Origin of the sequence: uncultured Mobiluncus sp. (assembly GCF_947254095.1) — a bacterium.
GTDB lineage: Bacteria > Actinomycetota > Actinomycetes > Actinomycetales > Actinomycetaceae > Mobiluncus.
The window spans coordinates 1-114,118 of sequence record NZ_CAMYBV010000004.1; the positions used below are offsets into that span (position 1 = coordinate 1).

Here is a 114,118-nt window from a genome sequence, read left to right on the forward strand (position 1 = left end):
GGGTCTGGTTGTTATTGCTGTGCGTCCCCGGCGAACACCAGCAATCCCAGCGATTCTCATGAGTCGAGCGACCTGGTCACGACCAATATCCCAGCCCGCGCGCCTGGCTGCGTGCCACATCTTGCGTATCCCGTAAACCCCGAAATTATGAGCGTGAATAGTTGCCAACTTTCTAGCAAGTATTCGATCACGAATGCTTCTGGCGCTTGCTGGTCTGCTCTTCGCTAGCCGGTAGCCGCGAGAGGTAATAAACCCTCCTTCCAGGCTCGCACCCAGTGTCCGGCAAATCGGCTCGACCCCGAAACGACCCCTATATTCGTCAATATAAGCAATCATCATCGGGCCGGACGGTTAGCTGCGCTGCGAAAAAAGCCGAGGCAGTTTTCAAAATCTCATTCGCCCTACGCAGCTGCGCATTCTCGCGTTTGAGACGTTTGATTTCCTCATGCTCTTCACGCGTGAGCCCCTGCCGTTCGCCCGTAACAACCAAATGCTGCTCATACCAGCGGCGCAGTGACTCGTTTGCGATCCCCAGCTTCACAGCTATCTCATTAACCGCCCTCCACTGCGAACACGAACAATCAGCAGCCAACCGATCAGAAAGCAACCGCACCGCCCGATACCTTAAACTCCTGAGAATACCTCTTAGACATATCCCTAATCCTCTCAAAAACGAGTAGGAACAAAACCCAGTACGCTTCACCACACCACCCTCGCGCTCAAACCACGTAAGCGACGCCGAGAATTTGCCACGGGAGAGCCAATAAGTGTAAGCTAGTTCCTCGGCGCATCTTGAGGCGGGTTCACGCCTCCCAGTGCGCACTTGCCTGGCAAAAGTCAGGTGGAATGGAAATCCAACGGTGCGAGATTTCGCTTGTGTTGCGTTTACAAATGCGACACACCCGAAAGCGTGTACCGGTGAAGAACCAGTTAGAGAGAGGTTAGCCCATGGCGGGACAAAAAATCCGCATTCGGCTGAAGTCTTATGACCATGAGGTCATTGACTCCTCGGCAAAGAAAATTGTCGAGACGGTAACCAGTGCTGGCGCTACCGTAGTCGGACCTGTGCCCCTGCCGACCGAAAAGAACGTTTACGTTGTGATTCGGTCGCCGCACAAATATAAGGACAGCCGGGAGCAATTCGAAGTTCGCACCCACAAGCGTCTGATTGACATTATTGACCCCACGCCTTCCGCAGTTGATTCGCTGATGCGTCTCGAACTGCCGGCAGACGTGAATATTGAGATTAAGCTGTAAGGAGGACCACGATGACTAACGACACCATGGCCTCTGTAAAGGCATTACTGGGGCGCAAGCTCGGCATGACCCAGGTCTGGGATGAAGACGGCAAGTTGATTCCCGTGACGGTGGTTCAGGTCGAAAAGAACGTCGTCACCCAGATTCGTACTAATGAAACTGACGGCTACGACGCTGTCCAGCTGGGCTTCGGCAAGATGGACGAGCGCAAGGTCACCAAGCCGATGGCGGGTCACTTCGCCAAGGCTGGGGTTGAGCCGCGCCGTCACCTCGCGGAAATTCGCACCAACGACGCCAGCTCCTACGAGCTCGGTCAGGAACTGGGCGCGGATGTTTTTGACGCGGGAGTCCTAGTTGACGTTTCTGGAAACACCAAGGGCAAAGGCTTTGCCGGGGTGATGAAGCGTCACGGTTTCCAGGGCGTGTCCTCTTCTCACGGTGCACACCGCAACCACCGCAAGCCCGGCTCTATCGGCGCTTGCGCCACCCCGGGCCGCGTGTTCAAAGGCTTGAACATGGCCGGCCGCATGGGCGGTAACCGTCGCACCATCATGAACTTGAAGGTTCAGGCTGTGGACGTGGAAAAGGGTCTGGTCGTTTTGACCGGCGCGATTCCCGGCCCCAAAGGCGGCATCGTCATGATCCGCTCTGCTGTGAAGGGAGCCTAACAATGACTGAAAACCGCAGCGTAGACATTTTTGATGGCGTCGGCAAGAAAACCGGCACCGTAGAGCTGCCCGGAGAGGTTTTCGACCTCGACTTTAACAATCCCTTGGTACACCAGGTCGTAAACGCTCAGTTGGCGGCCGCACGTCAGGGGACCCACTCCACCAAGACTCGTGGTGAAGTCGCCGGCGGTGGCAAGAAGCCGTGGCGTCAAAAGGGCACTGGCCGGGCTCGTCAGGGTTCGATTCGCGCCCCGCAGTTCGCTGGCGGCGGTACCGTACACGGTCCGCAGCCTCGTGACTACTCCCAGAACACCCCGAAAAAGATGAAGGCTGCCGCTTTGCGCCAGGCCTTGTCTGATCGGGCTCGCGCTGGGCGTATCCACGTGTTGAGCGACTTCGGCGTCAAGGAAGCCCCGTCCACCAAGGCCGCGAAGGCAGCTTTGCAGGGTGTGGTCGATGATCGTCGCGCCCTGATTGTGTTGACCCCGGAAGTTGATGACGTCGTGGCGTTGAGCGTGAACAACCTCAGCGAGCACCACGCTCTGTTTGTCGGCGAGCTGAACACTTACGATGTGTTGGCTAACGACGATGTGGTGTTCTCGGCTACGGCGTTGGACTCCTTCCTTGGGAAAGGAGAAGACAAGTGAGCTTGGAAAAGACTAAGAACCCGCACGACGTGATTATTAAACCCGTCGTCAGCGAAAAAGCCTACAACTTGATTGACCACGGTCAGTACACCTTCGTGGTGGCGCCCGACGCAAACAAGGTCGAAATCAAGCTGGCTATCGAAGAAATCTTTAAGGTAAAGGTTGCTTCCGTCAACACCCAGAACCGTGAGGGCAAGCGCGTGCGCACCCGTACCGGCTGGGGCAAGCGTAACGACACCAAGCGCGCCATCGTCACCCTCAAAGAGGGCTCGATTGACGTCTTTGGGATGCAGGCCTAAGGGGGATAACTCATGGGAATTCGTAAGTACAAGCCAACAACTCCGGGCCGTCGTGGTTCTTCCGTGGCGGATTTCGCGGAAATCACGCGTGATCACCCGGAAAAGTCCCTGGTTCGTCCGCTGCACAAGACCGGTGGGCGCAACAACAAAGGTCGGATTACCTCTCGTCGTCGCGGTGGCGGCCACAAGCGCCAGTACCGCTTGATTGACTTCCGTCGTCACGACAAGGATGGTATTCCCGCCAAGGTGGCTCACATTGAATACGATCCGAACCGTTCGGCGCGCATCGCTTTGCTGCACTACGCCGATGGCGAGAAGCGCTACATCTTGGCTCCGTCCAAGCTGAAGCAGGGCGACTCCATCGAACAGGGTCCAACCGCGGATATCAAGCCCGGCAACAACTTGCCGCTTAAGAACATTCCGCTGGGTACCACGATTCACGCGGTAGAGATGCGGCCGGGCGGCGGGGCCAAGATTGCCCGCTCCGCTGGCGTTTCTGTCCAGTTGGTCGCCAAAGAGGGGCGTTATGCCCAGCTGCGGATGCCGTCTGGCGAAATCCGTAACGTGGATGCTCGTTGCCGCGCCACCATTGGTGAAGTCGGCAACTCCGATCATTCCAACATCGACTTGGGCAAGGCCGGTCGCTCCCGTTGGTTGGGACGCCGTCCGAAGGTCCGCGGTGTGGTTATGAACCCGGTTGACCACCCGCACGGTGGTGGCGAAGGCCGTACTTCCGGTGGCCGTCACCCGGTGAGCCCCTGGGGCAAGCCCGAGGGTCGTACTCGTAGCAAGAAGAAGGCGTCGAATCAGTACATTGTCCGTCGCCGTAAGACTGGCAAGAATCGCTGATAGGGGAGTTTGTTTATGCCACGCAGTTTGAAGAAAGGCCCCTTTGTTGATGCTCACCTGCAAAAGAAGGTGGACGCACAAAACGAGGCCAACACAAAGAACGTCATTAAGACCTGGTCGCGCCGTTCGATGATTACCCCGGATTTCCTGGGTCACACCATCGCGGTGCACGACGGTCGCAAGCACGTGCCGGTGTTTATCACCGAATCCATGGTCGGTCACAAGCTGGGCGAATTCGCTCCGACTCGTACTTTCCGTGGTCACGACAAGGAAGACAAGAAAGGTCGCCGCTAAAGCGGGGGAGGGATAGAACATGAAAGCTACTGCTCATACCCGCTATGTGCGCGTGACGCCGCAAAAGGCTCGCCGCATCATGAATGAGGTGCGCGGAATGGAAGCGAACAAGGCGCTTGACGTGCTGAAGTTTGCCCCGCAAAAGCCAGCCTTGCCGATTCGCAAGACTTTGGTTTCCGCCCTGGCTAACGCCGAACAGGCGGCTCGCAACGCCGGTACGTCTTTTGATTCTGATCAGATGTACATCGTTGAGGCTTACGTCAACGACGGACCTACGATGAAGCGTTTCCGGGCTCGGGCCCAAGGGCGTGGGGCGCGTATCTTGAAGCGTACTTCTCACCTGACCATTGTGGTGGGGGACGCGGAAGACAAGAAGGAACTTGCTGCTCCTTACTTGCCGTCTCAGCGCCGTCCGGAAGCTGATCGGATTTCGGCTTCCGCCGCAAAGAAGGCTGCTGCGGCCGCTGTCACTAAAAAGGCAGCTAAGCCGGTAGAGGCCAAGGAAGAGTCGGCTCCGAAGTCTACGACCGCCAAGAAGGCTCCTGCTAAGAAGCCGGCCGCAACGAAGTCCGCGACGAGCAAGGCCGCGGCTACCAAGTCGGCGGCCACCAAGGCGAGCACGACTAAGTCGAGCACGACCAAGTCCACGGCTGCGAAGTCCTCGACCACTAAGTCGACCACGACTAAGTCCGCAGGAGCCAAGGCTACGACCGCGAAGTCCACGACTGCGAAGTCGAGCGCGGCCAAGAAGTCCACAGCTACGAAGAGCACGGCGGCGAAAAAGCCCGCCGCGAAAAGCACTGAGAAGGGAGCGGAGTAAATAATGGGTCAGAAAGTACATCCCACTGGTTTCCGTCTGGGCATAACCGCGGAACACCGTTCCCGTTGGTTTGCTGACTCTACGAAGTCCGGCCAGCGTTACCGCGACTTCGTGAAGGAAGACGTCGAGATTCGTCGTCTCATGCAGGACAAGCTGGAACGCGCCGGTATTTCCAAGGTCGAAATCGAACGGACCCGCGATCGTGTGTCTGTGGACCTGTACACGGCTCGTCCCGGTATCGTTATCGGACGCCGCGGCGCGGAAGCAGATCGTTTGCGCGCCCAGCTGGAAAAGCTGACGGGCAAGCAGGTGCAGTTGAACATCCGCGAGGTTAAGAACCCCGATTTGGATGCGCAGCTGGTCGCACAGTCCATTGCTGAACAGCTCAGCGCCCGCGTGTCTTTCCGTCGCGCCATGCGTAAAGGAATGCAGTCCGCACAGCGTGCGGGGGCCAAAGGTATCCGCGTGCAGTGCTCCGGTCGTTTGGGCGGTGCTGAAATGTCCCGCTCTGAGTTCTACCGGGAAGGCCGCGTGCCGTTGCACACCTTGCGTGCCAACATCGACTACGGCTTCTACGAAGCGCGAACCACTTTTGGGCGCATCGGTGTGAAGGTCTGGATTTACAAGGGTGACATGACCGAACGGGATTGGAACCGGATGCAGGCTGAACAGGCCGGCCGCACGGGTCGCCGCAACGACCGTCACGCGGGGACCCGCCGTCCTCGTGCCGACCGTCCTGCTGACAACGCGGCCAACGAAAACGTAAACGAAACCCCCGAAGCCGCGACCGTCGCCGCCGGGGCAACCACAGAAACGGAGGCATAAGCAATGCTGATTCCTCGTCGTACTAAGTGGCGTCGCCAGCACCGTCCGGGCCGGCGTGGCTACGCTAAGGGCGGCACCGAAATCGCTTTCGGCGATTACGGTATCCAAGCCCTGGAGGGCGCTTACCTGACTAACCGTCAGATTGAAGCGGCTCGTATTGCCGTGACACGTCACGTCAAACGTGGTGGCAAGATCTGGATTAACATCTTCCCGGATCGTCCGCTGACCAAGAAGCCCGCGGAAACTCGTATGGGTTCTGGTAAAGGTTCCCCCGAATGGTGGGTGGCTCCGGTCAAGCCCGGCCGTGTGCTGTTCGAAATCGCTGGTGTAAGCGAAGAACTGGCCCGCGAAGCTCTGTCTCGCGCCCAGCACAAATTGCCCATCAAGACCCGTTTTATTTCCCGAGAGGGTGGTGAATGAACATGATAGGTTCCAAAGGACTGGCTCCTAACGATTTGGATGCCATGGACAACGAGCAGCTCGCGATGAAGCTGAAGGACGCGAAGCAGGAGCTTTTCAACCTGCGTTTCGCCCAAGCTACCGGTCAGCTCGAAGACCACGGCCGCATTAAGGCGGTTCGCCGCGATGTCGCCCGTATCTACACCATTTACCGTGAGCGGGAACTCGGCATTCGTACCGAGCCCAGCGTTAAGGAGTAATCAATGGCAGACGAAACAATGACTACCGAAACGACCGAACGCAATCACCGTAAGGTGCGCCGCGGCTACGTGGTGTCTGATCGCATGGAAAAAACCATCGTGGTTCAGCTCGAAGACCGCGTGAAGCACCCGCTTTACGGCAAGGTCATGCGCAAAACCAAGAAGGTTACGGTTCATGATGAGCAAAACCTCGCCGGTATCGGCGACTTGGTCGTCATCATGGAAACGCGCCCGCTGTCCAAGACTAAGCACTGGCGCCTGGTGGAGATTGCCGAAAAGGCCAAGTAATTCTCCACAACTGAAACTCGGTTGAGGTCTCTTAGACCTTTCAATCTGGATAAAGGACGCGGCCCGGATACATTATGTTTCTGGGCTGCGTCCTTATTTCAGCACCGCGGGGACCGACTGTTGAAAGCGCGGCGCTTGACCTCATTTTGGCGCTCATTTCCCCCTAGAATATAGGGGTGATTGCGTTACCGTCTTTGTCTGACTTGAAAAAATCTCGCTCCCTGAAGTGGAGTATCCACCCCGGAGCCCTAGGTATGTGGGTCGCGGAAATGGACTTTGGGATTGCTCCAGCCGTGAGGGATACCCTGCAGTCCGCCCTCGACGACACCATCACCGGCTACCCTCCTGTAGGTCTATCCCAACAGGTTGGCCAGGCAATGCGAGAATTTTATGCGGCTGAATTCGGCTGGCCAATCGAGCCTGATGCGGTTGGCGTGGCCTCGGACGTATTGTCGGTGCTGCAAGCGGTGATGAGTATTCTTCCTCCGCAGGCTCCGGTGGTGGTGCCGACACCTGCATATATGCCTTTCTTGACGATGCCCCAGGACCAGGGTCACGAAGTCGTCCAGGTCGTGTCCAACTACGAGGTGCAAACTGGTCAATATCAGCTGAACCTGGAGGGAATCTCGCAGGTTTTCCGCTCGGCTCCGGCCGGGGGATTGCTGGTGTTGTGCAACCCCTGGAACCCCGTGGGCAAGTGCGTGAGCCCCGCCGAAATGTCTGGACTGTGCGCTATTTTGGAAGATTACCCAGACGTCTTAGTGTTCTCAGATGAGATTCACTCCCCGCTGGTCTTGGACGGAAAACTCCAGCCTTTCGCCAATTTCTCTGATTTGGCAGGTTCCCGGACCGTGACCGCGGCAGCTGCCTCAAAAGGCTGGAACATCCCCGGTCTGCACTGTGCGCAATGGATTATTCCCGATGAATCGCTGCGACAACGTTTACGCACTCCGCTGCAAGTTTTTGCTTCCGGGGCGACCCCGTGGGGGATGCTGGCCACCATCAGCGCTTTCCGCGATAGCCGCGAATGGTTGGGGGAAGTCAAGGCGCAGATTGTCGAAAATCGGGAAACCGTCCGTGGCTGGTTGGCCAATCACGGTGAACACTTCCGGGTGTTCCTGCCCGAGGCGACCTATTTGTCATGGTGGGAAACCGATGGAATCCTCGGAGCTTGCCCCGCCCAGACCCTGCGGAATCGCGGCCTAATTGTCAACGATGGTGCGGACTTGGGCAATGGTTTTGAAAACTCTTTCCGTTTGAACTTGGCAACTACCCCCGAAGTGCTGCGCGCGGCTTTGCGGGTTATAGAAGCGGGTATATAGGTTTGCCAAACGGATTGCCGATGCCCATTCTTGGTAAACAGGAGATTTAGAGGGTATTACCGAAGCGTACTTCCTGGTCTAACCGCAGAATTTTCTCGGCCAAACTTCTCTGAACAGGGAGTTTTTTCAGGAGAAAATTTTCCTATGGGTTTTCCTTGACACAGCTCCCTCTATGTGGCAACATTTGTGTAAACGATTACATGTAATCGTTTACACAATGGAGTGGAGAGTCAATGCGCGCTAACGTGACCATTAAAGACGTAGCCGAGGAATCTGGGGTTTCGGTGGCTACCGTTTCGCGCGTGCTTTCGGGAAAATCGGCTTCTGAAAAGGCTAAAAGGCAAGTTTACGCGGCGATTAAAAAGCTCCACTACACTCCGAATGGACTGGCTCGTTCGCTGCGTTCCAAACAAAATCGGGTTGTGGCAGTTCTTGTTTCAGACGTACGTAACCCGTATTTTGGTCTCCTTGCCCACGGACTGCAAACTAGCCTGGCAGAAGCAGGATATGCCATGATTATCGGCAACGCCTCAGAGAACTTTGAGCAACAGGAGCAATTCCTATATCAAGCTTTGGAACATCGAGTTGACGGGATGATTCTGGTTATTCAAAGCCGCCATTCCTCAGCCCTAAAACAGGTGCAACGAGCGGGAGTTCCTGTTGTGTTCGTTGATCGCACGATGGAAGGTTACGAGGTACCTACAGTAGATTCAGATGCATACCCAGGAATTCGCGATGCACTGATTCACCTGCAGGGATTGGGACACAAACGCCTTGGGATGGTGTTGGGTCCAGAATATACTTCAACTTCACAACAGCGTCTTCGGGTCTTCCTAGAGATTGGTGCTGAACTGGGGCTGGAAACCGTGGTGAATCCGAAATCAGACGGTGAACAACACTCTGTTGCGTTGATGCAAGAGCTGTTGGAGGCCAATGTCAGCGCGGCCATCATCGCTTACACGCCGCGACTGTGGCCGATTCTCAGTTACCTCGGTAAGCAGGGAATCCACGTACCACAGGATTTATCGATTATCGGTTATGACGACCTGCCAATCATGGAACACCTCAATCCGCCTTTGACCACGATTAATCAGGATATTGAGAAAATGAGTTTTCTGGCCGTTCAGGAGTTGCAAAAATTAATTGCAGGGAAAGAAGCGCAAAGCCTTCACTTGCCAACTTCCCTCATACTTCGCAAATCCACAGCGCGGGCAAAGTAAGGAGCAGCGCAGATGACAACGTTGGAACTAAAACATATCTATAAATCTTTTGGACCAGTAGAGGTGTTAAAAGACATTTCTCTGCGTGTAGAACCAGGGAAAGTGCATGTTTTGCTGGGAGAAAATGGCGCTGGTAAATCTACCCTCATCAAAATCATTGCCGGAATATACAGTGCAGATAAGGGTGAACTGTTCCTGGATGGGAAACCGGTGACAATAGCGAACGTTAAGGACGCGGAGTCATACGGAATTTCGGTAATTCACCAAGAACTCAACCTCGTCCCCAAGATGAGCGTGGCAGAGAACCTTTTGTTGGGCAGACTCCCAACCAAGTCCGGAGTGTTAGATAAACGTGAACTTTATCGCCGGGCACAAGAGGCTTTGGATTTGGTAGGCATGAAGCTCAATCTCAAACAGCCCGTGGGTGAATTGGGGATAGCAGGTCAGCAGCTGGTAGAAATCGCCAAGGCTCTATCCGTGAAGTCCAAAATACTGATACTTGATGAGCCCACAGCTGCCTTGACGACAAAAGAGATAAAGGTCTTATTTGAGCTGATGCGCTCACTGAAGTCTCAAGGGGTGGGGATGATCTTTATCTCTCACCACCTTAACGAACTAGCAGAAATCGGGGACACGGTTTCGGTGCTGCGAGATGGAAACCTCGTGGCGGAGGTAGACGCGCAGACTTCAGAACCTGAGCTGGTGCGTCTCATGGTGGGACGCTCTATTGATGAACAGTTCCCCTCCCGCCAGGTGCAAGCCGGAGAGATATTGCTGGAGGTGAAAAACCTCAGTTCAGCAGGAAAATTCTCCGATGTTAGTTTCAACGTTCGTGCTGGAGAAGTATTGGGAATCGCCGGCTTGGTCGGTGCAGGAAGAACCGAAGTATTGAGAGCCATCGCGGGGGCTGACACATTTGACTCGGGAGCGATTCAAATTCAGGGAAGAGAAGTGCCAACTTCCCAGATTGCAAAAAAGATTTCTCTGGGTCTGGGCATGGTTCCGGAAGACCGGAAAGCACAGGGCCTGGTTTTGGGCGCAACGGCTGGCGAAAACCTTGGCTATGCAAAACTCATGCCCAGTGCTCGTTTCGGGATAGCGCAACGAAGAATGTTGCGTAAACAAGCTGAGGGAGTGTCCCAGCGTATGCGAGTCCGTATGGAGAGCATTGATCAGAAGGTCAAAGAGCTTTCGGGAGGAAACCAACAAAAGCTAGTCTTTGGACGGTGGGTGCTGGCCGAATCAAAGGTGTTACTTCTCGATGAGCCGACTCGCGGGGTGGATGTGGGTGCAAAAGTCGAAATCTATGAACTTATCAATCAAATCGTGTCCGATGGCGGTGCGGTGGTGATGGTTTCAAGTGAATTGCCTGAGGTACTAGGTATGTCAGACCGGATTCTGGTGATGTCGGAAGGCCGAGTTGCCGGGGAACTTCCGGGTAAAGGAACCACTCAAGACGAAATCATGACACTGGCGGTTTCCAATGTCGCAGAGTTGTCACAAATCTAGAAAAGAAGGCCAATATGCAAACAGTAACGAAACCAAGTGCTAAGCGTGAAGTGAAGCCGTCTAACGGGTTGGTCAAGGTCAAAACCTTCCTTGCCAACAATGGAGCTCTGGTCGGTTTGGTGATCTTGGCTCTTGTTTTGAGCCTAGCGTCACCGGTATTCCTTTCGGTCAACAACTTTACCCAAATTGGTGTGCAAACAGCGGTCACCGCCATTCTTGCGTTTGGGATGACTTTCGTCATCGTGGCAGCAGGCATCGACCTGTCCGTTGGCTCGATGCTGGCCCTGTCAGCCATGGTGGGCGCTTACGCCTTTACCGTTATGGGTATCCCCAGCTGGCTAGCTTTGTTAGTTGGATTGCTAGCTGGAATCATGTGCGGGGCAGTAAACGGAATTAACAATGCATTTTTTCGTTTGCCGTCTTTCATTGCTACCCTAGCGATGCTCTCCATTGCTCGTGGACTCACCCTGGTGATTTCCCAAGGAAAACCGATTCCTACCTCACCGGCGGTAAACATGTTGGGGGGGAGCATAGGTCCGATTCCTGTCCCGATTATCGTATTTGCTCTCTCGGGTGTATCGGCTGCTGTAATCCTCAACCGTACCGCAATGGGGCGTGCCATGTATGCCGTTGGTGGCAATATCGAGGCTGCTAGGCTTTCGGGTATCCCCGTGAAAAAGGTGCAGGTGACCGTGTTCGCGTTGTGCGGACTCTATGCGGGTGTGGCTGGAATGGTTATGGCTGGTCGACTCAATTCCGCTGGCGCACAAGCCGGTGTGGGATACGAGCTCGATGCGATTGCTGCGGTCGTGATTGGGGGCGCGTCTCTGGCCGGCGGTTCAGGTAAAGTTTCTGGAACTCTGGTCGGGGCTCTTCTGCTGGCGGTAATTCGTAACGGGCTCAACATTATGAATGTTCCTTCCTTCTGGCAACAGGTGGTTATAGGTCTGGTCATCGCCGTCGCAGTGGGTATTGATGCCTTGAAGAACAAGGAATCTGCACACTAAACCGCAAGAGGCGGGCTGGTCCTGGGAAAAGGGAACCTCCATGTGCATTCAAAAATTGCAATAAATAAACAATATGTTTCGAGGAAACCCCCGGAACAAAACACCCAGAAAGGTAAACACATGATGAAAAAATTTCACAAGTTATTTGCATCCGGAGCGATTCTGGCTCTAGGGATTTTAGGGCTGAGCGCTTGCGGAGGCACCGATGCTGCCAATAACGGAGCCTCCTCAGGAGAAAACGGCAATGCCTCAGGTGGGAAAAACCTGGTATTGCTAGTTTCTACCCTGAGCAATCCCTTCTTCGTGGATCTGAGCGACGGTGCCAAGGCTGAAGCGGAAGCAAAGGGGTACACACTGGAGATTTCTGATGCTCAGGATGACTCGGCCACCCAAGCTAACCAGGCTCAAAACGCCATCAGTAAGGGCGTGAGTGCGGTAATTATTAACCCGGTGGACTCCGACGCGGCGGGACCTTCTGTTGAAGCGTTGAACGGTGCGAAGATTCCCGTTATTGCAGTTGATCGCGGTGTCACTACCGGCAAGCTGGATTCTTTTGTATCCTCAGATAACGTTCTTGGCGGCAAACTTGCTGCGGAGCAGATTGCCAAGTCCATCGGCGAGAAAGGAGACGTCATTGTGCTTCAAGGGGTGCCGGGTGCCTCCGCGACTCGTGACCGTGGTCAGGGCTTCGAGGAAGGCATTAAGGCTTTCCCGAATATCAAGGTAGTTGCTTCCCAAACCGCTAACTTTGACCGTGCAGAGGGATTGGACGTGGCATCAAACCTGCTGCAGGCTAATCCCAATGTGAAAGCTATATTTGCACATAACGATGAGATGGCATTGGGTGCTTTGAAAGCGTTAGCGGAAAAGGCTGGTAAAGACGTATTCGTCTTTGGCTTCGATGGCACGAATGATGGCTTGCAGGCTGTGCAGGATGGAACCATGCTTGGAACGATCGCTCAGCAGCCCAAAGAACTCGGTAAAATCGCCGTAGATCAAGCTATTAAGTTCTTGGAAGGCGGCAAGGCTGATGCCAATGTTCCGGTGGAAGTTAAGACTGTCACCAAAGACAACGTTGCGGAGTACATCAAGTGACAATAGCTGTTTTCGGGTCTCTGAATGCTGACCTGAATTTGACAGTGACTCGCCATCCTCAGCCGGGAGAGACCCTTTTGGGTGGGGGTGGCGGAGTCAGTGCCGGAGGTAAGGGAGCGAACCAAGCATTAGCTGCCGCCCTGACCGGGCACCACGTGATGATGGTTGGACAAGTTGGTAAGGATTCCAATGCACAGGTTGTGGTGGAGTCACTACAAAGAGCGGGTGTGGACTTGAGCTTTGTGCGTCAAGTAGACACTCCCACCGGTCTGGCGGTTGTAACCGTCGAACAGGAAGGTGAAAACTTCATCATTGTGATCCCCGGGGCCAATGGAGCCATGAATAGTGGTGGAATCGAGTGGATTAACCCGGCATTGCACCAGGCTGACGTTCTGGTTATGCAGGCAGAAATTCCGCAAGACTGCTTTCTGGAGGCTGCAAAACGATTTGCGGATTCCGGCAAGCGGGTTGTTCTGAATCTCGCACCGGCGATAGCTGTGAATCCATGGTTGCTTTTGCACAGTAATCCTCTGGTAGTAAACGAGTACGAGTCACGTTTAGCGGCGAGTTGCTTGGGATTGAATCTCAACAATGCTGAGGACATTGATGTCGCGAATGCATTGCTGGAAGCCGGAGTGCCCTCGGTGGTTCTGACTCTCGGTTCACAAGGATCGCTGTTGGGGGAACATACTTCGGAAGGTAATATTAGCGTTTCTCATCTAGATGCCATCCCTGTTCAAGCTGTGGATGCGGTAGGGGCGGGTGACGCGTTTACCGGAGTGCTCGCAGCCAAATTAGCTGAGGGTCAGTCCCTCCACGACAGTGCATTGGCGGCAACGCGATTTGCTTCCGAAACGGTGAAATATCCTGGTGCGCAATCCTCGTATTGGCAAGCTGTCGAAACTTTGAAAGGAAACAGATGAAGAAACAGGGCATTTTGAATCGCAGTCTTCTCGCTCAGATTGCGTGTTTAGGCCACACAGACACCTTCGTGTTGGCAGACTGTGGCCTACCGGTTCCGAGGGATATTCCTGTAGTGGATTTGAGCGTGTTGTTCGGTTTGCCTCGTTTTCAACCGGTACTTCAGGCTCTGTTGTCCGAACTTGAAATAGAAGCGTGCTGCTATGCCTCTGAGGCTATCGGTACTGAGGTGGAATCTTGGTTTGCCGAGATTCCTGGGACTCATGACACGATTCCACATGAGGAACTCAAGCGCCGGGTAGCGCAAGCAGCTTTTGTAGTCAGAACTGGGGAAGACACTCCGTGGGCGAATGTGATTTTGCGATGCGGTGTGCCTTTCGGAAAATGAGCACTAAATAGATGTTTGCCCGGGCTTACAGCCTGGGCAAACGTTTATTTTACGTTCTGTCGCCCCGTGAAGAAACCAATGTCTTCTCAACATAGACGAGACTTCGCAGGGGAGCCAGAAAGACGATTTCTTGGGCGTTATAAAAACCATGATGGGCCTCACCCGCAGGTAAGACCCATCAAGAGACTTGTTATGGAATCGAGACAGATTTAGATGGCGCTCAGAACGGGCAAAAGTCCCGCGCTCGTATCGCTAGCCATTCCCAGAATCGCCAGTCCTCCCACAACCGTCATGATGATACTGATACCGATACCAATGAGTCCCAAAATCGTAAATACCATAGCGACTGTGGTCCAAGTCTTTAGTTTCGAGGTGGGTTCCATATTCTGAGCCACCATCTCACTTTTCGCCTTACTGCCCAAATACCAGGCTATAGGTGAGCAAATCCAAAAGAATATGCCGACAATAGCCAGCGCCATCACGGTCTGTTCCTGGGGATGCTCATAAGGGCGGGCGAATTGACCTGGCATGGGCTGGCCCGGCATCGGCTGCCCCATCGGCTGGCCGGGCAGGGGCTGGCCGGGCTGCGGCCCAGGAACCTGACCGGGATTGCTCTGCTGAGGCTGATAAGGGTTGGACATAATTCCTCCTAAAGAATAAACAACAACACCTGCGTCCAACATATCAGGAAAATTCCTCGTTTTGCTACCCCTTATTAACAGCGGTCTTCAGGAAATTTGAGCAGCGTAAACCCTAGCCAGTGTCAGAGAATCTGGGATGTGAAAGTGACATCGGACTGCAGGGCTTGGATGCGAGGCAGTCTTTCGAGTTGTAGCAGCCAAACGAGCTGGGGTTTAACACACTTGGGTAACTTGTCCGGTCTCTACGTCATACATAAACCCGCCCACTTCGGCAAACCCTTTAATCAGGGCGTGGTTTCGCAGAGTCTCCACGTCATCACGCAAATGTTGGTCTTGGTTCGGGTCTGCACCAAAGACCAGATCTCCAGCGGGCTGTCCAGCATGTTTGGCAATAGCGGCCCGTAATCCTGGTTCATCGGTGGAAGCCATGGTGCAATTGGTGTGTTCCAGCACCACAATTCGGTCCACGTTCAGTTTATGAACCGCTGAGATGGCACCCGCCAACGTGTTGGGCTTCAGGAATCCACCAGGAGTGCGCAGAACTATGGCCTGTCCAACCTTCAGCCCAAAGATTTCGAGAGGATCAAGACGGGAATCCATACAAGTCACAATCAGCAACCCGTGCGCGGGAGCGCCGGGTAGGCCACGGTAGGGGAAATTCTTGGCGTATTGAGCATTACCTTGTAAGAGATCATCAAACACAATCTCAGCTTAGCGGTTTTCTCAGCGGAGTGAATGCTGGTTTGGCTGCGGTTTGCCACCCCCGCCAATAAATACTAAACTTGGAGGGTTGCTTTTGGCTGAGACCTCTCACAAATGTGTCTGTGTCAGCCAGGGGTTCCAATTCCGCCCGTTTGAGGTGGGATTTGTGCGCCCTTGCAACGCAAGATAGGTTCGGCAAGGCTCTATAGAGAACCGGCCAGACGAAGGAGAAAAGATGATTCAGCAGGAGTCGCGACTGAAGGTCGCCGACAACACGGGGGCAAAGGAAATCCTTTGCATCCGTGTGATGGGCGGCTCGAAGCGACGCTACGCCGGCATCGGCGACACCATTGTCGCGACCGTCAAGGATGCTATCCCTGGCGGCAACGTGAAAAAGGGTGAAGTCGTCAAGGCTGTCGTAGTCCGCACCAAGAAGGAAACCCGCCGCAAGGACGGTTCCTACATTCGTTTCGACGAGAACGCCGCTGTCATCCTCAAGAACGATGAGGAGCCGCGCGGCACCCGTATTTTCGGGCCCGTCGGGCGTGAACTTCGTGAAAAGAAGTTCATGCGCATTATTTCACTCGCCCCGGAGGTGATCTGATGGCAGCAAAGTTGAAGGTTGGCGACGAAGTCGTGGTGATAACTGGCCGCGACAAGGGCAAGCACGGCCGGATTCTGCAAATCGACCGGAAGCGCGAACGCGTCGTGGTCGAGGGCATCATGATGATGAAGCACCACAATAAGGCGGGGCGGACCCATCAGGGTCCGACTGGCGGCATCGAAACGAAAGAGGCCTCCATCCACATTTCCAACGTGATGTACTACGAGCCCGCGGCCGCCAAGGCCAAGCTGGGTAACACGACCAAGAAGATTGCGGGTACCCGGGTGGGTATGCGTGAAGAGGTCGTCGATCGCGATGGTAAAGAAAAGACCGTTCGGATTCGCGTGTCTAAAGCTACCGGGAAGGATCTGTAATGGCAGAGGAAAAATACACCCCGCGGCTTAAGACCAAGTACCGCGAAGAAATCAAGGCCCAGCTGCTCAAGGAATTCCAGCACCAGAATGTCAACCAGGTTGGCGGTTTGGAAAAGATTGTCGTGAACATGGGTGTGGGTGCCGCCGCGCACGACCACAAGCTCATGGAAGGCGCTATCTCTGACCTGTCCACCATTACTGGCCAGAAGCCCGTGGTTGACAAGGCCCGAAAGTCCATAGCCCAGTTCAAGTTGCGTGAAGGTTCCCCGATTGGGGCTCACGTCACCCTGCGCGGTGACCGCATGTGGGAGTTCCTCGATCGCTTGCTGTCCACGGCTTTGCCGCGTATCCGCGACTTCCGTGGTTTGAGCTCCAAGCAGTTCGACGGTCACGGAAACTACACTTTCGGCTTGACCGAGCAGTCCGTGTTCCATGAGATTGACCAAGACTCCATCGACCATGTACGGGGGATGGATATCACGGTCGTAACCACCGCTGCTACTGATGACGAAGGCCGGGCACTGCTGAAGTACCTCGGTTTCCCGTTCAAGGAGGATTAACAATGGCAAAAACCGCTTTGAAGAACAAGGCTGCACGCAAACCCAAGTTTGCGGTGCGTGCCTACACTCGGTGCCAGCGCTGTGGTCGCCCTCATTCGGTGTATCGCAAGTTTGGCTTGTGCCGTATCTGCCTGCGTGAGATGGCCCATAACGGCGAACTCCCCGGCGTTAAGAAGTCTTCCTGGTAAACACATTAGGGGGCAGGTCGATTACGAAACCGCCTCAGAAAGGGCCCAAGCCCAATGACAATGACTGATCCCATAGCAGACATGCTGACACGTCTGCGCAACGCCAGCTCGGCGTACCACGAGTCGGTATCTATGCCGTACTCGAAAATGAAGGCCGCTATCGCGAACATTCTTCAGACTGAGGGTTACATCAAAGACTACGAAGTCGAGGAAGCGCGAGTCGGCAAAACTTTGACGCTTAACTTAAAGTACGGCGCCAAACGTGAACGCGCGATTTCCGGTGTGAAACGCGTCTCCAAGCCCGGTTTGCGGGTGTATGCAAAGTCCACCAAACTGCCGAAGGTCCTGGGCGGCCTGGGCGTGGCGATTATTTCGTCCTCGTCCGGTATGCTCACAGACCGCGAGGCAGCCGACAAGGGTGTAGGCGGAGAAGTTATCGCCTACATCTGGTAAAGGAGGCTGACATGTCGCGTATCGGTAAGATTCCGGTGGAAATTCCCGCCGGTGTGGAAGTAAATATCAATGGACAAGACGTTTCTGTCAAGGGTCCCAAGGGTACCTTGACCATGTCCGTGGCCGCCCCGATTACCGCCAAGGTTGACGGGTCGACCGTGGTCGTGAGCCGTCCCGATGATGAACGTGAGTCCCGTTCTTTGCATGGCTTGACTCGCACCCTCATCGCCAACATGGTTGAGGGCGTCACCAACGGATATTCCAAGGTCCTGGAGATCCAGGGCACTGGTTACCGTGTCAATCAAAAGGGCGCTGGTCTGGAGTTCCAGCTCGGTTTTTCGCACCCTGTCAACGTGGAGCCCCCGGAGGGCATCACGTTCAAGGTGGAAGGCAACCGGGTTACCGTCGAGGGTATCTCGAAGGAACTGGTTGGCGAGGTCGCCTCGAATCTGCGCAAGATTCGTCCGCCGGAGCCTTACAAGGGCAAAGGCGTGCGCTATCTGGGTGAGAATGTTCGCCGCAAGGTCGGAAAGGCAGGTAAGTAATCATGGCTTATTCTGTAAAGGGTAAAGGTAAGCGTCTGTCGCGTCTGCGTCGCCACCAGCGGGTTCGTAAGAACATGTTCGGGTCGGCGGAAAAGCCGCGTTTGGTAGTGACCCGTTCTAACCGGCACATGGTCGCCCAGCTCGTCAACGATTACGAGCACAAGACTATTGTGAGCGCTTCCACCATGGAAGACGCTTTGCGCGGTGCTAAGGACAACAAGGTGGCCAAGGCGACCGAAGTTGGCAAACTCATTGCACAGCGTGCCAAAGCCGCTGGAATCACCCAGTGTGTGTTTGATCGCGGTGGAAATATGTATCACGGTCGCGTCGCGGCTGTGGCTGAAGGTGCCCGCGAGGGCGGACTGAGTCTGTAAGGAAAGTTGAGAAAATGGCTGAACAAGAACAGCAGATTACAGGCGAGACCGCAGACTCTGTGGACCAGACCACGGATCTGGGTGCGAATGATGCCCAGGATCGTGGCGGTCGCCGGGAGCGCCGCGGAAATCGCCGTGAACGCGATGACCGCCGTGACAATCGTCGTGGCGGCAGCGCTGATGACAAATACATTGAACGTGTGGTGACCATCAACCGCGTGTCCAAGGTGGTGAAGGGCGGTCGTAACATGTCCTTCTGCGCTCTGGTTGTGGTTGGCGACGGGGAAGGTACCGTCGGTGTTGGTTACGGCAAGGCTAAGGAAGTTCCGGCAGCAATCGCTAAGGGTGTGGAAGAGGCTAAGAAGTCCATGTTCCATGTCCCGATGATTCGCCACACCATCGTCCACGAGGTTCTCGGTGAGGACGCCGCGGGTGTAGTGCTGCTCAAGCCCGCTTCCCCCGGTACCGGTGTAATCGCCGGCGGTCCGGTGCGTGCGGTTATGGAATGCGCCGGAATTCGCGACGTTTTGTCCAAGTCTTTGGGCTCTGACAATGCGCTTAACATTGTGCGCGGTGCCGTGGCTGCTTTGAAGCAACTCGAACAGCCGGAAGCCGTTGCGGCTCGCCGCGGTTTGCCGTTGGAGCGCGTGGCGCCTGCCGGCATGTTGCGGGCTCGCGCCGAAGGTGAAGCTCAGGTGCGCGCCGAAGCGGTTAAAGCCGAAGCTGAATTGGCTGCCGAAGGAGTGAGTGCGTAATGGCTAAGAACCTGAAAATCACTCAGGTGAAGTCCACGATTGGTTCCTCGCGAGATCAGCGGGCTACCGTGGCTTCCCTGGGACTAAAGAAAATTCGTCAGTCTGTGGTTCGCCCTGATAATCCGGCCGTGCGCGGCCAGGTCCATAAGGTGCGCCACCTAGTAAGCGTGGAGGAGGTCGACTGATGAGCGAGAGCGAAGAGGAAAAGACCGCCGCGGAAAAACCCGCGGCAAAGAAAGCTCCGGTCGCTGCCAAGAAGCCGGCAGCCGCCGCAACAAAGGCTACAGCCAGCGACGACGTTAAGGTGACTTACCTGCACGATTTGCGTCCGGCTCCGGGCTCTAACAAAGCTAGGACTCGTGTCGGCCGCGGTGAAGGTTCGAAGGGTAAAACTTCGGGCCGCGGCACCAAGGGCACCAAGGCGCGTTACCAGGTGCCCCTGGGCTTTGAGGGTGGCCAGATGCCCATGCATATGCGTCTGCCCAAGTTGCGTGGCTTTAAGAACCCATTTCATGTCGAGTACCAGGTAGTGAACCTGGATCGCCTGTCCGAAGTGTTCCCCGATGGCGGCACTTTGACGGTTGACGACTTGGTTGACAAGGGTCTGGTCCGCAAGAATTGCCTGGTCAAGGTGCTGGGAACCGGTGAGGCGACAGCCAAGTTTGACTTGACTGTAGACGCTTGGTCCAGCTCAGCTAAGACCAAGGTCGAGGCGCAAGGCGGGTCCTTGACCGCACGCGTTCGTTAAGGATTACGGCGGGGTACACCAACGGTACCCCGCCGTTTCCACCAATCTCTGTTGAACCGGTATCATGTTTAGCTAGGAAGTGAGCTGCGCTCACTGACGTGCCGAAAAACTTTGGAGGACACTTGTTTACCGCTTTTATTCAGGCTTTCAAAACGCCTGATCTCCGTAAGAAGCTGTTGTTCACCTTCTTTATCATGGCTCTGTTCCGCTGGGGTTCGTTTATCCCTCTGCCGGGTGTTGACTATGCCGCGTTAAAGTCGGTCATTGCTGATGTTCAGAACAACGGGTCACTGCTCGACTTGGTGAATATGTTTTCCGGCGGCGCTTTGCTGCAGCTCTCTGTGTTTGCTCTGGGCATCATGCCTTACATTACGGCTTCGATTATTATTCAGTTGCTGCGCGTAGTTATTCCTCGTTTTGAGGACTTGCACAAGGAAGGTCAGACCGGTCAAGCGAAGTTGACCCAGTACACGCGTTACCTGACTATTGCCTTGGGTGTGCTGCAATCGACTTCCATCATCACCGCGGCGCGCACCGGCACGCTGTTCGGCCGGGCCTCGAATACAAAGATTATTCCCTCGGATTCCGCTTGGATTTTCGTCCTCCAGATTCTGGTGATGACAGCCGCTACCGGCTTGATTATGTGGATGGGTGAGTTGATTACCGAAAAAGGTGTCGGCAACGGTATGTCCATCCTGATTTTCACCTCTATCATCGCCAACTTGCCGCGAAAACTGTTCGCCATTGCCGGTGGTAACGGCGGTATCCAAAAGTTCTTGGCGATTATAGCCCTGATTCTGCTGGTGACCTTGGCTGTGGTCTATGTGGAGCAGTCCATGCGCCGTATCCCGGTGCAGTACGCCAAGCGCATGGTGGGACGCCGAATGTATGGCGGAACTACCACCTACATTCCGCTGAAGATTAATATGTCCGGCGTTATTCCGGTCATCTTCGCCTCTTCGATTCTGTCCCTGCCGATGATGTTGGCTCAGTTTGGCGACCAAAATGCCAAGTGGATTCAGTGGATTAGCATGAACTTCCGTTCCAGCTCCTGGTTCTACCTGGTCGTTTACGGCTTGCTGACTTTCGCTTTCGCGTTCTTTTATACCTCGATTACTTTCAACCCTGAGGAAGTCGCGGACAACATGAAGAAGTACGGCGGCTTCGTTCCCGGTCTGCGCGCGGGACGTCCCACGGCCGACTACCTGCACTATGTGATGACCCGAATCACTACGGCCGGTGCGGTTTACTTGACCATTGTGGCTTTGGTTCCCCAGATTGCGATGGTCGCTATGAACGTGCCCCAATTGCCGTTCGGTGGTACTACAATTCTGATTATTGTTGGCGTTGGCCTGCAAACGGTGAAGGACATCAACGCCCAACTGCATCAGCACCACTACGAAGGATTTATGGCATGACGAAAAATTTGGTGATTATGGGTCCTCCCGGCGCGGGTAAAGGGACCCACGCCAAAGAAATCGCCGCACACTTTAATATCCCTTGGATTTCTACCGGAGATATTTTCCGTAAACACAAGGCGGAAAAAACTGAACTGGGCAAGCTCATCGAGTCTTATATCGACAAGGGCGAGTTTGTTCCTGATTCGGTCACGGACCGGATTGTCTGCGAGCGCATCAGTCAGACCGATGCCACGGCGGGCTTTCTGCTTGACGGCTATCCTCGCTCCATTCCCCAGGCTAAGGTGCTCAAAGCGGTATTGGCTGAGACCAACGAGCGGGTGGACGCGGCGATTTATCTGGATGTCAGCGCCGAGGAAGTTGAGCGGCGGCTGTTGAAGCGCGCCGAAATCGAAGGCCGTACCGACGACACTCCTGAAGTCATTGAGCACCGCCTCGAGGTTTTTTTCACAGCCACCCGGCCCTTGCTGGACTTTTATGAACAGGAAGGCGTGTTGCGCAAGGTCGATGGGGAGGGCACCATTTCTGAGATTGCTCAGCGTTTGCTTACGGTGATGGAAGAAATCGAAGGGAAATAGCTCGGTGTCAGTCCAAGACCGGCGCATTGAGATTAAGTCCACCAATCAAATCCTGAAAATGCGCCGTGCCGGAATGGTGGTAGTCGCGATTCACCAGGCTCTACGTGAGGCTTGTGAGCCGGGCATCACCACCGGGGAACTGGATCAAATCAGCGCTGCTGTCATCAAACGTATGGGCGCGAAGTCCAACTTCTTGGGTTACGACGGTTTTCCCGCCACGGTCTGTATTTCGATTAACGAACAGGTTGTCCACGGGATTCCAGGCAATCGGGTGTTGCAGTTTGGCGACTTGGTGAGCTTTGACTGCGGTGCCTATATCGTGGACAACGCTTCGCGCCAATGGCACGGCGACGCCGCATTTTCAATGATTTGCGGCGGTGAAGCACATGCTCGTCCCGAAGATTTGCAGTTGCTTTCCACGACCGAACGCGCCTTGTGGTCAGCGATAGCCGCCCTGGCAAACGCCAAGCACCTGGGTGAAATTGGTGATGCTGTTGAGAAAGTCGTGGCGGAAGACACGCTTCGTTATGGTTGGGAGGCCGGCATTGTAGAGGAGTACGTGGGTCACGGTATCGGTACCGCCATGCACCAGGCTCCCGATGTGTTGAACTATTCCACCCGTTCCCGCGGTCCAAAGATCAAACCGGGCATGGTGCTGGCCATAGAACCTATGCTGACCCGTGGCGGTTCCGTCACCAAGGAACTGTCCGATGGTTGGACGGCAGTGACTGTAGACGGGTCCAGAGCGGCCCACTTTGAGCACACAGTCGCGGTTCTGCCCGGCGGAGTGTGGGTTTTGACGGCTCCGGACGGAGGACGAGCCGGGTTGGCTCCCTTCGGTCTTTCACCGCGGGCAATCGCACCCCGTGGTTGAGGCTTTTCTGTAGTTTTACTTTTTCTTAGCTTCGGATTACCGGCAGTTTGGGCTAATAACACTTTTAAAGTGGCAAGTTTTAGTGCTGGATTTCGGTTTCGCCTAGGGAGCCTAATATAGAATAATTAGAGCTGTGCCGTCCGGCACTGTGAATGGCAAGGAGAATAGAACGTGGCTGAAAGCAGCAACCCCGCAACCCCCTCTCGTTTCGGCATGGGAGGGCAACGGTTTTCCCGGTTTGTTCCCGAAGACGATGGGTATCGTCCCCCGACTCTGACGGCTCAGGGCCGCGAGGATGTGGAGCGCTTGCGGGCCAAAGTGCGCAAGCATAATCCCGGTTACATCTACACGAACGGGGTTTCCTTGCCGTCCCAGTTGCCCAGCGTGCCTGAACTGTTAGATGAACTGGCCAGCCACGTGCGTTCCGCGCGCACTGACCAGTCGATTCCCAATACTCCCTTGCCTGAGGTCGAAACCTCCGAACTTGCCAAGGCTGGTTTTGACTGGAAAGCCATCGCGGATTGCGCCATCGAGGCTCTAGAAACAGGGTCACGCCGTCCGTTGCCGCTGGCTAACGACCCGGCGGCAGCCGAGATTCCTGGTCTGGATATCATCGCGGCCTCGCGGGCGGCCACGACCCCATCCCCGGCTGAGCAGGCGACGCCGCCGCAGTCGGAAACGGCACCTGAAATTCCGGTGGAATCTGAACCGGAGACTGTTCCGGAAGCAGCCCCTGCCCCTCCTGCCGACTGGGAATCCAGCGAGACGACCCGGGCAGAAACTGCCCTGGCTCCAGCAGACGCAGCGGGGCCCCTGGCTCCGGAAGTCGGCGTGCCTCTGACTCATGCTCCTGAGGCGGCCACTCCTGAAACTGAGGTACCTGAGGAAGTCTTACCACTGCTCGGGGAGCCTATGGCTCCTGCCGAACCTGCTGCGGACACGGATGCGCCTGTCCCTGACCAGGAGTTGCCTGAGAGTGAGGCCCCGGAAGGCACACCGGAGGCTGCCGAGCTTTGGTCTGAGCACGAAGAACTTGCCGCCATTGACGCCGAGGAAATAGAGCTTCCCGAGGTACTGCCCGAACAGTTGCCCCAGGATTTGGCTGAGGAACTGCCGGAGGACTTGCTTGCACAGTTGCCGGAAGAGATTTCCGAGGAGCTGCCCGAACAGTTGCCTGAGGAGCTCCCCATAGAGCCAGCGGAGGGCGAATCGACCGAACAAACCCTCGCCGCGGAAATTTCCGCCGCAGAAGACTTGGTGGGTCAGCGCGTCTATGACGACGACGTGCTGGAGTCTGAAGGCAATGACGACGAACTGTTTGTCGGCGACGTCGAAGGTGAAGTGGCGCATTGGGAGGTTGCCCCGGAGGAATCCGTGGAAGTTCTCCCATTGGAGCCGGACCAGCCCGCGGCCACGTCAGATGAGACACCGGCTGAGGTATCCGCTGAAACTGAACTTGAGGCCAATCTTGAGCAAACCGAGCTGCCCGAAGACGCGGAAGTCGCCGAGGAACTGCCGGCAGCCGCACTGCTGGAGGAAACGGAAATCAACGAGCCGCAGCTGGAAACCGAGTTGACCCTACAAGATTCCGACTCCGTGGAGCCGGTGGATGAGGCCAGCCCCGAACTTTCCGAGGAACCCCTGGTCGAGGACCTGGAACTGGCAGATATTCCGGAAACTGATTTGCTCGCGGAACTTCCTGAGGAACTCCCCGAAGAACTGCCTGAGCAAGTTCCCGATTTGTCGGCAGCCCAGATAGGGGAGGATTTCACCGAAACTGACGTTGACTTGGTGGATTTGGACTTGGGTGAGTTGGAGGATCTGGAACCTGAACTTGAGTCGGCGGAACTTGAGACAACCGAGGAACCCGGTCTTGACCAGACGATAGAGGAACCCGCCGGTACTGACACTACAAATCAGGTCGAACCTGCGGACGAAATCCCCGTCGAACGGCCCCAAGACCTCCAAACTACAGAGGAAACAGCTTTGCCTGGCAGCGAGGCCATTGGGATGGAGGAGCCCGAACCGGATTCTCCACAAGGTTCGGATGCGGCCAATCCCGAAGAAGTCGACTTGGTTGCGGACTTAGAGTCCGAAGTTTCCTTTGCAGCGTCCGCAACCACGTCAGACGAACTGACCGGGAATGATACCGTTTCGGAAAACGAAGAGAGCGAACCTAATGCAGCTGACCTGCCATATCTGGGCGAAAACGCTGAGGATATGCTGGCCCAAGCCGACGGGGCTGAGCATGACGCTGGCGAGGAGGAACTGCCTTTCGAGATTCCCCAAGTTCAAGGCGACATTCCCGAAGCTATGCAAGAGGGATTCCCCGAATGGGAACCGACCATGAGTTCGGAGGCCGCGCCAGGAGCTGATGAGGAACTGTTCGCCGCTGGTGGGCAAGACGGCCCAGCCGAGGCCGAACCGGCCAAACAGGGATTCTTTTCCAAGCTTTTTTCTAAGAAGTCAAAGAAGGCTCGTTGAAGGACCGCACGAACAAGCCAATAGCAGGTAAAATACCAGTACGCCTAGGGAGGTGAGCCCACACACATGAGTATGCAGACTAACCGCATTGTTTCGTTGCTGAACAAACAGTCTCAGCACCCTTTGCGTAATGCCATCTTTTTCATGATTGGCTGGGTCATCCTCATCCTGGTGGGCGTGGCTTTCATAATGACTACCGTGATTCCCCGAACCCAAGGTTACGTCGCCACGACTATTCCCGACGATTCGATGAATCCGACCATATCCCAATCGGATTTGTTGCTGTTCCAAAAGCTGCGCCAGCAGGGAGCCCAACAGCTCAACCCCGATGAAATCATTGTCTATCAGCCGAGCGAAGCGGTGAAATATAAGATTGCACGAGTCAGCGAAGTCATGGGCTCCGGCGACGAAATGCAGTTCAGTGTGAAGTTTGACAACCCCCAAGCGGAGGCCAGTGACGAAACGGTAACGCTGGATATGGTGCGCGGTACCCTGCGTTACAAGGTTCCTTTTTCTGGGCTCCTGTTCCCGCTGCTTCCCCCTCCGGCAGTCTCGTTCCTGTTGATATTTGTTGCCCAACTGCTGCTGATTTATGCCGGCTGGCAAATTGGCACTTCTATGATTAATGCCCGTGACCCCCAGCGCCAGGCACGGGCGGCACGGCTGCGGACCGCGGCCTTGGCCGGCAACCTGGAAACCACGCGACAGCGGTTGCGCCGCCAGGGTCTGAAGTAGCCCCAGCAGGATGTTTCTGCATTTTGCCCGCTCGAGTTGGCTGGTTTGCAAGTGCAGCGGCGGAGTTCGGTAAATTTGGCGTTTGGTGGAAAAAAGGTTTAGGATTACCTTTTGGACTGTCTGACGGCGGGGGTGCCTGCTTAATGACGGATTCTGATGATCCAAAAGACATTTTGCGGAGGATTGGTTAGCCCTATGGGGAAAAAAGACGGAGTCATCGAGGTCGAAGGTACAGTAGTAGAGGCCTTGCCTAATGCGATGTTCCGGGTGCAACTGGCCAATGAACATGTGGTTTTGGCGCATATTTCAGGTAAAATGCGCCAGCATTACATCCGTATCCTGCCGGAGGATCGTGTGGTAGTCGAGTTGAGTCCTTACGACCTCACTCGAGGCCGTATAGTATATCGCTACAAATAAACTGGCCTAACTCGGAGGAAATGATGAAGGTTAACCCCAGCGTTAAAGCCATCTGCGATAAGTGCAAGGTGATTCGCCGGCACGGTCGCGTGATGGTGATTTGCGAAAACCCGCGCCACAAGCAGCGTCAGGGCTAAGTCCCGACGCGTCGCTCTCGGCGCATGACCCGGTTTGGGTCAAGCACCCGCCAGCGGCTGGTCGTCTCACCTGAAGTCTCAGGTGTCACGAGAGCCGTAGCCCTCGGTATCAGGGGCCGAGGCCGCGCTGTTGAAAGTGCGGGAGGCAGGGTGACGGCCTCTGAATAAGAAAACAGGAGAAACACATGGCACGCCTTGTAGGTGTGGATTTGCCGCGCGAAAAGCGCATGGAAATCGCTTTAACATATATTTACGGGATTGGACGTACCCGTGCGATGGAAACCTTGGAAGCGACCGGCGTGAGCCCGGATACGCGGGTCAAGGATCTTACTGAAGACGAATTGATTGCCTTGCGCGATTTCATTCAGGCCAACTACAAGGTCGAGGGTGATTTGCGTCGTGAAGTTGCCGCGGATATTCGCCGCAAGATTGAAATCAATTGCTATCAGGGGCGTCGTCACCGTGCGGGCTTGCCGGTACACGGCCAGCGCACCAAGACTAATGCGCGTTCTCGCAAGGGACCCAAGCGCACTGTTGCCGGTAAGAAGAAAGCGAAGTAAGGGGGATAAATCATGGCACGTAAGCCTCAAGCCACTAAATCGCGCCGCAAGGAACGTAAGAACGTTACCGAAGGCAATGCTTATATCAAATCCACTTTTAACAACACCATTGTGTCCATCACGGATCCTTCTGGTGCGGTTATTGCTTGGTCGTCCTCCGGCCAGGTCGGTTTCAAGGGTTCGCGTAAGTCCACGCCCTTCGCAGCACAGCTGGCTGCGGAAGCTGCGGCTCGCCGTGCGCAGGAATTCGGCCTGAAGAAGGTTGACGTATTTGTTAAGGGGCCGGGTTCCGGTCGTGAAACCGCGATTCGTACCCTGACTGCTACCGGTCTGGAAGTTGGTTCCATCCAGGATGTAACTCCTCAGGCTCACAACGGCTGCCGCCCTCCGAAGCGTCGCCGCGTCTGATTGCGCTTGTCCGAGCCGGCTGAGCCGTTGGCGGACCTCACCAGGGACGAACGGCGGCTCAAACGGATTCGGAAAATTTACTTTCAAACAAAAATACTCAAATCCCCTCGCCAAGGATTTGGAGCCTGAACCGGTGTGGTGGCGGATGCCGGAAAGGAAATCAACAGTGCTTATTCAAGCGCAACCGAAGCTGACTGAAGAAGTTATTAATGACCAGCGCTCTCGTTTCACGATTGAGCCTTTGGAACCGGGTTTCGGGTACACTCTGGGAAACTCCCTGCGTCGCACCCTACTGTCCTCGATTCCGGGTTCGGCAGTGACCTCCATCAAAATTGAGGGGGCTCTGCACGAATTCACGACCCTGCCGGGTGTGAAAGAGGACGTGACTCAGATTGTTTTGAACATCAAGGAAATCGTTCTGTCCTCGGACAATGATGAGCCCGTGGTGATGTATCTGCGCAAGACCGGGGAAGGCGAAGTCACCGTGGGTGACATTATGCCCCCGGCCGGCGTGGTGATACACAACCCGGAACAACACATTGCCACGTTGAATAAAGACGGCAAGCTGGAAATCGAACTGACAGTGGAACGCGGCCGCGGCTACGTTTCCGCGTCTCAGAACAAGGATCCGGAAGCCGAGATTTCTCGCATTCCGGTCGATTCCATCTATTCCCCAGTCCTCAAGGTGTCCTACCGAGTGGAGGCCACTCGTGTGGAACAGCGCACTGACTTCGATCGTTTAGTTGTCGATGTGGAAACCAAGAAAGCTATCCTTCCGCGTGACGCGATGGCTTCCGCGGGCAAGACCCTGGTGGAGCTGTTTGGGCTGGCTCGGGACTTGAACCAAGACGCCGAAGGCATCGAATTGGGGCCGTCCGGCAACGACGCGGCTCTGGCTGAAGATTTGGCCATGTCGGTCGAGGACTTGGATTTGACCTCCCGTGCGTTGAACTGCCTGACCCGTGAAGGTATCAACACGGTAGGCGACCTGGTGGCTCGCTCCCAGGCGGACCTGCTGGATATTCGCAACTTTGGTCAGAAATCCATTGATGAAATCAAGGAAAAACTGGCTGGGATGGGGATGTCTTTGAAAGATACCCCGATGCCTGCCCTTGAGGGCGTAGATATGCCCCAGTTCAGTGACGAAAACTAACTTTTGAGACAATATTAAGGAGAATTAAGAATCATGCCTAAGCCCACGAAAGGCCCCCGTTTGGGTGGTAGCCCCTCTCATGAGCGGATTATGCTCGCGAACCTGGCCTGCTCCCTGTTTGATAACGAAACTGTGACCACCACCGAAGCTCGTGCCAAGCGTCTCCAGCCGTTGGCTGAGAAGCTCATCACCAAGGCTCGCCGCGGTGACTTGCACGCTCGCCGCCAGGTGCTGTCGAAGTTGCACAACAAGGCTACTGTCGCCAAGTTGTTTGAGGAAATCGCTCCTGCCATCGATAAAGACCGTGAGGGTGGTTACACTCGCGTCATAAAGGTGGGAAACCGCAAGGGCGACAACGCTCCGCTGGCGGAAATCTCTTTGGTGCTTGAGGGCGTCGAAAAGAAGAAGAAGGCCAAGCCGGCCACACCAAAGAAGGCCGCCTCTAAGCCCGAAGAAGCCAAGCCGGAAGAAACTCAGCCCGAAGCGAAGGACGCTGCTGAGGAAAAGCCCGCGGCTCCTGCTGAAGACCAAGCCGAGGCTAAAACCGAGGAAACCACGGAAGAGAAGGCTGAGTAAGCTGATTCATCTTTCCCGGAGGGCTGGGTTCGCAAGGACCTGGCCCTCCGGATTTTTATCAGATGCGCCACAAATTCGCCGCAAAACGGCAAGGATGGATAATATGTCCAGCGGCCCTAGAGTGAACGCGGATTTAGTCCGCATGACGCGCGGTCATCGTCGAGAGGTTTGAGGAGGGAAGTAATGCGTATACGCCTGGATATTCGCTACGACGGGATGCCGTTTCACGGGTGGGCCGCCCAACCCGGACTGCCGACGGTACAAGGCGCCCTCCAGTCCGCTCTGGCGGTGATTTTTCGCCAACCGGTAGACCTCACCGTGGCGGGACGCACCGATGCCGGGGTGCATGCCACCGGCCAAGTGGCTCATTTCACCGTGCCGGAGTTGGCGGACTGCGTCGTTCCCCCAGAATCTTTGGTACCACGGCTGGGGGCGGTATTGCGGGCGGTGCTGAGCGGGAACCTAACCAGCCCGCTGGAGGATTCCCCACTCGCCTATCCTCCCGGTGCTGCGGATGCGCTGGTAGTTACTGCCGCCACAGCGGTACCAGATAGTTTCGATGCGAGGTTTTCCGCTCTAGCGCGGCATTACGTGTACCGTATAGTCGATGACGTGGCGGCGCGCAACCCGTTGACGCGCAACTGGTGCTGGTGGTATCCAACCCCGCTGGACCCGGATGCCATGAACGCGGGCGCCACAGTACTGTTGGGGGAACACGACTTCGCGGCTTTCTGCAAGCCGCGTGAGGGCGCCACCACCATCCGCACCTTGCAACAGTTAGAAACCCGGCGGATCGCGGCGGGAACCATGGAAATCCGGGTGCGCGCAGACGCTTTTTGCCACTCTATGGTGCGCTCCCTGGTGGGTGCGCTGACCGAGGTGGGACGCGCCAAACGCGACACGGCCTGGCTGGCGGGCGCGTTGGCCGCCAAAGTACGTGTCCCGGAGATTCCGGTCGCCCCGGCCTTGGGACTGACACTAACCCAGGTCGATTACCCGAAAACCGCAGCGGAACTGCTGGCCCGCCAACAAACCACGCGTTCTCGGCGAGACTGCGGCTGCCCAGAACACGGCTAAACATATTTCAGTTCCCAGCCGTGAGACGCTGGCCAACGGGGATTATTCCGCGATACTGCTTTGCCGACTCTTTTCGGCTTGCTTTACCGCTAGAGCGTTCGTGTTTTCCGAACCACGGAACACCACGAACTTCCACCAGGTGAACTCGCCGACGAAGTTCAGCAGCAAACTGATGCCCTTCAACAGCCAGTCCGCCCACCCCATATTGGACAGAATCTGCCCGCCCCAGGACGTCAGGGGGATAAAGAACACATAGAACAGGGCGACCTTGAGCATCGCGATGGGAACATTATTCGCCGACTTGAAGGTGAAGTGGCGGTTCACGGTGAAGTTGTAGATAACCGACAGGGCGATGGAAACCGATTGAGATACCCAGAATGGGAACCACCCCGTCAGAGAGTTTACCCACACCATCAGCGCGAAGCTGGCGACCTCGACACCGGCGGCGGTGATGGACAGCAAAGTAAATTTGATGGCTTGAATGAGGGCAGCTTTGCCTTTCGAAGCTTGGCCGACCACAATCGCGTCGGGGTCGCTCGGGGCAGAGGGCGGGGCTGTCTGTTCAGCGCTAGACGGCGGTGCCCCCAGGGGAACATCGGTGGAGTCGTCTGGCTGTCCGGGTGGGGTTGGAGAATCCATCTGTGTCATGGTACTAATCCTTCGTTATTTCGGTTGGTTGTTACTGTTGAGCAGACTGAAAGCTTTGCGGTTGGCGCGATACAAGCCTTTGAACACTTCGTATTGGCGGTCATAGACAGCGCGGTGTTCCGGGTTAGGAAGGTAACGATCTTGGACCTTCACGAGTTGCTGGGCGGCCTGAACTAGGTTGTCGACTTCGTGTGCCCCCACTAGGGCGACAAGGGCGGCTCCGATTGACCCCACGTTCTGCGGGTCCTTTACCGTCTCTACCGTTCGACCTAGCACATCAGCCAAGATTTGGGAAGTGACCGGCGAGAGGGCTCCGCCACCGACGAAACGTACCGCCTCGGAAGTCTGGATTTTCTTCCCTTCAGTTTCCAGGAACCAGCGCAGATGGAAACACACGCCTTCGATAACGGAGCGCAGCATTTCGGTCTTGCCGGTTTCCAGCGAGATGTTGAAAAACATGGCGCGGGCATCGGCGTCCTCAAACGGGCAGCGGTTTCCGTGTAGCCAAGGGGTGAAAATCACGCCGCCGCTACCAGCGGGAGCTTTCGCAATGACTTCGGACAGGTACTCGTAAAGCGAGGTGTACTTCGTTTCCACGTCCGCGGCTTGATCCTTATGAGACAGATAGACGTCAATCTCGTCCTCGGCCAAATGTTTGCGAACCCATTCGAAACATTTTCCGGCCGTTTCTAGCTCGGCGAAGTAGTTGTATTTGCCCGGATCGGCACCGTCAACGGTAGCAATCATGGAATTAACATCAACCGCGCGCTTATCGGTGACGGTAGAGACCCATCCTGAAGTTCCCCAGTAGACGTGGGTGTCACTGACCCCGCAGGCCCCAGCGCCAACCCCAATTAGTGACGCGTCCCCACCACCAGCATAAACGGTGGTGGTTTGCGGCAGGCCAAGCTCTTGAGCAACTTCTGGAAGCAACGTCCCGACCGCGGTAGCAGACGTGACGATGGGCGCGAGGTGATCCGGATTGACCCCGAAAGAGCGGGCTAAACGCGATGCCCACGCGGGACGACTGCTGCGTACGTCCAGGAGCAAAGTGGCGAACGCCGAATCTACGGACATGACGAAATTCCCGGTCAGGCGGGCAATGAGGTATTCTTTGACGTCAAGCCACTGGTGGACTTTGGCATAGACCTCGGGCTCGTTGTCGCGCACCCACAGGTATTTCCACATGGGGTCCTTGACGGAAGCGGAAACTGCGGAGGTCCGATAGAGGCTGGACAACAACTTCTTGACATTCATCCCCGAAATTTTCATGCCGGTTTCCAGCCCGCGCCGTTTTTGCTCCGCGGCGCGCTGGTCCATATAGCTCATGGCGGGACGTAGGTGATGCCCAGACTCATCCACCAGCACCAGAGCCTGCATCTGGGAGCAAAAACTGATGGCTTGGACCTCCGCCATTTCTTGCGGGTTTTCTCGCGTAAGTTCCCGAGTGGTTTTGACGATGGCGTCCCACCATTCGTTCGGGTCTTGTTCGGCACCCCCGTTGGGAAGAATCGTCAGGCCATAGGTCCCCAAGCGAGAGTTCACCAGGGTTAGCTCCGATCCTGCCTGGTACAGACAAGTTTTCACTCCTGACGTTCCGACGTCGTAAGCAAGTATCAACATACTGTTTTCTTTCGTTCAAGAGTTATACAATTGGGGCAATGATTTCAGCTCAGTGAGGAGAGAATCAAATGCGGATCAACCAACCCAGTACTCGCGCCATTAACAAGCAACTGGATGACCTTATCAAGAAACCAATTTACTCCATTAGCGACGGAGCCTTGCGTAATTACGAACAAGATTACTTCGAAGCCAAGTGTTCAGGTTCGAAATCCATGATTGAAACCGCAAAGAACCGCATTCCCGGCGGTGTTCAGCACAATCTGGCGTTCAACCATCCTTTCCCGTTGGTCATCACCAAAGCCAGCGGACACGAACTGACTGACATCGACGGCAACGTGTACTTTGATTTCCTGCAGGCCGGCGGCCCGACCGTGCTGGGCTCCAACCCGCCGGAAGTTCGCGAAGAAGTCATCAAACTGTTGAATGATGGGGGGCCGTCTACCGGCCTGTTTCACGAGTACGAATACAAGCTGGCAGACCTCATCGCCTCACGCGTGCCGACCGTGGATATGTTCCGAATGCTGGGTTCGGGCACGGAGGCGTGCATGGCGGCAATCCGCGTCGCCCGTCTGGCTACCAAAAAGAAGCACATCCTGAAGATGGGCGGGGCCTATCACGGCTGGTCCGACCAGCTCGGTTACGGCATCCGAATCCCGGGTTCTAAGTTCACCCAAGCCCACGGGGTGCCTTGGACCATGTTCCGCTACGTCGACGAGTTTATGCCGGGAGACTTGGGCGACCTGGAGCGCAAGCTGCGCATGAAGAAACTCCATGGCGGGACGGCCGCGGTCATGATTGAGCCCATCGGGCCGGAGTCGGGGACATGGCCCATCGACCAGGCTTTCCTCAAGGGAGTGGAACGGCTGTGCCGCCGCTACGGGGCACTGCTGATTTTTGACGAGGTCGTTACTGCTTTCCGGATTTCAGACCGGGGCGCTTCGGGGCTGTTCGGGATTGACACGGATTTGACGGTGTTTGGCAAGGTCATCGCCGGAGGGTATCCCGGTGCGGGCGGCTTGGGCGGCAAACGCGAATACATGAAGTATCTCGCGGCGGGGATTCAGACCGGAGACAAGGTTCACAAGGCGTTGATTGGCGGCACGATGGCGGCCACCCCGATTAGCTGTGTGGCGGGCTACCACACGATTCAGCGCATTATTGAGACGAATGCTTGTGAATACGCCGGGGAAATGGGCAACCGCCTGACCGATGGGCTGCGGGACCTGATTAAGCAGTACAACCTGCCTTTTGTGGCTTGGAACGAAGGATCCGTGTGCCACCTAGAGACGGTCGGGACCATGCACTTCTCCATTGACTGGAGTAAACCGTGGAATATCCCGCACGTGCTGAGCGAAACGTCGAAACGTAAGAAAGAAATGGAATACATGGGAGCGGCTTATACTGCCGAAGGGCTGATTACTTTGGCCGGTTCGCGCCTGTACACTTCCGCCGCCTACACCCCGGAGCTAATCGACGAGGCGCTAAACCGTTTCGAGCGAGTATTCCAAAAGGTTGAAAAGAAGTCGTCAACAAAGAAATAAGCGGACGCGGACAGCCGTGGTGTCGAGGGAAGGACCAGAAAATGACCGGGAATACTGGGCAAGATAATAAAACCGGAAATGTGATTATCGATACCGCCCGTGTCCTGCTGCGAGAAGGCTTAGTGGCTCGTACCTGGGGCAACTTGTCTCAGCGCAGCGGTGATGATCGGTATCTCATTACCCCCTCGGGGCGAGATTATGAGACGATGACCCCGGACGACCTGGTCGAGGTCGACTTTGAGGGCAAGTGGTCTGGGGATTTGAAGCCGAGCGGGGAGCGCGGGCTGCATACGGAAATCTACCGGGAACTGCCCCAGGTGCGGTTCATTATCCACACCCACCAGCCCTACGCTTCGGCTCTCAGCGTGGGCGGAGCCCCCGTAGAAATCCCAGCTGAACTGGCAGAACGCATCGGTTCGGCAACACTGCCGATTGCGGATTACGGGTTGCCTTCCACCGGGAAACTGCATAAGGCCGTGTTGGCTACGCTGCGTGAAACCGGGGCTAGGGCTATCTTGATGCAGGGTCACGGGGCGGTGCTGTTCGGCCAGGACGCGAGCGAACTGGTGGATTTGGCAAAAGCGGTGGAAGCGGCTTGCCGCACTCAGTTTGAACTGATGACCGGTTGGAAGGCGCCGGACGGCGCGGTGCGGGTGCGTCGATTTGAACGCGACGGCTTTGGATTGCCACCACAGCTTATCCATATTTTCATGCGTCGGGAGGATGCCGGGGCAGTGGTCGCGACAGACGATCCGCTGTTCCTAAAGTTCAGGGAAACCGGCTTAAAGGCATACTTGGATGATTTCAGCCAGCTGGTTGGCTTGAAAGTCGGCAGAACCTTTGGCAAGACCATGATTTACGGGCACAAGGCGACGTATTTCCTGGGCGCGGATCTTGATGAGGCTGAGGCGGTTGCCACGGTGGCACGCAAGAACGCCTTGGCGGCGTTAGTGGCGCAGGTTACCTCAGCCAAGCCGATTAGCAGGCTAGATGGCACCATCATGCGCGGGGTCTACAAGTTTAAATACTCCAAACTTAAGGACTGATTTTGCCCCAGTGAGGTGTTGGTGTGCGCTACCGAAAACTGGGAGAGGTGCACCGGGAACTTGTGCCCGGACGGGAACAAACCGGCCAAAGCGGCGGGGCCCCGATTCACCCGGGATAGTGATGGTTGTCAGGTTCAGCTCGATTTCCGGTGCGTCAGCCGGAGGGCAGGGCAAAGCTGGCTTACGAAATGCTAGTGCGGGAAACCACAAATGTCTCTATCGCACCTTGTAGAATGGCTCGAGGAGGCGCTATGGCTAAGACGGGCTTATCCATTTCCAAGAAGCTGCTGTCCATCGGCGGCATTTGTTTTCTGGTCACTCTGGTGGTGGTGGCTATTACCTGGGGTTCCGCCCTGGCGACCCAGAACAGAGTCTCGACCTCCGCGCAGACCGCCACGGTTTCCCGCGATTTTTCCACCGTGGCTCGGCAGTTCCAGGAGGTCAGACAATCTGGCTTCAACGCTGCCCTCGGCGTCTCGGATGACGACAAGTACCTCCAGGCCACCCAAGAATTCACCGCGCAGCTCACAAAATTGCAGGGAGTCCCACTGGATTCTCAGCAGCGGGAAATTGTTTCCCGCCTCCAGGATTTGGCCGCACAACTCCCCGTCAACCCTGACGGTGCAGCTCTGGCTAGTGTCAGCACAGAGATGCAAAGCCAGTTAGGTTCCCTGAGAAATACCTTGACTCACAAACATGAAACTGACGTTGCTGAATTGAACACCATCACCTCCATAAACTCTAATGTCGGTTTAGCGGTGAGCTTGGTTGGTTTGGTGGTGGTGCTGCTGGTTTCCGTGTTGGTGTCCCTGTCTATCTCCCGCTCCGCGAAGGAAATCAGCAGGGGCCTGAACCGCCTGTCCGCGAAAGACTTTACCTACCAGGTACGCCAAGTTTCTCGTGACGAGATTGGCGCGATGTCGGCGTTGTTGAATGACGCGGTGAAAAACCTAGGTACTTTGCTGAGCGAAATTTCCACCACCGCCACCGAAACAACGGCAGGTGCCGAAGGGCTGCGGAAACAGAGCCAAGACGTCGCTGCGAAAGCGAGTGCCGCTCGGGAAACAGTAGCCTCGGTCGCCGGCAATGCCAAGGAAGTCAGTACCCAGATTGGCGACGTGGCCGCGTCTACTGAACAAATGCGCAGCGCTGTCACCGAGATTTCAACTAATGCCGCGACAGCCGCGAAATCAGCCGCGCAAGCCACCACGTTGACCGCGCAGGCTAATGAAGTCATGGGCGAACTGGACAAGGCTTCCGAAGCAATCAGTTCGGTCATTGAAACCATCAAAATGGTGGCGGAGCAAACCAACCTTTTGGCCCTAAACGCCACCATCGAGGCTTCTCGTGCCGGAGAAGCCGGGAGGGGTTTCGCGGTGGTGGCCTCCGAGGTGAAGGATTTGGCTTTGGGCACCAAGTCTGCCGCTGTTGAAGTGTCTGAAAGTATCACCAAGATTCAGTCAGATACCCAAGCTGCGATGCAGGCGATAACTGAGATAACCGGAATTATCTCAAACATTAATGACTTTCAGTCCACCGTGGCGGCGGCTATTGAGGAGCAAACCGCGACGATTTCATCTATGGCACAAACCGTGACGGAGGTGTCAGACGATTCTGCACGAGTTACAGACAACCTATATAGCATTGAGGCTAAAACTGAAGCGACGGTGAAGGAGCTGCAGGAAGCCAGCGAGGACATGGTGCTCAGCGCCCAGGAATTCGAGACGCTCCAACAGACATTGTCCCAGTTCAAGTGGGTGAATGAAGCATGATGAGACCGCAAAGCCGCCAAGGCGGGAACAAAAAATCTCAGCTACGCCTGAATGTGTTGATTAAGGTTCTGCTGATGGGGATTGTAGGAATCCTGGGCATAGCCTCGTTCGTGATATGTTCCGCCATAACTGACGATATCTATTATGGGAAAGTACGTAACTACCAGGATTTAATCCGGATTTCAGACCAAGTCAGTGCCGTATCCGAGCTGGTCAGGCAGAGTCAAGCTGATTACATGCAAAACGATTTTGCCAGCCATAATCCCACCCAGAATCTGGAACCCCAGCCGATTACAGAGACTATCGAGCAGGCCGTATCCGACTTGAACACCGCTCAAGACATTTTCTCTAAGTCTGGATTGCGAGATGAACAGCTGCGGAAACAATTTGCGCAGGCAGTCTCCAGCCTGGAGTCATACCGGCAGGCCGTTGCGCAAACCGAGAACAGCGGCGAGAGCCTGGCTGTGGATGAATCGGTCATTGCAGCGACCCTGTCTGAATTAGATACCCTGCAGAACTCGCTGTCCTCTCTCAGTGACACGGTTTTGCAACAAACCAACGGCTTAGTAGGGAAAAACGTCATTATTCACGCCATCGACATCGTCATAGCTTTCCTGGTGGTGGCGTTTATCCTGCATCGAGTGCGTCGGGGAATCGTCGCTTCCGTTACTAAACTGCATTCTTCGGTTCTGGCGTTACGAAATGGTGACTTGACCCCGCGACTGACATCGAACTCAAACGACGAAGTCGCTGATATGCTCCGAGCCTTGGCGTATTCACAGGATGAGCTAACCGACGTGTTAAGCGAAGGGCAAATCTTGGCAGCTAAGACAGCCGCGCAGACCAACCGGGTGGCGCAGGTCGCTTCCACGGCGGCCACAAACGCCGCGGAAACGGTGGAATTAGCGAAATCTACGACTGAGTCTCTCAACGGTATCGTTGCAAATCTGCAAACTGTTGCCAGTGGATCTGAGGAAATGAACGCTGCCATCGCAGAGATATCAGCCAGCTCCGCGGAGGCCTCCCGCACCGCTAACGAGGCTACCGAGTTTTCCCGCAACACCCAGGAGACTATCTTGCGACTGCAGGACTCTACCCTCAAGGTTGAGACCGTCATCGGTACGGTGACCAGCATTGCTTCCCAAACGAACCTGCTGGCCTTGAACGCCACTATTGAAGCCGCTCGAGCTGGTGAATCAGGGAAAGATTTTGCAGTGGTCGCCAGTGAGGTCAAGGATTTGGCGGCAGAAACAGCCAAGGCGACGAGCCAGATTGCTGTGATAATTAACGACATCCAGGAAAAAACCCAGCTAACTGTCGCCGCTATCGACGAAATTGCTGGAGTTATTTCACAAGTCAATGACTACCAAACCACCATTTCGGCCGCAGTTGAGGAACAGAATGCCGTCACGCAAAACATTGCGCAGGCAATTTCTAGCGCGGCGAATGACTCGGGTGTCGTCCTGGAGAACCTGGAGGATTATTGCACGAACGTTACCAAGGCTCAGTCTGATGTTGATGAACTTTCTCAGGACGCGAGCGCTCTTTCTAAACAGGTGACTGTGCTCATTGGGGAGTTGTCCAAGCTAAAGACTCGCCCCGCAGGGGACGAGGCGCCTGAACGCAACTAATGCAGCCCCGCCCTGAGCGCTCGCCAGATAGGTACAAGTGAGGCGTGGCTGCTCAAGTCCTCTCCGTGCAGAAGCCCCTTTCGTGGAGCCTCATGTCCGTTTGGTTGCGTGGGGCCTTAGGCGGCAGGATTGTCTCTTTGGCCTAGTGTGCGGGTCGGGCAGTCGCAGCCACCCCAGCCTTACAATCCAAATACGCCGCCACCCCAGAATTCCTGAAGCTGAGTGGAACCCCACCATGGTGGGGTTCCACTGCTATTGAAGGGGGTTAACCACGGTGACACCGTCGAAGACCATGCCCTCACTGAGGTCCTCGCTCCAGATTTCTTTGCAGCCCCCGCGTTTCGCGGCCGCAACAATCATGGCGTCCCAGATAGAGATTTGGAAACGACCAGCAATTTGAACGGCTTGGTTTACCAGGCGCGCGTCAGCAGGGATGACGGTTTGGAAGCTAAGATGCTCGATGATTTCATCAGCAATTTGTCCGGCCGCAGTGTCTTTCAGTTTGCGGGTCAGGACATTGTATAGCTCCAGTAAAACCTGGGTGCTCAGTACCCGGTGGGGGAGCTGTTCCAGGGCGGCAAGCGCACGCTCGCGTTTTTCGGGTTCGTGGCTGTCGAATGAATAAACCAGGATGTTGGTGTCAAGAAAAACGTTCGAGGCGCTCACGATACAAATCCTCTCGAGTCCAGGTACGTCCTTCCGGTCCGCTGCCGGCGGTAGAGTCACGAGCTAGGTCGAGGAATTCCTTCCAATGCGATTCCTGGGTGTCGGTGTTGGCGTATTCCTCGAGTTTCCTGGCGAGGTACTGGTTCACGGACTCGTCGTTTTCCAGCGCCTTGATACGGGCACGTTTCAAGACTTTGGGATCAACGTTGATGGTAAAACTGGTCATAGGTTGATTGTAGCGCAACTCGTGTAGCACGGGAAGACGAAAAAACGGGTTGACTTTGCAATAGACCCTTTGGGAGGTTTTTCTAGACGGGTTGCGTAACCGAGAGAACCTCTAGAAACTACTTCATCACTCATGCCAACAACCTATTTCCGCGCGCAAACTACGCACCGCCCTTGTGCAAAAATACGTGAGGTACGCCGTGATTTTGACCCAGGCGGGCGAAATCGCTAAGATTAAACGGTTGTATGCCCTCGAGTTGGTGACCATTCCCACTCATACCGCTGTCATCCCGGGGCACACGCAAACTTTCATCATCACAAAAGTGATGAGACCGACGATTAAGAATTGAAGGCTAGAGAAGTGCGTACTTATTCACCCAAGGCTGGTGACGCTGACGCGAAGTGGCACGTAGTAGATGCTGATGGCATCGTGCTGGGACGCTTGGCTTCCCAGGTAGCTACCTTGCTGCGCGGCAAGCACAAGCCGACCTTCGCTCCCAACTTTGATAACGGAGACTACGTCATTGTTATCAACGCGGAAAAGGTCGTGTTGACCGGCAACAAATGGACTGAAAAGACTGCCTACCACCACTCGGGTTTCCCCGGTGGCTTGAAGGCGACCTCTTACCAGGAAATGCGGGACAAGCAACCCGAGAAAATCATCGAGAAGGCAGTTAGGGGAATGATGCCTCATAACCGCCTCTCCAAACAGCAAATGACGAAGCTGAAGGTTTACGCCGGACCGGAACATCCGCACGCCGGCCAGAACCCGGAAGTTTTTGAACTCACGCAAATCGCGCAATAAGCGCGGTTCGCAAAACCTCAAGGAGTATCGTGGCGAAGACCACTGCAGAAATCGAAGAGCTGGAGGATGTCCCCAGCGAATACACCACCGAGACTCCGGCGGCTCAGGATGAACCGGGTCGTGGGAATTCTCGTATTGACAAAGGCATGGGGCTGGGGCGCCGTAAAGAAGCCGTAGCCCGCGTGCGTTTGGTTCCGGGTAACGGCAATTGGACTATCAACGGCCGCAGCCTGGAAGACTACTTCCCGAACAAGTTGCACCAGCAATTGGTCATGGCACCTTTCGTGCTGTTGGACTTGCAGGGGCGTTTCGACGTCAAGGCTCGCATTGACGGCGGCGGTATTTCCGGCCAGGCCGGTGCGCTGCGCTTGGGCGTGTCCCGTGCGCTGAACGAAATCGATCGTGACGCTAACCGTCCCGCGCTTAAGAAAGCCGGCTTCCTGACCCGCGACGCTCGCGCCGTGGAACGCAAGAAGGCTGGCCTTAAGAAGGCTCGCAAGGCGCCGCAGTACTCGAAGCGCTAAACAGAATCGAGACTTATGCTGGTGGGGTTCTCCTGGAGGACCCCACCAGTTTTTTTGCTCGCAGCCCCGGCGAAATACGCATGAGAGAACGGTAATCCGCTAGTTTTCGGGTCCTGATTTATTTCCCGTTTGCGAACCGTGGAATAATGGTGAAGTTAGGAAACTAGAAAGGCAGAAACTATGTCGCAAAGACTTTTCGGTACTGACGGGGTTCGCGGACTGGCCAACGAAGACATCACCGCGGAACTGGCTTTGAACTTGGGGGTGGCTGCGGCTCGCCTGGTGGTTGAAGAAAAAATTATGGCCACCGGCCAGATGCCCATCGTGAAAGACCTTTTGAAAGAGCAACGCGAGTCGGCTATGGCGGAATCGCGCACCGGGATAAAGCGTCCCCGGTTGATACCCGAAGAACCCGCCAAGCCGCGAGCCATCATTGGTCGCGATACGCGCGTTTCTGGGCAGTTCCTGGATCACGCCCTGGCGGCGGGACTGTCCAGCGCCGGTATGGATGTTACTCGTGTCGGCGTAATCCCGACTCCGGGCGTCGCCTACCTCACCGAATCCCAAGACATCGAGTTGGGCGTGGTCATCAGCGCGTCGCATAACCCTATGCAAGACAACGGCATCAAGTTTTTTGCCCGCGGCGGTTACAAACTCCCTGACGAAATGGAGGACCGGGTCCAAGCCATGCTGGGCCAGGACTGGGAACGTCCCCTCGGCTCCGGGGTCGGCGATGTGGTCGCCAACGGCAAAGCCGCCGACGATGCCTATGTCAATCACCTGGTAGACACCGTTCCGGTGTCGTTGCACGGGCTGAAAATCGTGGTGGACTGTGCCAACGGGGCAGCTTCGGAAATTGGTCCGCGGGCGCTGCGTGAAGCCGGCGCGGACGTCATCGTCATTAACGCCTCTCCCGATGGGCGCAACATTAACCTGAACTGCGGTTCGACTCACCCTAAGCAACTGAAATCCATGGTGGTAGCCGCCGGGGCAGACTTCGGGGTGGCGTTCGACGGGGACGCGGATCGCTGCCTGGCGGTGGACGGTGCCGGAAACCTAGTAGATGGCGACCAAATCATGGGGATGCTGGCCTTGGACATGCACCGGGCGGGAATACTGACAGATGACACCCTGGTGCTGACCGTGATGAGTAATCTCGGGCTGCGTTTAGCGATGCAGCAGGCGGGAATCAAGACCCCCACCACCGCGGTAGGGGACCGCTACGTGCTGGAGGAAATGCGCGCCCACGGCTACATTTTGGGTGGAGAACAGTCCGGCCATGTTATCAATGCCCGCTACGCCACCACCGGCGACGGCATCCTCACCGCTCTGCAAGTGGCGGCGACTGTGGCCTCTCACCAGGCCGCTCTGAGCGAACTCGTGTCGCCTATCCAAAAGCTGCCCCAAACCCTGATTAATGTTCCCGGAGTGGACAAGACCCGCGTGGACGATCCGCGCTTGGCCGAGGACGTCGCGCAGGCCGAAGCGCGTCTGGGGGATACTGGTCGAGTGCTGCTGCGTTCTTCCGGTACTGAACCCCTGGTGCGGGTCATGGTAGAAGCCGCGACCCAAGAACAGGCCGATGCGGAGGCTCAAACCCTCGCTGGCCGGGTACAGGAACTATTAGCGCTGTAAAACCGCGCTGTGAAAGCGAGGAAATGTGTGTGGAATTGTCGGTGCTGTCGGGTCCCAGAGCTCCAAGTTCGCTGAGGAAACTGTCCTGGAAGGACTGTCTCGTCTGGAATACCGCGGCTATGATTCAGCCGGAATCGCGGTGGTCGACACGACTAGCGCGAGTCCCGAAATTACGGTCGAAAAGGAAGTCGGAAAACTCTCCGAACTGCGCAAAACCTTAGAAAAGCGCCCTTTACCCAACGCCACCACTGCGATTGGGCACACCCGTTGGGCCACCCACGGGGGCGTCACTCGTGACAACGCCCACCCCCACCTGTCTTATGACAAAAAATTGGCGCTGATACACAACGGCATTATCGAGAACGCGGAACCTTACCGCGCCCACCTGGAAGCTCTGGGCATCAAATGCGTCAGCGAAACCGACACCGAAGTGGTCGCTCACCTGCTAGAACGTGCCTACCTGGCCGAACCGGGCGGGAACGCCGAAAACGCTGGTGAACAGTCGATAACCCCCGGTACTATCCCTTTGCACAGCCTGGATCCGAACTTGAGCTGCGCGGCGGGGGCGACCCGGTTGGCGCGGGCGATGCTGAAGGTCACCAGGGATTTGGAGGGTTCGTTCACCCTGTTGGTGGAGCACGTGGACGCGCCGGGCGTGATTGTGGCGGCGCGGCGGTCGTCTCCGCTGGTACTGGGGTTGTCACAAGGGACGAACTTCCTCGGCTCTGACGTGCTGGCTTTCGCGGCGCGCACGAAACAGGCGCTGGAAATTGGTCAGGATGAAGTAGTGGTTGTGACCCCGGCCGGAGTGCTGGTCATGGACCAGCAGGGCAACGAAATCCTGCACACGCAAGGCCTAGACGTTATCGCCAAGAATCCCGCCCAGCGCAAACGGGCTTTTGAAGTCGATTTCGCAACCGACCGCGTCACCAAAGAAGGCTTTGACACCTTTATGGAAAAGGAAATCCGGGAACAGCCGCGGGCGGTGGGGGACACCATCGCGGGACGGCTGGATGCCACCGAGGCGCTGACCTTGGACGAACTGCGGATTGAAGCCGAAGTGTTCCGCTCCATCACTTCGGTGATTATTGTGGCCTGCGGTACGGCCTCGTACGCCGGGCAGGTGGCTCGCTACGCTATCGAACACTGGTGCCGGATTCCGTGTGAGGTGGAACTGGCCCACGAGTTTCGTTACCGGGACCCGGTGGTGAGCCGGCGCACCCTGGTGGTGGCGATTTCTCAGTCCGGGGAAACCATGGACACGATTATGGCTATCCGTCACGCCCGCGAACAGGGGGCACGGGTCTTGGCCATCGTGAATACGCCCGGCTCCACAATTTCTCGCGAGGCTGACGCGGTACTGTTGACCCACGCCGGGCCGGAGATTGCGGTGGCCTCCACCAAGGCGTTTACCGCCCAAATAGCGGCGTGTTACCTGTTAGGTTTGTACCTGGCTCAGGTTCGGGGCAACAAATATGCCGATGAAATCGCGGATTACCTGGAAAAACTTGGCCAGATGCCGGCGCGGATGCAGACCGTTTTGGACCGTTACGCTGGCTCCGCTGACTTAGGCGCGAACCTTGACGACATCAAATCAGTGATTTTCCTGGGGCGTCACGTCGGTTTCCCGGTGGCGCTGGAGGGGGCGCTGAAACTGAAAGAAATCGCCTATCTGCACGCCGAAGGCTTCGCAGCCGGAGAACTGAAGCACGGGCCCATTGCCCTGGTGGAGTCCGGGCAGCCGGTTGTCATTATTGTCCCCACCCCGCGCCGACCCGAGTTGCATCGCAAAGTCGTGTCCAATATCGAAGAAGTCCGGGCGCGTGGGGCTGTGACTCTGGTAGTGGCCGAAGACGGGGATGATTCCGTGAACGAGTTTGCGGACGTGGTGTGGCGGGTGCCTCCCACGCCCACCTTGATGCGTCCCCTGGTAGACGTGATTCCGCTGCAGCTGTTGGCTTTGCGGATGGCGGGACATCTGGGATACGACGTGGACCAGCCGCGTAACTTGGCCAAGTCGGTCACGGTTGAATAGGTCCTTGCGGGCAATATGCTGACCCCGACGCTTCTAAACGGAGCCCCCGCCCTGGCTTTGCTGCTCAAAACGGGCGGTGACGGCGGTTGGGTGCCGATTTCGCAAACCATCACGGAATGGATCCACAGCTTTGCCGGTTCCCCTTTGGCCCTGCTGGTTTTAGCGGGTCTGTGCTTTACGGACGCTTTTTTCCCACCCGTGCCCGCCGAATCAATCGTCATCGGCTTAACTTCTTGGTACTTCGCCGCTCCCGGTCACATGGTTCCGCTACTAGGGATTTTTCTCTGCGCCGTCGTCGGAGCGACCCTCGGTGATTCTTTTGCTTTCTTCCTGGGGACCCGCATCCACGTGCAGCGCATCAAATCGTGGCGGGATGGCAAGGGCGAACAGGTTTTCGAGCGAACCGCGAAACTTTTGCACAAGCGCGGTACATCGTTTATCTTTGCGGCGCGTTTTGTCCCCGGTGGGCGGGTGGCAGTCAACATGTGTGCCGGAGCGACCGGTTTTCCCTACCGCCGTTTCTTGCGCACCGACCTGGCTGCCGTAATCTGTTGGGTGTCCTACGGAATGTCTATCGGTTTCGCCTCCGGGAGCATCCTGGGGCCAATCAATCCGCTGTTAGCGACCCTGGTAGGGATGGTGGGGGGAGTAATCCTCAGCCTCTTGCTGGATCGTTTGGTCGTGTGGGTGCAGCGGCGGTTTCAGTCGGATCGGCTCGATTCGTCAGAAGAATCGACCGGTAGCGAACCGCAGAAGTGAACAAAACATCCTGGTGAGGCCGGTGAAGCGGGCCGGGCCCTAAATCTTGCGCAGGTGCAGGTGGTGAACGCGGTGGTCAGCGTCTTTCTCCAGGATGAGGGTGGCACGAGAACGGGTCGGGGCTACGTTTTCCTGTAAGTTTTTCAGGTTGACTTCCCGCCAAATTTGGCGGGCGTGAAAGTCTGCCTGTGCGTCGGTCCAGGCGGCAATCTCGCGGAAGAAAGAGTCGGGTTGTTTGAAAGCGGTCGCACGCAACTGCTGGAAACGGGACAGATACCACTGCTCGATGTCCGCGGGGCGGGCGTGCAGATAGATAGAGAAATCAAAGAAATCCGACACCGCCAGAGAATTTTTGCCGCCTTCGGCAATAAGAGGCGGGGCTAACACGTTCAACCCCTCCAAGATGAGGACGTCCGGGGCGCAAACCATCTGGGATTTACCGGGCACAATATCGTAGGTGACGTGCGAATATACGGGGGCGGCTACCTCGGGAGCCCCGGACTTTACCGCCGCCAGAAAACGCAGCAACCCACGACGGTCATAAGATTCAGGAAAACCCTTGTGGTCCATAATCCCGCGCGCCACCAGCTCAGCATTGGGGTACAAAAATCCGTCCGTGGTGACCAAATCGACCCGGGGAGTGCCCGGCCAGCGGCTCATCAACTCGCGCAACAGCCGCGCCAGAGAGGACTTTCCCACAGCGACTGAACCGGCCACCCCAATCACAAAAGGAGTGTGCTGAACCGCTGATTCACCCAAGAAATCAGCGCGCCGGGAACGAATGTTGGTCGTTCCGGCGGCATAAATCTGGAGCAGGGCGGTCAAAGGTCGATAAATCGCGTCAACCTCAGCCAGGTCGATAGGGTCGCCCAAAGCGCGCAAGCGCTCCACGTCAGCCTGGGTCAGCGGCAGAGGGGTCTGATCCGACAGAGCCGACCACTGTTCCCTAGTGAACATAACAAAAGGTGAGGCAGTTTCCTCAATACCCGAGGAAGTGTGATGCGGGCGTGCGGCCATAATCTCGCGCATAGCCGAACCGTATTGATAATCGCGCAGCTTTTCTTGGGTGCCGTGAGGATCCGTCAGGAATTCTTCCATCAACTCGGTAGTGGGAGCGCCAAAATTTTCATTCATGACTTTTGACCACCGACCCCAAGCACAGACTGCCGTCCTTGTCGCGGTAGAAGTATGCGGAAGGCTCTTCCAACTGCGAATGCGCCGCTCGGATATACATGGGGTAGGTGTTTTTCACCGCGTACAGGTGAATGGACTCGGAACGCAAATCCTGCAACGTCTTGAACGTGTCGTCGTCCAAGCGTCCTTCCTCGTCATAGCGTAGTTTCCGGGAAGCCTCCGGGGTGTATTTCGTGATGCCTGGCGGGGGACTCCATTTCTCGCACAGCGTCGGATAGTTTTCCTCTGTGTCAGCGCCATTGAATGGATAGCTGGAACGAGCCATAATCCGTGCCAGCAGGTAAGACACGTCCTCTGGAGTGACCGAATCCATCTTTCCGCCATAAATCGCCGTCGGGCAGGAATACCGGTCAGCTAACTCACTCCAGCTGGTTCGCAACTCCACGCTGGAGTCTTTCCAAGACACGCCGTCCTCGGTAACTTTCGGGGTCTGCGACAAGGCGTGCAGCAGAGCCTGTTGGGCGGGCGGAGTCGTGTAACGATCGGTGAACACTTCCGGGGTAATCAGCCAGCAGCTGCGTTGCATCGCGCCAAAATTTCCGGTTTTTAGATCCTTAAAGAAAGCCTGCATTCCGGTGAACTGTACCGGGTCGCCAGACTCGATGGTTTCTTTCTTAAGGTTCGCCGCAGCAGAACGGGTGGGCGTCGAGGTCTGTTTCAGGGCGCGGCTCGGGGTGGACCGGGTCGACACCTCGGAAACGTTGCTGAAGGATTCGGGATATGTGAGGTCTTCAACACCATCGAGATTGAGCGTCGCCGAGCGAGAATCAGGATTTTCTGACGGCTCCTCATTGGTGCCTGCTTGCGACGAGGGCGAATCGGGGTTGTCTGAGGGGGTGGACTGTGCGGGAGCCAGCTTCAGAGTGGAGTTGGTGCGGAAGTTAGACCCGGTGACTTCCACCAGAAGCGGGGAAGTGATTTTTTCGGTGGGTTGAGTGCTACCCGTTTCGTCGGGGTCCCGGTTCGGCATGGCAGCGATTTGCGGCGCGACTATGAACAGCGTCACCAGCACCAGGACAATCCCTGCCCCAGCCAGCAGAAACATTCCTACTACGAGGCGTTTTGGGGTGGAAAGAAGCCAAAGTTGAAGGTTGTCTTTTTTCGACATGGCTACCTTTCATGTACACAGTGACCCCGCTGTATAGTCATCGGGCTTTCCTAACTTTAAGATTACCTAGTTTTCCTGCCGGTTGAAAACCGCAAGCGTATCTAAGTCTCTGATTATGTACTGATTTTCGTCTAGGCTGAAATCGTGATTTGGGGATATGCGCCAGATTTGATTGCACAAACGGAAAAACCTCTGGTCGCTCAGGCTGACCGAGAGCAAGGCCCGGATGCGCTGATGCGGCGAGCTGCCTACGCGCTGGCTCACCACACGCATCGGGCCTTGTCCGGGGCTGATGCGGACATTGTGGCACCGCCGGTTCCCCGGGGACGCCGGCGCGTTCTGGTCTTGGTCGGAGCCGGCAACAACGGCGGCGATGGCCTGTACGGAGCTGCGTATCTGCGACGGCGCGGCTATCCGGTCGCGGTCCTGCCAACTTCGAAACATATTCACGAGCGCGGTGCGGCGGCCGCACGGCAAGCCGGGGTAGAGTTTTGGCCCAGTGTGCTGCCCGAGACAGTCCGGGAGGCTCTGAACACGATAAAGGCGTGGAAACCGGTTGCCATCATTGACGCCATTATCGGTATCGGAGCCCGTCCGCCCCTGCGGGAACCTGCGCTATCCCTGGTCCGGGGCATCAGCGAGTTGCTCAGTCAGTGGCCGGAGGAGCCCTCCCCCCTGGTGGTGGCCTGCGATCATCCCTCCGGCCTGGATTTGTACCGGGGTGCTGATTTAGGCCCGGATCAGGGGCTACTACCAGCTGACCTGACCGTGACGATGGGGGCGGCGAAAACCGGAATGCTGGTTGGTCCCGGCGCGCTCACGATAGGACGCCTGCAGGTTCAAGATATCGGACTGCCCCTGCAGACGATGCAGCCCGGCGCGGGTCTGATTGAACGCGCTGACGTGCGCGAACTGTGGCCCCGGCCGGAGTTCGCGGATCACAAATATTCCCGCGGAGTTTTGGGCGTAATGGCAGGGTCCTCGCGCTATCCCGGTGCCGGCGTTTTGGTGACCAGTGCTGCCTTGAACGCGGGGGAGTCTTTTGTGCGTTACCTCGGTGAGCCCGCGGTGCAATCGATAGTGTTGCAGGCCTGCCCGGAAGTTGTACTGGGAGAAGGCCGGTGCCAAGCCCGCATTATCGGTCCTGGTTTTGCGGCCGGTTCGCCGCGGCAGAGTGAACAAATGCTTGACGCGTGGCGTCGCCGCGACCCTGGTGAATTGGTGATTCTCGATGCCGGCGCGCTGGAACTTATCGGGACGGAAATCCAAACGGACGCTAGCTGCCTGCTGACCCCCCATGCTGGTGAGGCGGCTGTACTGGCCGCCCAGCTCGGTCAGGAAACCACCCGAGAAACCATCGAAGCCAACCCTTATGACTGGGCCTTACAGCTTGCCACGGAAACGCACGCCACCGTCCTTTTGAAAGGACCGACCACCACTATTGCCAATCCGGGGGGACAGGTTTATTCCCTCACTCACGGCACCAGAGACTTGGCGACGGCGGGCTCCGGGGATGTGCTGGCGGGAATTTTGGGGTACGTTTTCGCCGCTGCGAATGCTCGGGCCCAGAAAACCGGAGAAAGTTTGGATTTGGGACAACTGGCAGCTGTCGCGGCCTGGCTGCACGCCGAAGCGGGCCGTTTAGCCGCGCCCACGCCTCGTGCCACCGCCATTATCAAGGCGATTCCCCGGGCTTTGGCTGGGCTATAAACTATCCCGGTCCCCCTAAACGTGACAAACTAAGAAGTGCGAAAACAATTTTGTAAAGGAAGATTATGACCAACGTGGATGTTCCCCAATGGCCGGTACGCGCCGTGGTGAATCTCAGTGCATATCGGGAAAATCTTGCCCAAATGCGGCATTTTGCCCCGCACTGTCAACAAATGGCGATTGTGAAAGCTAATGCTTACGGACACGGTATCGAGCGCATGGCGCTGGCCGCACTCGACGCCGGTGCTCAATGGTTGGGTGTTGCCAAAGCGAGCGAGGCTTTCCGGCTGCGCAAATACCTCGATAAGCAAGGTGTGCCTCGCGACCACCTGGTCGACACGCCCACTTCTGCCATGATGCGTTCGCGTCTGTATCAGATTGACGCGATGGGACTGCCCACCGCCGCCCGCCCTCGCATCCTGACCTGGCTCTACACCCCGCAAACGGATTTGCAGCAGGTGGTGAAAGCGGAAATCGACATTTCGGTTTCCACCTTGGATCAGCTGGACCAGGTTTCGCGCGCCTGCGATGCGGCGGGGCTGCGTTGCCGGGTACACCTGAAAGTTGATACCGGACTGTGCCGGGCCGGAGCGACAAATCAAGATTTTCCGGTGCTGTGCAAGCTGGCTCGGGCTCGGGAACGTGCCGGGCTCATTGAAGTCAGCGCGATCTGGTCCCATTTGGCGCGCGCGGACGAAGACACCGCCGCGGCTGAGGCTTTCACCAAGTCGCAACTAAGTGCCTTTGATTGGGCTTGGGGAGTCGCCCAAGAGACGGGTTTACGCCCGAAACTGCGCCACATCGCCGCCACCGCGGGAATCATTTGGTATCCCGAGAGCCACTATGACCTGGTCAGGGTGGGGATTTCGGGATATGGGTTGAGTCCGAATCCCGAAATCGCGTCGTCGTGGCAGCTGGGGGTGCGTCCGGTGATGCGACTGGAAACGAACGTGGTTCAGGTCAAAAGGGTGGAAGAAGGCGCCGCGGTTTCCTACGGCGGGGAATGGGTCGCGCCGGGACCGCGCTGGTTGGGGCTGCTGCCGATTGGATACGCCGACGGCCTGCATCGCCTGGCAAAAAATCGCGGTGAAACTTGGATTAAAGGTCGGCGGGCCCCGATTGTCGGACGGATTCCGATGGATCAAATCGTGGTTGACCTGGGTCCGGCGGTGGACGATTCTGGGGAACCCGTGCCTTGCCCGGTCGAGCCGGGCGAGTTAGCGATTATTTTTGGGGACGCCAATGACCGTCTGTTCGGGGACATTCCGGGAGTTCCCCCGCTGCCAACCGCCGACGACTGGGCGGAATGGACCGATACCATCAACTATGAAGTCATTACCAGCATTTCCCCCAGCGTGCCACGGGTTTATGTCGAGGACCAGCCCGAGAGCTGAGCTCCGAGAGCTAACGCAGGGACTGTTGAATTATTTTAAGGAGGTACGCGATGAGCCGCGAGGGGAACTTGCTGTTGGAAGTCGAAACGAAATCCGCTGACGATACTCGTCTGTTGGGCCAAGCCCTAGCCCCATTTCTGCAAGCCGGCGATGTGGTGATTCTGGAAGGGGAACTGGGCGCTGGAAAAACCACTTTGACCCAAGGCATCGGCGCCGGTTTGCGCGTCAACCAGCGGGTCACCTCCCCAACCTTCATCATTGCCCGCAATCACACGAAATCCCCCGACGTGCCGGGACCAAACTTGGTTCACGTGGATGCCTATCGTCTGACGGGCGGGGACGATGTGGAAACACTGGATCTGGAATCCGCGTTAGAGACCGCGGTGGTGGTGGTCGAATGGGGTACCGACAAGGTGGAGGGGCTCAGTGCCCACTGCCTGAAGCTCTCCTTGAGTCGGCCTGAAAACGCCGCGGCTCCCATCACGGGAACCATCGTGGACCTGCCCGAAGATACGACCTGCCGGGTGGTCTTTCGCAGCCTGGAGGGGGCTTGGGACCTGTCAGGTTTGGTGCAAAAGTGGCAGGCTCTGCGTGCCCAGGAAAACCCGAGTGCCGCACCCGGTGTTGCTGCGGAAACGTGCCAACCCGGGGCGGATTCGTAAATAGGCTGATAGAGAAACCGATGCTGAGAGTGTTTCAGATACGCCGAGTCCGTAAGCCCGTACTGGGCTGGGTTTTCGTGCTGCTGACCGCGGTGGTGATGAGTTTTGCTGCGCCAAATGTCGGGCAAGCCGTAGCTGGTCGTGCGCCGGGGCTTTCGTTCGCTAGTTCGGTCGGGGGCGTGACTCAGGACGTAGGGATTACGGCGGGACGGCTGCTGGAAGGGGCCCAGAGTGACCTTCCCGACGATGTCCGCGTTTGGTTTGCTACCAAGGCCCCGGCTTTGGGGCAATCATTGCGCGAATACCTCCCCGACAGCGCGAAAGTTCCCCCGGAAGCTCAGATTGAGGTGGGGAATCCAACCCAGGTATTGACTTGGTCTGCTCGACTGCTGCGGGGCACCTACGCTCCGGAAAACGCCGTGACACCCATTGAGATGTGGGTGGCTCCGGTCAGTATCGATGCCAGAGAACTCGGGGTAGTGGTCTATACCGAGGATAAAAGGAATCTTTATCCCCTCTCTGTGCCTACCAGCGGAGCTGCGCTGGCCCCGAAAGTCCCCACCGGTGCGCCCGAACCAACGTCGAGCTCGCGAGAAAATATCCAGCTGGACATTACCGGTTCTGTTGAGGAACCGAAAAATTCCCATCTCCCCATCCGGTTGGAGGATCCGGGGGCCTGCTATGTGCTGCCGGATTTAGCCCACGCTTTGCTGGCAACCGCGCCAGATTCCGCCCATCCCAACCGCCCTGTTTATGACCCGGTTATACGCGGGTGGTTCACGTTAAATGAGGAACGGTTGTTGCCGGTTTCTAACGCGGCGCGGGCTCGTCTGGGCGGGGAAGTGAATTTGGACCAAGTGCAAGAAGCTGTGCAGTCTTGGTGGGGGACGGTCAGCCCCACTCCCACACCAACTTCGGAAGCACTGCCAACCAGCAATAACACCTTGGTGTGGGTGGTCGTCCTAGCTGTCGTTATTGTCGGTATCGCACTGCTGGTGGTGTGGCTGACTTTCCGTTGGCAATCCCGCACGGAAGATGCTGCCGAAGTGCTTTCCCTGCCTGACCCCGAGCTGATCATGGTGCCGACGCCTCCGCCGACTTCCGCCATCCCGACTTTAACGGTGTCCGGTTCCAAGGGCGAGGCGCATTAGGATTGTCCCTGTGAGTTACCTGTTTATCGATACCTGTGCCGGGGCGGGGGTTGCCCTGGTGAATCCCGAGAACCTCAGCGACGTGCTGGTGAAGGTGAATCCTGACGGAAAAGCCCAAGTGGAAGCCCTCTCGTTCCTGGTTGATGCCGTGGTCCAGGAAGGCGGTAGACCGCAAAAAATTGTGGTTTCGCGGGGGCCTGCCCCGTTCACCGGGCTGCGAGTCGGCCTGGTCACGGCTCGGACCTTGGGTTTTGCCTGGGATATCCCGGTGGTGGGGGTGGATGAGCTGCGCCTCCAGGCGCAGGCTGGCGCGGCGGTACTGTCCGGCCCCGGCTCTCCCGCTCAGACGGGGGGGCGGGCGCCGCGCTGGATAGTATCCCTGATGGATGCCCGCCGCCACGAAGTCTATGCTGGACTGTTCAAACTCGACTGGACGGGCGGTAGCTTGATGCAATGCGGAACCGATTGGGTTGGTCCTGCCTCCCATTTAGAGGATGTAGCCCAAGGGTGGGACCGCGACTTTGCGGGGTTTGCCGACGCCGGGGTTTTCCTGGTTGGAAACGCCGTCGCCCAGGTCAGCGGCCAGACCGTAGACGTTAGGTTTGCGGACCTGGCAAGGGCGGCGACCTCCCTTGTGAACAGTGCGGAAGGGGATCCAGAGGCGCAACGGGAACTGGCCTTGCTGAGCACCGAGCCGCAGTATCTACGGCGACCGGATATCCAACAAAAGCCATAGCTGGCGCTAAAATCGCTGGTGAACCATGATTCGTGACGGTTCGATTGAGGATGCGCCAGACCTGGAACGCGCCGAACAGGAGTGCTTCGCGCTCGACGCTTGGGACCGGGACACCATCGCGTCCCTGCTGGCACATCCAGATATCAGCTTTCGGTTGATTTTCAGCGAATCCGAGGATTTCGTGGCGTGGGCCGTGTGGGGTTTGGGGGAAATGAGCGTTCCTGTTGGCGACCTTCCTCCTGCGGAGCGTCATCAAGCGGTTACTTCCCAAGCGCGTGGGGGCAGGCTATTGCGGGTTCTCTCACTAGCGACCCGACCGGCTTGGCGGGGAAAAGGCTACGCCACGCAGCTGCTGACAGACGGTCTAAGTCGCGGACACGCTCGGGGTTATGCGGGAGCTGTGTTAGAGGTCCGCTCCGGTAACTCGGCAGCCCAGGAGCTCTATGGGAGTCAAGGATTCCACGTGTGGGCACGTTTGCCGCAGTGGTTTCAAAACCCGGTGGAGGACGGCCTCATCATGGTGAAAATGTTTTTCTAACTCAAATGTTTCGTAAAAATTTTGCCCCCGTTGGCCGCGCGCGAGCCCACACCCCGGGATAAATCGGGACTTTTGGCCTGAGTGCCCAGGTAAACATCCAGGTCAAAGCGTTTTTGGGGGAAGTAAAATGAAACTCTCGACCCGATTCAGTCCAGTCGCCCTCGGAAAATCTTATAGGCTCGACTTCGTGGCCAATACAACACTAACTACAGATAACAAAGCAATCAAGACCACCGTTATCATCAAACAAGCCATGGCAATCACTGGCATGTTTTTTGTGGGGTTCGTGATTTTGCACGCCTACGGGAACCTCAAAGTGTTCTCCGGGGCGACCGTTTACAACGATTATGCGCTGCACTTGCGCACATTCCTCATGCCCATACTGCCCTATGAAGGGTTGTTGTGGATTCTCAGGGTTTTGCTGGTAGTTTTCGCCCTGGTGCACATTATTTCCGCTATCGCCCTGTGGCATCGCGCCGGACTAGCGCGCGGTTCTCGCTACATGGTTAAGAAGTCGTTGGCGACTGCTTACGCGGGACGCACCGTCAGATGGGGCGGCATTATCCTGTTGCTGTTCTTGATTTTTCACCTCTCCCACTTCACCTTGAAGCTAGCCAAGGTCGGCGACGCGGCCGCCTACGCTTCCCACCAGGTGTTCTTGGATCCGGCGGGAAATGTCGTTGACGCTGCCGGGCCGGGGATTATCTCCGTGATGGAGGGTAATCCCTACGCCATGATGTTCACGACGTTCTCGAATTGGTGGATGGTGCTGATTTACGCCATCGCGGTGGGGGCGTTGTGCCTTCACATCGCTCACGGCGTGTGGTCTGCTCTGCAAACCATTGGCTGGTTGCGTCGTAACACCCAGTACACAGTTCAGATTATTTCGGGTCTGGTTGGCCTGCTGGTGTTCGCTATGTTCCTGGCTCCGCCGGTGGCTATTCTCGCCGGAATGCCGATGCTGGCGTAAGGAAGGTAAGGAAAGACAATGACTGAACTGATTGACGGTTACTACACCGAAGGCGAGAAAATCGCCGATACTCGGGCACCGATGGATGTTCCTATCACTGAACGCTGGTCTACCCGCAAGTTCCGCGGCGGGCTGGTGAACCCCACTAACCGACGCAAGCTGCACATTATTGTGGTCGGCACCGGTCTGGCCGGTGGCGCGGCGTCCGCTTCTTTGGGCGAGCTTGGCTACCACGTGGACGCGTTTTTCTATCAAGACACAGCCCGCCGGGCGCACTCGATTGCGGCTCAGGGCGGTATCAACGCGGCAAAGAACTACCGCAACGACAACGACTCGATTTTCCGCTTGTTCTATGACACGGTCAAGGGCGGTGACTACCGCAGCCGCGAGAATAACGTCTACCGTCTGGCGGAAGTCAGCCGCAACATTATCGACCAGTGCGTCGCCCAGGGCGTGCCTTTCGCCCGCGAATACGGCGGTTTGCTGGACAACCGTTCCTTTGGTGGCGTGCAGGTCGCGCGTACGTTCTATGCGCGTGGCCAGACCGGTCAGCAGCTGCTGATTGGTGCCTACCAGGCTCTGAGCCGCCAGGTTAAGGCCGGCACGGTTATTCCGCACCAGCGTCACGAAATGATGGATCTCATCATCAAGGACGGCAAGGCGCGCGGTATCGTGACCCGCGACCTCACCACCGGTAAAATTGAGACCTGGATTGCTGACGCGGTGGTCTTGGCGAGTGGTGGCTACGGCAACGTGTTCTTCCTCTCCACCAACGCGATGGGCTGCAACGTTTCCGCGGCGTGGAAGGCGTTCAAACATGGCGCCTACATGGCTAACCCCTGCTACACCCAAATCCACCCGACCTGCATTCCCCAGCATGGCAACTTCCAGTCCAAGCTGACGCTCATGAGCGAGTCGCTGCGTAACGACGGCCGCATCTGGGTACCAAAGAAAGCGGAGGACTGCAGCAAGGATCCTCGTGAAATCCCCGAGGAAGATCGCGACTACTACCTAGAGCGTATCTACCCCTCCTTCGGTAACTTGGTGCCGCGCGATATCGCGTCTCGTCAGGCCAAGAACATGTGTGACGAAGGCCGTGGCGTCGGACCAAAGATTAACGGCGTGGCTCGCGGCGTCTACCTGGACTTCAGCGAAGCCATCGAGCGCATGGGTCGAAATAAGGTTTCGGAAAAGTACGGCAACCTTTTCGATATGTACCAGCGCATTACCGGAGACAATCCTTACGAAGTGCCGATGCGTATCTACCCCGCGGTGCACTACACGATGGGTGGCTTGTGGGTCGATTACGACCTGATGAGCAACATCGAAGGCCTGTACGTGGCGGGTGAGGCGAACTTCTCGGATCACGGCGCGAACCGCTTGGGCGCTTCCGCTTTGATGCAAGGTTTGTCTGACGGCTACTTCGTCTTGCCGGCCACGATTTCGGACTACCTGTCCCACGGGGCGATGCCGAAGTTGAGCGAGGACGACCCGGTCGTTCAGGAAGCTCTGGAGCGCGTCAACAGCAAGGTGGATCGTTTGATGGCCATTCAAGGCACCGAGTCGGTCGATTCTTTCCATAAGCGTTTGGGCCACATTATGTGGGAAAAGTGCGGGATGGAACGTACCGATGAGGGCTTGCGCGAAGCTATTACGGAGATTCGTGAGCTGCGTGAGGAGTTCTGGAAGGACTTGCGCATTCCCGGACGAGCCGATGAACTGAACCAGTCTCTGGAAAAGGCCTGCCGTGTGGCGGACTTCCTGGAGCTCGGCGAGCTCATGTGTATTGATGCCCTGCACCGCAAGGAATCCTGTGGTGGTCACTTCCGTGCTGAATCCCAAACGGAGGAAGGCGAAGCGCTGCGTCACGATGACGAGTTCCTATATGTGGCGGCTTGGCAATATGGCGGCTCCGAAGGGGCTGCGCCAATCCTGCACAAAGAGGACCTCATTTACAAAGATATCCAGCTGAAGCAACGGAGTTACAAGTGAACATTACATTACGAGTTTGGCGTCAAAAGGGCTCGTCCGACAAGGGCGCGCTCCATGAATATCACCTTACCGACATATCCGAGGACGCTTCCTTCCTGGAGATGCTGGATATCCTCAACGAACAGCTATTCGCTCAAGGTGAGGAACCAGTTGCCTTCGATTCGGACTGTCGTGAGGGTATCTGCGGGATGTGTGGTATCGTCATCAACGGCGTGCCCCACGGCCCGCACAAGAACCGCACCACCACCTGCCAGCTGCATATGCGCACCTTCAAGGACGGCGACACGATTACGGTAGAACCGTACCGTTCGCGGGCTTTCCCGATTCTGCGCGACTTGGTGGTCAGCCGCGAGGCTCTGGATCACATTATCCAAGCTGGTGGCTATGTTTCGGTCAATACGGGTTCCGCCCCCGAGGCGCACTCGGTGCCGGTTCCCAAGCCCAATGCGGATCGTGCTTTCGAGGCCGCTGTCTGCATCGGTTGCGGCGCTTGTGTGGCGGCCTGCCCGAATGGTTCGGCGATGCTGTTCACTTCGGCCAAGGTCACTCACCTGGGCTTGCTGCCGCAGGGCAAGGTTGAGAACTACGAGCGCGTGGTGGCGATGCTGAATCAGCACGATGCGGAAGGCTTCGGCGCTTGCCAGAATATCGGCGAGTGCGCGGCTGCGTGCCCGAAGCAAATCCCACTGGATTGCATAGCGTTCCTGAACCGTCAGCTGGGCAAGGCCTTCTTGAAGGGTCGGTAAAACCAGTGCGGTGAAATAAACCGGTGAATGTGGCGCCTCGGAATCCGGGGCGCCACGTTTTTTACTCCAAAAAACCGCCTTTTATCAGGTATTTTGGGAAATAAAAAGTTTTTTTCTAAAAAACCTGACGGGCTGCGTGAGAGACTTTTAAAATCGGGAAGTGCGAAGCCGCTGGTCGATGAGAGTTGCGTTTCCCGCGCTAAGGTGGTTCCTCCTGCCAATACCAGAGCGCTATTGCGTGGAAAAGTGGTGGAAGCGTGTGATTTGGCTGGCAGGAGTGCTTCAATCGGATGGTCCTACGTGCGGTTAGACGACCCGCCGAGCCCGCAGATTGACCTGCTGAACCCTCTCGAGAATGAATCGACAGAGATCTCGCAGCTACTTGCAAAAATTGAAAAAATGGAACGAGAATAGGCAGGGCTGGTTAAACGACCAAAAAATCTGTTTCGCTAGCTTATTCAGGGAAGAGGGAATTGAGTAATTTGAGTATTGCCATTGATTCAAAAAAACCAGATACCAGGACCAGGATATTGACTGCGGCGTCTAAGATGCTGCGCCGCTCCTCGCCCGGCGCCCTGACCTATCGCGCTCTGGGGAAAAAAGCCGGCTTGCCGCATTCCACGATTGAATACCATTTCCCCACTCGTGACGACTTGCTGATGGAGGCGGCAAGCCTGAACGTGGAGGTTTGGGTGGATCGGGCTCATAAAATCCGCGACAACGCGCTACGGCTTTCCCCCCAAGAACTGCGCGACCAGCTGCCCGAGGTTTTGGTCGCCGCAGTGCTTCCGCAAACCACGGACATTCAGTACATACGAACCTACCTGTTGCACGGGCTGGTCCTGGCTGAAAACCAGGTTATTGTGAAAAAGACTCGCGAGGGGCGCGCGCGCTTTGACGAATATGTCGCGGATATTCTGCAGGCCGCCGAATGCTCGTGTTTGCCTGACGTCATAATTTCCGTCATTGACGGTTTGGCTTACGAAGCAGTCTCAGAAGGCGGCGAATTTCCTCAAGACGTCGTGGAAAAGCTCCGTCGTTTCGTGCTTTCCTACCCGACTATGGCCGCGGCCGCTCAAGACTCGGCCTCGCCCCAAGCTTGAACCTGATAAGTTTCGAGCTTGATTTCCGGTCCGAACTCCTCTGTACCCAGCCCGGCTTTATACATGAGCTGCGAGATGAAAACGTGAACATCGGGCAGCTCGCTCCAGACCTGGGGCAGGAAAGTCGCCCGGTGGAAACCACGGCGCAAAATGACCCCGTCTATACCGGGACGCAACCGAGACAGATAGGAGTCATTGCTTTCCCCTTCGAAACGTTGAAAAGCTTGAGGTTCCGTGAGGACAGAAACCTCAATCTTAATCTGATCGAGTTCCGAGGCCTGCAGAGGTGGAAACCGCGGGTCTTCAAAAGCGGCAGCCAAAGTGTTTGCGGCGATGTCCTCACTGAGCATTCGATGCGGAGCCAGCGAGCCGATACATCCGCGCAGCTGCCCGTTTTTCGTCAAAGTCACGAAAGAAGCCCCGACTGAACGAAGCAGCAACTGTAACGCATGGTCCGACTCGCTGAACTTGCTGATGGTATTCATAGAGCCGATACGATTGCCGTCCTGGAAAGCATCGGTCAAAATTTCGCGAGCCATCTGGGGCAGCAGCGCGCCGTAACGATCCGGGATTCCGAAATCGTCCTCTGGCGGGTTGTACTTCCAGAAAGCCACCGACGAATAGCCGACAACCCGAGATTTGTCTCCGGCGGTGTCCCCGGAGCTGGCGTTCATCAGCAGTTGCGGGTGCCACTGGAGTCGGCGGGCCAAACGAATCAGCCCGGACCATGCGTAAGCGCCGCAGGCTTGACGCGGGTCGAGGGGGTACTCTAACGACATGACTTGGGACAAGGTCGTGGTGTCGAGTTTGCGGGCCTCATCGTAGCTCAGGTAGTGGGACAGATCCGAGGACACGATAATCAAGGTGTCGTCAGGATTTTCCCCCGGAATTGAAACCAGAGTTTGCAGGCTGTCGCAGACTTCCTCCGGGGTACAATCTCCCACCGCCAGGGGCACGATAGAAAAGTCTAGGTCCCGAAAAACGGTTTGCAGGAAAGGCAGCTGGACTTCCAGGGCGTGTTCCTCAACGTGTGAAGGTTCGAAAAACTCCGCGGCGGAACTATGCTCCACCAGGTATTGTTGGGCGTCCTGGTCTACCGGTACTTCCCCCAGGGGAGTCGCGAAAGTTGCAGCTTCGCTCAGCGCGATACCGCGAAATCCGACACGGTGAGTGGGGCCGGCGATGACGACACGTCGGGGACGCAAGGTTCTGACGAGCTGGTAGCCGACCGCGGCGATGAGACCAGAATAGATGTATCCGGCGTGGGGAACCTGCACAGCCATCAGTTGCCGCAGAGGCTTGCCTTGCGAGTCATGCGAAACATCGTTAGTAATCAGGGAGGCGGCCTTTTTCAGCAGGTCGTCAACCGTTTGTTGCAGCTCACCTGGATCCTGGGGGTAAAAAGATCCTGCTACTGCTGGTTTACGCACGAAACTCATGGTTCCATTATTCCCAAAAAATCGCAGTTTGGGACAAGTTTCAGCCTTTTTACCCGGTGAGGCAAGAAAATGGGGGCTCCGATTAGGGTATCGGAGCCCCCGTCAGATAGCCACCAGCGGCTACACGGAAGGAATAAGGCTGGATTGTACGGCTCTGCCGACAGCCAGGGCAATACTTGGCAAAATGATAACCACCAGGAAAATAATCAAGGGCATGGTCTTGGGGTGGGATTTAATCAGAGCGACCAAACTCAGAATGAAAGCGACCAGGTTCAACAGCCCTGCAATCCCCACATACACCAGGAGCTGATTCCCGGCCTTTTCGGCGGCATCCATAGCGTTGGTCAACTCGTCCAGACCCATTTGGTCAATGTCCCCACCAGCCACGGCGGCGACCTGCTGACCCGTGATGATATGACCGGCAAGCATGATGATGGAAGCCACGATGCACAGTGCCAAGGCCACAAAAGCTAGCGTCTTTTTCACTTCGGGCTGGGGTGCACCGAGCCCTGCGGGCGTAACATTTTCAGTAGACATGGATTACTCCTTTGCTCGATTAGTTTCGTCAATTCCTTGACAGGTTAGTTTCAGCTTAGGGACGGGAAAGTTCACGTTTAACACCCAAAAGGGTGAAAAATTCGAGAGAATAAAACCGGGCCGGACGACCGGCACAGAATCGAGGGGAGAGACAGATGAGCGCGCCTGCGAAGCCGGCAAAAACTGGGAAATCTAGCGCAAAACCGAGGACGACACGGTCGGAACAGGGCAAACGCATTGGCATTCTCACTTCAGGTGGCGACGCCCAGGGCATGAACGCGGCAGTGCGATCCGCGGTGCGTTCTGCCATAGTGCTGGGAGCCAAGCCGTTCGCGATACGTGAAGGTTGGTTGGGTGCGGTTCAGGGCGGCTCCTATATTCATGAACTGACCTGGGGGGACGTTTCTAATACAATTTCCAAGGGCGGTACCATCATCGGCACGGCTCGTTGCCCGGAGTTTCGGAATTGGGAAGGGCGCCTGAAAGCCTGCGAGAACCTGGTTAAGAACGGCATCGACCGGCTCATTTCTATCGGCGGCGACGGGTCGCTGCGGGGAACGGAAGAACTGCGCCAAGACTGGCCCAAGCTGTTGGAGCAGTTGGTGAAAGAAAAGCGCCTCAGCGCCACCGCGGCGAAAGCCCACCCGTCCTTGTGCATTGTCGGCATCGTCGGGTCTATCGACAACGACATGGCGGGCACAGATATGACTATCGGCACCGATTCCGCCTTAAATCGCATCTTGGCAGCCTTGGATCAGCTCTCGTCCACCGCCGCTTCCCACCAGCGCACTTTCGTGGTGGAAGTCATGGGACGAAACTGCGGCTATTTAGCGCTGATGAGCGCCGTGGCGGGCGGTTGCGATTACGTCCTGATTCCCGAAGACCCCCCCGCGCCCGGCTGGGAAGACGATATGTGTACGAAACTCAGCGAAGGGCGCAAGCACGGGCGGCGCGACTCGATTGTGCTGGTGGCGGAGGGGGCGAAAGATCAGGACGGTCAGGCCATTACCGCTAACTATGTCGCTGAGGCTATTGAACAGCGCACCGGCGAGTCTGCCCGGGTCACCATTTTGGGGCACATTCAGCGCGGCGGGACCCCCTCGGTTTACGACCGGTGGATGCCCACCCTGCTGGGGTATGCCGCGGTGCAGGACGTGCTGGCGGCGAAACCGGGGGACCCGGCCAAAGTCATGGGGGTACGCTTCAACCGGATTGCCCGGCTGGACCTGACCCAGACCGTGGCGGCGACCTTGAATGTTCGCGACCTGATTAAGGCGGGAGAATACGATCAGGCAATCGCCTCGCGGGGGACTTCCTTTACCGACATGGTAGAGATTTTCCGGGTCTTGTCCACCCCGCCCTCGCTGCTGAAACCTTTGCCCCGTAAGGCGAAAAAGGTTGCGGTGATGCACGTGGGAGGCTTGGCCCCAGGCATGAATATGGCCGCTCGGGCCGCGGTTCGTTTCGGGCTGCAACGCGGCTTGGAAGTCTTGGGCATAGAGGGTTCTTGGCAGGGGCTCATCGATGGCAAGGTCCGCAAACTGCTCTGGGAAGACGTGGAAGGCTGGGACTTCCAGGGCGGCGCCGAGCTGGGAACGAAACGTGCGGTGCCCACGGTGGAACAGTTCTATGCGATTGGTCGCTCGATTGAAAACCACCATATCGATGCGCTGGTGCTGATTGGGGGCTATAACGCGTATCTGTCCGCCCAGGCCATTAGTGGGGAACTGAAACATTATCCGGCCCTAAAGATACCGATGGTCATTGTCCCGGCGTCCATCGACAACAACCTCCCGGGAGCCGAAATCTCCATCGGGGCTGACACCGCATTGAACAACGCGGTGTGGTCCATGGACCTGATGAAAGAATCGGCTGCTGCCTCAAAACGTTGTTTTATCACCGAAACTATGGGACGCCACTGTGGCTACCTGGCGCTAATGAGCGGAATCGCCGCCGGAGCGGAGCGAGTTTACCTTGAGGAAGAAACGATTAGCTTGGAGACGTTAGGTAAACACGCCACCGAAATGCGTGACGCGTTCGCAAAAGGCCGTCGCCTCGCCCTCGTGGTTCGCAACGAACTGGCGGGGGGACACTATGACATGAAATTCATGGCCAATGTATTTAAACAGGAGTCTCAGGGCTGCTTTGACGTTCGTATCGACGCGGTAGGGTATCTGCAGCAGGGCGGGGCGCCCTCTCCCTTTGACCGGCTCCTCGCGGTACGGCTGATGTGGGAAACAATGCGTCATATTGATGTTGCCCTAGATTCCGGGCAGTGCGCCATCGAATATATCGGCGAGGAAAACGGCCAGATGTCCTACCACGACATTTCTCAGATGGAGAAACAAGTCAATCCAGAAAAGCGCCGTCCCATCAACCAATGGTGGATGGGCTTGCGGCCCTTAATCGAAGTGATGGCCAGTTCGAATCCGCCAATCAAAGACTTCCCCCTACCGGTCATTGATATGAGCGGGCCGAAGTCCTAACTGTCGCACTTGCTTGACATGACGCACCACCAACCGTAAGAACAGCAACGCAACCAGCCGCGGGAACAGTCCCGGGCAAACTATTGAACAGAAAGGGAAAACTCAATGGAAACGAAAGACCCCACCACCCTGGCAGCATGGAAAGACCTCAGCGCGATGGCCGCTGGTTTCCACCTGGATTTACGCAAAGCCTTTGCAGCCGACCCCGCCAGGGCGGAGAATCTCTCCTTCTCGGCCGCGGATTTGCACGTGGATTTGTCAAAGAACCTGATTACCGGGGCGGTGTTTGAAAAACTCTTGGAGCTTTCCACCCAGGCCGGCGTGCGCGACTTGAGCGAGGCCATGTTCAACGGCGAACACATCAACAACACGGAAAACCGAGCGGTGCTGCACACTGCGCTGCGGGCTCCCGCCGGAACCCAGCTGATGGTGGACGGCAGGGACGTCATTGCCGATGTGCACGAGGTCTTGGGGCGGATTTACGACTTCGCTGACTCGGTGCGTGACGGGTCTTGGGTTGGGGTCAGTTCCAAACGTATCCAGACCGTGGTCAATATCGGTATTGGAGGTTCTGACCTGGGGCCTTACATGGCTTACGAGGCGTTGCGGCCTTACGTGAAGCCCGGCCTGGAATGCCGTTTTGTGTCCAACATTGACCCCACCGATATTTCGGAAAAAACCCGCGACCTGGACCCGGAAACGACCCTGTTCATCATCGCGTCCAAGACTTTCACCACCCTGGAAACCATCACCAACGCGAAAGCCGCCCGCACCTGGCTGCTGCATGGCCTGCAGGAACGCGGCGTCATCGACGACACCGAGACGGCCGCGAAAGACGCTATCTCTAAGCACTTCGTGGCGGTGTCCACGGCCTTGGACAAGGTCGCGGACTTCGGCATCGACCCCCGCAACGCTTTCGGTTTTTGGAACTGGGTGGGCGGACGCTATTCCGTGGATTCTGCGGTGGGAACGTCTCTCGCGGTGGCCATTGGTCGGGAAGGTTTCGAGGCATTCTTGGCTGGTTTCCGCGCCATCGATGAGCATTTCCGCAACACTCCGCCGGCGTCGAACGTGCCGTTGCTGATGGGTTTGCTCAACGTGTGGTACTCCAACTTCCTGCACGCCCAGACTCACGCGGTGTTGCCGTATTCCCAGTATCTGCACCGTTTCCCCGCCTATCTGCAGCAGCTCACGATGGAATCCAACGGGAAACGGGTGCGCCGAGACGGGACTCTGGTCAGCTACGATACCGGTGAAGTGTTCTGGGGAGAGCCCGGCACGAACGGCCAGCACGCCTTTTACCAGCTGATTCACCAGGGGACTCGGCTGATTCCGGTGGACTTCATCGCGTTTGCCCGTCCGACCTGGGACCTCACTGACAGCGAGACCGGGAAACGTCAGCACGAACTGTTCCTGGGTAACTTCTTTGCCCAGAGTGCGGCGCTGGCTTTTGGGAAAACTCCCGACGAGGTGCGCGCGGAAGGTACGCCGGAAGAATTGGTCTCGCACCGGACTTTCCCGGGCGACCGGCCCTCGACTTCCATCATGGCCCCGGCTCTCACCCCGAAAGTGCTGGGCGAACTCATCGCCCTGTACGAGATGATTACGCTGGTCGAAGGCGCAATCTGGGGCATTGATTCCTTTGACCAGTGGGGCGTGGAGCTGGGCAAAGCGATGGCCATCAATCTGGGGCCGGCCATCAGCGGAGACGCCGAGGCCTTGGCGCAGACGGACGCTTCGACCCGGGGACTGCTGGAATACTATTTCGCCCACAAGTAAGCGGGTGAAATTCTGCGTTTTTTCAAGGAGCTCGGTTTACCCTCCTAGTGGCTTTTTGCGCTAAAGTAATGAATGCTGACGCTCAGAGTGGAAGCGTTTAACACGATACAAAGGAGTTAAATCAATGGCTAAAAGTCCTGTAAATGTTACCGTCACCGGTGCTGCTGGCAATATCGGATACTCGCTGGTATTCCGCATCGCCTCCGGCGAAATGCTCGGCCCGGATCAGCCGGTTCGTATCAAAATGTTGGAAATCACCCCGGCCCTGAAAGCTGCCGAGGGCACCGCCATGGAACTGAATGACTGCGCCTTCCCTCTGTTGGACGGTATCGACATTACTGACGACCCGAACGTGGCGTTCTCGGGCTGTAACTTTGGCCTGTTGGTCGGTTCGATGCCGCGTAAGCAGGGCATGGAACGTGCGGATTTGATTAGCGCCAACGGCGGTATTTTCGGTCCGCAAGGCAAGGCCATCAACGATAACGCCGCTGATGACGTGCGTATTTTGGTGGTGGGCAACCCGGCGAACACCAACGCGGTCATTGCCGCGGCCTCCGCCCCGGACGTTCCCGCTTCGCGTTTCAACGCCATGATGCGCCTGGATCACAACCGGGCTCTGAGCCAGCTGGCTGAAAAGCTCAACGTGCCGGTGTCCACCATCAAAAAGATGATTGTGTGGGGCAACCACTCTGCTGACCAGTACCCGGACATCTCTTTCTGCGAGGTAGACGGCAAGCCGGCGTGCGGCCTGGTCGATGAGGCTTGGTTGGACGATTACTTCGTTCCGACCGTGGCCAAGCGCGGTGCGGCCATTATTGAGGCTCGCGGTAAGTCCTCCGCTGCGTCAGCGGCTGCCGCGGCTATCGACCACATGCATTCCTGGGCTTGCGGCACTCCCGCGGGCGACTGGGTTACCGCCGCTATCCCCTCAACCGGCCAGTACGGCGTTCCCGAGGGTCTTTCCTACGGCTTCCCCGTGACCTCTGATGGCAAGGAATGGAAGGTCGTGGAAGGTCTCGAAATCTCAGATAAGACCAAGGCAAAGATTAAGTTCAACGCCGACAAGGCTGCTGAGGAAATCGACACCGTGAAGTCCCTGGGCATTATGTAAATTGTCGCCAAGATTTCTCAGTTTGGGAGCCAGATTCTGGCTCCCAAACTGGTTTAAACCCTAGTTTGCGGGTTTCGTTTACAGAATCGCGAAACTTTGGGGTCCCAGCTGTAGCGTGGTTCCCACCACCTGGGCCGAGCCGATACTAATACGTACCGGGCGCGCTTGTGCCAAATCATATTCAGCGGTAGCACGCGCCGGATTGACCGCCACGATTAGGTCTTGCCCGGCATTTTCCCTTTTGAAAACGAATAAACGCCCCTCCGGCTTGGCGCTGAGGACCGTGAAAGCGCCGTCAGCCGCCAAAGCCGGGAGTTCCCGTTTGCATTCCAACACGCGTGCCACCGTGTGCCACAAAGAATCTGCCTGGGCGCGCTGCGCCGCCACGGTGGGAGCGTCCGCGCTGGTATCGACCGGCAGATAGAGATCCGCTGCCGCAGCCGTGGAAAATCCCAGGTTATCAGTGCAATCCCACTGCATCGGGGTGCGGGCACCGGTACGCACGTAACCACCCTCCTTGGTGGGCAACAGCTGGTGACGCAGGCCAATCTCATCTCCGTAATAGATAAACGGTACTCCGGGCAGGGTCAGTATCGTCGCCCACGCCAAACTGAGTTCGCGTTCGGTCAGCCGGGGCGCCACCCGCCAAGTATCGTGATTGCAGGTGATGAGACTGAAAAAGGCTCCGGCTTTCTCAGCGGCGCGCAGTTGCGGCTCGTATTGCTCCAGGAATCCGCAGATGCTGGTGGGGGTGTCCGCGTTGAAGTAGCTCAGGTCGTTTTCCCGCACATACGGGGTGTTCGTGTTGCGCAGCAAGATGTTGTAGCCGTTCGGGTGATTGTCCCACCGCCAATCCAGGTAAAAGTCCATGTCAAACCCGGCTTGTACCGACTCGCTGGGGACGCCCCACTCGGCTACAAACGCGGCTTCGGGGAACTCGGGACGAATCTGGTCAAACATATAATGCCAGGTCTTGATGGTGTACGGCTTGCCTTCATCATCGTGTTTCACCAGGGAGTTTGCCATGTCTACCCGGAATCCGTCGGCACCGGCAGAGAGCCAAAAGCGCATGACATCGACCATCGCGTCACAGGTTTTCCGGGCAGAGGTACCTAAAGCTGGGTCTTGCCAGGGATATTTCGGGTGGGCCCAACCGTAGTTCAAGGCCGGCTGGCATTTGAAGAAGTTGAGGATATAGGTTCCGTCGCGTTCCGTTTCCCCGCCAATAAAGGGGTAGCCGTCGCCCCCGGCAATCCAAGAGTCGGTCCACACGTAGCGGTCCGAAAACTCGTTCGGTTCGGGGCGTGAGCTGGACTGGAACCAGGCGTGTTCTTCAGAAGTGTGGCCGGGCACCAGGTCCAACAGCACGTGAATTCCCAGGGCATGTGCCTGGTCAAACAGTTTTACCAAGTCCTCGTTGGTGCCGTAGCGAGGGGCCACTAACTTGTAGTCGCGTACGTCGTATCCCGCGTCCTTGAAAGGCGAATCAAACAGGGGATTGAGCCACAGCGCATCGACCCCCAACTCTTTGAGATAGTCCAGCCGGGAAATAATGCCCGGAATGTCCCCGATGCCGTCCCCGTTGGAGTCCTGAAAACTCTGGGGATAAATTTCATAGAAAACCGCGTTATTCAGCCACTTTGGACGGGGGTATGGGGCGTTCACAGTGATCCTTTCTCAGAGGTTCGCTATCGAGAGGTCGCAAGGACCTCAGAACATCTTACAGAAGGCTCGGGGGTGTTTGCCCCCGAATCCGTCACGGAAAAACCGGTGTAAACGCCTTGTGAGCCCTCTCGCTTTGTGACAGGGCAATGGGCTACAAAATTTAGGACTTTAATCCCCCTTCCCTGCAAGAAAGAAAATGCTAGCATCTAAAATTAATGTTTGTTCCGACAAAACGGTCGGTTTTTCCGCCGCTTTGCGGAACTTCCTGAGCTGGGGAGAAATCCTCCTCGCCTGTCGAAAGGAAAATTAATGTCCATGACGTTTAAGAAAGCCTTTGGTCTGATAGCCGCCTCGGCGGTGGCCCTGTCCATGAGCGCCTGCGGTGGCGCTGGCGGGAATAGCGCCGGCGGACAGTCCGAGGATGTGTCGCTGTCTGTGTGGGCTCCTCAAGAGGACCAAGCGGACGGTAACAGCTGGCTGGCTAAGATGGAGGAATCCTTCGCGAAGGCTCATCCCGAATACAAGATTACCTGGAAGAACGACGTGGTCTCTGAGGGCGACGCCAAGACTAAGGTAGAGACCGATCCGGCCGCTGCCGCTGATGTTTACATGTTTGCCAACGACCAGCTGGGCGGCTTGCTCGATGCCGAGGCTATCGGCGAGCTGGGCGAGAACGAAGCCAAGCAGGTCAAGGAACAGAACGAACCGTCCATGGTGGACTCGGTCACCGGTACCGATGGCAAGATTTACGGTGTTCCCTTTACATCTAACACCTGGTTCATGTACTACAACTCAAAGAAGTTCTCGGCTGATGACGCGAAGTCTTTAGACGCGATGCTCGCTAAAGGCAAGGTGTCTTTCCCGCTCGACAACTCCTGGTACATTCAATCCTTCTACACCAAGGGCGCAGGCCTGACGTTCTTTGGTGACAAAGGCAACGATGCTACGAAGGGCATCACTTTTGCCGATGGCGATGCTGCCGCTACCGCGGTAACGAAGTACCTGGTCGGCTTAGCCAATAACCCGAACTTTATGGATGACGCGGAAGGCTCCGGCCTGGGCGCGCTGAAGGCCGGTGACACCGATGTGCTGTTCTCCGGGACTTGGGATGCCGCCAACGTTAAGGAAGCCCTGGGCGATGGATACGCCGCCGCCAAGCTGCCGACCTACAAGCTGGACGGCAAAGACGTTCAGATGGAGGCTTTCGCCGGTTCCAAGGCCGTGGCTTACAACCCGCACGCCAAGAACGCCAAGGCTGCCGCTCAGTTTGCGGCGTTCCTGGGCTCCACCGAAGCCCAAAAGGCTCACTACGAGATGCGCGGCATTGTCCCGACCGACAAGTCCCTGGTCGACTCCGTTACGGACGACGACTTCGCCGCCAAGGCTCAGCTGGAAGTCATCTCTGGGGCTTCCATCCTGCAGCCGACAATCTCCGCGATGGGTTCCTGGTGGGATCCGGCCGAGGCTTTCGGCAAGGGCATTTTGAACAAGGAAATCACGGAGGCCACCGCCGAAGCTCAAACCCAGAAATGGTCTGAGCAACTGGCCAAGATGGTTGGCTAGATAACTACATCTCGAAGCTGTCGGGCCGCTGGTGAGTGGCAATCCCCCCAGCGGCCCCGCAGCCCGACCGCGGGTTTTACCGGCGGCCTTTTCACTGAGAAGGAAACCTGAATGGACGCAACGCAAACGTCAAAACGCGAGGCGAGGCTACGTAAGAAACTCGGGAAAGACTACGTCTCACCCTCGCCCTATAGCCTCAAAGCTGCTTTCCGGGAAGGCGACGCCATTACCAAAGCGTCCGCCGTAATCTTCGGACTGGGCAACCTGACGCACCGCCAAATAGTAAAAGGGGCGCTCTTCCTACTTTTAGAGATAGCGTTCTTTGCCTTCCTGTTCACCAACGGTTTGGGTTTCCTCGCGAAACTTCCCGGACTTGGTGACCAACAGCGAGGCAAGGTGCTGGTCGACGGCTATTGGGAGTACACTGCCGGGGACAACTCGGTCATCATCCTGCTCTACGGTGTGGCCACGATACTCATCATTCTGGCGTTCATCGGTTTGTGGAATCTTTCGGTGCGTTCGGCCTACAAGGCCCAGGTGCTGACCGCGAAACACGGTAGAGCTCCTTCGATACGCGAGGACATTGCGGATTTGCTGGACAAGCGATCCCATATCGGCTTTTTGTTCCTGCCGACTCTAGGCATCCTCACCTTTACCGTACTGCCGCTGCTATTCATGATTTCCATGGCTTTCACCAGCTATGACCACAAACACCTGGTACTTTTCGACTGGGTAGGGTTGAAAAATTTTGCGGCGATTTTTGCCAATTCCTCCGGGGATGTGAACCTGCGAATCTTTAGTTCCGTGCTGATATGGACCCTGGTGTGGGCTATCTTTGCGACCTTCCTCAACTTTTTCTTGGGCATGTTCATGGCCATGCTCATCAACCGGAAAACCACCCGCTTTAAGAATTTTTGGCGGGCGTGCTTCTCAATGTCTATCGCGGTGCCGCAGTTCGTGTCCCTACTGGTCATCAACCTAATGCTGCAGCCGCAAGGCGCTATCAACCGGTTGCTGATGGACTGGGGATGGATTAACCAAGCCTTGCCCTTCTTTACGGATGCCACTTGGGCTCGCGTCACCGTCATCGTGGTGAATCTCTGGGTCGGTATTCCTTTCACGATTATGCAGGTTACGGGCATTTTACAAAACATTCCTGCCGACCAGTACGAAGCAGCCAAGATTGACGGGGCTAACTCTTGGGTGATTTTCCGCAACATCACCATGCCCTACATCATCTTCGTGCTCACTCCCTATCTGATTACGACTTTCACGGGCAACGTCAATAACTTCAACGTTATCTACCTGCTGTCCCGCGGCGCGCCCGTACCGGTGGGAGATTCCGCCGGCAAGACTGACCTTTTGATTACCTGGCTGTACAAACTCACGGTAGACAAAAACGACTACAACCTCGGTGCGGTCATCGGTATCATGACCTTCATCGTGCTGGCGGTGGTGTCGCTCATTACCTACCGGAGATCCGGTTCCTTCAAGAATGAGGAGGCCTTCCGATGAACACATCCGCTCCCAACACAACAGTTGAGGCCACTCCTCGTGCCGATTCCAAAACGTCCCTCATGGGCAGTCTCAGCAAGCGCCGCATGGTCGGGGACATCGTGGTCCACGCGTTCCTAGCCATCATGGCGGTCATCTGGCTGCTGCCGATTGTGTGGGTCGTTGCCGAATCCTTCAACAAGGATCCTGCCCCTTACACCAAGACGTTCTTTCCCCGCGAGTTTTCGCTGAATAACTACATTAAGATTTTCACGGATCGTTCCGTCATGGACTTCCCCCGAATGTACTTGAACACCTTTATCATCGCCTGCTTTACCTGCGTGATTTCCGTGTTCTTCGTGCTGATGGTGGCTTACGTCATGAGCCGGATGCGGTTCCGTTTGCGCCGCACTTTCATGAGCGTGGTGTTGATCTTGGGTATGTTCCCCAGCATCATGGCTGTCTCCGCGATTTACTTCATCTTAAAGGCGGTGGGCCTGACCGGTGGCGGCATGACGATTCTCGCTTTGATTCTGGTGTATTCCGCCGGTTCCGGCGCGGGTTTCTATGTCATGAAAGGCTACATGGATACCATCCCGAACTCTTTGGACGAGGCGGCGATTCTGGACGGCTGCACCCGTTCTCAGGTGTTTTGGAAGATCATTCTGCCCATCTGTAAACCCATGATTGTTTACCAGGCTATCGTGAGTTTCTTGGGGCCGTGGCTGGACTTCGTGATGGCGAAAGTTATCGCCCGTACCCAGTCGGACTACACCGTGGCGTTGGGCTTGTGGCTGATGCTGGAAAAGGAATACATCCACACCTGGTTCGCGCGTTTCGCGGCGGGGGCAGTGTTGGTTTCGGTACCGATTGCCATTCTGTTCATCGTCATGCAGCGCTTCTACCAGGAGTCCATGTCCGGTTCGGTGAAGGGCTAGATGGCATCGTCTACCAACAGTGTGCCTGAAACCGGACCGGGGCGAATGCGTGGTCTGAGCAATCTTCGCCTCAAGGTCATCGCCGGGATTTTCCTGTCCCTCCAGGTGGCGTCCACCACGGTAGTTCCGTATTTTTTCGGAACGGACTTAAAGAATAACTTTGGTGCGCTCACCGCGGCGGTGCTCAGCGAAGTCGTTTCCTGGTGTGCGGTGCCGATTTATGCGTGGCTCCTCGCGGAGGGGTTTTCCTGGACCGCTAACCGATGGCACTACCTGCTGCGCCTGGTCATTTTGGCGCTGGTCTGCGAAGTTCCTTACGATTTGGTGACTTTCCGCCGGCCCGTGGACTGGGCTTCGCAAAATCCGGTGTTTGGCCTCGCCTTGGCGTTGCTGGTGTTGATTCTCATCGACTATGTTCGCAACAGGTGGTCGGGCGCACAAGCGTGGCTGGGCGGGGTGGTGCTGTCCGTTGCCGGGATACTTTGGGCGCTGCTGCTGCACTTGGGAACCCGTCAAGGTGTCATCAACATCGGGTGTTTGCTGATCGGTTTCACGCTGATTTTTTATCTGCTGAGGCTGCGGGAAAACACCATGATGATGACAGCCGGTTTGCTGGGTGCCGTCAGCTTGGTGACCCCGGCTATCGGAGTGGCTTTTCTGCACTATCGCAACGAAACCTTGGGGTACCTCAACGCCAATACCCGGTGGTTTTGTTACGCAGTCTATCCGCTGCTCCTGATGCTGGGGGTGGCGTGGGGCACCCTGTTGCTTTAGGACGGTGCGGGCTGCTGACGCAACGCAGACTGCGGGGAAAACATAGGATTGACAAAATATTTACAAAATACCCTAGTCATGTTGGGTCCTGAAGGTAAAAACGTAATGTTGCAGTCATTTTTCATCAAGACCTGACGGAATATATGAGAGAATGTTACTTGTCCCTGACGGGTAAAGATGCCTGCAGGGAGCAACGACAATGAAGTTAACTGATTGGAGTTTCAATGCGAAAGCTCATTGCGGCTGCGGGCGCTCTGGCCCTCGGCCTAACTATGACAGCCTGCTCTTCGGCTTCTGATGCCGGAAAAGACGGTGGCGACGCCGCTGGCAGTGCCTCTCAAGTGGGTGTGGTGACCTGGTGGGAGCAAGGCTCTGAGAAACAGGGTTTTGACGCCTTAAAGAAGGTCTTTGCGGAACAGCACCCTGATGTGGAACTGATTAAGCAGTCCGAATCCGGTGGTGGCGGCACCAACGCAAAGCAGAAGTTGGCGGCTGACTTGGCGGCAAAGAACCCGCCAGACACCTATCAGGCTCACGCTGGCGCCGAGCTTTCCTCGGATATTGCCGCGGGATACCTGGAAGACGTTTCTGGCCTGTACGACGAGTTCAAGCTGCGCGATGCTTTCCCGGCTGACTTGGTTGACCTCCTGACCGTGGATGGCAAGATTTACTCCGTCCCCTCTAACATTCACCGCGCTAACGTAGTGTGGGCCAATGTTGAGGTCATGCAAAAGGCCGGTTTGGATCCCAAGGCTCCGCCGAAAGATATCAAGGGCTGGATTGCTGACATGGAGAAACTCAAGGCTGCCGGTGTGCAGTACCCGATTACGGTCGGCGCCACCTGGACCCAGCTGGAATTGCTGGAAACCGTCCTGATTTCCGACTTAGGCACCGATGCCTACAACGGCTTGATGAATGGCAAGACTGATTGGAGCGGTCCGGAAGTCAAGGCTGCTTTGGATGACTACGCCAAGATTTTGACCTACGCCGATCCGTCCTTGCTCTCTGAGGACTGGGAACCTGCCATGAAGCCGGTCATCGAAGGCAAGTCTGCCTACAACGTGATGGGCGACTGGGCGCCTCCGGCTTGGGAGAACGCCAAGATGAAATGGGATAAGGACTACGTGACCTTCCCGGTTCCGGGCAACGAAGGCGTGTTCGACTTCCTGGCTGACTCTTTCACCCTGCCGGTGGGCGCGAAGCACCCCGATGGCACGAAGGCTTGGTTGAACACCATTTCCTCCAAGGAAGGTCAGATTGCTTTCAACGTGGCTAAGGGCTCTATTCCGGCTCGTTCCGACCTGACCGCCGATGAACTGTCGAAGTTCTCGGATTACCAGCGTTCCGCAATGGAATCCTTCGGCAAGGACACCATCGTTTCTTCTATCGCTCACGGTGCGGCTCTGCCTTTGGCAGCCACCGAAAAGATGAAGAGCGCTCTGGGCAAGTTCAACTCCAGCAAGGACGTTGCGGCTCTCCAAAGTGAGCTGGCTGCAGCGGCTGCTGCGAAGTAGCCCTCAAACAGGCAAGTTTTTACGCCGGCGGGTTTTTCAAAATGGCAAAAACCCGCCGGCGTAAGGCTGAACTGGGGCGCATCAACCGACCTTGTGCAGTCGGCAGAGGTGAGCGGAGAACCTGGTGCACACCGATGCGAACCCCAACAATCTCAACCACATCGACCATAATTTAGGGGACAAAATGTCAGGCAACGCCGCCGTCAAAGCACCTGAAAAGGCTAGGGCGCCGATGAAGCGCAAACGAGCACGCAGCTCGAACGGGATTAAGCAGTGGGGACCCGGACTGCTACTGGTGTCGCCATCTATAATCCTCGTGGCTATTTTTGTGTACGGTTTGCTGGGGTCTAACTTGGTAACGTCCCTGCAAGACAACCACTCCGCGCCGCAAGTTTCGGGGGTGCAACCGGTTAACTTTGTGGGGTTTGCAAACTTCGCGGCGTTATTTGCGGACAAGGATTTCCAACATTCCTTGATTAACCTGTTGATGTTCACGGTAATGTTCCTGTTAGGCACGCTATTCTTTGGGTTCCTTTGGGCGTGGCTGTTGGATAAGCCCATTAAAGGCGAAGGGATTTTCCGTTCCGTTTTCCTGTTCCCGATGGCGGTATCGTTCATCGCCTCCGGTGTGGTGTGGCGCTGGATGCTGAACTCCGCTCAAGATGAAAACGCATCCGGTTTGAACCGGTTGCTCCAGATGGTGGGCCTGGGCGGACTGCAAAACGACTGGATTGCCAACCCCACTTTCGGGGTGCTGGCGGTGGGGATTCCCGCCGTGTGGCAGCTTTCGGGCTACGTCATGGCCCTGTTCCTGGCGGGATTCCGCGGGGTGCCTGACGACTTGCGGGAGGCCGGGCGTGTGGACGGCGCTAACGAATGGCAGCTGTACCGATACATTATCTTTCCGCAGCTCGCTCCCGTAGCGCTCAGCGCGGTCATCATCATCGGGCATATGTCGCTGAAGTCCTTTGACTTGATTATGGCTGTCGCGGATCAGACTTTCTATCAGACCAAGGTTCCGGCCATCGATATGTATAACTTCATGACGGTTTCGGATTACTCGAACGCGGCCGCGGTCGGCACGGTCCTGTTGGTGATTGTGGCGCTGCTGGTGGTGCCCTACTTGATTCACGACGCGAAGGAGGCCAACCGATGAGTTCCGCTGCTACAATCGACGCGGGTGCGGCCGCGATTACGACAAAAAAGGTCAACTCCAACGGTTCGGTAGGAAAGAAACGGGGCGGGGTCAGCGTCGGCAAAGTCATTCGCTACGTGCTCCTGATATTCTTCCTCGCTATGGTCCTCATGCCGGTCTACGTGCTGTTGATTACGTCTTTCAAAGGCGCGGGGGAGGCCGACCCGTCCCGGACTTGGTATCTGCCTGCTGAATGGAACACCGACAACTGGGCTCGAGCCTGGGAACACCTGCAGGGCGGGCTGCTGCGCTCGCTGATGATGGTCATTCCGGCCTCGATTATTTCAGCCATGCTCGGCTCCGCTAACGGTTTCGTCCTGTCCCGCTGGCGGTTCCCCGGAGCGAACGTGGTGTTCACCCTGATTCTGTTCGGTATGTTCATTCCTTACCAGGCCGTCATGATTCCGATGATGCGCATGGTGGTGGCGTCCCAGATTGGTTTCGGGATTCACACCCTGATTTTGATGCACATCATTTATGGCATTCCGATTACGACCCTGATTTTCCGTAACTATTACGAGAGCGTGCCGCGAGACCTCATCGAGGCCGCGCGTATCGATGGGGCGGGAATGCTGCGCACGTACTTTAACGTGGTGCTGCCGATTTCCATTCCGTCTTTCGTGGTGGTGCTGATTTGGCAGTTTACTTCCGCGTGGAACGACTTCCTGTTTGCCCTGTTCTTTGGCGGCGGTTCCCAGCGCGGCCCGGTGACCCTGTCCCTGAACGAGCTGGCGCACGGCTCGATTATGGCTGACTACGGCGGTTCCATGGCGGGCGCCTTGATTGCCTCCGTCCCAACGCTCCTGGTTTACATCGCGCTGGGTAAGTACTTCGTCGGCGGCATGATGGCCGGCTCCGTGAAGGGGTAATCCAGGCCGTTTGCAGTCTCTTGGGTTCGGAACAGTCGGGCGCATAGTTGATGGATGAAGCTTTTGGTGGCAAGAATCTGAAACTATAGATGGTGTTTCGCAGCGGACGTTCCTAACGGCAAGCACACGCAACCCATCGTGCTGGACTTGATACCAGGTACAGGCTTCACTCCGGCTGAGGCAGACAACATCGTCTAGGGGTTAGCATCCAATCCGGCACGTTTCGGAGATAAGCCTTGCTCTAGCGGGTTTCAGCCGAGGGGATTTCCGACCACAAGCAGAAAGGGCGACCTGCTCAGTATTTAGTTCATTTACACAGATTTTTACATGTAATTTAACTAATTAATATAAATGTAAATTAACCTATGTTTTTGCATGTGTTTGAGACTTATTTGTGGGAAACTTAAGACAACACGTTCGAGTTAGAGGGAGAGCTATGGCAGCCAAACGACGCAAACCGCCAATGCGTCACATCAACATTGGCGACCTCTCACGAGGTCAGGCATCCAGGCTGATTAAGGAAACCGCAGAAAAGGATGAGCCTGCCTATATTTTGCGTTACGGCAAGCCAATCGCTGTGCTGATCTCACATGACCGCTACGAACGACTGATGAATGAAGGAATTGATCCAAGTGAGCACTGAAAAACTAGCGAGTCACGTGTCGTTGATCTGGAATATCGCGGAGATTTTACGTGGAGACTACAAGGAGCACGAATACGGTGACGTTGTTTTACCTTTCACAGTGCTCACTCGTCTTGACTCGGTTCTTGTTGACACGAAGCAGGCAGTACTGGATATTAAAGCCACCTCTGTGCCACTTGAGGTGAAGGCGCTGCAGTTCCAGAAAGCTACCGGATACCCGTTCTGGAATACATCTAAATTCACGCTCAAGACTTTACTTAATGACCCCGACAACCTCGAGAGGAATCTTGCGTACTATGTCGAGTCGTTTTCCCCGGCAGCCCGGCAGGTGATGGAAGCCTACAACTTCTACAACGTGATTGAGCGACTTGATAAGGCTGGTTTGCTCTATCACGTGCTTAGTGAATTCACTTCCGTCAAAGTGAACCTTCATCCCAATGTGGTCAGTAACGATGAGATGGGATACATTTTCGAAGAACTTATCCGGCGTTTTTCCGAACTTTCCAATGAGACCGCTGGTGAACACTTCACTCCCCGTGAGGTTATCAAGCTAATGGTCAACATTTTGTTCAGCCCGGAAGAAGATATGGAGCGTCTGTGCACTAACGGGGCAATGGCTTCCCTCTATGATCCTGGAGTTGGCACTGGCGGCATGCTCTCTGTTGCTGCCGAGCATGTTCGCGAAATGAACGAGACCGCTCGGCTAGAGGTTTACGGACAAGAGCTCAACCCCCAAACCTTCGCGGTCGCGAAATCAGACATCATGATTAAAGGTGAGCAGCAAGAACGCATCTACTTTGGTAACTCGCTGACCGATGATAAAACCGCTGGCATGAACTTCGATTACATGCTGTGCAATCCCCCATTCGGAGTCAATTGGACGAAGTATAAAGATCTGATTCTCGAGGAAGCTGAACGCCAGGGCTTTGACGGTCGCTTCGGTGCGGGCACGCCACGGGTTTCCGATGGTTCGTTCTTGTTCTTGCAGCACATGATCAACAAAATGAAACCTTACGATGCGAAAGACCCTGTCAACGCGCCGGGCACCCGCATCGGGATTGTCTTTAACGGATCCCCGCTTTTCACCGGAGCCGCCGGACAGGGAGAATCCGAAATCCGCCGCTGGATCTTTGAAAACGATTGGCTGGAAGCCATCATTGCCCTGCCAGACCAGATGTTCTACAACACCGAACTTCTCACGTACGTTTGGGTTCTATCGAATAGGAAAGAACGTAAGCGCAAGGGCAAAGTCCAGTTGATCGATGCGACTAGCTTCTTCCGGCGCATGCGCAAGCCCCTTGGCAATAAACGCAAAGAACTTAACGAAAACAACATTGCCGATATCACCCGTATCTACGGCGAATTTACCGAATCTGAGTATTCAAAGATTTTTGATAGCGAAGATTTCAGATACCACGAGATTACGGTCGAACGGCCCCTGCGGCTCAGTTTCCAGATAACGCCAGCCTCGATAGAAGCACTTAAAGAAGCTAAGGCGTTCGCCAATTTGTCGACCTCGAAAAAACGTTCTGAACCAGCGCGCACTGAGCAGATCCAGGCAGGAAAGAAGCTGCAGGACGAAATCATCGCAGCTTTAAAATCATTCGACCCTGAGCGCGTATACCTAAATCGCGATGAGTTTGCTGACGCTCTTCGCGAGGGTATTAAAGAACGCGACCAGAAAATCAGTATTACAGCTCTGCGCAAGATCGTCACCGAGTTAGGCATCAAGAACCCCGAAGCTGATATTTGCACAGATACGAAGGGAAGTCCTGAGCCAGATGCTGACCTGCGCGACACGGAACAGATTCCCTTTCACGAGGACATCGAGGCTTACTTCCAGCGCGAAGTCATCCCCTACGCTCCTGACGCCTGGATAGATCACTCCAAGACCAAGATTGGCTACGAAATACCCTTCACCCGCTACTTCTATAAATACGAAGAACTCGGAGACCCGACAGAAACACTGGCAGAGATCCAGAACCTAGCAGCAAGCATTCAGGCTGATATTGCCAAACTGTTCAGCGAGCAGGTGAAATGATGACTGATATTTCGTCACGAAAGCTCAATTGGTTCGGTAGCCTCCCGCCGGGATGGCAAAGCCGGAAGATCAAATTTGCATGTCAGCTCCGCGTGCAGCAATCTTCAAACGTTGACTCCTACTTAGGCCTCGAGGACTTAGTTTCGTACGGTGGGCTGAGCGATCAGTGGGATCCTGATAAGGCTAAATTATCAACCGGGAATGGTAATTTGGCTCTCCCAGGCGATGTGGTCTTTAGCAAGCTGCGCGTATATCTAGCTAAGGGGCTAGTCGTGTGTAGGCCACTTCGTTGCACAACTGAGTTGATTATTTTGAATCCAGTGGGGGTGATAGCAGAGTATCTGAATTGGATTCTAAAAAGCGAAGCTTTCATTTCCTATTTAGACACAGCTTCGTACGGTACCAAAATGCCCAGGATCAGCCCAAAGTTCCTTCTCGAATCAGCAATTCCTATTCCACCAGTAGATGAACAACAAAAAATCTCTAGTCTTATTGGCTGCAAAGCCACTAAGCTTAGTGGACTCATAGAGAAGTTGCAGCGTGAGGTCGAGTTGTTGGAGCGTTATCGGCGTGAGTTGATCGCGCACACGGTAACCCATGGTCTAGATCCGGATGTGCCGATGCGCGACAGCGGAATTGACTGGATTGGGAAAATTCCTTCTCACTGGAAAACAGCCTCTATCTCCACCATCACTGATGAAAATAAAGTCAAGAATTCTGATCTTTCAGAAAAGAATCTTCTCAGTCTTAGCTACGGCAAGATTATTCGAAAAGACATCGATATCGCCTTTGGACTTCTTCCCGCTTCGTTTGATGCATATCAAGTTCTGGAAAACGGCTACATAGTTCTACGAATGACTGATCTTCAAAACGATAAACGCAGTTTGCGTAGCGCCATATCGAAGGAAAAAGGGATCATTACGGGGGCTTACATTGGATTGAAGACTCGCAGTTCAATCAGCCCAGATTATCTTGCATGGCTCCTTCGCTTCTACGATTTAGCAAAAGTGTTTTATTCCCTCGGTGGCGGTGTTCGTCAATCAGCTAACTATAAGGAGATAGGTAAAATTGCAGCTCTAGTTCCACCGCTTGATGAGCAAGAAGGAATTGCTAATTTCCTAAATAAAAAGAGCACAGAGGTAGACCTGACCATCTCTAGCATAAATAAACAGATCGAACTGTTGGATAAATACCGCAAGCAGGTTATTAACTACGTGGTGACTGGCAAAGTTTGCGTGGAAGGAACGGAATGATGGACACTACCGAGCGCAGGTTTGAAGAAGAAATCGAGTATTCGCTGACCCATTTTGGCGCTTCTCAGTTCGATTTGTACGAGTCACGTGACCCGTCTGGCTATGACCGGCAATTGGGTCTTTATCCGCAGGATTTGCTGGATTTTGTGCGTGAGACGCAGCCAGATTCGTGGGAACGGTTGGAGCGTATCCACGGGGCGAAGGCGGCTGAAATGTTTTGCAAGCGCGTGGCGCGTGAGCTTGACCGGCGTGGCGTCGTTGAGGCTTTGCGCCGAGGCGTAGAAGACCTTGGTGCCCGTTTCAAGCTGGTGTTTTTCGCTCCAGGTTCTGATTTGAATGAGTCTTTGGCGGAGAAATATTGGGCAAACCGCATGTCGGTGGTGCGCCAGCTTCGTTACTCGACTAAGAACGAAAAATCTGTAGATACGGTGCTGTTAGTCAACGGTATCCCAGTAGTTACTTTGGAGCTTAAGAATCAGCTGACCGGCCAGACCTACCGTGATGCCATCAATCAATACAAACGTTCGCGCCCAGCCAGTGAGGTTCTCTTCGGTTTAAATCGTCGCGCGGTGGTGCATTTTGCCCTCGATACTGACGAAGTCTGGATGACTACGAAGCTAGCGGGCATGGATACGGTGTTTTTACCGTTCAACCGGGGATACAACAATGGTGCCGGTAATCCGCCAGTTGCTGGGAAATACCGGACTTCATATTTGTGGGAAGAGGTACTGGCCAAAGATTCGCTGCTCGATATTCTGCATCGTTTTGTCCAGTTCATTCCTGACAAGGAAGACTCGCGAAAAAACAAGCTGATCTTTCCGCGTTACCACCAGTTAGATGCGGTTCGTGCATTAGTTGCCGATGCCAAAGAAAATGGGGCTGGTCGTAACTATTTGGTGCAGCACTCGGCAGGATCTGGTAAGTCAAACACGATAGCGTGGCTTGCCCATCATCTGTCGAATCTGCACGACGAGCAGCAGCGCGCAGTTTTTGATTCAATCATTGTAATCACTGACCGGCGTGTACTCGATAAACAGCTCCAAGACACTATTTACGCGATGGATCATACCGCTGGCGTGGTGGTAAAAGTTGATAAAAATGCCCGCCAATTAACCGAGGCGCTGGCAGATGGGGCAAAGATCATTATTTCCACCTTGCAAAAGTTCCCGTTTGTCGATGTCGGCAAGGTAGCGACCGCAGGTAAACGGTTTGCAGTGATTGTAGACGAGGCACACTCCTCCCAGACCGGTGAGGCTTCCGAAAAGCTGAAACAGGTCCTAGCCGATACAGTTACTGCTGGTAAAGAATCTGAAGAAGAGCTGCTGGAACGCTACGCGGCTGCCGAGGCTCGTGTTGAGGAAGAACAACTCGAGATTGACGAGCAAATCGCAGAGGAACTGCGTGTGCAAGGCAGGCAAAAGAACCTAACTTTCTTCGCTTTCACAGCCACGCCGAAACAGAAAACTTTGGAAATTTTCGGCACTCCTGTGCCTGACGGGACCCCTAGGCCGTTCCACGTGTATTCGATGCGTCAGGCCATCGAAGAGGGCTTCATCCTAGATGTTTTGAAGAACTACACGACTTACAAGACCTATTACAAGATCGGGAAAAAGACATCTGAGGATCCTGAGTACTCAACCAAACAGGCCAATAAAGCGCTAGGTAAATATTTAAGTCTGCACCCGTATAACCTGCGGCAAAAAGCCGAGATCATTATTGAGCATTTCCGGGCAAACGTCGCCCACAAGATCGGCGGCAAGGCGAAAGCCATGTTGGTCACAGGGTCGCGCCTGCACGCAGTTCGCTACTACTTCGCATTCCGGGACTACATCAAAAAGATGGACTACCACGATTTGGGTGTGCTAGTAGCGTTTTCTGGTTCAGTAGAAGACAAAGGCCAAGAATATACCGAAGAAGAGCTCAACCAGATCCCCGAAAGCGAGCTACCTGAAAAATTCGCAACCGGCGAGTACCAGTTGCTGCTGGTAGCCGAGAAATACCAGACCGGCTTTGACCAGCCACTCTTACACACGATGTACGTGGACAAGAAACTACACGGGGTTAAAGCAGTGCAGACGCTGTCGAGAATAAACCGCATGTATCCTGGAAAAACCGATACGTTCGTGCTTGATTTCGTTAACAGCGCCGAGGATATGCAGAAAGCCTTCCAGGACTACTACATTTCTACCGGTATCGCTGAAGAGACCGACCCGAACATTGTCTACGAACTCTACCATTTACTCACCGATTACCACCTGTGGACTGATAAAGAAATCGAAGGCTTCACCAAGGTTTTCTTTACCGAATCGAAGAAGCAGACGAACCTAGATTTCAGCCGTCTCAACGCATACCTCGACCCGGCTGTCGCTAGATTCAACCAGCTTGATGAAGAGGACAAGATCGATGTTCGCGCACGTATGAATAAGTTTAACCGCAACTACGATTTCCTCACTCACATCATCAGATACGACGATGTAAAGCTGCATCGTTTCGCCTCCTACGCGAAGCTATTGGTACGCAAACTTCACATCGAAGGAGATCCCGCCCCGCATGTCGAAGACGAAGTCAGCCTGCAGTACTACCGCCTCCAGCAGGTATACGAAGGTTCTATTGAGCTGGCAGACGAGGAAGGCCAGTTATCGAACAACCCCGATACGAGTGGCGCCGGTGAGGACGAGAAAGACAATCTGTCGAATATCATCTCCAAGCTCAACGATCGTTGGGGTACTGAGTTCACGCACATGGACAAGGTGATTGAACAGTTAACCGAAGATATGGTCGAAGACGCTGAAGTCAAAGCCCGCGCTCATAACTCATTAGATATGTTCTCTATCGTCTACGGTGAGCGCATTCAGGACATCGTGTTGGATCGTATGAACCAAAACCGGGATTTCGCAATCAAATATCTCTCGGATGCTCAGTTTAGAGCTGATATTGACCATATACTCCTTCCACTGATACATTCCCGTCTCAATCGCGAGTGTTAGTGGCAACTGAAATTTAGACATTCATGGCATTTGAAAATTGAGTACTTCTGTCAGATTAGGAGTGTTATTACGATGTATGATTGGGAGGCTATTCGGTCTTTGGCGCGGCCAGGTGTTCTGAAAGCGCAGATTGCTAGGGACTTGGGGTTGGCGCGTGTTGTTGGAGTGTAATCGCCACCGCGTTATCAACAGCTAGGTAGTCTCCGCACCTGCGGGGATGAGTCTTTGCGCCGGGCGGTCTAAATCGGATGATAGAAAATCCGCCTCATGTATTCCCCACGAGGGGTTTTATATTTCATGAGCCACCCGGCTAAAATCCTGGTGATAATTCTATCAGGGGATTTTTCGCCCCGCGGCACAGGTGGTCCCCGCGCCTGCGGGGATGAGCCGTACGCGCTACAATCTGTTATCATAAAAGTGTTGAGGCGGGGCCAGCCCACCAGGCTACGCAGTAGCACGGGCAGGCTTACCGCCTCAACACATATCTAAACCGTCTTGGCTATGAGCCGGGGCGGTTTTGTGGTTCTTGCACCTGCGGGGATGGGTCCACGGCGTTGCCAAACGTGTCTCTGTTCGGTGCAGCTGCCGAAGACCGCGCCAGCTTGCGCCAACGAGTCGTGGAAAAGCTCCAAACCCTGTTTGATCGTTTTTACGTGCTGTAAAGTTTGTTGCAATTCAAGCCGGCGCGGTATCAGCCACAGTTTCTATTGCGTGAGCACTCTAGGCTCCGAGGTTTCCGCACGTGACGACGTGCACCCCGTCGTCACGTGTGTAGCTAAGTTTCCCTGCGGTGACGACCAGCAAAACTGGCGGGTTATCTGCGCCGGCGACGTATCGTTCGTTGAATTTCTTTAAATGAGTGGCGGCGGTCTCGATGGTGGTATCGCTAGAACCGAGTTTCACCTCGACTAAAACGGTGCGGCCTGCTATCTCCAGCACCGCGTCGACTTCCAGACCATCCGCACCGCGTCCGTGATAGATTTCTTGGCGACTCATGAACTGTAAATCATGCACTACCTGAGACTCGAAAAGCTGTCCGAAGAACTCTAAATCCCTCAACAAAACATCTGCGTCGGCGTGCAGCGCGGCCACGGCCAGAGATGGGTCAGCCAGATGTCGTTTCGGGGTTTCCCGCAGGGGGACACGCGACCGCAGGTGGGGTCGCCATGCCGCTTGGTTTTGCATCGCAAAGATGCGCTCCAAGGAATCGAGGTATTCGCGCACCGTGTCGCGAGACAGTTCGGTGTCGCGTGCCAGGGTAGTGGTGGTTATCTCGGTTCCCACGCCGCGTGCCAGGGCGGACAGTAGTCTCTTTACACGTTGCGGGTCACGATAAGTCGAATCGGGCACCCGAATGTCCACAGCTGCGATAGTTTCCAGATAGTCGCGATTGTTGGCGGCAGCTTGCTTGGCGGTCAGTCCCAGATTCCCAGGCCAGCCCCCGAAAGCGAGGCGCGAGGCTATATCCCCAACCTCGAGTTTGCTGGGGCGTGGCTCAATTTTTTCTCCGGCCGGCAGTTTCACCAGCTCGAAGAGGGAAGCCGTGCCATCGCTATGTCCGGTCTCTAAGAAGGTCATGGTTCCCATCGTCAGGCGTGCGAAACGCCCAGCTCCGGAATGCTTGGCGGCACCCGCTCCGGGCGCGGTTGAGCCCGTGAGGATGAACTGTCCGGGTTCGCGACGCCGGTCAATCTCGTGCCTGGCTAAATCCCACAAGATAGGGTGGATCTGCCACTCGTCTATCAGTCGGGGCGTTGCTCCTTTGAGTGCCTGTTCAGGCAGGATTTCGAGTTGCTTGGCCAGCTCTGGGTCGATATCCGCCTGGAGGGTACTTTGCGCGATTTGCCGCGCGGTTTCGGTTTTCCCGCAGGCCTTCGGTCCGGTAATCAACACTCCGCCAGCCCGTTGCAGCGCGGCTTTGAGGTCTTGGTCGGCCAAACGCGCCTGATATGGCGTGGGAGTTGTGGGGTCGGATTCAGTCATGTTTTTCCTGTTCATGAGATGCTAGTCGTCAATTTAACGCAGTTCGAGTAGTCAATTTATTTGGATTCCAGTCGTCATTTTATCATAAAACCAGTCGTCAATTTATTTGATTTCTAGTCGTCAATTTAGTGAGTTTCGATTATTACACTGACTTCGTACCGGTTTCACCAGGCCTTTCTGTCAAAACGCAGTGCTAAAACTAGCGAAACGCAGGAAATGCTTTCTGGCATCGCAGCGGAAATTGGGTGGGCAAAGAGTCCTATGTCCCGGTGCGGCTTGCCCCTCGCTGTTGCGAATTCATTTGCCGGATTGAGGTATGCAAAAATGTATTTGTGAGCAAGACGTCCCCTTCCCATTTGCCCGTGCTTGGGGTAGGGCCTTTTTATGTTTCTGGAATTTTCGCCGTCACGATTTTCGCAACCATTTTCAAGTATTTAGGATGGCTGAGAATCGGAACTATCGATAACTCATGGATCCGAAAACTTTTGATTCTGATTGGCATTGTTTTGATGGTGGAGGCTATAACCGTGTGGTGTTTCGCCGTGTTTGGCTCGCACATGGTAGAAAGCGTCAAAACCGGTCAATTGATGACCACTGGAATCTACGCTTGGGTGCGCCATCCTGTCTACACAGCTTTCTTCCTGCTCAACACCGGTTTTCTGATTTTGCAAGCAAACTGGTGGTTGATGGTCTTACCGTTTGGTTATTGGCTGGCGTTAAGTATTTTGCTGAAATACACCGAAGAACTCCGGTTGCAGGAGAAATTCGGTGCTCAGTACGCCAAGTACGCAGCTCGCGTAAATCGTGTATTCCCCTGGCCGCCGCGCGGCTCCAAAGGCTTGCGGTTGTCATAAACCGAACTGCTGTCGGGGAATATCACCTCCAATTTTACCCGGACTAACCGCCATTAGTTGCTTGCCAATATGGCAAGCAACCTGCTATAGTTGCCATATCGGCAACTAACTTTGTGACGGGTGTAGTTCCGGCTCGAATTAGGCGCCTGGCACAACCTGAGACACCTAGCGAGACGGGAAATAACAATGGAATCAGATAATCCCAGGGAAACCGCGAGCTCTCTAAGTGCGGAGGAAGCTCAGCGGATGTTGGCTGAAGTTGATGCAGTCATGGATCGGGTCATCAGCGTGGAGCGGTTCCCGAAGTGGTGGCTGGCGGTTTATGCGGTGTTGCCTGCGTTGGCGATTTCGCTGCCCCTATTATTGCCCGGCAAATGGTCGAGCTTGTTGGTGACCGTGGCAGGTCTCGCAGTAGCGTGGATGGTGGTCTTTTGGCTGGTGTGGCCCAGGTTGACGCGAACCGGATTGGGACGAGATGAGCGTCTGTTGATGAAGGGAACACTCACCTTTCCGTGGATTTTCTTTCCTCAGTTTCACCAGGTTTTTTATCACGAGTTGCAGGGTCACGAGTTGCTGGTTGTGGCGTTGGCCTTGGTGCTGCCGGCTTTGTTTCATCTGGTATGTGGGATAGCAATCCTGCGTTGGTATCGTCGCAGGATTCGGGCGCGAGCCTTTGATTTCACCGAATCTGAGGCTATCTGGGACTCGGCTCAGCGAGAGATTGACCGCAGACTTCGTGAAATTGACGCTCACGATCGAGCGCAGTGTGCCGCACGGCGCAACCTTGTGAACCCGTCAACCCCGGAAGTCCCGGAAAGCTGACGCGGGAGACTTGTGAATGAAAAAAACCGCGAAAAACCACCAAAAACCACAAACCGAGCGTGATTTCGAGAACGTGGCGGCGGCTTTCGACGAGCTGATTCACTCGCCGAATCGCCTGAGAATCTGCGCCGCCCTGGCGGCGGTAGCTGAAATCGAGTTTGCGAATCTGGAACGCAGTGTTGGAATCACAACCCAACTGATGAGCAAGCAGCTCAAGCTGTTGGCTCATGCAGGGTACATCCACATGGAGAAACGCCCCGAAACCATCGGGCGACCGCGCACCTGGGTGTCTTTCACCCCGGCGGGCAGGCGCGCTTATTCCGGGCACATCAACGCGCTGCGTGCCATTACTGGAGAAATGTGACTATTCGAGGTGAGCTTGCACCCACTCCAGCAGGGTGGGGTAGTCGGCTAGGAGTCCCGCCGCTCTCAGAAACAAGGCGTTCATGGAGGGCCAAAATTTGTGCTTTTGAAAGAATCTTCATTTGGCTAGCTCTTCATACACGTGGCGATTGCGCTCCATGATTTGTTTCGAAGCGGCCAAGACCTCGGAGTCGGCAGCTTCTTGAGGCGTGTCCAGCCGGTTGAACTCAATGATGACGTAACGCGGCTCGTTATTCTTCATAATGACGGCGCTCCCGTGTTGGTCAACTAGCCTAGCGACCTTGGAAAAGTTTTGGTTCGCTTCTGAAATAGGCACCAAAGTTGCGGTATCAATGTTCATTTTCTCTCCCTCAACACCTTAATTATGCAATTAATTCTAGGATTAATAAATAGTCCAAATTGGGGAAGCTTGCGTTGAAGGAATACTCCCCAATCCAGAGTCACCAAGTCGGCTCATCCTTTACGAAAGGATTAACTACCAATCGAAACCGATGCCAAACAGCAAATGTTTTGTCAAAGGCTGTGGGCACATGGCATCGAAAGAAATGCTTTTCAGCTGATGATGTAATTCTCAATCAGAGCCAATGCGGTGTACTCATCGGTGACCAGGGCATCCGCATAACGTCCGGTCAGGATAGCGTGTAAGGCGTCCACCTTTTCCTCTCCATAGGCAATCGCCACGACGAATGGAATGTTGCGCAACTGGGCAGGCTCTAAACACACTGTGCGCTGGCAGAGAGTGGTGTCTACGTGGTTGCCTTTTGCGTCGATGTAGTGTCCGCACAAGTGTGCCACGGCGTGCTTTTTCCGTACCTCGCGTTGGATATTTTGCGTAATCCACTTTCTGAGAATAGGGCTTGAACCACTTTCTTTTACCGAACCAACGCCGACCAAAGCCGCATCCGCTCGGGCTGCAAGGTCCAAAGTTCGAGACACTGAGGGCTCCTGACGCATGGCTCGGGCGGCTAATTCCGTTTCGAACACCAGGGGAACGGGTAGTGTCCAATAGTTTCCACCGAGTCTTTTTGCCATGTTGCGGCACAGTTCCGGGCTGTCTATGAAAGGTAATTCGCTTCCCGTCATTCCCAGGATGGGTACCACGCAAGAGGAAATCCAGTGATGACGGGGGAGTTGAGCAACGGTTGCGGCTACGGCGCGACCGTTGGAGATGGCAATAGTCGAACGGGAAGAACAGTGCGTCAGCAGTAACTCTGCGGCGAGTTTACCGGTAGTGGATTCTGTGTTAGTTGCGCTCGCCGCCGAAACCCGCACTTCCTTGATGCGATAACTGCTGCTGATCTGTTGTTCCAGTGTGGCCAAGCGCTCGTGGGGGTGCGATATCTCGATGTGTACCATACCGCAACGTTTGGCTTCTGCCAGCAGGCGGGAGACGGTCACTCGCGAGTAGCCGATCTCCTCGGCAATCTCAGACTGTTTGGCGTCGTCCAGGTAGTATCGCCTGGCAACGGTAAGTAGAAGCTCAAAGTGCTTTCTGTCATTCACGGGACTTTCTGAACTGAACATATGTTCATTATAAGTAATCTTCTTGATAACATCTACAGTGATTACCTCAGGTAACGTAAGGTTATTTAACAATATCACACACTCTTGTGAACAAATGTCCATAAGAGTGATTGTTTTTACCCGCATAGTCACCCTAGAGTGTGTAACACGATCCGATGAGGGATCACTACTGGCTATTCGAAGGAGAATTTCATGAGTATTGCAAGAACTATTCAGGGTGATGTTGCCCCAGAATCCCTCGGCGTGGTTAATGCCCACGATCACCTGATTCGCACCGGTGCTGGCGAAGTCTACATTGATGGCGACCACTTGTTGGCTGATGTCGATAAGGCAGTCGAAGAGGCCACCTATTTTGCTGAAGCTTCGCTGAAGTGGAGCGAACATGGCGGCACCGTGGTGGACATGTGCCCTGCTAATTCCGGCCGTGACATGGAAAAATTGTTGGAAGTCAACAAGCGTGTAAAGAATCTGCAGATCATTGCCACTACAGGTTTTCATCGGGAAAAGGTGTATTTGGAGACGCGTTCCCACTGGGTGAGTCGCTACACGGTGAACCAAATTGCTGACCTGCTCATCAAGGACATCACTGAAGGTATTGACCGTCACGACTATTCAGGGCCTATCGTCGAACGCACTAACATCAAGGCTGGGTGTATCAAGGTTGCGACCTCCTACGGCATGATTACGGCTTTTGAACACAAGTGCATGGAAGCTTGCGCTATTGCTTCGATTGAAACGGGTGCACCAATCAACACGCATACTACTTTTGGTACCTGCGGTCTGGAACAGGCACAGGAGCTCATCAAATTGGGTGTTCCTGCTGATCAGATTGCCATCGGACATATTCAGCGTAACGCGGACGTGTGGTATTTGAAGCAGATTCTGGAGACAGGTGCATGGCTAGAAATCGATGGAACAAATCGTATTAAGTACCAACCTGATTCAAACCGCATTATGGAGCTGCGCGAACTGGGCGAGATGGGCTACGGCAAGCGCATCATGCTGGGCACCGACTCTGGCAAAGCTTCCTATCAAAAAGCGTACGGTTCTGTGACTGGTGTTGACTACAACCCGGCTGTGGATGGCCCGCGCATGTTGGATGAGGGATTTGATCCAGATTACGTGAAGGACCTGCTCATGTACAACGCGCAGCGGTTCTTTACCATGCGGAAGGACAGCTAAATGGCACCCCGTCTACAGATTGCCCTCGACACCCTCACCATGGAGGATGCGTTGGCACCCCTGCAGAAAGCCCAAAACCAAATCGACATCATTGAATGCGGCACTATCTTGATTATCAACCAGGGACTTCGTGCGGTTCGTGAAATTCGGGCTTTGTTCCCGGATCGGCCGATTCTGGCGGATGTGCGTATCGCGGAGGCAGGTTCGCTCATCTCACGCAACTGCTTTGAAGCGGGGGCGTCTTGGGTGTCTTGCGTGGCCGGTGCATCGCTCACCACTATTGAACAGGTAGTGCAGGTGGCCAACGAGTTTCACGGTGAAGTTCAGGTCGAATTGGCCGAAGAACATTACACCTTGGAAAAAGCCAAGCGATGGGCTGATATCGGGGTGAAACACGCCATTGTGAAGCGTTCCCGTGATTTGGAGGCAGCAGGCAAACTGGAATGGGGCTCCAAGGACTTCGACCGTATTGCCGAGCTGAAAAACCTGGGATTCACGGTAACGGTTACTGGCGGCATCACCGTCGAGGATCTGGGCGTATTTACCGGCCATAATCCTGACATCGTGATTGCGGGACGTTCCATCGTCAAGGCTGAAGACCCGTTGGCCGCAGCCACCGCACTGCAAAACAAGATTGCGCAGGTGTGGGGATGATGGTGCGTCGCAAAGAATCTGCAGTTACGCTCGGAATTTACGAGAAAGCACTGCCCGGCAATACGAATTGGGAACAGTTCTTTGCCGCTGCACGCCAAGCGGGGTTCTCTTTCGTTGATCTTTCTATTGATGAAAGTCAAGAGAGGTTGGCGCGTCTGGACTGGGATTATCAGCAGCGTCAACTGGTGCGAGAAGCCGCGAAAAACTCAGGTATTCGCCTCGGGGGGATTTGCCTGTCAGCACATCGAGGCATCATGCCAGGTTCACAAGATGCCCAGATGCGCCAGCGCGCCCTGGATCTCTATTACAAAGCGATTGATTTCTGCGTAGACCTGGGGATTCCGGTCGTTCAAGTAGCTGGATATTTTGCCTACTATGAGCCAGCCAGTCCCGAGGCGCGGGAACGCTATCTCGAAGTATTGGCTCAAGCGCTGCCGTATGCGGAGCAGCGAGGCATCATCCTTGCTATTGAGAACGTGGACGGCAACGACTTGGCAGCGATACCAGATGCCATGGAAGTTCTGAAAGAACTGCCTTCTCCGTGGCTGCAAATTTATCCGGATATCGGAAATATTGCGGAGCACGGGGGAGATGCCACTACTGAACTCGCGGCTGGAGAGAACCACATGGTGGCTATCCATGTAAAGGATGTGCTGCCGGGGCAACCCCGACGTATTCCTCTCGGAGAAGGCGTCGCGGACTTTCCAGCAGCATTCGCCGAATTGGCGCGGCAGCGCTGGAGCGGTCGCGTCATGTTGGAAATGTGGAACGACGACTCCCCCGATTCCATTGACAAATGTGTGGCTGGTCGGGAATGGCTGCAAGCACGTCTGCGAGAAGCCGGCATTACCGTCATCAGCCCCGAAACATTCCAGAGAGGAAGTGAGCAATGATGCTGCAAGAGTTACGTGAACAAGTGTGCGAGGGAAACCTTGAGCTACCGCGGCACAACCTGGTCGCCTGGACAGGGGGAAACCTCTCGGCGATTGATGAAGAAACCGGATACATCGTCATCAAACCTTCAGGTATGCGTTATGAGGAAATGACTCCTGACGACATGGTTGTGGTTGCTCCGGATGGAAAAGTCGTGGAAGGCAAACACGGACCATCTTCGGACACTAGCTCTCACCTATACGTTTACCAACACAGAAAGGACGTTAAATCAGTCATACATACGCATTCTCGTTATGCTACTGCTTTTGCGGCGATAGGAGAGCCAATCCCTTGTTGCCTAACGGCTATTGCTGACGAGTTCGGAGGACCAATTCCTTGCGGGGGATATGCTCGCATCGGAGGGAACGAAATCGGTGAAGAAATAATCCGTTCTATTGGTTCTGCTCCGGCCATTTTGATGAAACAACACGGCGTTTTCACCATCGGTCCCAGTATCAAAAAAGCCTTGCAAGCAGCAGTAATGGTCGAAGATGTCGCTCGCACCGTAGCTATTGCTCGCACTATTGGACAAATCAGTGATTTGCCCGCAACAGAAATATCCGCTAACTATGACCGTTACCAAAACCGGTACGGGACTATGAATGCAAGTTTAGGAGTTCAACAATGATGTACGACTTAACCACAATAGGTGAAGGTCAAATTCGTTTGACTTGCCATAAAGGTGAACGTTTAGCCTCAGCTAGCAGCCTGCGTATGACGGCAGCCTGTTCGGAAGCAAACGTTTCCGGGCTACTGGCTCAATTAGGGCGTCAGACAGCTTGGTGCACTGTATTACCCAAAGGAGATTTGGCTAACCGGGTGCTATCTGAATTTCGCTCGGTAGGTGTGGATCTCTCTAATGTGGTGATGCGACCAGATGGTCGAGTGGCGCTGTATTTCCTGGAACCTGGGGAATATCCGATGCCTTCTAAAGTTACCTATGACCGCCTACACACTCCGTTTAGAGAGATTCAGATTGAGGACGTGAATTGGGACAGTATGCTGGACACCCGTTTAGTATTCGTCACCGGTATCACCGCCGCCCTCACTGAACACACCGCAAAGGTACTGGCGTATTTCGTGGACAAGGCTCATGAACGCGGGATTGATATCGCTTTGGATGTTAATTACCGTTCGCTGTTGTGGGATGGAGACCAAGCACGAAAAGTATTGGAACCTATGGCGAGGAAATCCTCAGTTGTGTTTTGTTCCCGCCGCGATGGTGAATCTGTTTTTGGAATCACTGGCAATGGCGAAAAGGTCTGCCATGACCTGCGAGAAATGCTGGAAGTACCGATTGTTGTTTCCACAGATCAGTTGGATGGAACCTATATCTCAACTGCTGAAGGGCAGACGGTATTCGAGGTAGAACGTGTCCCCGTTGTGGATCGTCCCGGAGCTGGAGATTCTTTTGTGGCTGGAACTATTCACGGATATCTAGATGGAGATATTCAAGCCGGTGTACGCATAGGCATGCGTACCGCGAAGCTAGCGCTCACTCATCATGGAGATTTAACCTACGTCAATCCCGGTGAGCTTATAGCCGCTAATACCTCAGATATTGTTCGTTAGATTCTCATTTACTCGAAAGGAAATATGTAATGAGTAATGTTAAAACTGCTATGCAGCAGATTGATGAACGCCCGCTTACGGGTCATCAACGGAGCCTGATTGCGTTGACTGTGGTGGGCAATATTTCGGAGTTTTTCGACTTGTTCCTCATCGGTTTCGTGATCGCGCTGCTCATGAAGAGTCCAGGGTGGGAACTCACAGGCTTTCAAGCTGGTATCATCGGTGCCGCCTCCGGTGTGGGCACGGTCATCGGTGCTATCATGTGGGGTCGCTTAGCCGACAGTTTCGGACGTAAAACAGCTTTTGTGGCGTGCATCGTTGTGCTAGTAGTATTTACCGCTCTGTGCTTAACGGTTATGCCTGGTCAATGGCTGATGCTGACTCTTTATCGTATCGGCGTCTGTATTGGCGTAGGCGGTCTAAATATCACCTCGATTCCTTTTGTGCAGGAATTCGTTCCATCCAAACAGCGTGGTCTGTTAGCCGGTCTGACTTCCGTGTTTATTCCACTAGGTATCTTCCTCGGGTCTCTGGCAACTAAGATCCTCGGGGAACCGCTGGGATGGAAGGGCTTGGTAGCTCTGGGGTGCTTCCCGGTAGTGCTGGTTGCTTGGGCGTTCTTCGTTCCGGAATCCCCTCGATATCTGATGTCCCGCGGACGCGTCGAAGACGCTCGTAAAGCCTACGCTTGGGCGATGAACATACCGGTAACAGAAGTTGGTGAATTGCCGGAATATGAACAAAAACCAGCTGCCTCCTACGGAGTTATTTTCTCTAAGTATCCCAAGCAACTGGCTATCGTTACCTTTGGTTCTTTCTGTTTCATTTTAGGCGCTTTCACGATTCAGTCTTGGGGTCAGGCCATCCTGAGCGAGTCCTTCAAGTTCGACATCGGTACGGTTGCCTACCTGTTCATGGGGGTATCTCTAGCCGATTTGCTGGGTCGTCTTGGCTCAGCATGGATTTCAGATCACATTGGTCGTCGTAAAACCATGCTGGTTTGGGGAATCCTGGGTGGTATTGGCTGTCTGATTGCAGCGTTTGCAAGCCAAATTCAGGGTTCCTCGGCAGGGTGGATCTTCTTCCTCGGTATCCTGATTGCCATGGCGTTCGGAGATGGTGCTTTCGGTATCCTCAACGCTTTCGGTTCTGAACAGTTCCCGAACGAGGCCCGTTCTACCGGTCTCGGTCTGGGATACGGCATTGGAGCAACCGCTAAAATCTTCGGTCCCTACCTGGTAGGAGCCATGATTGGTGGTGGCAAGCCCACGCCAGAGGTAGTGTTCGCGCCGTTCATTATCTTTGCGGTATTGCTCTTTGTCGGTGCCGGCATCTATATGCTGGCTAAGGAAACGAAAGCTATACAGTTAGAAGATGTCTAAAGCCCACATCTTATAATTTCATACAAAATTTCGGGGCAGAGCGCCGGCTCTGCCCCGAAATAATTTTGCATTCAAAACTGGGCTAAATCAGACCGAAATCGACTTCGCTCAGTTTGCCTTCAAACGGCGTTCAAACCTTGCGGTAGAACCCTTTCATCATGGTGTACTTCATCACGGTACCGATGAGCGCGCCCAGGCGGCCCAAACCGAGACGAGCCGCGTGAAGGTCGATGAGCTCGACGAGGTTTCCGTCCGGGTCGCGGAAGAAAGCCCAGTCGGCGCCGCCTGCGGAAATCGGCTCATTCATGAACTCCACGCCTTCGCGGCGCAGGCGGTTCACCCAGCCATGCACGTTGGACACGTGGAAGGCGATGTGGGAGTATCCGGGTCGGTTCCAAGTTTCGCGTTCCTCCGTCACTATGGGCGGATCGAACTCGAACACTTCCAGGATGTTACCGGAACGGGAACACATGAATCCCAGACGGACTTGTTTGATGCCCTCCACGTGGTACAACCGCTCGACAGGCTTCAAGTCATCGCCGGTGATTTCCAGGTAGTTCATCAGCTTCAGTCCGAACACCCGGTCATACCACTGGACGGCACGCTCGAAGTTCGCCACGGTCACGCCCACATGGCCCAGACCCCAGTTGATACCGGCGCTAGACATCTTGTTGCGGCATTCCCGCTGCTTGCGTTCCAGGAACTCTTCCTTGCCCAGCTTTTTCAGCTCCAGCGCGTTGTCGACAGCCAACTTGGCGCCGTAGCCCAGAGCCACCAGCACGCCGAGCTTGGTTGCTTTCCGGCAGGTTGCCTTCATGAATCGCCTCTTGCGACTGACTGTTTTAGTTGCTTTATTTCGCATAGTCACCCACCGCCATCATTAGTGCACCGAGTTCGGCACCGTATTCGGGCGAACCTTCCATTGACATACGTCCCGAAGCCTGTGCATCCAGAAGGTCATCTGTCTGCAGCAAGGTTCCCAAAGCGGAGGTCACCGAGTCGAAACGCATCGTAAAGAACGCGGCACTACGCGTGTATTCCCCACGGAATGCCTTTGACTTCCCGGCTTTGATGCGAATATACGCACCGAGTTCGGGATGCCCGTCCACAGCGTACGCATAGACGCGGTCCGGCGAAGGATCCGTCCACGCGTGCACAGCGGGATGCCCGGCCTTATTCAGCTGGCTCATTCCGGTGGTGAGCAGGTAGAACATACACTTCGTCAGCAGTTTCCGGTCGTCCTCGGTCTTTGGTGCCTCCGTCGCTCCCAGCAAGCTGGACATGGCCAGCAGGGACTTCACGGTTGCAACCAAAAGCCCGGGATTGCCCAGCCCTCCGCGAATCTTGGGCAGGTTCACCTTGCCTTTAAAGAAGTCGTTGAACTTCTCGGGGGAGGGGAACTCGATTTCCACATTCGGCAGCGGGTGAGCGCCCAGCTTCGGCGTGACGTTCGCACCGTGAATAATCAGGTGCGTAGCGTAACGCTCCGGGCGTCCGTCTATCGACGTGCCCGCCGGGGTCAGACAAGAAATCTGAACCACGCCTTCCTTGCCCTTGAAAGCGGCCGCCAAATCCGGCTTTTCGGCGATGATCGGCTTCAACAGCGGAATAACCGCGTTGAGGAACACCACGTTGGCGTAGCGAACTTCGTCGTCGATATTGGGATTGGGACCCATCGGGAACGGCTTGGCTTTCGATTTCTTTTCACAAGATTCCCCGCACGCCTTATCGGGCTTAGTTGCCTGAGGCGGGGCGGAGCTTTGTTTCGTTTCTTTAGTCATTGCGCGCTACCTTAGAACTCGTCTTCCCAGTCGTCGTCCTCCTCGAAGTCCATGTGCATGACTTCACGAGCGGCGGCCACACAGCCGTTTTCGTCCCAGCCGTAGTGGGAGTACAGGTCCTCAGGCTGGCCGATAACCGAGAATTCGTCGGGGATGCCGAGCTTCTTTAACACGAAGCCCTTGCGGGTGGTAGCGCCGACATCGGCCACTGCGGTCCCCAGGCCGTTGATGATGTTGTGGTCCTCAACGGTGATGATACGCCGAGTTTCGGTAATCGCCTTGGCGATGGCCTCCTCATCAATCGGTTTCAAGGTGTGGATGTCCAGCACGCGCACGCTCAGGCCGTCCTCTTTGGCGAGGATATCGGCAGCCTGCAAGGCACGCCACACGCCGGAGCCGGTCGCGATGAACGTGAGGTCCGTACCTTCGCGCAGGGTGTTGGCCTTGCCGAATTCGAAGGTCGGAATCTCGTCACGGTAGACAATCTGGTCAAAACCGCGGTTCAGACGCAGATATACCGGTCCAACATGGTCGTAGGCAGCCTGTACACAGTAGGCGGCCTCCAGACCGTCAGCCGGACACATGACCACCAGGTTAGCGAAACTACGCAGAATAGCGATGTCCTCGGTGACGTGGTGAGTGGTACCGGCAGCCCCGAAGGACAACCCTGAGTGGGTACCGATAATCTTCACATTGAGATTCTGGTAGCAGATGTCGGTGCGGATTTGTTCGCAAGCACGCAGAGCCGCGAACGCCCCGAACGTGGAGACGAACGGCATCAGCCCCGCTTTTGCCAGCCCGGCAGAGATGCCGAACATGTTCTGTTCCGCGATACCCACGTTATAGAACCGCTCGGGGAACTCCTTGGCAAACACGGAAATCTTGGTAGATTTCGCCAAGTCAGCCGAAAGCCCCACGATAGTGGGATCCTGCTTGCCCAGTTGCACCAGAGTCTGACCGTATACCTCCGCGGTGGTCAGATTAACCGCGTCAATCGAAGTGTAAGTTAATCCTCCAGCCATGTTTAGGCTCCCTTCACTAGCTCGAGTCGTTTCTGCAGGTGTCGCTTGAGAGATTCGACTGCCTTGGCATGCTTTTCGTCGTCAACAGCGCCGTAGTGCCAGGTGTAGTCGCCTTCCATGAAGTCGATACCTTCGCCCTTCACCGTGTCCATCAGCAACATGGTGGGCTTACCCTTGATGGTGCGCGCCCGATCAAAAGCGTCTACCAAATCGGGTATCGAGTTACCTTTGACCTCAATGACTTCCCAGTTGAATGCACGCCACTTGTCAGCAAACGGTTCCAGACCCATGACGTCGGCGGTCATGCCGTCAATCATGGCGTGGTTGACATCCACGATGCCTACCAGGTTGTCTACCTTGAACTGACCAGCACTCATGGCGGCTTCCCAGATGGAGCCCTCGTTGCATTCACCGTCGCCCATCAGGCAGTAAGTGCGCCATTCCTTGCCGAGCTGACGTGCTCCGAGAGCCATACCCACCGCGAGGGACAGGCCGTGTCCCAGCGAACCCGTGGAAACTTCCAGACCGGGAACCTTGCCCGCGTCCAGGTGAATACCCAGGTGAGAAAGGATATGCGAGTAGGTCGGCAACCAGTCCTTGGGGAAGCACCCCAAGTCTGCGAGGACCGGCCCCATACCCACGCCGATGTGACCCTTGGAGAGCACGAAACGGTCGCGATCCGGGTCGTCCATCTTGTCGGCGCTGAAGTTCATCTCGTGATGATACAGAACGGTCAGTACATCCATGGAGCTCATAGCACCACCGATGTGACCACCACCTGCCCAAATCACCGTGTCGAGAGTGAGCAGACGCAGCCGATTGGCGATTTCTTCGAGTTCCTTGTGTTCTTTAGCCGATAAAGCCATCTTTCCTCCTTTGCTTAGGCCTGAGCCAGAATCTCACGTGACTTGTTCTTAACTACACCCATCGCTTCGTCAGCCACGTCAGCGATGAAGTCGATGTCCTTGTCGGTCAAGGCCGTGTTCATGAAGTGGTTGTGGTGGTTCGTCATGAACACGCCGCGCTTCACACATTCACCCACGAAAGCCTGATGCAGCAGCAGGTTCGGGTCTGCCTTTCCGTCAAGCCCTCTAATCTGGTGGAACAGCAGAGCCGGTTCGCCACTGAAGTGGTAGTCAAAGCCGTGGTGCTTGGCCACTTCAGTCAGACGCTCAATGACCTTCACGCCGTTGTCGTGGCAAATCTTTGCCGCGTCGATTTCACGCATCTTGGTGATGCAGGCAATCGCGGCAGCCATCGGCGGGGCGCTCATCCAGTACGAACCGGTGCACATCACGGAGGCGGCGGCGTCCTTGAGGGACTCGATGCCGGTCACAGCCGAGATGTTGTGTCCGTTGGCGATAGCCTTGCAGAAGCACTCCAAGTCGGCCTTAAAACCGTAGTGGTAATCGGAACCCTTGATATCCAAACGCCACCCGCAGCGCACATCGTCAACGATGAGGACGATGCCTTCGCGGTCACAGATGGAACGAATCTTGTTCCAGTAGCCTGCCGGCGGCAAGACGCTGTCCTCAAAGACCGGGTGGTGGTACGGGGTAGCGATAAAGGCGGCAATCTCGCCCTTATATTCAGCCGCGAGACGTTCCACCGCGGCGGTGTCGCCCCAATCCACCAGCAGCTTGTCCTCGACCTCTTTCTTGCCCACGCCGGGGGCGCCCCAACCTTGGGTCCACCCAATCACGCCGTGATAGCCGCCGTTGATAGCGATGAACTTGTCCCGTCCGGTAGCGGCACGCGCCACCATCAGAGCGTAGTTCGTAGCATCCCCGCCGTTCTTGGCAAAGAAAGCCCAGTCGGCCATTTCGACCGTATCCACCATCAACTCGGCCAAATCGACCATGATAGTGCCGGGCTGAACCGCACAGTTCAGGATTTTGGCCTGCTCAGCTACGGCTTTATCCACATCGGGGTCGTTGTAGCCCAGAATCATGGGACCGTAGGCGCACATCATATCGACGTACTTGTTGCCGTCCACGTCCCAGAAGTAGGCGCCTTGTGCTTTTGAAGCAAACAGGGGGTAGGCGCTGATAGGCATGAAGCAGCCTTCTGCCGGCCCCAAGTGCCCATAGACGCCGCCGGGGATAACCTCAACCGCGCGCTCGTACCATTCGTGGCTCTTGGTGTGTTCGTAAGTTTTCATCATTTTGTTTTGTCCTTCCTCACGCGCGTTTTCTAGCTCAAGTAGAACGGCACCATGCCGAGGATCTTGTTCATGTTGTCCAACAGGGGAACGTATCCGCCCAGCTTAATCAGCTCTCGGCCGATAGCGGGGTAAGATGCGAGTTCGCCGCGCAGGACCTGGCCTGTCGTATCCAAATCGGAAAAGACCATGAAAGCGTGACGTCCATGGGGACCCGCAGCCTTGGGCTCATCGCCGTCGACGATGCGCGCGTGGTGGTCATTGATGACCATGGTCAAAGCCGGGCCGTTGGCAATCTTTAGTCCGATAGTGCCGTCGCACATTCCCTTAGCGACTTGGACGCCTTTGGGGTCGTGGTTGGCAATCTCAGCCATCGCATAGACCGCCACGTGCAACGTCAGCAGGGAGTTAATCCTCGCGAACTCGGGATCCTGCAGCAGCTGCGGGGTCGGCCTTAAGTAATAGGACAGCCGGTCGGTGATCTCGGTGAACGTACCGGTCAAGTACTTCAGTTTGGTGAAGCCCTTTAGCGGTACGGGAATCCCTTTGCCTTCGAACATCTTGTTGACCATGTTCGGCATGGGGAAGCCCAGGCTCATGTCAGCCGGACCTCCACCGGGGAAGAACTCAATTTTGCCGTTGCCCAGCTTGAGCCGGACAGAACCGACGTTCGCTGCCTTGAATTGCAAGGTCAGCGGGACATGTTCCAAGAGCTGTTTCGACTTGGGGTCGAGCTCCGGGAGCTTCTCGAGTGTACGCAAAACTGCCTTAAGATTGACGGCAGCCATAGCAGTTTGATTCATAAACCCACCTCATCGTGTGTTTTGTGTTTACTTGGCAAATGCAATTATAGTGTGGAATCCAATTTTTGTGCAGTAGTTTCACGGGAGTGTTTTTCGGGATTTTAACTGAAATGCTCCCATATTCGCGGATTCGCGGTTGAGGTTCGGGCTGGGCAGAGGCACCGAATTCGTCCCCGGAGGTTTGCCAGCTAAACTAGGGCTGGTGCCTTCCCGCTGGAAAACCAGGAAAAAGCGCGGGGCGGCAGAAAGCAACATCAATAAGGAGCACAAGTGGCATCAACGATGGATTCAGTAATTTCTTTGGCGAAACGCCGCGGTTTTGTTTACCCATGTGGTGACATCTACGGCGGGACGCGCGCGGCGTGGGACTACGGCCCCTTGGGTGTAGAACTGAAAGAAAACATCAAGAAGGCCTGGTGGAACTACATGGTACGTTCCCGCGAGGACGTGGTGGGTCTGGACTCCTCGGTAATTTTGCCGCCGAAAGTGTGGGACGCTTCGGGCCACCTCAAGGCTTTCACTGACCCGCTCATCGAGTGTCTCAACTGCCACAAGCGCTTGCGCGAGGACGACCTGCAGGAACAGTACGCCGAGAAACACGGCATTGCGAAACCAGACGATGTCAGCATGGATGACGTCTCCTGCCCGAACTGTGGCGTCAAGGGGAAGTGGACGGAACCCCGGGCTTTCTCGGGACTGCTTAAGACCTACCTGGGGCCGGTGGACGACGAATCCGGCCTGCACTTCCTGCGCCCGGAAACCGCCCAAGGCATCTTTATCAACTTCGCCAACGTGATGACGACCGCCCGCAAGCGCCCGCCCTTCGGCATCGGCCAGATTGGTAAGTCTTTCCGCAACGAAATCACTCCGGGCAACTTCATCTTCCGTACCCGCGAGTTTGAACAGATGGAGCTGGAGTTCTTTGTGGAACCCGGCACCGACGAAGAATGGCACCAGTACTGGATTGACCACCGCTTTGAGTGGTACACCGACCTGGGGATTAAGGCGGAAAACCTGCGGTTGTACGAACATCCGAAGGAAAAGCTGTCGCACTATTCCAAGCGCACGGTGGACATCGAGTACGCCTTCGGTTTTGAAAACTCCAAGTGGGGCGAGTTGGAGGGTATCGCTAACCGTACCGACTATGACCTGGGCGTACATATGGACGCCAGCGGTCAGAAACTCGATTATTACGACCAGGCCAACGACAAGCGCTGGATTCCTTACGTTATCGAGCCCTCCGCCGGTTTGACTCGCTCCCTGATGGCTTTCCTGATTGAGGCCTACACCGAGGACGAAGCCCCGAACACCAAGGGCGGGGTGGACAAGCGGACCGTGCTGCGCCTCGACCCGCGCCTGAGTCCGGTCAAGGTAGCGGTACTGCCGCTGTCCCGCAAGGACGAACTGCCCGAAATCGCCCAAAATATCGCCGCCGAACTGCGCAAATACTGGAACGTGGAATATGACGATGCCGGAGCCGTGGGGCGCCGCTACCGTCGTCAAGACGAAATTGGCACGCCCTACTGCGTCACTGTGGACTTTGATTCCCTAGAGGACCAGGCCGTGACGGTTCGTGAACGCGACACTATGACCCAAGAGCGTATCGGACGGGATAACTTGGTCGCCTACCTGCGCGATCACCTGCCGATTTGCTAATGGCACGGCGATTTTCCGCGACTGAAATACTGGGCGGAGGCATTTTTGGCTCCACAGCATCTACAGATTCCACAGTGTAAATACCCGCCTCTGCGCATTGGCGGGGTTGAGTTCACGACCCCCATTGCCCTAGCGCCGATGGCGGGGGTGACGAACGCTCCGTTTCGCGATTTGTGCGCGGATTTTTCACGTCAAGGGCTGCCGCCCGACTTTGTTTCCGCGTCCCACCTGGGTGGGGCATCCGGGATGCTTCGCGGCGTCGAGGGCATGTTTGTCAACGAGATGATTACCGCGAAAGCGCTGTTGATGGACTCGGCGCGTTCGTGGATTATGGCGCAATCCGGGCCGGGGCAAACTGTTCGCGTGCTGCAGCTTTACGGGGTGGTGGGGGCTGACCTGGCATGGGCGGCTCGTGAGCTTATTGCTCGGGATCTGGTCGATGTTATTGATCTGAATTTTGGTTGCCCGGTACCGAAAGTTACCCGCAAGGGCGGGGGAGCGGCTCTGCCGTGGAAGACCGCGTATTTTGGTGACCTCATCGGGCAGGTGGTGAGGGCGGCTAAAGAGGCCTCTCGGACAGCCCGACGTGGCGTCGACGTGCCGGTGACCGTAAAAATCCGGATCGGGATTGACGAGGCTCACGAAACGTTGCTGGACGCGGGACGGGCCGCGCAGGACGCGGGGGCAGCTGCGCTCACGCTGCACGCCCGTACCACGAACCAGTATTATTCCGGGCACTCCGATTGGGCAAGAATCCGCGAACTAGTTGACGTGGTTGACATTCCCGTGTTGGGCAACGGTGACGTGTTTTCCGCCCAGGACGCGCTGGAAATGTTTGCGCAAACCGGATGTGCGGGAATTGAGATTGGCCGGGCTGTACAAGGCCGGCCCTGGATTTTTCGCGAAATCACGGCAGCTTTGTGGGGCCAGCCGATTCCTGTGGGGCCGACCTTGGGTGAAATCGCCGCGATTATCTTGGCTCACGCCCGCGGTCTGGTGAACCACTTTGGTAACGAACAGGCAGCCCTGCGGGATATGCGCAAACATGTGGGATGGTATTTACGTGGTTTTAATCTGGGTGGAGCGACTCGTGCGGAGCTGACCCGCGTCGAAACGTTAGATGACCTGGAAAGTCGCCTGCACGACCTTGTGCAGTCGCTCGACCCGAACACCCCCTATCCCGAAGCGGCGCAAGGCAAACACGGTCGTTCCCGCGCCCAGCGCCACGTCAAGCTGCCCGAAGGCTGGCTCGACACCCGCGAAATCGATGATGCGACCGCGCGCATACTTCACTTGGGGGAAGACGCGGCGGATCCTTATCGTGCCTAGTCAGCTGGGTCTAATGTTCGTGCAGTGAGTGCAGCTCAGCTAGTCTAGAGGCAAATTCCTCTATAAGGTTGTCTTGATTCAACTGGCCGTGTTGCTGCATTGCCCAGGCGCGCCGATACGGAATTCCCGTGAAATCATGCGCTGAAATCACATTAGCAGCTTCTGGTGGAAAAAAATCCGCTCCGGAGGCCTCAATAGCTTGCAGCAGTATTTGGCAGTCTATTTGAAAACTTGGTTTTTTCGTGAATATATAATGGGCTCGACCGAGAGAATCATCTACCTCCACATTTGGTGAGTTTACGACCGCTTCGGAAACTACATTCCATCCAAAGGGGATTCCAATAACGCCTCGAAAAAGGTCGTTAATAACGTATTCATTGCAATATTTTGGCAGGGTGAATCCACCTGGCTGACGCACGAATTGATTCTCGTGGTTTAGGAAATTATCGACGTGCGCGCGCATGATTTCTGTGACGGTGTCAAAATTGATCGCATCAGTGTTTTGGAGGTAACGTCTTAGTTTCCAAGTGCAGACCCCAAGGTTGCTGAGCGTGGTGAAGGCCTCTCGCCAGGAAAAATTTGACCGCAGGGGCTCCAGACGGGAATCCAAGTATTCCTTGAGCTGGCTTTCGCGGGTAATAGGCCGAGTCATATCAGCATAAGGCCAATCCGAATCCATGGCGATATCCATCACCGGGTAAATCGTAGGGAATTCGCTGGTTTCAACGGATTCTGTCACTTCTACATCATGCCAGCCAAGCAAATCGGCTATGTCAAGAAAATCCAACATGATTGTCTCTTACACTGGGCGGGCTGAATTAATCCAATTCGGACATACTGTTGGTCCTAGACAATAGGCGGTAATCAAACCCTGAATCTGTCCTGGTGGTAGCCATATGCTCTTATTCCATGTCTGAGCCAGGATATCGCCTTGACCATTACCTGAACGGGAGTCAAAAACAGCTCTTGTTTTCATGGCATATTCTCCTTACCCGGGTTTTGAAGCCTGTTCTGTATGGGGGTATTTTACAAACCTCCATGCTCAGTTTGCATCAGACGGTTTTGTAAGAACACCGGCAAATGTAGGTGTTATATGGTGAAACCTGGATTGGGTCGGTAAGGTGGAAGTGTGAATGAGATTGGGGTTTATCCGGCGGACGTGCATGAACGTTTCGTGACCGAGACACATAAACGCGGGGAACGCACCGATTTTGAACGCGACCGGGCACGGATACTCCATTCCTCGGCGCTGCGCCGGCTCGGTGAAAAAACGCAGGTATTGGGTCCCATTGCCAACGATTTTTCGCGCACGCGCCTGACCCATTCCTTGGAAGTTGCCCAGGTCGGACGTGAACTTGGCAAGGGCCTAGGGTGCGATCCTGACGTGGTCGATGCGGCCTGTTTAGCCCACGACTTGGGGCATCCGCCCTTCGGCCATTCCGGGGAGCGAGTGCTCAATGACTTGGCCAAGGATATTGGCGGGTTTGAGGGTAATGCCCAGACGTTGCGCCTGGTGACCCGCTTGGAGCCGAAAGTCGTCAGTCCCCAAGGTCAGTGGGTGGGGCTGAACCTGACTCGCGCCACTCTCGATGCCATCGCGAAATATCCTTGGCTGCGTGGCGAAGGGCCTCATGGCGCGGATTCCCCCAAGTTTGGGGTCTACGCCGAAGACCGGGACGTTTTCCAGTGGCTACGCGCCGGTGCCCCTGTGAATCATCGCTGCATCGAGGCTCAAGTTATGGACCTCGCCGATGACATTGGCTACTCAGTCCATGACGTTGAGGATGCGGTTGCCCTCGGGTCGGCCAACTTGGGAGACCTGGAAAACGAAAGAACTTTTGTTGACGTGGTTGACATCACGAGGCGTTGGTACGCGAGTTCTTTCGGTCCGGGCAAGTTCAGCGCGGACGACTTGGCGGCGGCCCATGAAAGGCTGCGGCAAATGCCTTTCTGGCTGACTGAGCCGGTGGCAGATTACCGTTCCCAAGCCGCTTTGAAAGACATGACTTCCCAGCTCATCGGGCGATTCGCGTTAGCCTGTCACGACGCTACCTGCCAACGATACGGAGAACGCCCTCTGGCTCGCTACGACGCGGACGTCATCGTCCCCCTCGAAACCCAAGCGGAAATCCTGTTGCTCAAAGGTATCGCTGTGTACTACGTCATGGCGCCGCGTGAAAACACTCATGACCACCTGAGTCAGAAACAAATTCTCTCTGACTTGGTGTGGGCGCTTCTGGAACAGGAAGCAACCGGGCAGAGGGTCTTGCAGGAGCCTTACCGGACCGAGTGGCTGCGCGCGGAGGAACATCATCTGGGTCGGGATGCCGGCCGCCTGCGGGCGGTAATAGACCAGGTAGCGAGCTTGACTGACCTGTCGGCAGCCGCCTGGCATGCCCGTTTAGTGGGGATGATTACGCAACCCGTCTGACCCAAAACTTAGGCTAGTATGATTGCATGGCTTCCAAGTTCGACCCCGACGACCTGCAAAAGATACGCGAAGCTATCCCCATTGAGTCGGTGGTCAGCGACTATGTGAGTCTGCAGCGTAAAGGCAGCTCACTGATGGGCTTGTGCCCGTTCCATGACGAAAAAACGGCGTCATTTAGCGTGACGCCGGTGCGCAATCTGTGGCACTGCTTCGGTTGCGGTGAGGGTGGGGACACCATCGACTTTGTGCAGCGCATCGAGGGGCTGACTTTCCCCGAAGCTGTCGAATTTTTAGCCGCAAAAGCCGGAATCACGATGCACTACGTGGAGGGCGCGGCCATCACGAAAGATCACGTGGAGCCGGGAACACGGCAGCGCCTACTGGAATGCAACCAGGTAGCGCAGGACTTTTTTGTGTCTCAACTCGTGTCGCCGGGGGCAGGGCGGGCGCGGAATTTCATAGAAGGACGAGCGTTCACGTCCCAAGACGCGGCTCGCTTTGGCATGGGCTACGCACCTCCTGGCTGGAACAACCTCACCGATTACCTCCGTTCGAAAGGCTTCACCGACCAGGAGATTGTGACGGTCGGCTTGGGCAAATCGGGACAACGCGGCATCTATGACGTGTTTCGGGACCGAGTTATGTGGCCTATCAAAGATCCGGCCGGAGCCATACTGGGTTTCGGCGGACGGCGTTTAGACGATTCAGATCCGCAAGTCCCGAAATACATCAACACCCCAGAATCCCCGATTTATCACAAATCCTCTGTGCTCTACGGTCTGGATTTGGCGCGGCCGAACATCGGTAAAGAGCGGCGCTGCGTCATCGTCGAGGGATACACCGACGTGATGGCGGCGCATTTGTCCGGCATCACCACCGCGGTCGCGACCTGCGGTACCGCATTTACAGAAGAACACGCGAAACAGATTCGCCGATTCATCGGGACTTCCACGGACAGTGCCTCCTCTCTAAAGCTGCCTGGTGGTCTGCCTCCGCGCGGCGGAGAGGTCATCTTCACTTTTGACGGTGACGCCGCCGGACAAGCCGCAGCTCTCAAGGCTTTCCGCACCGACCAGGACTTTGCCTCCCAGGCTTTCGTAGCAGTCGCCGACGATGGTTTGGATCCCTGCGATTTACGGATGCAGCGCGGGCCAGGGGCGGTGCGTGACCTGATTGAGAGTCGCCGACCCCTATTTGATTTCGTGTTAAAGACCCTCATCGCGAAATATGACTTGGAAAGCCCCGCGGCCCGCATCGAAGCTATGCGTGCGGCAGCCCCGGTGGTGGCGGAAATTCGTGACAAGGCATTGCGAACCGAATACGTGAAACAACTGAGCGGCTGGCTGGGGGCCAATACCAGGGATACCTGGTACGCGGTCAATGAGGCTTGGAAATGGAATCGTTCCCAACAGCGTGCTGGCGCCAGCTCCGACCGGTCGTCGCGTTCGGGACCGGGGGGACCCGGCAGCGCTTCCCGCGGTAGTGGAAACGGTGCCAATCCCGGAAACATGACCGGGGAAGCCGCGGCGGGTTCGACCCAGATTTTTCCACAAACTCGGCTGGATTCGGCGGTGGATACCGATCCGATTTGGCGGGTGGAACGCGACGTGTTGATAGCAGCTTTGCAGTTCCCGGGCTTAGCTGCCCAAACTGCTTTTGACACGTTGGATCCCGAGAGTTTCACCCAACCCACGTTGCGCGCCATTTTTGAGGTCGTCGCCGCGATTGGAGGTACCGAGGAATATCAGCGCCTGGCTGAGGCCGCCCAAACCGCGGGAGAACCAAATCCCGGAAACCTGGCTCTGAACCGTTGGGCTGCAGCGGTGAAAGCCCAGGCTGGTCCCGTCCTGGTGGGGGCTTTGACGAACCTGGCGACCCGTCCGGCGCCCCTGTATGAAACGGGTCAGTCAGACCAGCAGACCAGAGCCGCGGCGGAGTCTTGGGTGCAAAACGCGGTGGAATCCATGGAACGCAAAGGGTTGAACGCCAAAATTGCCAGCCTGAAAGCCCAGCTGCGGCGTCTCGACTCTGACTCGCCGGAAAAACCGGAAGTGTTTGCCAAACTCATCGATTTGGAAAACCGGATGCGCGAACTGAATCCCGAATTCTGACCTGCTCTAGGTACCCGTGCGGGCAGGTCCACACAATTTGCGCCCTTGTGTCGTATTTCGTACAAGCTCCGGGATATCTCAAAGTTAGGGAAGGCTATGGGGACTGCGGTCTAAAAACCGGACGCCGGATAGCGCAGTTCCAGCTGTGCCAACGGCAGCTGCCCCGGCGCGGACTGCGGACCGCCTACCGTGACGAAAGTACCCCAGTTACCCATCTGCGGACCCGCTAAACGAGTGGGCTGGCCCAACTCACCCATCCCAATCAAGATTGTGGGTCTTTGGGTCAGCAGGAAAGTGGTCTTGCCGCCCTTTTGCAGATTCTCCAGCTGTTGAGGGGTTTGCGGCGAAAAAGCCGCCTTAGACACGTCCGCTCCCAGATTGAGCTGATAAATCAGCAGTTCGCTGACTTCTTTCTCGCTGTTAGGCGAAGGCTCCCAACAGTGACGGGACAGGATAACGCCCGTACCGTTGGCGTGAATGTTGCGCAACAGGCCCCCCAAACGTTTCTCGTTGTCCTCTTGCGTGTGGGGGTTCTCGGCCGCGGCGGCCGCTTGTTCCGCGGTCATGCCCAGGTAGGGATAGTTCGACTCGACGTCCACCCAGTCGGCACATTTCGCGGCCTGTGCCGCGAGGTTCTCATAAACTTCCGCGGTAATCGAGACGTGTCCTCCCTCGGTGCGGAAAGTCGCCAAAATGGGGCGTTTTACCTGTTCACGAGCCTGGCGCAGGAGGTCTGCGACTTCGGCAAAGTCGTGTTTCGTGCCTTGGAACGACCCGCGGGACAGCCACGCCCCATCCAAACGAATCTCGACCAGTTCGACTCGGGGGTGCATATCGCGGATGAGCCGGTCATAGCCCAGGGCCCCCGGGTTCACCGAGGTGATAAAAGTAGGCCGGCGCCAATCCGCAAATAAATCCGTCATGGTTCGATTTTAGCGCGGGTGGTTTGCGGCCTGGTGGTGCCTGAACGTAACTTAGGAGAATTCGTCCCACCTGTTCGAAAATTCGTGGTTTTCAGACGTTTTCCCCTGTTATGATTTAGCCTGTTGATGTACTCCAGTTGTTGTAAGGGAGAGAACATGGTGCGTCGTTGGTTTATTGGTTTGGCTTCAATAGTCTCGTGTGCGGGCTTGGCTGGTTTGGTGGCAGTCCCCGCTTCCGCTGCCGAGTTGTCGTGGGATAGGTTGTCCGGCGCGACCGGGGTGGAGACTTCGATTGCGGTGGCGAAGCATGTGTATCCTGCTGGTTGGGACACGGTGTATGTGGCGTCGAATCGTAATCCTGTTGATGCTTTGCCGGCGGCGACGATTGGTAATGGTCCGGTTGTGTTGACTGATGGCAAGACTTTGAATTTTGGTGGGGTGAAGCCGGGCAAGGTTGTCTTGTTGGGTGGTTTGGGCGCGGTTCCGGCCACGATTGAGGCTCAGGCGAAAGACCTTGTAGGTGAGGGTAATGTTAATCGTTTGTGGGGTGCGGATCGGAATCAGACTGCGGCGGCGATTGCCCGGTATTGGGAGAAAACGAATGGTGCGCCGGCTACGGTGTATGTGACGAAGAATGCTGGTGCGGGTTCCCCGGATGCGGTTGCGGGTAGTGTGTTGCGTGATGGTCCGATTGTGACGTTTACCTCGGATGCTAGCGCGGTGGAGGCTGCCGCGGTGGTCAAGGAGCTGAAGCCCGCGAAGGTGGTTGCTTTGGGTGGTACGGGTCCGGTGTCGGATTCGAACCTGAACGCGGTGGCGGGTGGTTTGCCCACGGAACGGCTGGCGGGTGCGAATCGGTATGAGACTGCCTTCGTGATTGCCCAACGTGTGAAAGCCCAGAACCCCAACGCCACAAACGTGTACCTAGCTTCGGGCACGGCGTTGAAAGATGCGATGGTGGCGGGCGCGGCCAATGACGGGGTTATCCTGTTGACCCCGCCCAGCGCGGCTGGGGTAAACGACAAAGCGACCGCCCTTGGCGCCCGACAAATCCGTGTTATTGGCGGCACCGGCGTCGTCCCCGAAAACACCGCCAAAATCGCCGCCGGCCTACAACCAGCCATCGCCCCAGATGCCATAAAGAACTTCGACTACATGAACTCTTTCGTTCCAGCCGGATTCATCGTTGACGAGGCGTGCAAGCACTATGAGGGCTTTTATAAGATTCCCGACGTGGACGATGAATGCTGGTATGACCTGAACGGTGGCAGGAGCGCTGAAATGATTGAATATATGACCTACGACCGCCGTTTTGGCTTTGATCGATTCGACCCGAACCCCCGCTATGACGACTACGACGGGGACGGATACTTGGACCTTATTGTCAAAGGTAGCGGTGTGGATTTTTGGGACGAAGTCATGTACGTATTTGACCCCCAAGACCCAGCGCACCCTTACGTTGGCCATGTGTTGAGTGCCCAAGACATTCGTAAGCTGCAATACAGGGGCGGTTCTCTCTTTGAAGTGACCTATGCTCCGGACAGGGCTTATCCAAACGGATGTGTCCTGGAACGTTGGAATCTTGCTCGGGTAAACGGAGTGCCTGCACAAGCAAACAAGCAAAGTGCCACCGCCCCCGCAAGTTGCCTATAAGGCAACCCCGAAAACGCTACCCGGGGAAAGCGACGCAGGCCGAGTGAGGTACTGAGCCGGAACGAAGTGGAGGCTCAAGTAATTCCGAGGCCGGGGAGCGCGGGTGGCAATCCGAAAGATTGCGACCCTGACTATTGAACGGGTTAGTTGAGTGCAGAACCAAGGCGAGACAGTCCGTAAAGCGGCAAGTTGAGGGTGCTTTCGCCGTGCCCGAATTCGGCAGGTGAGACGCGCACACCGAGGGGCAAATCGTAGCGTTTCACGAACACGCCCAGGGAACGGGCTCTTTGCTTGGGTGCGGATTTCACCTCGAGCGGGATGACTTTGCCGCCGTGTTGCAGGACAAAATCAACCTCGCCACTGGAGGCTTCGGCTGACCAATAGCGGGGCTCCCAGCCGGTCGCAACGAGTTCCTGGCAGACGAAGTTTTCCAGCAGGGCACCCTTGAACTCGGTGAAAAGCCGGTTTTCCTTCAAGACGGTTTCACCGTCCAAGCCGCTTAAGGCGCCGAGTAAACCGGTGTCAAAGACAAACAGTTTGAAGGCATCACGGTCGGTATATCCGCTCAAGGGCAGCTTCCCGGCCTTAACGCGATTTACCCGCAGCAAGAGGCCGGCATCGGTGAGCCACTGGATTGCTTCCTCGTAACCCCGGGCGCGCGCCCCAGTACGCACCGCAGAGTACACGAATTTCTTGTTCTCGCGGGCAAGTTGGGCGGGGATAGAATCCCAAATCAGCCGGATACGTTCAGCCAAGTGTGAGCCCGCGTGGGTGGAAAAATCCTCTCGGTAATCGCGCAGTAACTTGAGTTGCAGGTTGCGCGCCGCCATGTAATCTCCGGTGTCCAGGAAGGTTTGGACTACTTCGGGCATGCCGCCCAGAAAAAAATACCGGCGCAGGTAATCCATAAATTTGGCTTGTAGAGGGGAAATCAACGTCCAATCATCGCTGTCCAGGGCGCCTACCATCGGGCTCTCGCCCGAGGCTTGCAGGAATTCGCTGAAGGTAAGCGGGTGAATGTTCAGGTAATCAACCTTACCCACCGGCCAGGACACGCCCTGATGCATCGAGACACCAAGCAGGGAACCGGCGGCGATAACCGGAACCTCGGGATGTTCTTCCTGAAAGAATTTCAGGGCAGTCAAAGCTCGAGGGGTGGCCTGGATTTCATCGAGAAAAATCAGGGTGTCCGGGGTGCCAACCCGTTTGCCACTCAAAAGGCTCAGCGCATCCATGATTCGCGCCGGATCGAGTCGGTCGTTGAAAATGCTGCTGGCAGTTTCGTCATAGAGCAGGTGAAAGTAGGCGACATCGCGGAAATACAGGCGTCCGAACTCGTTTATCAACCAGGTCTTTCCGACCTGGCGGGCACCCTGGACAATCAGGGGTTTTCGGGCTGGGTTGTCCCGCCAAGCCACGAGTTGCTGCATGGCGTCGCGTTCCATACTTGCCCTCCTTGGGTGCGTTAAAAGTCATTTATTTGGCAATTAATCGAATTTTATCACAGGAATTGTGGCAAAAAAATGATTTTATTTGTTGTAAAACTGGCATAATTGCTGGCTGTTCGTAATTCCGCAAATCTTGTCGTGGTTGGGGAACGTACCGAATCGTCGAAAACGCAACCCGAGGAAAGCGACGCAGGCCGAGTGAGGTACTGGGCCGGAACGAAGTAGAGGCTCAAGTAATTCCGAGGCCGCGGGGAGGCAACGTTTTTTCTTTAGTCAGGCTTGCGAAAATCAAAACATAGCTCTGAGGCCTGATGAGCTGGAATCCTCCGGTTTAAAGCCTTACAGGGAGAGCGACAAAGCCCGGGCGTTAGAATCAAACCGCACAAAAACACCAGAGCAAAGGGGCAAAAGTGGCCGATTTCTTTTATGCTGACATCCTGCCGCACGGCGAGGACACTTATACGTACCGCAAACTGACCAGCGAGGGGGTTAGCGAAGTCGAGGGGCCGGACGGGACGAAATTCCTGAAGGTCGAACCGGAGGCGCTGACACTGCTGGCCGAGACCGCGTTCCACGACATTTCGCACTACCTGCGCACGGCTCACCTGCAGCAGCTGCGCAAGATTCTCGACGACCCCGAGGCATCGGGCAACGACAAGTTCGTGGCGATGGACCTGCTGCGCAACGCGAACATCGCGGCGGCGGGGGTTCTGCCCATGTGCCAGGACACGGGCACCGCCATTATCAAAGGTGAGCGCGGTCAACACGTGCTGACCCCCGGACCGGATGAAGCAGCGCTGTCCCGCGGGGTCTACAACGCCTACACAAAGCTGAACCTGCGCTATTCCCAAAACAGCCCCCTGTCTATGTACGAGGAAAAGAACACCGGGTGCAACCTTCCGGCGCAGGTGGAGCTGTATGCCGAGACCGCTCCGAGACACGAAGCGGAGTACCGTTTCCTATTCATGGCCAAGGGCGGCGGTTCGGCCAACAAGTCTTACCTCTACCAGATGACCAAGGCGATTCTTGACCCTGAACACATGATGCAGTTCCTGGAGGAAAAGATTCGGTCCCTCGGCACCGCCGCCTGCCCGCCCTACCACTTGGCGATCGTCATCGGCGGCACTTCTGCGGAATACACCCTCAAGACCGCGAAGTACGCTTCGGCTCACTACCTGGATGGTTTGCCCACCCACGGGGGCGAACAGGCACAAGGGTTCCGCGACCTGAAGATGGAAGAGGAAGTCCTTGACCTGACTCGCCACATGGGCATCGGCGCCCAGTTCGGCGGCAAGTATTTCTGCCATGACGTGCGGGTGGTGCGTCTGCCGCGTCACGGCGCCTCCCTGCCGGTAGCCATCGCGGTGTCATGTTCAGCTGACCGGCAGTGCGTCGCGAAAATCAACAAGGACGGGGTGTTTATCGAGGCGCTGGACACTGATCCGGGTCGGTTTATGCCTGACCCCAGCGAGGCGGAACTTGGCGGGGACGAAGCGGTCGCGATTGACTTGAACCGCCCGATGAAGGACGTCCTCGCCGAACTCACCAAGTACCCCATCAAGACGCGGCTTTCCCTGACCGGAACCCTCATCGTGGCTCGTGACATTGCCCACGCGAAGCTCCGTGAGCGCCTGGAAAAGGAGGGCGACCTGCCCCAATACTTCAAAGATCACCCGGTGTACTACGCGGGTCCGGCGAAAACTCCCGAGGGAATGCCGTCGGGGTCCTTCGGGCCAACCACGGCTTCGCGTATGGATCCCTACGTGGACCTGTTCCAAGCTCATGGCGGCTCGATGATTATGCTGGCCAAGGGTAATCGCGGCCAGACTGTCACCGACGCCTGCAAGAAGCATGGCGGGTTCTATCTCGGCTCCATCGGCGGGCCGGCCGCAGAGTTGGCTGCGCACTCCATCAAGAAGGTCGAGGTTTTGGAGTACCCCGAGCTGGGAATGGAGGCCGTGTGGAAGATTGAAGTCGAGGACTTCCCGGCTTTCATCGTGGTGGACGACAAGGGCAATAATTTCTTCGAGGGCTTGGACAAGGTGGTGCTCACCTTGAAGGTGCCGCCAAAGAAGTAGTCGTCATCGGTTTCTAGGGCGGGCGCCTCGAGGGTAGTTATTCTTCGGGGCGCCCGCACTATATACGCAGGTAGCAACGGCTTTGTGGGGGAAGATTGGCGGGAAAAAGTGCACCCAACACGTGAATGCACCTCAGGATGAAATCTGGGACTAAATACACATATAAAAACAACTTCCATGCGATACACTATTTATCGTCCAACTCATGAACCCATGAGCTGTGCGTACAACGAAGTATTCGCGGAGGGTTTTTTACGATGATTATTGGTGTACCCAAGGAAATTATGAGCGGTGAAGACCGCGTGGCTGCTACCCCGGAAACGGTGGCGGATATGGTCGGCAAAGGCTTGACCGTACTGGTCGAAAAAGGTGCTGGGGAAGGTTCTTTCTTCCACGACCCGGAATACGTCTCGGCGGGAGCTGAGATGGTCGACGACCCAGAGGAAGTCTACCAGCGGGCGGATCTGATTTTGAAAGTCAAGGAACCGCTGTTCAACGAGG

Annotated in this window: 116 protein-coding genes (1 of these 116 cut by a window edge); 91 read left to right on the forward strand and 25 right to left on the reverse strand. The window is 55.8% G+C overall.

Annotated elements, in window-relative coordinates; genetic code table 11:
* Both Q0X47_RS08665 and Q0X47_RS01860 read right to left on the reverse strand, forming a co-directional pair.
* Window positions 1-339, reverse strand: a 339-nt coding sequence (locus tag Q0X47_RS08665) for an IS3 family transposase (RefSeq protein WP_367178275.1), incomplete at its 3' end; no start/stop codon positions are given.
* Entirely contained in the window at window positions 320-541 is a 222-nt protein-coding gene (locus Q0X47_RS01860; protein ID WP_297722171.1) for a hypothetical protein, read from the reverse strand. The genes Q0X47_RS08665 and Q0X47_RS01860, both read right to left, overlap by 20 nt.
* 407 nt (window positions 542-948) lie before the next feature.
* On the opposite strand from Q0X47_RS01860, the gene rpsJ reads away from it, so the two are divergent.
* The 18 genes from rpsJ to rbsD all read left to right on the forward strand — a co-directional run bounded on the left by rpsJ (window position 949) and on the right by rbsD (window position 14,068).
* The gene (rpsJ, locus tag Q0X47_RS01865) at window positions 949-1,257 is read left to right on the forward strand and encodes a 30S ribosomal protein S10 (protein WP_004008351.1); all 309 of its coding nucleotides are present in this window, start codon (window positions 949-951) and stop codon (window positions 1,255-1,257) included.
* 11 nt (window positions 1,258-1,268) lie between these two features.
* The gene (gene rplC, locus Q0X47_RS01870; RefSeq protein ID WP_297722174.1) at window positions 1,269-1,925 is read left to right on the forward strand and encodes a 50S ribosomal protein L3; all 657 of its coding nucleotides are present in this window, start codon (window positions 1,269-1,271) and stop codon (window positions 1,923-1,925) included.
* Between the two features lie 2 nt (window positions 1,926-1,927).
* Window positions 1,928-2,572 (forward strand): 50S ribosomal protein L4, encoded by a 645-nt coding sequence (gene rplD, locus Q0X47_RS01875; RefSeq protein ID WP_297722177.1) that lies wholly within the window; start codon window positions 1,928-1,930, stop codon window positions 2,570-2,572.
* Window positions 2,569-2,871 (forward strand): 50S ribosomal protein L23, encoded by a 303-nt coding sequence (gene rplW / locus Q0X47_RS01880; protein ID WP_297587237.1) that lies wholly within the window; start codon window positions 2,569-2,571, stop codon window positions 2,869-2,871. The genes rplD and rplW overlap by 4 nt, the downstream gene beginning before the upstream one ends.
* A 12-nt stretch (window positions 2,872-2,883) precedes the next feature.
* A complete protein-coding gene (gene rplB / locus Q0X47_RS01885) occupies window positions 2,884-3,720 on the forward strand; it encodes a 50S ribosomal protein L2 (protein ID WP_297722180.1) in 837 nt (278 codons plus the stop codon).
* Between the two features lie 15 nt (window positions 3,721-3,735).
* Window positions 3,736-4,014: a 30S ribosomal protein S19 gene (gene rpsS / locus Q0X47_RS01890; RefSeq protein ID WP_282922100.1), complete on the forward strand. Its 279-nt coding sequence runs from the start codon at window positions 3,736-3,738 to the stop codon at window positions 4,012-4,014.
* Between the two features lie 19 nt (window positions 4,015-4,033).
* Window positions 4,034-4,834 (forward strand): 50S ribosomal protein L22, encoded by an 801-nt coding sequence (gene rplV, locus Q0X47_RS01895; protein ID WP_297722183.1) that lies wholly within the window; start codon window positions 4,034-4,036, stop codon window positions 4,832-4,834.
* 3 nt (window positions 4,835-4,837) lie between these two features.
* Window positions 4,838-5,659 (forward strand): 30S ribosomal protein S3, encoded by an 822-nt coding sequence (rpsC, locus tag Q0X47_RS01900; RefSeq protein ID WP_297722187.1) that lies wholly within the window; start codon window positions 4,838-4,840, stop codon window positions 5,657-5,659.
* Window positions 5,660-5,662: 3 nt separating this feature from the next.
* Window positions 5,663-6,079, forward strand: a complete 417-nt coding sequence (rplP, locus tag Q0X47_RS01905) for a 50S ribosomal protein L16 (protein WP_282922097.1) — start codon at window positions 5,663-5,665, stop codon at window positions 6,077-6,079.
* Window positions 6,076-6,318, forward strand: a complete 243-nt coding sequence (rpmC, locus tag Q0X47_RS01910; RefSeq protein ID WP_004008342.1) for a 50S ribosomal protein L29 — start codon at window positions 6,076-6,078, stop codon at window positions 6,316-6,318. The genes rplP and rpmC overlap by 4 nt, the downstream gene beginning before the upstream one ends.
* A 3-nt stretch (window positions 6,319-6,321) precedes the next feature.
* Window positions 6,322-6,606, forward strand: a complete 285-nt coding sequence (gene rpsQ / locus Q0X47_RS01915; protein WP_004008341.1) for a 30S ribosomal protein S17 — start codon at window positions 6,322-6,324, stop codon at window positions 6,604-6,606.
* 176 nt (window positions 6,607-6,782) lie between these two features.
* The gene (locus tag Q0X47_RS01920) at window positions 6,783-7,928 is read left to right on the forward strand and encodes a MalY/PatB family protein (RefSeq protein WP_297722191.1); all 1,146 of its coding nucleotides are present in this window, start codon (window positions 6,783-6,785) and stop codon (window positions 7,926-7,928) included.
* Window positions 7,929-8,161: 233 nt separating this feature from the next.
* Complete coding sequence (locus Q0X47_RS01925) at window positions 8,162-9,148, forward strand: LacI family DNA-binding transcriptional regulator (RefSeq protein ID WP_297722194.1); 987 nt, start codon at window positions 8,162-8,164, stop codon at window positions 9,146-9,148.
* A 12-nt stretch (window positions 9,149-9,160) separates the two neighbouring features.
* Window positions 9,161-10,657, forward strand: a complete 1,497-nt coding sequence (locus Q0X47_RS01930) for a sugar ABC transporter ATP-binding protein (RefSeq protein ID WP_297722198.1) — start codon at window positions 9,161-9,163, stop codon at window positions 10,655-10,657.
* Between the two features lie 14 nt (window positions 10,658-10,671).
* On the forward strand, window positions 10,672-11,664 hold the full coding sequence (locus Q0X47_RS01935; protein WP_297722201.1) for an ABC transporter permease: 993 nt from the start codon (window positions 10,672-10,674) through the stop codon (window positions 11,662-11,664).
* A 120-nt stretch (window positions 11,665-11,784) separates the two neighbouring features.
* Entirely contained in the window at window positions 11,785-12,759 is a 975-nt protein-coding gene (locus Q0X47_RS01940; protein WP_297722204.1) for a D-ribose ABC transporter substrate-binding protein, read from the forward strand.
* Window positions 12,756-13,682, forward strand: coding sequence for a ribokinase (locus Q0X47_RS01945; RefSeq protein ID WP_297722207.1), 927 nt, complete (start codon window positions 12,756-12,758; stop codon window positions 13,680-13,682). The genes Q0X47_RS01940 and Q0X47_RS01945 overlap by 4 nt, the downstream gene beginning before the upstream one ends.
* Complete coding sequence (rbsD, locus tag Q0X47_RS01950) at window positions 13,679-14,068, forward strand: D-ribose pyranase (protein ID WP_297722210.1); 390 nt, start codon at window positions 13,679-13,681, stop codon at window positions 14,066-14,068. The genes Q0X47_RS01945 and rbsD overlap by 4 nt, the downstream gene beginning before the upstream one ends.
* A 209-nt stretch (window positions 14,069-14,277) precedes the next feature.
* Here rbsD and Q0X47_RS01955 read toward each other — a convergent pair whose 3' ends face one another.
* Window positions 14,278-14,709, reverse strand: coding sequence for a hypothetical protein (locus Q0X47_RS01955; protein WP_297722213.1), 432 nt, complete (start codon window positions 14,707-14,709; stop codon window positions 14,278-14,280).
* 213 nt (window positions 14,710-14,922) lie between these two features.
* Complete coding sequence (locus tag Q0X47_RS01960) at window positions 14,923-15,411, reverse strand: carbonic anhydrase (protein WP_297722216.1); 489 nt, start codon at window positions 15,409-15,411, stop codon at window positions 14,923-14,925.
* 235 nt (window positions 15,412-15,646) lie between these two features.
* On the opposite strand from Q0X47_RS01960, the gene rplN reads away from it, so the two are divergent.
* The 22 genes from rplN to truA all read left to right on the forward strand — a co-directional run bounded on the left by rplN (window position 15,647) and on the right by truA (window position 30,429).
* Entirely contained in the window at window positions 15,647-16,015 is a 369-nt protein-coding gene (rplN, locus tag Q0X47_RS01965; protein ID WP_004008332.1) for a 50S ribosomal protein L14, read from the forward strand.
* The gene (rplX, locus tag Q0X47_RS01970; protein ID WP_295026575.1) at window positions 16,015-16,389 is read left to right on the forward strand and encodes a 50S ribosomal protein L24; all 375 of its coding nucleotides are present in this window, start codon (window positions 16,015-16,017) and stop codon (window positions 16,387-16,389) included. Before rplN ends, rplX begins: the two co-directional genes overlap by 1 nt.
* On the forward strand, window positions 16,389-16,949 hold the full coding sequence (gene rplE, locus Q0X47_RS01975; RefSeq protein ID WP_297722219.1) for a 50S ribosomal protein L5: 561 nt from the start codon (window positions 16,389-16,391) through the stop codon (window positions 16,947-16,949). Before rplX ends, rplE begins: the two co-directional genes overlap by 1 nt.
* Before the next feature lie 2 nt (window positions 16,950-16,951).
* Window positions 16,952-17,137 (forward strand): type Z 30S ribosomal protein S14, encoded by a 186-nt coding sequence (locus Q0X47_RS01980; RefSeq protein ID WP_004008329.1) that lies wholly within the window; start codon window positions 16,952-16,954, stop codon window positions 17,135-17,137.
* 54 nt (window positions 17,138-17,191) lie between these two features.
* The gene (gene rpsH / locus Q0X47_RS01985; RefSeq protein ID WP_004008328.1) at window positions 17,192-17,590 is read left to right on the forward strand and encodes a 30S ribosomal protein S8; all 399 of its coding nucleotides are present in this window, start codon (window positions 17,192-17,194) and stop codon (window positions 17,588-17,590) included.
* Between the two features lie 11 nt (window positions 17,591-17,601).
* A complete protein-coding gene (gene rplF / locus Q0X47_RS01990; protein WP_297722223.1) occupies window positions 17,602-18,135 on the forward strand; it encodes a 50S ribosomal protein L6 in 534 nt (177 codons plus the stop codon).
* Window positions 18,136-18,137: 2 nt separating this feature from the next.
* On the forward strand, window positions 18,138-18,509 hold the full coding sequence (rplR, locus tag Q0X47_RS01995; protein ID WP_297722227.1) for a 50S ribosomal protein L18: 372 nt from the start codon (window positions 18,138-18,140) through the stop codon (window positions 18,507-18,509).
* A gap of 14 nt (window positions 18,510-18,523) precedes the next feature.
* The gene (gene rpsE, locus Q0X47_RS02000) at window positions 18,524-19,264 is read left to right on the forward strand and encodes a 30S ribosomal protein S5 (RefSeq protein ID WP_297587286.1); all 741 of its coding nucleotides are present in this window, start codon (window positions 18,524-18,526) and stop codon (window positions 19,262-19,264) included.
* Window positions 19,264-19,449 carry a 50S ribosomal protein L30 gene (gene rpmD / locus Q0X47_RS02005; protein ID WP_282922082.1) on the forward strand — a complete coding sequence of 62 codons (186 nt, stop codon included), beginning with the start codon at window positions 19,264-19,266 and terminating at the stop codon, window positions 19,447-19,449. The genes rpsE and rpmD overlap by 1 nt, the downstream gene beginning before the upstream one ends.
* A complete protein-coding gene (rplO, locus tag Q0X47_RS02010) occupies window positions 19,449-20,012 on the forward strand; it encodes a 50S ribosomal protein L15 (RefSeq protein ID WP_297722232.1) in 564 nt (187 codons plus the stop codon). Before rpmD ends, rplO begins: the two co-directional genes overlap by 1 nt.
* A 122-nt stretch (window positions 20,013-20,134) precedes the next feature.
* Entirely contained in the window at window positions 20,135-21,430 is a 1,296-nt protein-coding gene (gene secY / locus Q0X47_RS02015) for a preprotein translocase subunit SecY (RefSeq protein WP_297722235.1), read from the forward strand.
* Window positions 21,427-22,008: an adenylate kinase gene (locus tag Q0X47_RS02020; protein WP_297722238.1), complete on the forward strand. Its 582-nt coding sequence runs from the start codon at window positions 21,427-21,429 to the stop codon at window positions 22,006-22,008. Before secY ends, Q0X47_RS02020 begins: the two co-directional genes overlap by 4 nt.
* Window positions 22,009-22,012: 4 nt before the next feature.
* Window positions 22,013-22,882 carry a type I methionyl aminopeptidase gene (gene map / locus Q0X47_RS02025; protein ID WP_297722241.1) on the forward strand — a complete coding sequence of 290 codons (870 nt, stop codon included), beginning with the start codon at window positions 22,013-22,015 and terminating at the stop codon, window positions 22,880-22,882.
* 171 nt (window positions 22,883-23,053) lie between these two features.
* Entirely contained in the window at window positions 23,054-25,366 is a 2,313-nt protein-coding gene (locus Q0X47_RS02030) for a hypothetical protein (protein WP_297722244.1), read from the forward strand.
* A gap of 66 nt (window positions 25,367-25,432) precedes the next feature.
* Complete coding sequence (locus Q0X47_RS02035) at window positions 25,433-26,101, forward strand: S26 family signal peptidase (protein WP_297722247.1); 669 nt, start codon at window positions 25,433-25,435, stop codon at window positions 26,099-26,101.
* A gap of 195 nt (window positions 26,102-26,296) precedes the next feature.
* Window positions 26,297-26,518 carry a translation initiation factor IF-1 gene (infA, locus tag Q0X47_RS02040; RefSeq protein ID WP_036324108.1) on the forward strand — a complete coding sequence of 74 codons (222 nt, stop codon included), beginning with the start codon at window positions 26,297-26,299 and terminating at the stop codon, window positions 26,516-26,518.
* Window positions 26,519-26,541: 23 nt separating this feature from the next.
* Window positions 26,542-26,655 (forward strand): 50S ribosomal protein L36, encoded by a 114-nt coding sequence (gene rpmJ / locus Q0X47_RS02045; protein ID WP_038272979.1) that lies wholly within the window; start codon window positions 26,542-26,544, stop codon window positions 26,653-26,655.
* A 185-nt stretch (window positions 26,656-26,840) separates the two neighbouring features.
* Window positions 26,841-27,215: a 30S ribosomal protein S13 gene (rpsM, locus tag Q0X47_RS02050; RefSeq protein WP_296183165.1), complete on the forward strand. Its 375-nt coding sequence runs from the start codon at window positions 26,841-26,843 to the stop codon at window positions 27,213-27,215.
* A 12-nt stretch (window positions 27,216-27,227) separates the two neighbouring features.
* Window positions 27,228-27,623, forward strand: a complete 396-nt coding sequence (gene rpsK / locus Q0X47_RS02055) for a 30S ribosomal protein S11 (RefSeq protein WP_297722252.1) — start codon at window positions 27,228-27,230, stop codon at window positions 27,621-27,623.
* Window positions 27,624-27,789: 166 nt separating this feature from the next.
* Window positions 27,790-28,776: a DNA-directed RNA polymerase subunit alpha gene (locus Q0X47_RS02060; protein ID WP_297722255.1), complete on the forward strand. Its 987-nt coding sequence runs from the start codon at window positions 27,790-27,792 to the stop codon at window positions 28,774-28,776.
* Window positions 28,777-28,809: 33 nt separating this feature from the next.
* On the forward strand, window positions 28,810-29,352 hold the full coding sequence (rplQ, locus tag Q0X47_RS02065) for a 50S ribosomal protein L17 (protein ID WP_297722258.1): 543 nt from the start codon (window positions 28,810-28,812) through the stop codon (window positions 29,350-29,352).
* A gap of 183 nt (window positions 29,353-29,535) precedes the next feature.
* Window positions 29,536-30,429: a tRNA pseudouridine(38-40) synthase TruA gene (truA, locus tag Q0X47_RS02070; protein ID WP_297722262.1), complete on the forward strand. Its 894-nt coding sequence runs from the start codon at window positions 29,536-29,538 to the stop codon at window positions 30,427-30,429.
* A 42-nt stretch (window positions 30,430-30,471) separates the two neighbouring features.
* Here truA and Q0X47_RS02075 read toward each other — a convergent pair whose 3' ends face one another.
* Together Q0X47_RS02075 and Q0X47_RS02080 are read right to left on the reverse strand one after the other, a co-directional pair.
* Complete coding sequence (locus Q0X47_RS02075; protein ID WP_297722265.1) at window positions 30,472-31,077, reverse strand: GtrA family protein; 606 nt, start codon at window positions 31,075-31,077, stop codon at window positions 30,472-30,474.
* 15 nt (window positions 31,078-31,092) lie between these two features.
* A complete protein-coding gene (locus tag Q0X47_RS02080; RefSeq protein ID WP_297722268.1) occupies window positions 31,093-32,700 on the reverse strand; it encodes an FGGY-family carbohydrate kinase in 1,608 nt (535 codons plus the stop codon).
* Between the two features lie 68 nt (window positions 32,701-32,768).
* On the opposite strand from Q0X47_RS02080, the gene Q0X47_RS02085 reads away from it, so the two are divergent.
* From Q0X47_RS02085 to Q0X47_RS02100, 4 genes are all read left to right on the forward strand, one after another.
* Entirely contained in the window at window positions 32,769-34,241 is a 1,473-nt protein-coding gene (locus tag Q0X47_RS02085) for an aspartate aminotransferase family protein (RefSeq protein WP_297722271.1), read from the forward strand.
* 41 nt (window positions 34,242-34,282) lie between these two features.
* Window positions 34,283-35,287, forward strand: coding sequence for a class II aldolase/adducin family protein (locus Q0X47_RS02090; RefSeq protein ID WP_297722274.1), 1,005 nt, complete (start codon window positions 34,283-34,285; stop codon window positions 35,285-35,287).
* 251 nt (window positions 35,288-35,538) lie between these two features.
* The gene (locus Q0X47_RS02095) at window positions 35,539-37,059 is read left to right on the forward strand and encodes a methyl-accepting chemotaxis protein (RefSeq protein WP_297722277.1); all 1,521 of its coding nucleotides are present in this window, start codon (window positions 35,539-35,541) and stop codon (window positions 37,057-37,059) included.
* Window positions 37,056-38,690 carry a methyl-accepting chemotaxis protein gene (locus Q0X47_RS02100; protein ID WP_297722279.1) on the forward strand — a complete coding sequence of 545 codons (1,635 nt, stop codon included), beginning with the start codon at window positions 37,056-37,058 and terminating at the stop codon, window positions 38,688-38,690. The genes Q0X47_RS02095 and Q0X47_RS02100 overlap by 4 nt, the downstream gene beginning before the upstream one ends.
* A 252-nt stretch (window positions 38,691-38,942) precedes the next feature.
* Here Q0X47_RS02100 and Q0X47_RS02105 read toward each other — a convergent pair whose 3' ends face one another.
* Both Q0X47_RS02105 and Q0X47_RS02110 read right to left on the reverse strand, forming a co-directional pair.
* Window positions 38,943-39,356 carry a PIN domain-containing protein gene (locus tag Q0X47_RS02105; protein ID WP_297722282.1) on the reverse strand — a complete coding sequence of 138 codons (414 nt, stop codon included), beginning with the start codon at window positions 39,354-39,356 and terminating at the stop codon, window positions 38,943-38,945.
* Entirely contained in the window at window positions 39,331-39,582 is a 252-nt protein-coding gene (locus Q0X47_RS02110; RefSeq protein ID WP_297722285.1) for a hypothetical protein, read from the reverse strand. Before Q0X47_RS02110 ends, Q0X47_RS02105 begins: the two co-directional genes overlap by 26 nt.
* A gap of 199 nt (window positions 39,583-39,781) precedes the next feature.
* Between Q0X47_RS02110 and Q0X47_RS02115 the strand changes: the two genes are divergently transcribed.
* From Q0X47_RS02115 to Q0X47_RS02140, 6 genes are all read left to right on the forward strand, one after another.
* On the forward strand, window positions 39,782-39,931 hold the full coding sequence (locus tag Q0X47_RS02115; RefSeq protein WP_297722288.1) for a hypothetical protein: 150 nt from the start codon (window positions 39,782-39,784) through the stop codon (window positions 39,929-39,931).
* Between the two features lie 11 nt (window positions 39,932-39,942).
* Window positions 39,943-40,386, forward strand: a complete 444-nt coding sequence (rplM, locus tag Q0X47_RS02120) for a 50S ribosomal protein L13 (protein WP_297722291.1) — start codon at window positions 39,943-39,945, stop codon at window positions 40,384-40,386.
* Window positions 40,387-40,415: 29 nt separating this feature from the next.
* Window positions 40,416-40,910 carry a 30S ribosomal protein S9 gene (gene rpsI, locus Q0X47_RS02125; protein ID WP_297722294.1) on the forward strand — a complete coding sequence of 165 codons (495 nt, stop codon included), beginning with the start codon at window positions 40,416-40,418 and terminating at the stop codon, window positions 40,908-40,910.
* Between the two features lie 180 nt (window positions 40,911-41,090).
* Window positions 41,091-42,545 (forward strand): phosphoglucosamine mutase, encoded by a 1,455-nt coding sequence (gene glmM, locus Q0X47_RS02130; protein WP_297722296.1) that lies wholly within the window; start codon window positions 41,091-41,093, stop codon window positions 42,543-42,545.
* A gap of 25 nt (window positions 42,546-42,570) precedes the next feature.
* Window positions 42,571-44,580, forward strand: coding sequence for a glutamine--fructose-6-phosphate transaminase (isomerizing) (gene glmS / locus Q0X47_RS02135; protein WP_297722299.1), 2,010 nt, complete (start codon window positions 42,571-42,573; stop codon window positions 44,578-44,580).
* Window positions 44,581-44,595: 15 nt separating this feature from the next.
* Window positions 44,596-45,339 (forward strand): DedA family protein, encoded by a 744-nt coding sequence (locus Q0X47_RS02140; RefSeq protein ID WP_297722302.1) that lies wholly within the window; start codon window positions 44,596-44,598, stop codon window positions 45,337-45,339.
* A 39-nt stretch (window positions 45,340-45,378) separates the two neighbouring features.
* Here the strand turns inward: Q0X47_RS02140 and coaA are convergent, their stop codons facing one another.
* Window positions 45,379-46,473 carry a type I pantothenate kinase gene (gene coaA / locus Q0X47_RS02145; RefSeq protein WP_297722305.1) on the reverse strand — a complete coding sequence of 365 codons (1,095 nt, stop codon included), beginning with the start codon at window positions 46,471-46,473 and terminating at the stop codon, window positions 45,379-45,381.
* Window positions 46,466-47,641, reverse strand: coding sequence for a hypothetical protein (locus Q0X47_RS02150; RefSeq protein WP_297722309.1), 1,176 nt, complete (start codon window positions 47,639-47,641; stop codon window positions 46,466-46,468). Before Q0X47_RS02150 ends, coaA begins: the two co-directional genes overlap by 8 nt.
* A gap of 144 nt (window positions 47,642-47,785) precedes the next feature.
* Between Q0X47_RS02150 and Q0X47_RS02155 the strand changes: the two genes are divergently transcribed.
* The 11 genes from Q0X47_RS02155 (at window position 47,786) to Q0X47_RS02205 (ending at window position 58,643) form a co-directional block, all read left to right on the forward strand.
* Window positions 47,786-49,351 carry an NAD(P)H-hydrate epimerase gene (locus tag Q0X47_RS02155; RefSeq protein WP_297722311.1) on the forward strand — a complete coding sequence of 522 codons (1,566 nt, stop codon included), beginning with the start codon at window positions 47,786-47,788 and terminating at the stop codon, window positions 49,349-49,351.
* A 65-nt stretch (window positions 49,352-49,416) separates the two neighbouring features.
* Window positions 49,417-50,745, forward strand: coding sequence for an alanine racemase (gene alr / locus Q0X47_RS02160; protein WP_297722314.1), 1,329 nt, complete (start codon window positions 49,417-49,419; stop codon window positions 50,743-50,745).
* 50 nt (window positions 50,746-50,795) lie between these two features.
* A complete protein-coding gene (gene tsaE / locus Q0X47_RS02165) occupies window positions 50,796-51,407 on the forward strand; it encodes a tRNA (adenosine(37)-N6)-threonylcarbamoyltransferase complex ATPase subunit type 1 TsaE (RefSeq protein ID WP_297722317.1) in 612 nt (203 codons plus the stop codon).
* Window positions 51,408-51,427: 20 nt separating this feature from the next.
* On the forward strand, window positions 51,428-52,558 hold the full coding sequence (locus Q0X47_RS02170; protein WP_297722320.1) for a hypothetical protein: 1,131 nt from the start codon (window positions 51,428-51,430) through the stop codon (window positions 52,556-52,558).
* Between the two features lie 10 nt (window positions 52,559-52,568).
* On the forward strand, window positions 52,569-53,294 hold the full coding sequence (gene tsaB / locus Q0X47_RS02175) for a tRNA (adenosine(37)-N6)-threonylcarbamoyltransferase complex dimerization subunit type 1 TsaB (RefSeq protein WP_297722322.1): 726 nt from the start codon (window positions 52,569-52,571) through the stop codon (window positions 53,292-53,294).
* Between the two features lie 25 nt (window positions 53,295-53,319).
* Window positions 53,320-53,832, forward strand: a complete 513-nt coding sequence (locus tag Q0X47_RS02180; RefSeq protein ID WP_297722325.1) for an N-acetyltransferase — start codon at window positions 53,320-53,322, stop codon at window positions 53,830-53,832.
* A gap of 187 nt (window positions 53,833-54,019) precedes the next feature.
* Window positions 54,020-54,802: a succinate dehydrogenase cytochrome b subunit gene (locus Q0X47_RS02185; RefSeq protein ID WP_297722328.1), complete on the forward strand. Its 783-nt coding sequence runs from the start codon at window positions 54,020-54,022 to the stop codon at window positions 54,800-54,802.
* Window positions 54,803-54,820: 18 nt separating this feature from the next.
* Window positions 54,821-56,794: a fumarate reductase/succinate dehydrogenase flavoprotein subunit gene (locus Q0X47_RS02190; RefSeq protein WP_297722331.1), complete on the forward strand. Its 1,974-nt coding sequence runs from the start codon at window positions 54,821-54,823 to the stop codon at window positions 56,792-56,794.
* Window positions 56,791-57,540, forward strand: coding sequence for a succinate dehydrogenase/fumarate reductase iron-sulfur subunit (locus Q0X47_RS02195; RefSeq protein ID WP_297722333.1), 750 nt, complete (start codon window positions 56,791-56,793; stop codon window positions 57,538-57,540). Before Q0X47_RS02190 ends, Q0X47_RS02195 begins: the two co-directional genes overlap by 4 nt.
* 27 nt (window positions 57,541-57,567) lie before the next feature.
* Complete coding sequence (locus tag Q0X47_RS02200) at window positions 57,568-57,954, forward strand: proteasome accessory factor PafA2 family protein (protein ID WP_297722336.1); 387 nt, start codon at window positions 57,568-57,570, stop codon at window positions 57,952-57,954.
* Between the two features lie 59 nt (window positions 57,955-58,013).
* Window positions 58,014-58,643, forward strand: coding sequence for a TetR/AcrR family transcriptional regulator (locus Q0X47_RS02205; RefSeq protein ID WP_297722339.1), 630 nt, complete (start codon window positions 58,014-58,016; stop codon window positions 58,641-58,643).
* Here Q0X47_RS02205 and amrB read toward each other — a convergent pair.
* Window positions 58,616-60,082: an AmmeMemoRadiSam system protein B gene (gene amrB, locus Q0X47_RS02210; protein ID WP_297722341.1), complete on the reverse strand. Its 1,467-nt coding sequence runs from the start codon at window positions 60,080-60,082 to the stop codon at window positions 58,616-58,618. The two genes, Q0X47_RS02205 and amrB, sit on opposite strands and share 28 nt — an antisense overlap.
* Before the next feature lie 120 nt (window positions 60,083-60,202).
* A complete protein-coding gene (locus tag Q0X47_RS02215) occupies window positions 60,203-60,619 on the reverse strand; it encodes a hypothetical protein (protein WP_296182721.1) in 417 nt (138 codons plus the stop codon).
* Between the two features lie 155 nt (window positions 60,620-60,774).
* Between Q0X47_RS02215 and Q0X47_RS02220 the strand changes: the two genes are divergently transcribed.
* The 3 genes from Q0X47_RS02220 to Q0X47_RS02230 all read left to right on the forward strand — a co-directional run bounded on the left by Q0X47_RS02220 (window position 60,775) and on the right by Q0X47_RS02230 (window position 65,995).
* Complete coding sequence (locus tag Q0X47_RS02220) at window positions 60,775-63,105, forward strand: 6-phosphofructokinase (RefSeq protein ID WP_297722344.1); 2,331 nt, start codon at window positions 60,775-60,777, stop codon at window positions 63,103-63,105.
* Between the two features lie 105 nt (window positions 63,106-63,210).
* Window positions 63,211-64,884: a glucose-6-phosphate isomerase gene (pgi, locus tag Q0X47_RS02225; protein ID WP_297722347.1), complete on the forward strand. Its 1,674-nt coding sequence runs from the start codon at window positions 63,211-63,213 to the stop codon at window positions 64,882-64,884.
* Between the two features lie 124 nt (window positions 64,885-65,008).
* Entirely contained in the window at window positions 65,009-65,995 is a 987-nt protein-coding gene (locus Q0X47_RS02230) for a malate dehydrogenase (protein ID WP_297722351.1), read from the forward strand.
* Window positions 65,996-66,073: 78 nt separating this feature from the next.
* Here Q0X47_RS02230 and Q0X47_RS02235 read toward each other — a convergent pair whose 3' ends face one another.
* On the reverse strand, window positions 66,074-67,660 hold the full coding sequence (locus Q0X47_RS02235) for an alpha-amylase family glycosyl hydrolase (protein WP_297722353.1): 1,587 nt from the start codon (window positions 67,658-67,660) through the stop codon (window positions 66,074-66,076).
* A gap of 309 nt (window positions 67,661-67,969) precedes the next feature.
* On the opposite strand from Q0X47_RS02235, the gene Q0X47_RS02240 reads away from it, so the two are divergent.
* The 11 genes from Q0X47_RS02240 (at window position 67,970) to Q0X47_RS02290 (ending at window position 82,931) form a co-directional block, all read left to right on the forward strand.
* A complete protein-coding gene (locus Q0X47_RS02240; RefSeq protein WP_297722356.1) occupies window positions 67,970-69,223 on the forward strand; it encodes an extracellular solute-binding protein in 1,254 nt (417 codons plus the stop codon).
* Window positions 69,224-69,334: 111 nt separating this feature from the next.
* Window positions 69,335-70,738: a carbohydrate ABC transporter permease gene (locus tag Q0X47_RS02245; RefSeq protein WP_297722359.1), complete on the forward strand. Its 1,404-nt coding sequence runs from the start codon at window positions 69,335-69,337 to the stop codon at window positions 70,736-70,738.
* Complete coding sequence (locus Q0X47_RS02250; RefSeq protein WP_297722362.1) at window positions 70,735-71,655, forward strand: sugar ABC transporter permease; 921 nt, start codon at window positions 70,735-70,737, stop codon at window positions 71,653-71,655. The genes Q0X47_RS02245 and Q0X47_RS02250 overlap by 4 nt, the downstream gene beginning before the upstream one ends.
* The gene (locus Q0X47_RS02255) at window positions 71,656-72,429 is read left to right on the forward strand and encodes a TraX family protein (protein ID WP_297722365.1); all 774 of its coding nucleotides are present in this window, start codon (window positions 71,656-71,658) and stop codon (window positions 72,427-72,429) included.
* A gap of 224 nt (window positions 72,430-72,653) precedes the next feature.
* On the forward strand, window positions 72,654-73,943 hold the full coding sequence (locus tag Q0X47_RS02260; protein WP_297722368.1) for an ABC transporter substrate-binding protein: 1,290 nt from the start codon (window positions 72,654-72,656) through the stop codon (window positions 73,941-73,943).
* Between the two features lie 184 nt (window positions 73,944-74,127).
* Window positions 74,128-75,099, forward strand: a complete 972-nt coding sequence (locus tag Q0X47_RS02265; protein ID WP_296182756.1) for a carbohydrate ABC transporter permease — start codon at window positions 74,128-74,130, stop codon at window positions 75,097-75,099.
* Complete coding sequence (locus tag Q0X47_RS02270; RefSeq protein WP_296182759.1) at window positions 75,096-76,007, forward strand: carbohydrate ABC transporter permease; 912 nt, start codon at window positions 75,096-75,098, stop codon at window positions 76,005-76,007. Before Q0X47_RS02265 ends, Q0X47_RS02270 begins: the two co-directional genes overlap by 4 nt.
* A 436-nt stretch (window positions 76,008-76,443) precedes the next feature.
* Entirely contained in the window at window positions 76,444-76,650 is a 207-nt protein-coding gene (locus Q0X47_RS02275) for a type II toxin-antitoxin system Phd/YefM family antitoxin (protein WP_297722372.1), read from the forward strand.
* Window positions 76,640-78,691 carry a class I SAM-dependent DNA methyltransferase gene (locus Q0X47_RS02280; RefSeq protein ID WP_297722375.1) on the forward strand — a complete coding sequence of 684 codons (2,052 nt, stop codon included), beginning with the start codon at window positions 76,640-76,642 and terminating at the stop codon, window positions 78,689-78,691. Before Q0X47_RS02275 ends, Q0X47_RS02280 begins: the two co-directional genes overlap by 11 nt.
* The gene (locus tag Q0X47_RS02285) at window positions 78,688-79,944 is read left to right on the forward strand and encodes a restriction endonuclease subunit S (protein ID WP_297722378.1); all 1,257 of its coding nucleotides are present in this window, start codon (window positions 78,688-78,690) and stop codon (window positions 79,942-79,944) included. The genes Q0X47_RS02280 and Q0X47_RS02285 overlap by 4 nt, the downstream gene beginning before the upstream one ends.
* Window positions 79,941-82,931: a type I restriction endonuclease subunit R gene (locus Q0X47_RS02290; RefSeq protein WP_297722382.1), complete on the forward strand. Its 2,991-nt coding sequence runs from the start codon at window positions 79,941-79,943 to the stop codon at window positions 82,929-82,931. The genes Q0X47_RS02285 and Q0X47_RS02290 overlap by 4 nt, the downstream gene beginning before the upstream one ends.
* A 720-nt stretch (window positions 82,932-83,651) precedes the next feature.
* On the opposite strand, the gene Q0X47_RS02295 is transcribed toward Q0X47_RS02290, so the two are convergent.
* Complete coding sequence (locus Q0X47_RS02295) at window positions 83,652-84,929, reverse strand: ATP-binding protein (protein ID WP_297722385.1); 1,278 nt, start codon at window positions 84,927-84,929, stop codon at window positions 83,652-83,654.
* A 317-nt stretch (window positions 84,930-85,246) separates the two neighbouring features.
* Between Q0X47_RS02295 and Q0X47_RS02300 the strand changes: the two genes are divergently transcribed.
* The 3 genes from Q0X47_RS02300 (at window position 85,247) to Q0X47_RS02310 (ending at window position 86,954) form a co-directional block, all read left to right on the forward strand.
* A complete protein-coding gene (locus Q0X47_RS02300; RefSeq protein WP_297722388.1) occupies window positions 85,247-85,768 on the forward strand; it encodes an isoprenylcysteine carboxylmethyltransferase family protein in 522 nt (173 codons plus the stop codon).
* Between the two features lie 186 nt (window positions 85,769-85,954).
* Window positions 85,955-86,590 (forward strand): hypothetical protein, encoded by a 636-nt coding sequence (locus Q0X47_RS02305; RefSeq protein WP_297722391.1) that lies wholly within the window; start codon window positions 85,955-85,957, stop codon window positions 86,588-86,590.
* Window positions 86,591-86,606: 16 nt separating this feature from the next.
* The gene (locus tag Q0X47_RS02310; RefSeq protein ID WP_297722393.1) at window positions 86,607-86,954 is read left to right on the forward strand and encodes a transcriptional regulator; all 348 of its coding nucleotides are present in this window, start codon (window positions 86,607-86,609) and stop codon (window positions 86,952-86,954) included.
* A gap of 117 nt (window positions 86,955-87,071) precedes the next feature.
* On the opposite strand, the gene Q0X47_RS02315 is transcribed toward Q0X47_RS02310, so the two are convergent.
* A complete protein-coding gene (locus tag Q0X47_RS02315) occupies window positions 87,072-87,314 on the reverse strand; it encodes a type II toxin-antitoxin system Phd/YefM family antitoxin (RefSeq protein WP_282922013.1) in 243 nt (80 codons plus the stop codon).
* A gap of 212 nt (window positions 87,315-87,526) precedes the next feature.
* Window positions 87,527-88,498 (reverse strand): sugar-binding transcriptional regulator, encoded by a 972-nt coding sequence (locus Q0X47_RS02320; RefSeq protein WP_297722396.1) that lies wholly within the window; start codon window positions 88,496-88,498, stop codon window positions 87,527-87,529.
* A 192-nt stretch (window positions 88,499-88,690) separates the two neighbouring features.
* Here Q0X47_RS02320 and Q0X47_RS02325 point away from each other — a divergent pair, with 192 nt between their 5' ends.
* From Q0X47_RS02325 to Q0X47_RS02350, 6 genes are read left to right on the forward strand one after another with little or no spacing between them, the layout of a single operon-like run.
* Window positions 88,691-89,680, forward strand: coding sequence for a phosphotriesterase (locus Q0X47_RS02325; RefSeq protein ID WP_297722399.1), 990 nt, complete (start codon window positions 88,691-88,693; stop codon window positions 89,678-89,680).
* Window positions 89,681-90,334 carry an orotidine 5'-phosphate decarboxylase / HUMPS family protein gene (locus Q0X47_RS02330; protein ID WP_297722401.1) on the forward strand — a complete coding sequence of 218 codons (654 nt, stop codon included), beginning with the start codon at window positions 89,681-89,683 and terminating at the stop codon, window positions 90,332-90,334.
* Window positions 90,331-91,227, forward strand: coding sequence for an L-ribulose-5-phosphate 3-epimerase (locus Q0X47_RS02335; RefSeq protein ID WP_297722404.1), 897 nt, complete (start codon window positions 90,331-90,333; stop codon window positions 91,225-91,227). The genes Q0X47_RS02330 and Q0X47_RS02335 overlap by 4 nt, the downstream gene beginning before the upstream one ends.
* Entirely contained in the window at window positions 91,224-91,895 is a 672-nt protein-coding gene (locus Q0X47_RS02340) for an L-ribulose-5-phosphate 4-epimerase (RefSeq protein WP_297722407.1), read from the forward strand. Before Q0X47_RS02335 ends, Q0X47_RS02340 begins: the two co-directional genes overlap by 4 nt.
* Window positions 91,892-92,839, forward strand: a complete 948-nt coding sequence (locus Q0X47_RS02345; protein ID WP_297722409.1) for a sugar kinase — start codon at window positions 91,892-91,894, stop codon at window positions 92,837-92,839. Before Q0X47_RS02340 ends, Q0X47_RS02345 begins: the two co-directional genes overlap by 4 nt.
* A gap of 29 nt (window positions 92,840-92,868) precedes the next feature.
* Window positions 92,869-94,221, forward strand: a complete 1,353-nt coding sequence (locus Q0X47_RS02350) for an MFS transporter (RefSeq protein WP_297722412.1) — start codon at window positions 92,869-92,871, stop codon at window positions 94,219-94,221.
* 130 nt (window positions 94,222-94,351) lie between these two features.
* On the opposite strand, the gene Q0X47_RS02355 is transcribed toward Q0X47_RS02350, so the two are convergent.
* From Q0X47_RS02355 to Q0X47_RS02380, 6 genes are read right to left on the reverse strand one after another with little or no spacing between them, the layout of a single operon-like run.
* Window positions 94,352-95,038 carry a VOC family protein gene (locus tag Q0X47_RS02355; RefSeq protein WP_297722415.1) on the reverse strand — a complete coding sequence of 229 codons (687 nt, stop codon included), beginning with the start codon at window positions 95,036-95,038 and terminating at the stop codon, window positions 94,352-94,354.
* Between the two features lie 34 nt (window positions 95,039-95,072).
* Window positions 95,073-96,002, reverse strand: a complete 930-nt coding sequence (locus tag Q0X47_RS02360) for a hypothetical protein (RefSeq protein WP_297722417.1) — start codon at window positions 96,000-96,002, stop codon at window positions 95,073-95,075.
* Between the two features lie 11 nt (window positions 96,003-96,013).
* On the reverse strand, window positions 96,014-97,024 hold the full coding sequence (locus Q0X47_RS02365) for a transketolase family protein (protein ID WP_297346259.1): 1,011 nt from the start codon (window positions 97,022-97,024) through the stop codon (window positions 96,014-96,016).
* Window positions 97,025-97,026: 2 nt separating this feature from the next.
* Window positions 97,027-97,890, reverse strand: a complete 864-nt coding sequence (locus tag Q0X47_RS02370) for a transketolase (protein WP_297722420.1) — start codon at window positions 97,888-97,890, stop codon at window positions 97,027-97,029.
* A gap of 14 nt (window positions 97,891-97,904) precedes the next feature.
* Window positions 97,905-99,188, reverse strand: coding sequence for an aminotransferase class III-fold pyridoxal phosphate-dependent enzyme (locus Q0X47_RS02375; protein ID WP_297722424.1), 1,284 nt, complete (start codon window positions 99,186-99,188; stop codon window positions 97,905-97,907).
* A gap of 29 nt (window positions 99,189-99,217) precedes the next feature.
* Complete coding sequence (locus Q0X47_RS02380) at window positions 99,218-99,988, reverse strand: hypothetical protein (protein WP_297722426.1); 771 nt, start codon at window positions 99,986-99,988, stop codon at window positions 99,218-99,220.
* A 270-nt stretch (window positions 99,989-100,258) separates the two neighbouring features.
* Between Q0X47_RS02380 and Q0X47_RS02385 the strand changes: the two genes are divergently transcribed.
* Window positions 100,259-101,644, forward strand: a complete 1,386-nt coding sequence (locus Q0X47_RS02385) for a glycine--tRNA ligase (protein ID WP_297722428.1) — start codon at window positions 100,259-100,261, stop codon at window positions 101,642-101,644.
* 45 nt (window positions 101,645-101,689) lie between these two features.
* Window positions 101,690-102,973 (forward strand): tRNA dihydrouridine synthase DusB, encoded by a 1,284-nt coding sequence (gene dusB / locus Q0X47_RS02390; RefSeq protein ID WP_297722431.1) that lies wholly within the window; start codon window positions 101,690-101,692, stop codon window positions 102,971-102,973.
* Between the two features lie 10 nt (window positions 102,974-102,983).
* On the opposite strand, the gene Q0X47_RS02395 is transcribed toward dusB, so the two are convergent.
* The gene (locus Q0X47_RS02395) at window positions 102,984-103,763 is read right to left on the reverse strand and encodes a hypothetical protein (RefSeq protein WP_297722433.1); all 780 of its coding nucleotides are present in this window, start codon (window positions 103,761-103,763) and stop codon (window positions 102,984-102,986) included.
* Between the two features lie 339 nt (window positions 103,764-104,102).
* Between Q0X47_RS02395 and Q0X47_RS02400 the strand changes: the two genes are divergently transcribed.
* Both Q0X47_RS02400 and dnaG read left to right on the forward strand, forming a co-directional pair.
* On the forward strand, window positions 104,103-105,404 hold the full coding sequence (locus tag Q0X47_RS02400) for a deoxyguanosinetriphosphate triphosphohydrolase (protein ID WP_297722436.1): 1,302 nt from the start codon (window positions 104,103-104,105) through the stop codon (window positions 105,402-105,404).
* Between the two features lie 26 nt (window positions 105,405-105,430).
* The gene (gene dnaG, locus Q0X47_RS02405) at window positions 105,431-107,515 is read left to right on the forward strand and encodes a DNA primase (protein WP_297722438.1); all 2,085 of its coding nucleotides are present in this window, start codon (window positions 105,431-105,433) and stop codon (window positions 107,513-107,515) included.
* Window positions 107,516-107,625: 110 nt separating this feature from the next.
* On the opposite strand, the gene Q0X47_RS02410 is transcribed toward dnaG, so the two are convergent.
* Window positions 107,626-108,438, reverse strand: coding sequence for a type I 3-dehydroquinate dehydratase (locus Q0X47_RS02410; RefSeq protein ID WP_297722441.1), 813 nt, complete (start codon window positions 108,436-108,438; stop codon window positions 107,626-107,628).
* A 156-nt stretch (window positions 108,439-108,594) separates the two neighbouring features.
* On the opposite strand from Q0X47_RS02410, the gene Q0X47_RS02415 reads away from it, so the two are divergent.
* Window positions 108,595-110,091 (forward strand): cell wall-binding repeat-containing protein, encoded by a 1,497-nt coding sequence (locus Q0X47_RS02415; protein WP_297722444.1) that lies wholly within the window; start codon window positions 108,595-108,597, stop codon window positions 110,089-110,091.
* Between the two features lie 143 nt (window positions 110,092-110,234).
* On the opposite strand, the gene Q0X47_RS02420 is transcribed toward Q0X47_RS02415, so the two are convergent.
* Entirely contained in the window at window positions 110,235-111,536 is a 1,302-nt protein-coding gene (locus Q0X47_RS02420; protein ID WP_297722447.1) for an ATP-binding protein, read from the reverse strand.
* Window positions 111,537-111,949: 413 nt separating this feature from the next.
* On the opposite strand from Q0X47_RS02420, the gene Q0X47_RS02425 reads away from it, so the two are divergent.
* Together Q0X47_RS02425 and Q0X47_RS02430 are read left to right on the forward strand one after the other, a co-directional pair.
* Entirely contained in the window at window positions 111,950-113,617 is a 1,668-nt protein-coding gene (locus Q0X47_RS02425) for a fumarate hydratase (protein WP_297722450.1), read from the forward strand.
* A 257-nt stretch (window positions 113,618-113,874) separates the two neighbouring features.
* Window positions 113,875-114,118: the beginning of an NAD(P) transhydrogenase subunit alpha gene (locus Q0X47_RS02430; protein WP_297722453.1), read on the forward strand. It continues 917 nt past the right edge of the window; only the first 244 of its 1,161 coding nucleotides appear in the window; it begins with the start codon at window positions 113,875-113,877; its stop codon lies off the right edge, out of view.

Excerpts from the sequence above, each read along its gene's own strand:
- rplO (WP_297722232.1), top strand. The coding sequence starts at position 19,449 with ATGAGCGAGAGCGAAGAGGAAAAGACCGCCGCGGAAAAACCCGCGGCA.
- Q0X47_RS02410 (WP_297722441.1), bottom strand. The coding sequence starts at position 108,438 with ATGACGGATTTATTTGCGGATTGGCGCCGGCCTACTTTTATCACCTCG.
- rpsC (WP_297722187.1), top strand. The coding sequence starts at position 4,838 with ATGGGTCAGAAAGTACATCCCACTGGTTTCCGTCTGGGCATAACCGCG.
- rbsD (WP_297722210.1), top strand. The coding sequence starts at position 13,679 with ATGAAGAAACAGGGCATTTTGAATCGCAGTCTTCTCGCTCAGATTGCG.
- Q0X47_RS02375 (WP_297722424.1), bottom strand. The coding sequence starts at position 99,188 with ATGATGAAAACTTACGAACACACCAAGAGCCACGAATGGTACGAGCGC.
- rplX (WP_295026575.1), top strand. The coding sequence starts at position 16,015 with ATGGCAGCAAAGTTGAAGGTTGGCGACGAAGTCGTGGTGATAACTGGC.
- Q0X47_RS02345 (WP_297722409.1), top strand. The coding sequence starts at position 91,892 with ATGATGTACGACTTAACCACAATAGGTGAAGGTCAAATTCGTTTGACT.
- Q0X47_RS02245 (WP_297722359.1), top strand. The coding sequence starts at position 69,335 with ATGGACGCAACGCAAACGTCAAAACGCGAGGCGAGGCTACGTAAGAAA.
- Q0X47_RS02415 (WP_297722444.1), top strand. The coding sequence starts at position 108,595 with ATGGTGCGTCGTTGGTTTATTGGTTTGGCTTCAATAGTCTCGTGTGCG.
- dnaG (WP_297722438.1), top strand. The coding sequence starts at position 105,431 with ATGGCTTCCAAGTTCGACCCCGACGACCTGCAAAAGATACGCGAAGCT.
- coaA (WP_297722305.1), bottom strand. The coding sequence starts at position 46,473 with ATGAATGAAAATTTTGGCGCTCCCACTACCGAGTTGATGGAAGAATTC.
- Q0X47_RS02215 (WP_296182721.1), bottom strand. The coding sequence starts at position 60,619 with ATGTCTACTGAAAATGTTACGCCCGCAGGGCTCGGTGCACCCCAGCCC.
- Q0X47_RS02240 (WP_297722356.1), top strand. The coding sequence starts at position 67,970 with ATGTCCATGACGTTTAAGAAAGCCTTTGGTCTGATAGCCGCCTCGGCG.
- Q0X47_RS02325 (WP_297722399.1), top strand. The coding sequence starts at position 88,691 with ATGAGTATTGCAAGAACTATTCAGGGTGATGTTGCCCCAGAATCCCTC.
- Q0X47_RS02035 (WP_297722247.1), top strand. The coding sequence starts at position 25,433 with ATGAGTATGCAGACTAACCGCATTGTTTCGTTGCTGAACAAACAGTCT.
- Q0X47_RS02395 (WP_297722433.1), bottom strand. The coding sequence starts at position 103,763 with ATGTTGGATTTTCTTGACATAGCCGATTTGCTTGGCTGGCATGATGTA.
- Q0X47_RS02110 (WP_297722285.1), bottom strand. The coding sequence starts at position 39,582 with ATGACCAGTTTTACCATCAACGTTGATCCCAAAGTCTTGAAACGTGCC.
- rplE (WP_297722219.1), top strand. The coding sequence starts at position 16,389 with ATGGCAGAGGAAAAATACACCCCGCGGCTTAAGACCAAGTACCGCGAA.
- rplQ (WP_297722258.1), top strand. The coding sequence starts at position 28,810 with ATGCCTAAGCCCACGAAAGGCCCCCGTTTGGGTGGTAGCCCCTCTCAT.
- Q0X47_RS02260 (WP_297722368.1), top strand. The coding sequence starts at position 72,654 with ATGCGAAAGCTCATTGCGGCTGCGGGCGCTCTGGCCCTCGGCCTAACT.
- Q0X47_RS02095 (WP_297722277.1), top strand. The coding sequence starts at position 35,539 with ATGGCTAAGACGGGCTTATCCATTTCCAAGAAGCTGCTGTCCATCGGC.
- rplD (WP_297722177.1), top strand. The coding sequence starts at position 1,928 with ATGACTGAAAACCGCAGCGTAGACATTTTTGATGGCGTCGGCAAGAAA.
- rpmJ (WP_038272979.1), top strand. The coding sequence starts at position 26,542 with ATGAAGGTTAACCCCAGCGTTAAAGCCATCTGCGATAAGTGCAAGGTG.
- Q0X47_RS02080 (WP_297722268.1), bottom strand. The coding sequence starts at position 32,700 with ATGTTGATACTTGCTTACGACGTCGGAACGTCAGGAGTGAAAACTTGT.
- Q0X47_RS01980 (WP_004008329.1), top strand. The coding sequence starts at position 16,952 with ATGGCAAAAACCGCTTTGAAGAACAAGGCTGCACGCAAACCCAAGTTT.
- rpsS (WP_282922100.1), top strand. The coding sequence starts at position 3,736 with ATGCCACGCAGTTTGAAGAAAGGCCCCTTTGTTGATGCTCACCTGCAA.
- rpsH (WP_004008328.1), top strand. The coding sequence starts at position 17,192 with ATGACAATGACTGATCCCATAGCAGACATGCTGACACGTCTGCGCAAC.
- Q0X47_RS02220 (WP_297722344.1), top strand. The coding sequence starts at position 60,775 with ATGAGCGCGCCTGCGAAGCCGGCAAAAACTGGGAAATCTAGCGCAAAA.
- Q0X47_RS02295 (WP_297722385.1), bottom strand. The coding sequence starts at position 84,929 with ATGAACAGGAAAAACATGACTGAATCCGACCCCACAACTCCCACGCCA.
- rplB (WP_297722180.1), top strand. The coding sequence starts at position 2,884 with ATGGGAATTCGTAAGTACAAGCCAACAACTCCGGGCCGTCGTGGTTCT.
- Q0X47_RS02420 (WP_297722447.1), bottom strand. The coding sequence starts at position 111,536 with ATGGAACGCGACGCCATGCAGCAACTCGTGGCTTGGCGGGACAACCCA.
- pgi (WP_297722347.1), top strand. The coding sequence starts at position 63,211 with ATGGAAACGAAAGACCCCACCACCCTGGCAGCATGGAAAGACCTCAGC.
- Q0X47_RS02075 (WP_297722265.1), bottom strand. The coding sequence starts at position 31,077 with ATGACACAGATGGATTCTCCAACCCCACCCGGACAGCCAGACGACTCC.
- glmM (WP_297722296.1), top strand. The coding sequence starts at position 41,091 with ATGTCGCAAAGACTTTTCGGTACTGACGGGGTTCGCGGACTGGCCAAC.
- Q0X47_RS01930 (WP_297722198.1), top strand. The coding sequence starts at position 9,161 with ATGACAACGTTGGAACTAAAACATATCTATAAATCTTTTGGACCAGTA.
- Q0X47_RS02305 (WP_297722391.1), top strand. The coding sequence starts at position 85,955 with ATGGAATCAGATAATCCCAGGGAAACCGCGAGCTCTCTAAGTGCGGAG.
- Q0X47_RS02370 (WP_297722420.1), bottom strand. The coding sequence starts at position 97,890 with ATGGCTTTATCGGCTAAAGAACACAAGGAACTCGAAGAAATCGCCAAT.
- Q0X47_RS02320 (WP_297722396.1), bottom strand. The coding sequence starts at position 88,498 with ATGTTCAGTTCAGAAAGTCCCGTGAATGACAGAAAGCACTTTGAGCTT.
- Q0X47_RS02090 (WP_297722274.1), top strand. The coding sequence starts at position 34,283 with ATGACCGGGAATACTGGGCAAGATAATAAAACCGGAAATGTGATTATC.
- Q0X47_RS02020 (WP_297722238.1), top strand. The coding sequence starts at position 21,427 with ATGACGAAAAATTTGGTGATTATGGGTCCTCCCGGCGCGGGTAAAGGG.
- rpsK (WP_297722252.1), top strand. The coding sequence starts at position 27,228 with ATGGCACGTAAGCCTCAAGCCACTAAATCGCGCCGCAAGGAACGTAAG.
- rpsJ (WP_004008351.1), top strand. The coding sequence starts at position 949 with ATGGCGGGACAAAAAATCCGCATTCGGCTGAAGTCTTATGACCATGAG.
- rplV (WP_297722183.1), top strand. The coding sequence starts at position 4,034 with ATGAAAGCTACTGCTCATACCCGCTATGTGCGCGTGACGCCGCAAAAG.
- Q0X47_RS02180 (WP_297722325.1), top strand. The coding sequence starts at position 53,320 with ATGATTCGTGACGGTTCGATTGAGGATGCGCCAGACCTGGAACGCGCC.
- Q0X47_RS02085 (WP_297722271.1), top strand. The coding sequence starts at position 32,769 with ATGCGGATCAACCAACCCAGTACTCGCGCCATTAACAAGCAACTGGAT.
- Q0X47_RS02335 (WP_297722404.1), top strand. The coding sequence starts at position 90,331 with ATGATGGTGCGTCGCAAAGAATCTGCAGTTACGCTCGGAATTTACGAG.
- Q0X47_RS02255 (WP_297722365.1), top strand. The coding sequence starts at position 71,656 with ATGGCATCGTCTACCAACAGTGTGCCTGAAACCGGACCGGGGCGAATG.
- Q0X47_RS02360 (WP_297722417.1), bottom strand. The coding sequence starts at position 96,002 with ATGACTAAAGAAACGAAACAAAGCTCCGCCCCGCCTCAGGCAACTAAG.
- Q0X47_RS02270 (WP_296182759.1), top strand. The coding sequence starts at position 75,096 with ATGAGTTCCGCTGCTACAATCGACGCGGGTGCGGCCGCGATTACGACA.
- Q0X47_RS02275 (WP_297722372.1), top strand. The coding sequence starts at position 76,444 with ATGGCAGCCAAACGACGCAAACCGCCAATGCGTCACATCAACATTGGC.
- rplN (WP_004008332.1), top strand. The coding sequence starts at position 15,647 with ATGATTCAGCAGGAGTCGCGACTGAAGGTCGCCGACAACACGGGGGCA.
- rpmC (WP_004008342.1), top strand. The coding sequence starts at position 6,076 with ATGAACATGATAGGTTCCAAAGGACTGGCTCCTAACGATTTGGATGCC.
- Q0X47_RS02140 (WP_297722302.1), top strand. The coding sequence starts at position 44,596 with ATGCTGACCCCGACGCTTCTAAACGGAGCCCCCGCCCTGGCTTTGCTG.
- amrB (WP_297722341.1), bottom strand. The coding sequence starts at position 60,082 with ATGAGTTTCGTGCGTAAACCAGCAGTAGCAGGATCTTTTTACCCCCAG.
- Q0X47_RS01935 (WP_297722201.1), top strand. The coding sequence starts at position 10,672 with ATGCAAACAGTAACGAAACCAAGTGCTAAGCGTGAAGTGAAGCCGTCT.
- rplC (WP_297722174.1), top strand. The coding sequence starts at position 1,269 with ATGACTAACGACACCATGGCCTCTGTAAAGGCATTACTGGGGCGCAAG.
- rpsQ (WP_004008341.1), top strand. The coding sequence starts at position 6,322 with ATGGCAGACGAAACAATGACTACCGAAACGACCGAACGCAATCACCGT.
- Q0X47_RS02170 (WP_297722320.1), top strand. The coding sequence starts at position 51,428 with ATGCTGAGAGTGTTTCAGATACGCCGAGTCCGTAAGCCCGTACTGGGC.
- rplR (WP_297722227.1), top strand. The coding sequence starts at position 18,138 with ATGGCTTATTCTGTAAAGGGTAAAGGTAAGCGTCTGTCGCGTCTGCGT.
- Q0X47_RS02150 (WP_297722309.1), bottom strand. The coding sequence starts at position 47,641 with ATGTCGAAAAAAGACAACCTTCAACTTTGGCTTCTTTCCACCCCAAAA.
- truA (WP_297722262.1), top strand. The coding sequence starts at position 29,536 with ATGCGTATACGCCTGGATATTCGCTACGACGGGATGCCGTTTCACGGG.
- Q0X47_RS02290 (WP_297722382.1), top strand. The coding sequence starts at position 79,941 with ATGATGGACACTACCGAGCGCAGGTTTGAAGAAGAAATCGAGTATTCG.
- Q0X47_RS02355 (WP_297722415.1), bottom strand. The coding sequence starts at position 95,038 with ATGAAGGCAACCTGCCGGAAAGCAACCAAGCTCGGCGTGCTGGTGGCT.
- Q0X47_RS02310 (WP_297722393.1), top strand. The coding sequence starts at position 86,607 with ATGAAAAAAACCGCGAAAAACCACCAAAAACCACAAACCGAGCGTGAT.
- Q0X47_RS02350 (WP_297722412.1), top strand. The coding sequence starts at position 92,869 with ATGAGTAATGTTAAAACTGCTATGCAGCAGATTGATGAACGCCCGCTT.
- rpmD (WP_282922082.1), top strand. The coding sequence starts at position 19,264 with ATGGCTAAGAACCTGAAAATCACTCAGGTGAAGTCCACGATTGGTTCC.
- tsaE (WP_297722317.1), top strand. The coding sequence starts at position 50,796 with ATGAGCCGCGAGGGGAACTTGCTGTTGGAAGTCGAAACGAAATCCGCT.
- Q0X47_RS02265 (WP_296182756.1), top strand. The coding sequence starts at position 74,128 with ATGTCAGGCAACGCCGCCGTCAAAGCACCTGAAAAGGCTAGGGCGCCG.
- Q0X47_RS01940 (WP_297722204.1), top strand. The coding sequence starts at position 11,785 with ATGATGAAAAAATTTCACAAGTTATTTGCATCCGGAGCGATTCTGGCT.
- Q0X47_RS02315 (WP_282922013.1), bottom strand. The coding sequence starts at position 87,314 with ATGAACATTGATACCGCAACTTTGGTGCCTATTTCAGAAGCGAACCAA.
- Q0X47_RS02200 (WP_297722336.1), top strand. The coding sequence starts at position 57,568 with ATGTGGCGCCTCGGAATCCGGGGCGCCACGTTTTTTACTCCAAAAAAC.
- infA (WP_036324108.1), top strand. The coding sequence starts at position 26,297 with ATGGGGAAAAAAGACGGAGTCATCGAGGTCGAAGGTACAGTAGTAGAG.
- Q0X47_RS02380 (WP_297722426.1), bottom strand. The coding sequence starts at position 99,988 with ATGAATCAAACTGCTATGGCTGCCGTCAATCTTAAGGCAGTTTTGCGT.
- Q0X47_RS02285 (WP_297722378.1), top strand. The coding sequence starts at position 78,688 with ATGATGACTGATATTTCGTCACGAAAGCTCAATTGGTTCGGTAGCCTC.
- Q0X47_RS02190 (WP_297722331.1), top strand. The coding sequence starts at position 54,821 with ATGACTGAACTGATTGACGGTTACTACACCGAAGGCGAGAAAATCGCC.
- Q0X47_RS02100 (WP_297722279.1), top strand. The coding sequence starts at position 37,056 with ATGATGAGACCGCAAAGCCGCCAAGGCGGGAACAAAAAATCTCAGCTA.
- Q0X47_RS02340 (WP_297722407.1), top strand. The coding sequence starts at position 91,224 with ATGATGCTGCAAGAGTTACGTGAACAAGTGTGCGAGGGAAACCTTGAG.
- rplP (WP_282922097.1), top strand. The coding sequence starts at position 5,663 with ATGCTGATTCCTCGTCGTACTAAGTGGCGTCGCCAGCACCGTCCGGGC.
- Q0X47_RS02230 (WP_297722351.1), top strand. The coding sequence starts at position 65,009 with ATGGCTAAAAGTCCTGTAAATGTTACCGTCACCGGTGCTGCTGGCAAT.
- Q0X47_RS02330 (WP_297722401.1), top strand. The coding sequence starts at position 89,681 with ATGGCACCCCGTCTACAGATTGCCCTCGACACCCTCACCATGGAGGAT.
- Q0X47_RS02250 (WP_297722362.1), top strand. The coding sequence starts at position 70,735 with ATGAACACATCCGCTCCCAACACAACAGTTGAGGCCACTCCTCGTGCC.
- Q0X47_RS01925 (WP_297722194.1), top strand. The coding sequence starts at position 8,162 with ATGCGCGCTAACGTGACCATTAAAGACGTAGCCGAGGAATCTGGGGTT.
- rplF (WP_297722223.1), top strand. The coding sequence starts at position 17,602 with ATGTCGCGTATCGGTAAGATTCCGGTGGAAATTCCCGCCGGTGTGGAA.
- Q0X47_RS02365 (WP_297346259.1), bottom strand. The coding sequence starts at position 97,024 with ATGGCTGGAGGATTAACTTACACTTCGATTGACGCGGTTAATCTGACC.
- rpsM (WP_296183165.1), top strand. The coding sequence starts at position 26,841 with ATGGCACGCCTTGTAGGTGTGGATTTGCCGCGCGAAAAGCGCATGGAA.
- Q0X47_RS01955 (WP_297722213.1), bottom strand. The coding sequence starts at position 14,709 with ATGTCCAACCCTTATCAGCCTCAGCAGAGCAATCCCGGTCAGGTTCCT.
- rpsE (WP_297587286.1), top strand. The coding sequence starts at position 18,524 with ATGGCTGAACAAGAACAGCAGATTACAGGCGAGACCGCAGACTCTGTG.
- alr (WP_297722314.1), top strand. The coding sequence starts at position 49,417 with ATGACCAACGTGGATGTTCCCCAATGGCCGGTACGCGCCGTGGTGAAT.